At 63.3% G+C, this 110,907-nt stretch carries 112 protein-coding genes, 1 pseudogene and 1 riboswitch; of the genes and pseudogenes, 52 read left to right on the top strand and 61 right to left on the bottom strand.

Going from position 1 to position 110,907, the window contains the following annotated elements; genetic code table 11:
• Positions 1–122: 122 nt before the first annotated feature.
• The 4 genes from NKH97_RS17045 to NKH97_RS17060 all read right to left on the bottom strand — a co-directional run bounded on the left by NKH97_RS17045 (position 123) and on the right by NKH97_RS17060 (position 3,395).
• Positions 123–818, bottom strand: coding sequence for a DUF1013 domain-containing protein (locus NKH97_RS17045; protein ID WP_023810957.1), 696 nt, complete (start codon positions 816–818; stop codon positions 123–125).
• A gap of 307 nt (positions 819–1,125) precedes the next feature.
• Positions 1,126–1,773, bottom strand: a complete 648-nt coding sequence (locus tag NKH97_RS17050) for a hypothetical protein (protein WP_023810956.1) — start codon at positions 1,771–1,773, stop codon at positions 1,126–1,128.
• Between the two features lie 277 nt (positions 1,774–2,050).
• Positions 2,051–2,191, bottom strand: a complete 141-nt coding sequence (locus NKH97_RS17055; protein WP_013529236.1) for a DUF1127 domain-containing protein — start codon at positions 2,189–2,191, stop codon at positions 2,051–2,053.
• 193 nt (positions 2,192–2,384) lie between these two features.
• Positions 2,385–3,395: an NAD(P)H-quinone oxidoreductase gene (locus NKH97_RS17060; RefSeq protein WP_032909131.1), complete on the bottom strand. Its 1,011-nt coding sequence runs from the start codon at positions 3,393–3,395 to the stop codon at positions 2,385–2,387.
• Positions 3,396–3,518: 123 nt separating this feature from the next.
• Here NKH97_RS17060 and NKH97_RS17065 point away from each other — a divergent pair, with 123 nt between their 5' ends.
• The 3 genes and pseudogenes from NKH97_RS17065 (at position 3,519) to NKH97_RS17075 (ending at position 5,346) form a co-directional block, all read left to right on the top strand.
• Entirely contained in the window at positions 3,519–3,713 is a 195-nt protein-coding gene (locus NKH97_RS17065; RefSeq protein WP_023810953.1) for a DUF1192 domain-containing protein, read from the top strand.
• A 77-nt stretch (positions 3,714–3,790) separates the two neighbouring features.
• Positions 3,791–5,050 (top strand): annotated as a pseudogene (locus NKH97_RS17070) (MFS transporter); the annotation flags it as partial.
• A gap of 32 nt (positions 5,051–5,082) precedes the next feature.
• Positions 5,083–5,346, top strand: coding sequence for an ArsR/SmtB family transcription factor (locus NKH97_RS17075; protein WP_013529232.1), 264 nt, complete (start codon positions 5,083–5,085; stop codon positions 5,344–5,346).
• Positions 5,347–5,430: 84 nt separating this feature from the next.
• Here the strand turns inward: NKH97_RS17075 and NKH97_RS17080 are convergent, their stop codons facing one another.
• On the bottom strand, positions 5,431–6,087 hold the full coding sequence (locus NKH97_RS17080) for a glutathione S-transferase family protein (protein ID WP_023810951.1): 657 nt from the start codon (positions 6,085–6,087) through the stop codon (positions 5,431–5,433).
• 103 nt (positions 6,088–6,190) lie between these two features.
• On the bottom strand, positions 6,191–7,027 hold the full coding sequence (locus NKH97_RS17085) for an alpha/beta fold hydrolase (protein WP_023810950.1): 837 nt from the start codon (positions 7,025–7,027) through the stop codon (positions 6,191–6,193).
• Positions 7,028–7,126: 99 nt separating this feature from the next.
• Here NKH97_RS17085 and NKH97_RS17090 point away from each other — a divergent pair, with 99 nt between their 5' ends.
• The 3 genes from NKH97_RS17090 (at position 7,127) to NKH97_RS17100 (ending at position 8,552) form a co-directional block, all read left to right on the top strand.
• Positions 7,127–7,648 (top strand): winged helix-turn-helix transcriptional regulator, encoded by a 522-nt coding sequence (locus tag NKH97_RS17090; protein ID WP_023810949.1) that lies wholly within the window; start codon positions 7,127–7,129, stop codon positions 7,646–7,648.
• Between the two features lie 77 nt (positions 7,649–7,725).
• Positions 7,726–7,959: a hypothetical protein gene (locus NKH97_RS17095; protein WP_023810948.1), complete on the top strand. Its 234-nt coding sequence runs from the start codon at positions 7,726–7,728 to the stop codon at positions 7,957–7,959.
• A gap of 161 nt (positions 7,960–8,120) precedes the next feature.
• Entirely contained in the window at positions 8,121–8,552 is a 432-nt protein-coding gene (locus NKH97_RS17100; RefSeq protein WP_023810947.1) for a GlcG/HbpS family heme-binding protein, read from the top strand.
• Between the two features lie 108 nt (positions 8,553–8,660).
• On the opposite strand, the gene NKH97_RS17105 is transcribed toward NKH97_RS17100, so the two are convergent.
• From NKH97_RS17105 to NKH97_RS17115, 3 genes are all read right to left on the bottom strand, one after another.
• Positions 8,661–9,062, bottom strand: a complete 402-nt coding sequence (locus NKH97_RS17105; protein WP_023810946.1) for a hypothetical protein — start codon at positions 9,060–9,062, stop codon at positions 8,661–8,663.
• A 239-nt stretch (positions 9,063–9,301) separates the two neighbouring features.
• The gene (gene rpmF, locus NKH97_RS17110; protein ID WP_008834724.1) at positions 9,302–9,484 is read right to left on the bottom strand and encodes a 50S ribosomal protein L32; all 183 of its coding nucleotides are present in this window, start codon (positions 9,482–9,484) and stop codon (positions 9,302–9,304) included.
• Between the two features lie 141 nt (positions 9,485–9,625).
• Positions 9,626–10,387, bottom strand: coding sequence for a transglycosylase domain-containing protein (locus NKH97_RS17115; RefSeq protein ID WP_031213164.1), 762 nt, complete (start codon positions 10,385–10,387; stop codon positions 9,626–9,628).
• Between the two features lie 78 nt (positions 10,388–10,465).
• Between NKH97_RS17115 and NKH97_RS17120 the strand changes: the two genes are divergently transcribed.
• From NKH97_RS17120 to NKH97_RS17130, 3 genes are all read left to right on the top strand, one after another.
• Positions 10,466–11,383 (top strand): polyprenyl synthetase family protein, encoded by a 918-nt coding sequence (locus NKH97_RS17120; protein ID WP_352442020.1) that lies wholly within the window; start codon positions 10,466–10,468, stop codon positions 11,381–11,383.
• Positions 11,384–11,541: 158 nt separating this feature from the next.
• The gene (locus tag NKH97_RS17125; protein ID WP_023810943.1) at positions 11,542–12,348 is read left to right on the top strand and encodes a class I SAM-dependent methyltransferase; all 807 of its coding nucleotides are present in this window, start codon (positions 11,542–11,544) and stop codon (positions 12,346–12,348) included.
• A gap of 114 nt (positions 12,349–12,462) precedes the next feature.
• On the top strand, positions 12,463–14,802 hold the full coding sequence (locus NKH97_RS17130; protein WP_352442019.1) for a response regulator: 2,340 nt from the start codon (positions 12,463–12,465) through the stop codon (positions 14,800–14,802).
• A 19-nt stretch (positions 14,803–14,821) separates the two neighbouring features.
• Here the strand turns inward: NKH97_RS17130 and NKH97_RS17135 are convergent, their stop codons facing one another.
• The 4 genes from NKH97_RS17135 to NKH97_RS17150 form a co-directional block, all read right to left on the bottom strand.
• Complete coding sequence (locus NKH97_RS17135; RefSeq protein WP_245273206.1) at positions 14,822–15,724, bottom strand: Stf0 family sulfotransferase; 903 nt, start codon at positions 15,722–15,724, stop codon at positions 14,822–14,824.
• A 1-nt stretch (position 15,725) separates the two neighbouring features.
• Positions 15,726–16,580 (bottom strand): lytic transglycosylase domain-containing protein, encoded by an 855-nt coding sequence (locus NKH97_RS17140; protein WP_023810941.1) that lies wholly within the window; start codon positions 16,578–16,580, stop codon positions 15,726–15,728.
• 5 nt (positions 16,581–16,585) lie between these two features.
• Positions 16,586–17,839 (bottom strand): flavodoxin-dependent (E)-4-hydroxy-3-methylbut-2-enyl-diphosphate synthase, encoded by a 1,254-nt coding sequence (gene ispG, locus NKH97_RS17145; RefSeq protein WP_023810940.1) that lies wholly within the window; start codon positions 17,837–17,839, stop codon positions 16,586–16,588.
• Between the two features lie 334 nt (positions 17,840–18,173).
• Positions 18,174–18,353, bottom strand: a complete 180-nt coding sequence (locus NKH97_RS17150; RefSeq protein ID WP_013529217.1) for a YdcH family protein — start codon at positions 18,351–18,353, stop codon at positions 18,174–18,176.
• Positions 18,354–18,592: 239 nt separating this feature from the next.
• On the opposite strand from NKH97_RS17150, the gene NKH97_RS17155 reads away from it, so the two are divergent.
• The gene (locus tag NKH97_RS17155) at positions 18,593–18,796 is read left to right on the top strand and encodes a YdcH family protein (protein WP_013529216.1); all 204 of its coding nucleotides are present in this window, start codon (positions 18,593–18,595) and stop codon (positions 18,794–18,796) included.
• A 23-nt stretch (positions 18,797–18,819) separates the two neighbouring features.
• Here NKH97_RS17155 and NKH97_RS17160 read toward each other — a convergent pair whose 3' ends face one another.
• Entirely contained in the window at positions 18,820–19,608 is a 789-nt protein-coding gene (locus NKH97_RS17160; RefSeq protein ID WP_352442017.1) for an IclR family transcriptional regulator, read from the bottom strand.
• A gap of 127 nt (positions 19,609–19,735) precedes the next feature.
• On the opposite strand from NKH97_RS17160, the gene NKH97_RS17165 reads away from it, so the two are divergent.
• The 14 genes from NKH97_RS17165 to NKH97_RS17230 all read left to right on the top strand — a co-directional run bounded on the left by NKH97_RS17165 (position 19,736) and on the right by NKH97_RS17230 (position 32,934).
• Positions 19,736–20,638 (top strand): transporter substrate-binding protein, encoded by a 903-nt coding sequence (locus NKH97_RS17165; protein ID WP_352798063.1) that lies wholly within the window; start codon positions 19,736–19,738, stop codon positions 20,636–20,638.
• Between the two features lie 149 nt (positions 20,639–20,787).
• Positions 20,788–21,453, top strand: a complete 666-nt coding sequence (locus tag NKH97_RS17170) for an amino acid ABC transporter permease (protein ID WP_023810937.1) — start codon at positions 20,788–20,790, stop codon at positions 21,451–21,453.
• Between the two features lies 1 nt (position 21,454).
• A complete protein-coding gene (locus tag NKH97_RS17175; RefSeq protein ID WP_023810936.1) occupies positions 21,455–22,105 on the top strand; it encodes an amino acid ABC transporter permease in 651 nt (216 codons plus the stop codon).
• A gap of 2 nt (positions 22,106–22,107) precedes the next feature.
• Positions 22,108–22,902 (top strand): amino acid ABC transporter ATP-binding protein, encoded by a 795-nt coding sequence (locus NKH97_RS17180; protein WP_128305968.1) that lies wholly within the window; start codon positions 22,108–22,110, stop codon positions 22,900–22,902.
• 38 nt (positions 22,903–22,940) lie between these two features.
• Positions 22,941–23,402, top strand: coding sequence for a RidA family protein (locus NKH97_RS17185; protein ID WP_128305969.1), 462 nt, complete (start codon positions 22,941–22,943; stop codon positions 23,400–23,402).
• A 25-nt stretch (positions 23,403–23,427) separates the two neighbouring features.
• Positions 23,428–24,633 (top strand): aminotransferase class V-fold PLP-dependent enzyme, encoded by a 1,206-nt coding sequence (locus NKH97_RS17190; protein ID WP_128305970.1) that lies wholly within the window; start codon positions 23,428–23,430, stop codon positions 24,631–24,633.
• Positions 24,634–24,851: 218 nt separating this feature from the next.
• Complete coding sequence (locus tag NKH97_RS17195; protein ID WP_352442014.1) at positions 24,852–25,841, top strand: TIM barrel protein; 990 nt, start codon at positions 24,852–24,854, stop codon at positions 25,839–25,841.
• A gap of 41 nt (positions 25,842–25,882) precedes the next feature.
• Entirely contained in the window at positions 25,883–26,935 is a 1,053-nt protein-coding gene (locus tag NKH97_RS17200; protein WP_352677376.1) for a sugar ABC transporter substrate-binding protein, read from the top strand.
• Positions 26,936–27,071: 136 nt separating this feature from the next.
• Positions 27,072–28,505 carry a sugar ABC transporter ATP-binding protein gene (locus NKH97_RS17205; RefSeq protein WP_352798071.1) on the top strand — a complete coding sequence of 478 codons (1,434 nt, stop codon included), beginning with the start codon at positions 27,072–27,074 and terminating at the stop codon, positions 28,503–28,505.
• A gap of 23 nt (positions 28,506–28,528) precedes the next feature.
• A complete protein-coding gene (locus NKH97_RS17210) occupies positions 28,529–29,497 on the top strand; it encodes an ABC transporter permease (protein ID WP_352798074.1) in 969 nt (322 codons plus the stop codon).
• Positions 29,494–30,369 carry a MurR/RpiR family transcriptional regulator gene (locus tag NKH97_RS17215; RefSeq protein ID WP_013529211.1) on the top strand — a complete coding sequence of 292 codons (876 nt, stop codon included), beginning with the start codon at positions 29,494–29,496 and terminating at the stop codon, positions 30,367–30,369. The genes NKH97_RS17210 and NKH97_RS17215 overlap by 4 nt, the downstream gene beginning before the upstream one ends.
• Positions 30,366–31,259 carry a ribokinase gene (locus NKH97_RS17220; protein WP_352798078.1) on the top strand — a complete coding sequence of 298 codons (894 nt, stop codon included), beginning with the start codon at positions 30,366–30,368 and terminating at the stop codon, positions 31,257–31,259. The genes NKH97_RS17215 and NKH97_RS17220 overlap by 4 nt, the downstream gene beginning before the upstream one ends.
• Before the next feature lie 101 nt (positions 31,260–31,360).
• Entirely contained in the window at positions 31,361–31,858 is a 498-nt protein-coding gene (gene purE, locus NKH97_RS17225) for a 5-(carboxyamino)imidazole ribonucleotide mutase (RefSeq protein ID WP_024502962.1), read from the top strand.
• Positions 31,855–32,934: a 5-(carboxyamino)imidazole ribonucleotide synthase gene (locus tag NKH97_RS17230; RefSeq protein WP_352798082.1), complete on the top strand. Its 1,080-nt coding sequence runs from the start codon at positions 31,855–31,857 to the stop codon at positions 32,932–32,934. Before purE ends, NKH97_RS17230 begins: the two co-directional genes overlap by 4 nt.
• 6 nt (positions 32,935–32,940) lie before the next feature.
• Here NKH97_RS17230 and NKH97_RS17235 read toward each other — a convergent pair whose 3' ends face one another.
• Positions 32,941–33,363 (bottom strand): lysozyme inhibitor LprI family protein, encoded by a 423-nt coding sequence (locus NKH97_RS17235; protein WP_027037137.1) that lies wholly within the window; start codon positions 33,361–33,363, stop codon positions 32,941–32,943.
• Positions 33,364–33,604: 241 nt separating this feature from the next.
• Here NKH97_RS17235 and ykgO point away from each other — a divergent pair, with 241 nt between their 5' ends.
• From ykgO to NKH97_RS17250, 3 genes are all read left to right on the top strand, one after another.
• Positions 33,605–33,730 (top strand): type B 50S ribosomal protein L36, encoded by a 126-nt coding sequence (gene ykgO / locus NKH97_RS17240; protein WP_006327841.1) that lies wholly within the window; start codon positions 33,605–33,607, stop codon positions 33,728–33,730.
• A 111-nt stretch (positions 33,731–33,841) separates the two neighbouring features.
• Complete coding sequence (locus NKH97_RS17245; protein WP_352629220.1) at positions 33,842–34,447, top strand: tetratricopeptide repeat protein; 606 nt, start codon at positions 33,842–33,844, stop codon at positions 34,445–34,447.
• A 166-nt stretch (positions 34,448–34,613) separates the two neighbouring features.
• Positions 34,614–35,678 carry an alpha/beta fold hydrolase gene (locus NKH97_RS17250; protein ID WP_352555430.1) on the top strand — a complete coding sequence of 355 codons (1,065 nt, stop codon included), beginning with the start codon at positions 34,614–34,616 and terminating at the stop codon, positions 35,676–35,678.
• Between the two features lie 44 nt (positions 35,679–35,722).
• Here the strand turns inward: NKH97_RS17250 and pyk are convergent, their stop codons facing one another.
• Together pyk and NKH97_RS17260 are read right to left on the bottom strand one after the other, a co-directional pair.
• Complete coding sequence (gene pyk, locus NKH97_RS17255; RefSeq protein WP_023810921.1) at positions 35,723–37,159, bottom strand: pyruvate kinase; 1,437 nt, start codon at positions 37,157–37,159, stop codon at positions 35,723–35,725.
• Positions 37,156–37,644: a DUF1036 domain-containing protein gene (locus NKH97_RS17260; RefSeq protein ID WP_127260459.1), complete on the bottom strand. Its 489-nt coding sequence runs from the start codon at positions 37,642–37,644 to the stop codon at positions 37,156–37,158. Before NKH97_RS17260 ends, pyk begins: the two co-directional genes overlap by 4 nt.
• A 245-nt stretch (positions 37,645–37,889) precedes the next feature.
• On the opposite strand from NKH97_RS17260, the gene NKH97_RS17265 reads away from it, so the two are divergent.
• The 3 genes from NKH97_RS17265 to NKH97_RS17275 all read left to right on the top strand — a co-directional run bounded on the left by NKH97_RS17265 (position 37,890) and on the right by NKH97_RS17275 (position 40,305).
• Positions 37,890–38,687 (top strand): N-formylglutamate amidohydrolase, encoded by a 798-nt coding sequence (locus NKH97_RS17265; RefSeq protein WP_352555432.1) that lies wholly within the window; start codon positions 37,890–37,892, stop codon positions 38,685–38,687.
• 11 nt (positions 38,688–38,698) lie between these two features.
• On the top strand, positions 38,699–39,007 hold the full coding sequence (locus NKH97_RS17270) for a DUF1244 domain-containing protein (protein ID WP_128305536.1): 309 nt from the start codon (positions 38,699–38,701) through the stop codon (positions 39,005–39,007).
• A gap of 122 nt (positions 39,008–39,129) precedes the next feature.
• Positions 39,130–40,305: an MFS transporter gene (locus tag NKH97_RS17275; protein ID WP_352798091.1), complete on the top strand. Its 1,176-nt coding sequence runs from the start codon at positions 39,130–39,132 to the stop codon at positions 40,303–40,305.
• Here the strand turns inward: NKH97_RS17275 and NKH97_RS17280 are convergent.
• On the bottom strand, positions 40,269–41,177 hold the full coding sequence (locus tag NKH97_RS17280; protein ID WP_352798094.1) for a LysR family transcriptional regulator: 909 nt from the start codon (positions 41,175–41,177) through the stop codon (positions 40,269–40,271). The genes NKH97_RS17275 and NKH97_RS17280 overlap by 37 nt on opposite strands.
• A gap of 114 nt (positions 41,178–41,291) precedes the next feature.
• Here NKH97_RS17280 and NKH97_RS17285 point away from each other — a divergent pair, with 114 nt between their 5' ends.
• The gene (locus NKH97_RS17285; RefSeq protein ID WP_128305533.1) at positions 41,292–41,501 is read left to right on the top strand and encodes a DUF680 domain-containing protein; all 210 of its coding nucleotides are present in this window, start codon (positions 41,292–41,294) and stop codon (positions 41,499–41,501) included.
• A gap of 76 nt (positions 41,502–41,577) precedes the next feature.
• Positions 41,578–42,537: an SDR family oxidoreductase gene (locus NKH97_RS17290; protein ID WP_352798099.1), complete on the top strand. Its 960-nt coding sequence runs from the start codon at positions 41,578–41,580 to the stop codon at positions 42,535–42,537.
• 63 nt (positions 42,538–42,600) lie between these two features.
• Here the strand turns inward: NKH97_RS17290 and NKH97_RS17295 are convergent, their stop codons facing one another.
• From NKH97_RS17295 to NKH97_RS17320, 6 genes are all read right to left on the bottom strand, one after another.
• The gene (locus NKH97_RS17295) at positions 42,601–42,759 is read right to left on the bottom strand and encodes a DUF3309 family protein (RefSeq protein ID WP_023810914.1); all 159 of its coding nucleotides are present in this window, start codon (positions 42,757–42,759) and stop codon (positions 42,601–42,603) included.
• A gap of 92 nt (positions 42,760–42,851) precedes the next feature.
• On the bottom strand, positions 42,852–46,031 hold the full coding sequence (locus NKH97_RS17300) for an efflux RND transporter permease subunit (RefSeq protein WP_352798104.1): 3,180 nt from the start codon (positions 46,029–46,031) through the stop codon (positions 42,852–42,854).
• Positions 46,032–46,117: 86 nt separating this feature from the next.
• Positions 46,118–47,290: an efflux RND transporter periplasmic adaptor subunit gene (locus NKH97_RS17305; protein WP_352798107.1), complete on the bottom strand. Its 1,173-nt coding sequence runs from the start codon at positions 47,288–47,290 to the stop codon at positions 46,118–46,120.
• 154 nt (positions 47,291–47,444) lie between these two features.
• Positions 47,445–48,053, bottom strand: coding sequence for a hypothetical protein (locus NKH97_RS17310; RefSeq protein ID WP_128305530.1), 609 nt, complete (start codon positions 48,051–48,053; stop codon positions 47,445–47,447).
• Positions 48,050–50,323 carry a xanthine dehydrogenase family protein molybdopterin-binding subunit gene (locus NKH97_RS17315; RefSeq protein ID WP_023810910.1) on the bottom strand — a complete coding sequence of 758 codons (2,274 nt, stop codon included), beginning with the start codon at positions 50,321–50,323 and terminating at the stop codon, positions 48,050–48,052. The genes NKH97_RS17310 and NKH97_RS17315 overlap by 4 nt, the downstream gene beginning before the upstream one ends.
• A gap of 2 nt (positions 50,324–50,325) precedes the next feature.
• On the bottom strand, positions 50,326–50,787 hold the full coding sequence (locus NKH97_RS17320) for a (2Fe-2S)-binding protein (RefSeq protein ID WP_023810909.1): 462 nt from the start codon (positions 50,785–50,787) through the stop codon (positions 50,326–50,328).
• A gap of 121 nt (positions 50,788–50,908) precedes the next feature.
• On the opposite strand from NKH97_RS17320, the gene NKH97_RS17325 reads away from it, so the two are divergent.
• Positions 50,909–51,508 carry a TetR/AcrR family transcriptional regulator gene (locus NKH97_RS17325; protein WP_352750553.1) on the top strand — a complete coding sequence of 200 codons (600 nt, stop codon included), beginning with the start codon at positions 50,909–50,911 and terminating at the stop codon, positions 51,506–51,508.
• Between the two features lie 23 nt (positions 51,509–51,531).
• On the opposite strand, the gene NKH97_RS17330 is transcribed toward NKH97_RS17325, so the two are convergent.
• From NKH97_RS17330 to NKH97_RS17340, 3 genes are all read right to left on the bottom strand, one after another.
• The gene (locus NKH97_RS17330) at positions 51,532–52,665 is read right to left on the bottom strand and encodes a patatin-like phospholipase family protein (RefSeq protein WP_031213140.1); all 1,134 of its coding nucleotides are present in this window, start codon (positions 52,663–52,665) and stop codon (positions 51,532–51,534) included.
• A gap of 46 nt (positions 52,666–52,711) precedes the next feature.
• Complete coding sequence (locus tag NKH97_RS17335; protein WP_031213135.1) at positions 52,712–53,527, bottom strand: 3-hydroxybutyrate dehydrogenase; 816 nt, start codon at positions 53,525–53,527, stop codon at positions 52,712–52,714.
• Positions 53,528–53,680: 153 nt separating this feature from the next.
• Positions 53,681–54,769, bottom strand: coding sequence for a citrate synthase/methylcitrate synthase (locus tag NKH97_RS17340; RefSeq protein ID WP_352611414.1), 1,089 nt, complete (start codon positions 54,767–54,769; stop codon positions 53,681–53,683).
• 92 nt (positions 54,770–54,861) lie between these two features.
• Here NKH97_RS17340 and NKH97_RS17345 point away from each other — a divergent pair, with 92 nt between their 5' ends.
• Positions 54,862–56,001, top strand: a complete 1,140-nt coding sequence (locus tag NKH97_RS17345) for a citrate/2-methylcitrate synthase (RefSeq protein WP_352750555.1) — start codon at positions 54,862–54,864, stop codon at positions 55,999–56,001.
• A 21-nt stretch (positions 56,002–56,022) separates the two neighbouring features.
• Here NKH97_RS17345 and phaR read toward each other — a convergent pair whose 3' ends face one another.
• A complete protein-coding gene (gene phaR / locus NKH97_RS17350) occupies positions 56,023–56,634 on the bottom strand; it encodes a polyhydroxyalkanoate synthesis repressor PhaR (RefSeq protein ID WP_128305522.1) in 612 nt (203 codons plus the stop codon).
• Between the two features lie 301 nt (positions 56,635–56,935).
• Here phaR and NKH97_RS17355 point away from each other — a divergent pair, with 301 nt between their 5' ends.
• From NKH97_RS17355 to NKH97_RS17380, 6 genes are all read left to right on the top strand, one after another.
• Positions 56,936–58,114: an acetyl-CoA C-acetyltransferase gene (locus NKH97_RS17355; RefSeq protein ID WP_352798116.1), complete on the top strand. Its 1,179-nt coding sequence runs from the start codon at positions 56,936–56,938 to the stop codon at positions 58,112–58,114.
• A 93-nt stretch (positions 58,115–58,207) separates the two neighbouring features.
• Positions 58,208–58,933 (top strand): acetoacetyl-CoA reductase, encoded by a 726-nt coding sequence (gene phbB, locus NKH97_RS17360; protein ID WP_023814310.1) that lies wholly within the window; start codon positions 58,208–58,210, stop codon positions 58,931–58,933.
• 719 nt (positions 58,934–59,652) lie between these two features.
• Entirely contained in the window at positions 59,653–63,087 is a 3,435-nt protein-coding gene (locus NKH97_RS17365) for a helicase-related protein (protein WP_352798120.1), read from the top strand.
• Positions 63,088–63,103: 16 nt separating this feature from the next.
• Positions 63,104–63,490 carry an RNA-binding S4 domain-containing protein gene (locus NKH97_RS17370; RefSeq protein ID WP_127297242.1) on the top strand — a complete coding sequence of 129 codons (387 nt, stop codon included), beginning with the start codon at positions 63,104–63,106 and terminating at the stop codon, positions 63,488–63,490.
• A gap of 234 nt (positions 63,491–63,724) precedes the next feature.
• On the top strand, positions 63,725–64,063 hold the full coding sequence (fdxA, locus tag NKH97_RS17375; protein ID WP_023699302.1) for a ferredoxin FdxA: 339 nt from the start codon (positions 63,725–63,727) through the stop codon (positions 64,061–64,063).
• Between the two features lie 366 nt (positions 64,064–64,429).
• Positions 64,430–65,011, top strand: a complete 582-nt coding sequence (locus NKH97_RS17380; RefSeq protein ID WP_013529179.1) for a CarD family transcriptional regulator — start codon at positions 64,430–64,432, stop codon at positions 65,009–65,011.
• A 172-nt stretch (positions 65,012–65,183) separates the two neighbouring features.
• Here NKH97_RS17380 and NKH97_RS17385 read toward each other — a convergent pair whose 3' ends face one another.
• Positions 65,184–66,953: a hybrid sensor histidine kinase/response regulator gene (locus tag NKH97_RS17385; RefSeq protein WP_352798126.1), complete on the bottom strand. Its 1,770-nt coding sequence runs from the start codon at positions 66,951–66,953 to the stop codon at positions 65,184–65,186.
• A gap of 129 nt (positions 66,954–67,082) precedes the next feature.
• Between NKH97_RS17385 and NKH97_RS17390 the strand changes: the two genes are divergently transcribed.
• Positions 67,083–67,742 carry a response regulator gene (locus tag NKH97_RS17390; RefSeq protein WP_128305518.1) on the top strand — a complete coding sequence of 220 codons (660 nt, stop codon included), beginning with the start codon at positions 67,083–67,085 and terminating at the stop codon, positions 67,740–67,742.
• Between the two features lie 157 nt (positions 67,743–67,899).
• Complete coding sequence (locus tag NKH97_RS17395) at positions 67,900–68,517, top strand: LysE family translocator (protein WP_352798130.1); 618 nt, start codon at positions 67,900–67,902, stop codon at positions 68,515–68,517.
• A 64-nt stretch (positions 68,518–68,581) separates the two neighbouring features.
• On the opposite strand, the gene NKH97_RS17400 is transcribed toward NKH97_RS17395, so the two are convergent.
• The 3 genes from NKH97_RS17400 to NKH97_RS17410 form a co-directional block, all read right to left on the bottom strand.
• The gene (locus NKH97_RS17400; protein ID WP_352611410.1) at positions 68,582–69,352 is read right to left on the bottom strand and encodes an amino acid ABC transporter ATP-binding protein; all 771 of its coding nucleotides are present in this window, start codon (positions 69,350–69,352) and stop codon (positions 68,582–68,584) included.
• Positions 69,349–70,029, bottom strand: coding sequence for an amino acid ABC transporter permease (locus NKH97_RS17405; RefSeq protein ID WP_031213968.1), 681 nt, complete (start codon positions 70,027–70,029; stop codon positions 69,349–69,351). Before NKH97_RS17405 ends, NKH97_RS17400 begins: the two co-directional genes overlap by 4 nt.
• A 138-nt stretch (positions 70,030–70,167) precedes the next feature.
• The gene (locus tag NKH97_RS17410) at positions 70,168–70,941 is read right to left on the bottom strand and encodes an amino acid ABC transporter substrate-binding protein (RefSeq protein ID WP_023814302.1); all 774 of its coding nucleotides are present in this window, start codon (positions 70,939–70,941) and stop codon (positions 70,168–70,170) included.
• Between the two features lie 323 nt (positions 70,942–71,264).
• On the opposite strand from NKH97_RS17410, the gene NKH97_RS17415 reads away from it, so the two are divergent.
• Positions 71,265–72,128, top strand: coding sequence for an RNA polymerase factor sigma-32 (locus NKH97_RS17415; protein ID WP_127297424.1), 864 nt, complete (start codon positions 71,265–71,267; stop codon positions 72,126–72,128).
• A gap of 24 nt (positions 72,129–72,152) precedes the next feature.
• Here the strand turns inward: NKH97_RS17415 and NKH97_RS17420 are convergent, their stop codons facing one another.
• From NKH97_RS17420 to thiB, 4 genes are all read right to left on the bottom strand, one after another.
• Entirely contained in the window at positions 72,153–73,622 is a 1,470-nt protein-coding gene (locus NKH97_RS17420) for a M48 family metalloprotease (RefSeq protein ID WP_127297425.1), read from the bottom strand.
• A gap of 256 nt (positions 73,623–73,878) precedes the next feature.
• Complete coding sequence (gene thiQ, locus NKH97_RS17425) at positions 73,879–74,670, bottom strand: thiamine ABC transporter ATP-binding protein (protein WP_023814299.1); 792 nt, start codon at positions 74,668–74,670, stop codon at positions 73,879–73,881.
• Positions 74,663–76,282 carry a thiamine/thiamine pyrophosphate ABC transporter permease gene (thiP, locus tag NKH97_RS17430; RefSeq protein ID WP_352629203.1) on the bottom strand — a complete coding sequence of 540 codons (1,620 nt, stop codon included), beginning with the start codon at positions 76,280–76,282 and terminating at the stop codon, positions 74,663–74,665. The genes thiQ and thiP overlap by 8 nt, the downstream gene beginning before the upstream one ends.
• Positions 76,283–76,525: 243 nt before the next feature.
• Entirely contained in the window at positions 76,526–77,524 is a 999-nt protein-coding gene (gene thiB, locus NKH97_RS17435; protein WP_352798137.1) for a thiamine ABC transporter substrate binding subunit, read from the bottom strand.
• Positions 77,525–77,567: 43 nt separating this feature from the next.
• A riboswitch (TPP riboswitch) is annotated at positions 77,568–77,682 on the bottom strand.
• A gap of 87 nt (positions 77,683–77,769) precedes the next feature.
• On the opposite strand from thiB, the gene NKH97_RS17440 reads away from it, so the two are divergent.
• The 4 genes from NKH97_RS17440 to NKH97_RS17455 are packed head-to-tail and all read left to right on the top strand — an operon-like array spanning position 77,770 to position 80,836.
• The gene (locus tag NKH97_RS17440; protein WP_352798140.1) at positions 77,770–78,414 is read left to right on the top strand and encodes a thiamine diphosphokinase; all 645 of its coding nucleotides are present in this window, start codon (positions 77,770–77,772) and stop codon (positions 78,412–78,414) included.
• Between the two features lies 1 nt (position 78,415).
• Positions 78,416–80,236: an ABC-F family ATP-binding cassette domain-containing protein gene (locus NKH97_RS17445; protein WP_352798143.1), complete on the top strand. Its 1,821-nt coding sequence runs from the start codon at positions 78,416–78,418 to the stop codon at positions 80,234–80,236.
• 58 nt (positions 80,237–80,294) lie between these two features.
• Positions 80,295–80,537 carry a type II toxin-antitoxin system CcdA family antitoxin gene (locus NKH97_RS17450; protein WP_352554243.1) on the top strand — a complete coding sequence of 81 codons (243 nt, stop codon included), beginning with the start codon at positions 80,295–80,297 and terminating at the stop codon, positions 80,535–80,537.
• Positions 80,537–80,836, top strand: a complete 300-nt coding sequence (locus NKH97_RS17455) for a CcdB family protein (RefSeq protein WP_127297430.1) — start codon at positions 80,537–80,539, stop codon at positions 80,834–80,836. The genes NKH97_RS17450 and NKH97_RS17455 overlap by 1 nt, the downstream gene beginning before the upstream one ends.
• 29 nt (positions 80,837–80,865) lie before the next feature.
• On the opposite strand, the gene NKH97_RS17460 is transcribed toward NKH97_RS17455, so the two are convergent.
• Both NKH97_RS17460 and NKH97_RS17465 read right to left on the bottom strand, forming a co-directional pair.
• Positions 80,866–82,515, bottom strand: a complete 1,650-nt coding sequence (locus NKH97_RS17460; RefSeq protein ID WP_352798148.1) for a hypothetical protein — start codon at positions 82,513–82,515, stop codon at positions 80,866–80,868.
• Positions 82,516–82,590: 75 nt separating this feature from the next.
• Positions 82,591–83,889 (bottom strand): adenylosuccinate synthase, encoded by a 1,299-nt coding sequence (locus tag NKH97_RS17465; RefSeq protein WP_127267133.1) that lies wholly within the window; start codon positions 83,887–83,889, stop codon positions 82,591–82,593.
• A gap of 208 nt (positions 83,890–84,097) precedes the next feature.
• On the opposite strand from NKH97_RS17465, the gene NKH97_RS17470 reads away from it, so the two are divergent.
• Together NKH97_RS17470 and NKH97_RS17475 are read left to right on the top strand one after the other, a co-directional pair.
• Positions 84,098–85,003 carry a DMT family transporter gene (locus NKH97_RS17470; RefSeq protein ID WP_023811869.1) on the top strand — a complete coding sequence of 302 codons (906 nt, stop codon included), beginning with the start codon at positions 84,098–84,100 and terminating at the stop codon, positions 85,001–85,003.
• A 152-nt stretch (positions 85,004–85,155) separates the two neighbouring features.
• Positions 85,156–85,620: a DUF2231 domain-containing protein gene (locus NKH97_RS17475; RefSeq protein WP_352441038.1), complete on the top strand. Its 465-nt coding sequence runs from the start codon at positions 85,156–85,158 to the stop codon at positions 85,618–85,620.
• A 48-nt stretch (positions 85,621–85,668) separates the two neighbouring features.
• On the opposite strand, the gene serA is transcribed toward NKH97_RS17475, so the two are convergent.
• The 5 genes from serA to glmM form a co-directional block, all read right to left on the bottom strand.
• Entirely contained in the window at positions 85,669–87,270 is a 1,602-nt protein-coding gene (gene serA, locus NKH97_RS17480) for a phosphoglycerate dehydrogenase (protein ID WP_023811867.1), read from the bottom strand.
• A 67-nt stretch (positions 87,271–87,337) separates the two neighbouring features.
• The gene (locus NKH97_RS17485) at positions 87,338–88,513 is read right to left on the bottom strand and encodes a phosphoserine transaminase (RefSeq protein WP_023811866.1); all 1,176 of its coding nucleotides are present in this window, start codon (positions 88,511–88,513) and stop codon (positions 87,338–87,340) included.
• A 201-nt stretch (positions 88,514–88,714) separates the two neighbouring features.
• On the bottom strand, positions 88,715–89,488 hold the full coding sequence (locus NKH97_RS17490) for an outer membrane protein (RefSeq protein ID WP_023811865.1): 774 nt from the start codon (positions 89,486–89,488) through the stop codon (positions 88,715–88,717).
• 210 nt (positions 89,489–89,698) lie between these two features.
• Positions 89,699–90,535, bottom strand: coding sequence for an outer membrane protein (locus tag NKH97_RS17495; protein ID WP_023811864.1), 837 nt, complete (start codon positions 90,533–90,535; stop codon positions 89,699–89,701).
• A gap of 270 nt (positions 90,536–90,805) precedes the next feature.
• Positions 90,806–92,158 (bottom strand): phosphoglucosamine mutase, encoded by a 1,353-nt coding sequence (gene glmM, locus NKH97_RS17500; RefSeq protein ID WP_023811863.1) that lies wholly within the window; start codon positions 92,156–92,158, stop codon positions 90,806–90,808.
• Positions 92,159–92,525: 367 nt separating this feature from the next.
• Between glmM and NKH97_RS17505 the strand changes: the two genes are divergently transcribed.
• Together NKH97_RS17505 and NKH97_RS17510 are read left to right on the top strand one after the other, a co-directional pair.
• Positions 92,526–93,371 (top strand): hypothetical protein, encoded by an 846-nt coding sequence (locus NKH97_RS17505; protein WP_352798156.1) that lies wholly within the window; start codon positions 92,526–92,528, stop codon positions 93,369–93,371.
• A gap of 241 nt (positions 93,372–93,612) precedes the next feature.
• Complete coding sequence (locus tag NKH97_RS17510) at positions 93,613–94,065, top strand: hypothetical protein (RefSeq protein WP_352798159.1); 453 nt, start codon at positions 93,613–93,615, stop codon at positions 94,063–94,065.
• A 247-nt stretch (positions 94,066–94,312) separates the two neighbouring features.
• Here NKH97_RS17510 and ftsH read toward each other — a convergent pair whose 3' ends face one another.
• The 9 genes from ftsH to ybgC form a co-directional block, all read right to left on the bottom strand.
• The gene (gene ftsH, locus NKH97_RS17515; protein ID WP_023811859.1) at positions 94,313–96,241 is read right to left on the bottom strand and encodes an ATP-dependent zinc metalloprotease FtsH; all 1,929 of its coding nucleotides are present in this window, start codon (positions 96,239–96,241) and stop codon (positions 94,313–94,315) included.
• A 125-nt stretch (positions 96,242–96,366) separates the two neighbouring features.
• Entirely contained in the window at positions 96,367–97,761 is a 1,395-nt protein-coding gene (gene tilS / locus NKH97_RS17520) for a tRNA lysidine(34) synthetase TilS (protein ID WP_352798163.1), read from the bottom strand.
• Positions 97,762–97,818: 57 nt separating this feature from the next.
• The gene (ybgF, locus tag NKH97_RS17525) at positions 97,819–98,928 is read right to left on the bottom strand and encodes a tol-pal system protein YbgF (protein WP_352798166.1); all 1,110 of its coding nucleotides are present in this window, start codon (positions 98,926–98,928) and stop codon (positions 97,819–97,821) included.
• 225 nt (positions 98,929–99,153) lie between these two features.
• A complete protein-coding gene (gene pal / locus NKH97_RS17530; RefSeq protein ID WP_013529149.1) occupies positions 99,154–99,660 on the bottom strand; it encodes a peptidoglycan-associated lipoprotein Pal in 507 nt (168 codons plus the stop codon).
• Positions 99,661–99,910: 250 nt separating this feature from the next.
• The gene (tolB, locus tag NKH97_RS17535) at positions 99,911–101,194 is read right to left on the bottom strand and encodes a Tol-Pal system beta propeller repeat protein TolB (RefSeq protein WP_502895836.1); all 1,284 of its coding nucleotides are present in this window, start codon (positions 101,192–101,194) and stop codon (positions 99,911–99,913) included.
• Between the two features lie 70 nt (positions 101,195–101,264).
• A complete protein-coding gene (tolA, locus tag NKH97_RS17540) occupies positions 101,265–102,422 on the bottom strand; it encodes a cell envelope integrity protein TolA (protein WP_352798171.1) in 1,158 nt (385 codons plus the stop codon).
• Positions 102,423–102,429: 7 nt separating this feature from the next.
• Complete coding sequence (gene tolR / locus NKH97_RS17545) at positions 102,430–102,882, bottom strand: protein TolR (RefSeq protein WP_023811855.1); 453 nt, start codon at positions 102,880–102,882, stop codon at positions 102,430–102,432.
• Positions 102,883–102,892: 10 nt separating this feature from the next.
• The gene (tolQ, locus tag NKH97_RS17550) at positions 102,893–103,603 is read right to left on the bottom strand and encodes a protein TolQ (RefSeq protein ID WP_023811854.1); all 711 of its coding nucleotides are present in this window, start codon (positions 103,601–103,603) and stop codon (positions 102,893–102,895) included.
• Positions 103,604–104,000: 397 nt separating this feature from the next.
• Positions 104,001–104,471, bottom strand: a complete 471-nt coding sequence (gene ybgC, locus NKH97_RS17555) for a tol-pal system-associated acyl-CoA thioesterase (RefSeq protein WP_023811853.1) — start codon at positions 104,469–104,471, stop codon at positions 104,001–104,003.
• Positions 104,472–104,528: 57 nt separating this feature from the next.
• Here ybgC and NKH97_RS17560 point away from each other — a divergent pair, with 57 nt between their 5' ends.
• Positions 104,529–105,779, top strand: coding sequence for a glycoside hydrolase family 5 protein (locus NKH97_RS17560; RefSeq protein ID WP_352798176.1), 1,251 nt, complete (start codon positions 104,529–104,531; stop codon positions 105,777–105,779).
• A 26-nt stretch (positions 105,780–105,805) separates the two neighbouring features.
• Here the strand turns inward: NKH97_RS17560 and ruvB are convergent, their stop codons facing one another.
• The 9 genes from ruvB to NKH97_RS17605 all read right to left on the bottom strand — a co-directional run bounded on the left by ruvB (position 105,806) and on the right by NKH97_RS17605 (position 110,863).
• Positions 105,806–106,843 (bottom strand): Holliday junction branch migration DNA helicase RuvB, encoded by a 1,038-nt coding sequence (ruvB, locus tag NKH97_RS17565; RefSeq protein ID WP_023811851.1) that lies wholly within the window; start codon positions 106,841–106,843, stop codon positions 105,806–105,808.
• Complete coding sequence (locus NKH97_RS17570; protein WP_352798179.1) at positions 106,840–107,244, bottom strand: type II toxin-antitoxin system VapC family toxin; 405 nt, start codon at positions 107,242–107,244, stop codon at positions 106,840–106,842. Before NKH97_RS17570 ends, ruvB begins: the two co-directional genes overlap by 4 nt.
• Positions 107,241–107,525: an AbrB/MazE/SpoVT family DNA-binding domain-containing protein gene (locus NKH97_RS17575; protein WP_023811849.1), complete on the bottom strand. Its 285-nt coding sequence runs from the start codon at positions 107,523–107,525 to the stop codon at positions 107,241–107,243. Before NKH97_RS17575 ends, NKH97_RS17570 begins: the two co-directional genes overlap by 4 nt.
• A 68-nt stretch (positions 107,526–107,593) precedes the next feature.
• On the bottom strand, positions 107,594–108,214 hold the full coding sequence (gene ruvA, locus NKH97_RS17580; protein ID WP_352798182.1) for a Holliday junction branch migration protein RuvA: 621 nt from the start codon (positions 108,212–108,214) through the stop codon (positions 107,594–107,596).
• A 27-nt stretch (positions 108,215–108,241) separates the two neighbouring features.
• The gene (locus NKH97_RS17585; protein WP_023811847.1) at positions 108,242–108,661 is read right to left on the bottom strand and encodes a type II toxin-antitoxin system VapC family toxin; all 420 of its coding nucleotides are present in this window, start codon (positions 108,659–108,661) and stop codon (positions 108,242–108,244) included.
• Positions 108,639–108,908, bottom strand: coding sequence for an AbrB/MazE/SpoVT family DNA-binding domain-containing protein (locus NKH97_RS17590; protein ID WP_128305341.1), 270 nt, complete (start codon positions 108,906–108,908; stop codon positions 108,639–108,641). The genes NKH97_RS17585 and NKH97_RS17590 overlap by 23 nt, the downstream gene beginning before the upstream one ends.
• A 44-nt stretch (positions 108,909–108,952) precedes the next feature.
• Positions 108,953–109,474: a crossover junction endodeoxyribonuclease RuvC gene (gene ruvC, locus NKH97_RS17595; RefSeq protein ID WP_352798186.1), complete on the bottom strand. Its 522-nt coding sequence runs from the start codon at positions 109,472–109,474 to the stop codon at positions 108,953–108,955.
• A 76-nt stretch (positions 109,475–109,550) separates the two neighbouring features.
• Positions 109,551–110,084 (bottom strand): protease adaptor protein RcdA, encoded by a 534-nt coding sequence (rcdA, locus tag NKH97_RS17600; protein ID WP_352678064.1) that lies wholly within the window; start codon positions 110,082–110,084, stop codon positions 109,551–109,553.
• 398 nt (positions 110,085–110,482) lie between these two features.
• Entirely contained in the window at positions 110,483–110,863 is a 381-nt protein-coding gene (locus NKH97_RS17605; RefSeq protein WP_023811843.1) for a hypothetical protein, read from the bottom strand.
• Between the last annotated feature and the right edge of the window lie 44 nt (positions 110,864–110,907).

Here is a 110,907-nt window from a genome sequence, read left to right on the forward strand (position 1 = left end):
CACGAACAGGATGGAAACGAATCTCCATCCTGTTCGATAGGTCTTACCAGATCCTCATCCAGCCCAACTTAAGTGAACTGCATTACGCTCGAAGCGGGCTTTTATTAGAATGTCAGACAACCTCACTCGTCGTCGTCATTGTCCGTGTTCTTCGACTTCAAGGCCGAAAGCTTGGCGAACACGGCGTTGGCGTCGAGTTCGGCATCCTCGTCCTTGGGCTTCTCGGGAGCCGGCACCAGCCGCTCGGTCAAGGCCGCCGGCAGCAGCGTGTCGCCGACCGGCTGCGCCTGTTCGCGGCCGCGCGAGGCGCGATTGACTTCCATGTCGAGGTCGATCTGCGAGGCGAGGCCCAACGTGACAGGATCCATCGGCTGCAGATTGGCCGAATTCCAGTGCTTGCGCTCACGGATCTGTTCGATCGTCGACTTGGTGGTGCCGACGAGGCGCGAGATCTGCGCGTCCTTGAGCTCGGGATGGTTGCGCACCAGCCACAGAATCGCGTTCGGCCGGTCCTGGCGCTTCGACAGCGGCGTGTAGCGCGGCCCCTTGCGCTTGGATTCGGGCACCCGGACCTTGGGGTCCGAAAGCTTCAGGCGCTGGTTCGGGTCCTTCTCGGCACGGGCGATCTCGTCGCGGGTCAGCTGTCCGGTCATGATCGGGTCCATGCCCTTGATGCCTTGCGCCGATTCACCGTCGGCGATTGCCTTGACCTCGAGCGGGTGCAGCCCGCAGAACTGCGCGATCTGCTCGAAGGAAAGTGCGGTATTGTCGACCAGCCAGACAGCGGTCGCCTTGGGCATCAGCAGCGTATTGGCCATTTTACAAATCCTTCTCGTTCGCCCGCGTTCCCGCGCGGGCGGTGGTTTAGAGCCACCAAAATGGGAAATTCGCGGTCTGTATAACCGCTCTCGGGTCGTTTCGCAACGTTTTTGGAGCCAAGACCGCACCGCGTGCGCTGCGCGCTCCCAAGACCGTCAGATCGCCCGGAGCGCGGCCGTCCCTTGTTCGACGGATGGCGCAAAAAATCGCGCGTCGGCTTTCCGGCCTGTCGGTATCGGCCCGACAGCTCCACCTTACCCGAGGTCGAATGCCTCGAAACGGTAGCGGCCCAGTTGTCATCCAGGTTCAGTAGAACGGCGAATATGGCTCCAGCCCCGCTCGCGTGAAGATGGAAATGGGGTGATCAATTCGCGCGACAACGCCGGCCCCCAAGTTGATGCCCGTTCCGTCGCAAACACTAAAGATTTTCGACCGCGTTCCGATCAGCACATGGACCGGTTTTCCTGCCTGGACGGGGTATGTACTGTTGTGAATGAAAAGGACCCCGCTCGCTTGTAGCGTGTCGTGCGCATTGCCGTTGCTGCTCGAAATTTCGACGTAGTCGCGACCTGCGAATGAATTGTTCGTCCAGATGCCGACAACCCCTTCCACCGAGAGCCAACCATTCGCCCAGCCGTCCGCATCGCGCGGATGGTATTGTCTGAACAGGCGATAGGTTACGCGGTCCGATAGCCAGAAAACCGTTACGTAGCCGTCCATGTCCGGCACATAGGTGAACCAGATGCCGGTCTCGCTCGTGGCGCGCAGGCCATCAGAATCGTATGGGTCCAGATTGTTGGCACTGACGAAATCCATTGAGAGCGGTACCGGATCGGTCACGGCATGATCGTAGAGTTGGGTGAGCGTCCACCGTCCATTGTAGTTGAACCACTTGTCGAAGTAGGTTTCTCGATCGACCCCGCAGAGGCGCGGCTGGCGGCCTCCCTTGCGCAAGGGCGGCCGTTGAAGGTCAACCTCAGATTGCTGTCGAGCGCATGCGGTTGATGGCCCCAAAAAGACAAAACCCGCCGGACGGGGTCCAGCGGGCTCGGAACCGGCGACGGCAAAACCGTCAGCTCCGGCTCTTGCTTCTACGGCAAGGTCCGCTCCTTAGAGCAATTCCGGGAAAAGCGTGAAACGGTTTTCCGTCCGGAGTCGCATCGGCAGGAGCTAGAGCGGTTCAGCGTTTCCGTGAAACGGTGAGCCACCCTACAGCGAACCATGCTCGAATTCAGATGGCCCTGCGGGCGATCTTTTCGATGTCGGCGCGGTTGATGCCGAGATCGCTGAGTTGACGTGCGTTGAGACGGTTCAGTTCGCGGACGGTCTCGGTGTACATACGCCAGTTACGGAAAGCGCGGATCGGGTTCATGGTAGTCCTCCAAAATGATGTTCGTTTCGATGGTGCTCAAATAGGCGTCATCGATGAGGACTTGAATGGCTGATTTTGCATAGCAATGATGCAAATGCTGCATTGCAGCATTAAGCTTCTGTTCATCTTGTAGGCAGCCACGGGCGCGGACCTCGCTCGGCCGGCCTGCAGGCCGGCCGAGTATCGATACGGCCTAGCCGACGTCGAGCACGATCTTGCCGATATGTTCGCCGTCTTCCATCCGCTCATGCGCCCGCCATGCTTCGCTGAGCGGGAAGATCATGTCCATGACAGGAGCAACCTTGCGCGTGCCGAGCAACGGCCACACCTGCGCTTCCAGCGCCGCCGCGATCGCCGCCTTGAACTCGACGGTGCGTGGCCTCAGCGTCGACCCGGTGTGGGTAAGCCGCTTGACCATGATCTTCGAAAAATCCGCGCTTGCGACAGCACCGGCCTGCACGGCGATCTGGACGATCCGGCCCTCAACCGCAGCAGCCTCGTAGTTGCGCCCCACATAGTCGCCGCCGACCATGTCGAGGATGACATTGGCGCCCTTGCCCCCCGTCGCCTCCTTGACTGCGGCGACGAAATCCTCCTCGCGATAGTTGATCGCCCGGTCTGCGCCGAGCTTCAGGCAGGCGTCGCATTTCTCCTTGCTGCCCGCGGTGGTGATGACATAGGCGCCAAAGGCCGAGGCAAGCTGGATTGCTGTCGTGCCGATGCCGGACGAGCCGCCATGGACGAGCAGCGTCTCGCCTTTCTTGAGGGCGCCACGCTCGAACACATTGTGCCAGACGGTGAAGTAATTCTCCGGCACTGCCGCGGCTTCGGTATGGGTGAAGCCGGCGGGCAACGGCAGCACGCTGCCGGCATGGACCTTGACATATTCGGCATAGCCGCCGCCGGGCGTCAGTGCACAGACGCGGTCGCCAATGCGCCAGCGTGATATGTCGTCGCCAAGGGCCGCCACTTCACCCGACGCCTCGAGGCCCGGCAGGTCGGATGCGCCGGGTGGTGGCGGATAGGCGCCTTTGCGCTGCTGGACGTCGGGCCGGTTGACGCCGGCGGCATGCACCTTGATCAGGATCTCGCCGGGCCCGGGCTGCGGCACGTCGCGTGTTTCCGGCTTCAGCACCCGAGGGCCACCCGGCTCCGAGATCGCGATGGCCGTCATCCTTGCCGGAATTTTCTGTCCGCTCGCCATGAGATTTCCCGTCTTTCCTCGCCGTTATCCGATCGGCTGTTTGCATCGACGCCCCTGCCCTATGTATGCTGATTGCCAAATCAGGCAAATGGCCAATCTGGTCTTGGCGGAGGAGGAGCGACGATGGCGATCTTCGACGACGAACCCAAGAAGAAGGCGCGCCCGCACGAGATCGGGCAGGACCTGTCACTGCTTTCCGTCAGCGACTTGACCGAGCGGATCGGCATCCTGCGCGACGAAATCGCCCGCCTGGAAGCCGAACTCAAGGCCAAGGACACCACCAAATCCGCGGCCGAAGCACTGTTCCGCCGCGGATAGCCGCGCGGGCGCAAAGCCCGCCGCCGAAAAGCCCGAATGCGACTGTCTTCAGACCCAGCGTCCCCGCCAAACCTGAGCCGGATCAAACAATGTTCGCAACCTACAGACCGATCCTCTCGCTGCTTCGCGGCACCGCTTTCCTGCTGGCGGCATCTGGATTGCATGGGCTGCTCTTGCCCCTGCGCGGTCAACTGGAAGGTTTCTCGACCGCATCGCTCGGCCTGATGGGCACGGCGTGGGCCGGCGGCTTCGTCACTGGCTGCTTCTTCGCACCGCGCATCGTGCGCCGCGCAGGCCACGTGCGCGCATTTGGCGCCTTTGCCGCATCCGGCGCCATCGTGGCGCTGCTCACCGGGTTGATCATCAACGAATATGTCTGGATCCTGCTGCGCGCCTTCACAGGCTTCACCATGGCCGGTGCCTTCATGGTCATCGAAAGCTGGCTGAACGAGAAGGCCACCAACGAGAACCGCGGGACCGTCTTCGGCCTCTACATGATGGTCACTTATGCCTCGATCATGGGCGGGCAGATGATCGTCGCCGGCGGCGACGTGAAATCGGCGTCGCTGTTCATGATCACCGGCATCCTGTTTTGCCTGTCGCTCATTCCGACCGCGGTCTCGAGCGCCTCCCACCCCCAGCCGCTGCAGGATGTCTCGCTCGACGTCAAAGGCCTTTATGCCAATTCGCCGGTTTCGGCGGTCGCCTGCGTGTTGATCGGCATCGCCAACGGGGCCTGGGGCACGCTTGGCGCGGTCTACGGCGCCCGTATCGGCATCTCCACGGCCGAGATCGCCCTGATGATGAGCCTTGTGGTCGTTGCCGGTGCCGCCATGCAGCTTCCCGCCGGGCGCATGTCCGACAAGACCGACCGGCGTTTCGTGCTGGCGGGCGCTGCTTTCGGCGCGGCCTTGTTCGCGCTCCTGATCTTCCTGTTCGAGCCACGCTCCGGCGTCTTCGTCATCGTCTTCACCGCAGCCTATGGCGCCTTCGCCTACACGCTCTATTCGATCGCCGTGGCGCATGCCAACGACCACGCGCGCTCGGAGGATTTCGTCAAGGTGTCGGGCGGCCTGCTGCTGCTCTACGGCTTCGGCACGATGATCGGACCCTTGCTGGCCGCCGCCCTGATGGGCTGGATGCGCCCGGAAGGCCTGTTCCTGGCGACCGCCTTCGCGCATCTTTGCCTGGCGGGCTATACGCTGCTGCGCATCAGCCGCCGCGCTCCGGTGCCGATCGGCGATCGTGACGCCTTCAAGACGCAGCCGGCCGACCGTTCGGTGACACCGGAAGCATTGCGGCTTGATCCCAGAAGAAAAGCAGAAGCAGACGGTTGAGATTCGAAAGGCTTTGCCGCACTAATACAGGCATGATGTTTTCCGACGCCTTCATGGCGATTGCCGATCCCAACCGGCGCCATCTTCTGGAAGAACTTCGCCGCGGCCCGAAAACCGTCACCGAACTGGCCGCCGGCTTGCCGGTGTCGCGCCCAGCCGTTTCGCAGCATCTGAAAGTGCTGCTCGATGCCGGCCTGGTCCACGCCAAGCCGGAAGGAACAAGGCGCGTCTATACGGTGAGCGGCACCGGCTTCCTCAAACTCAACATCTGGCTCGATCAGTTCTGGGAAGCCTGAGCTTCTCAGTGTCATTGCCAGCGGCTCGGTCAGTTGACCGACCGTATCGGCGAGCGTCTGGGGCGAGATCGTGCAGCATCCCGATCAGCCATTATTGTAGGGGAAGAACTTGAAGTAGGGCTGCGCCTCCTCGATCACCCGGGCGAAAGCCGGCCGGTGCACCAGCCGGTCGTGATAGCGCTTCACGGCCGGGTATTTGTCGCCGAACGGCTCGACCTTGTTGGCATAGAACAGCGCCGGGGACGCCGCGCAATCGGCCATGGTGAAGGTGTCGCCCATCGCCCAGATCTTCGACTGCATGTCTTGTTCGATGATGGCGTAGGAATTGCGCAACTGGTCGCGGGCCTGCTCGACGCCGAACGGGTCGGTCTTGTCCTGTGGCCGCAACCGGTCGCCGACGATCTTCTGCATCGGCTCCTGCACATAAAAATCATAGAAGCGATCGGCCTGGCGGACGGCCAGCGCCAAGTCGATGTCGGCGGGAACGAGGTCGATCGGCCCCGGATAATGCGCGGCCAGATATTCGACAACGATGGTCGATTCCAGCACCGTGCGGTCGCGCGCATCGTCGCGCAGCGCCGGCATCTTGCCGGCCGGCGAAATCTTCAGGAAGGCCCCGCGCGATTCAGCATCGCCAAGATCGACGATGACTGGCGTGAACGGCGTCACGTTCTCATACAGCGCGATCAACGGCTTCCAGCAGAAAGAGGCCAACGGATGGAAATGAAGCGTCAGGGACATTTTTTGCTTATCTGTTTCGTGGTTCATCGATGGCCGGTGCCGTGCTGCTCATCAAGGGTCAGACACTGCGGCAAGCATGGCCCGTCAAGGCCCGCTTGCCGCTTCAAGCGACATGGGCCTGGGCGACGATGCCTGCGACAATCACCTCCCAGTCGTCCGGGTGCAGCTCGTGGCCGCCGCCTCCGAACCGGAGAATTTTCGCGCCGGTGACCGCCTCGGCCAGCGCCTCGCCATGTTCGACCGGAAAGATCGGATCAGCCGTGCCATGGATGACCAGCAGCGGCGCCGCGATCTCGTGCAGGCGGCCCTTCCAGGCGTCGCCGCCCTTGAGCATGAAATGGTTGGTCGCGCTCAGGAAGCCGCCGGAGCGGTCGTGATCCTGCTCGACAAAGGCACGCATCCGGGCCTCGTCGAATGGATGTGCGATGCTGGCGATCGCCCGCGCATCCCTGACGGTGAAATCGATCACCTGGCCACGGTCCGACCAATCGACTTTGGCGCCCTCGGCCGAATGCTCGATATAGGCATCGCTCGTCTGCGGAAGGTGCGAAGTGTCGGTTCCCACGGGCGAGCTGCTGATGACGGTCAGCGATGCGACACGGGACGGGTGTTTCAACGCCACAAGCTGCGCGATCATGCCGCCCATCGACATGCCGACGACATTCGCCTTGCCGATGCCGTGGTCGTCGAGAACGCGCATTGCATCGTCGGCCATATCATCGAACGTGTAGGGCGGCTCTCCCGGCTTGTATTTGGTCGAACGGCCGGTGTCGCGATTGTCATAGCGGATCACGAACAGGTCGGCACCGGCCAGTTTCCGGCAGAACGCCTCCGGCCACCACAGCATCGAAGCCATCGCTCCCATGATCAGCAACAGCGGCGGGTTCGCCGGATCGCCAAAGGTTTCGGATATGATTTCGGGGCGTTCGGTCGTCGTCACGGTGCGGCCTCCTCTCCTGCAATACCGATTGCATTCTGCAATCGGTTGCACGATAATAAAACCGATACGATAATGCAACCGGTTTTGGAGAAAAATCTCATGAGCATGGATCGCCGGTCCGGGTGTCCGATCAACCTGTCGCTGGAAGTCTTCGGCGATCGCTGGAGCCTGATCATCCTTCGCGACATGATCTTCGGCGGCAGGCGTCATTTTCGCGAGCTGCTCAACGGATCGATGGAAGGCATCGCCTCCAACATCCTCGCCGACCGGCTGAAGCGGCTGATGGAGCTGGGCATGCTGACCAAAGCCGACGACCCCTCGCACAAGCAGAAGGCGATCTACAGCCTGACCGAAATGGCGATCACGCTGGTGCCGATCCTGGCCCATCTCGGCGCCTGGGGCCGCGTCTGGCTGCCGGTCAGCGAAGAACTGTCGATCCGCGCCGAACTTCTGGAAAAGGGCGGACAGCCGATGTGGGACAAATTCATGGACGAGTTGCGCCATGAACATCTCGGCATGCCGCTCGATACTGCAGCGGGTCCTTCTGTCCGCGCGACCTTGCAGGCCGCCTATGAGGCCGTGGTTGCCAGCAAGGCCCCCGCCGCCAGCACAGCCGCGTAATTAACTTATTTTCCCGTTTTGGGGCCGACTCTGCTAGAAGAGGCGGAAAATCACAATTTACGGGATTGGATAAGGTCTTGGTTGAAAACTCTCGGGATGCTGCCCGCGCGCGCGCCGACCTGCGTTTCAAGAAGCAGGAAGAGGCGGCAACCGTCCGCCAGAAGGCGATGGCCGAATACGTCGCCGAGAGCGACGCCCGCCAGGCCAAGACCAACAAGCTGCGGGCGCTGCGTCTCGCCAAGGAAGCCGAAGACCTAGCCAATGCGCCGGCGGCACCCGCCAAGAAGCCGGCCCGCGCCAAGAAAAAATAGCAGCCACCCCTTGAGCCATAAGCGCTAATGCCTGTCCTGATGGTATCGGTGAAAGCTGCTTCCATCCCGCCCCTTCACGCGAAGCAATTTCAACCGAAACGGGGATGTTATCTCGCCCGTCGACGGTCGATGATCGACGCGTTTTCAAACAGGAGACTGCCATGACCGCACTGCCGCTCGAAAAAGCCAGGCAAATCATCGATGCCGCCTTTGCCAAGGGCGCCGATCTCAAGCTCAAGCCGCTCGGCGTTTCGGTGCTTGATGCCGGCGGGCATCTGGTCGCCTTCCAGCGCCAGGACGGCGCCTCGTTCCTGCGCCCGCAAATGTCGGCCGGCAAGGCCTACGGTGCGCTCGCCATCGGCATGGGCTCACGCAAAGTCGAGGCCTTCGCCAAGGAGCGTCCGCATCTCGTCGCCGGCATCTCGGACGTCTCGGGCGGACGCGTGCTGCCGGTGGTCGGCGGCGTGCTGATCCGCGACAAGGCCGGAGCCATCATCGGCGCCGTCGGCATCTCAGGCGACACGTCGGACAATGACGAAGCCGCGGCCATCGCCGGCATCGAGGCCGCCGGCTTCACCGCCGATCCGGGCTGAATCCTCTCCACTTTGGTCATCGCTTGGCGAAGTAGGAGCGAAGCTCCGTCGCGGAGGCCCTGGGATGACGAAGCGATGCGCGTTTCTGCCAATCGCTTCGCTGAGGAACTAATTCAGATTGATGTCTCGGCTGGCCGATCGCATCGACACCGCGAATCCGGCCAGCACATCGAACAGCGCGATGACCATCAGCGTGAAGAAGACGGAATGGGCGGCGCCCTTCACCAGCAGGAACTCGACCAGGAAGGCCACGAACACCAGCGTCGACAGAAGATGGTCCATGATCGAGGCGTTGGTCGTGCGCACCGACTTCGCCATTTCGAGGAACAGGAAGACCAGCCCGATCAGTATCATCAGGTCGCCCAGCGTCATCGAGAACACGCCGCCCGACATCATGCTGAAGGAGAAGACCTCGCTCGCCCACGGATCGTCACCGCTGCCGAAAATTCCCAGCAGTCCGAGGTTGTAGAGCACGAAAGGCACGATCAGCAGCGGAATGGCACCGAACATCTGGCGTCTCCATGTGGGGGCGATCCTTTGTAGAATGCGCCATAGCCACGTCGTCAAGATGTTTCGCCATCGGCGCTGAACACGGTCGAAGACCGCACGCAACAACCATGTCAGCCGATTGCCGGCCGAAGGATTTGCAACGTCGGCGGTGCACGCCTGCGCTGCCGGCCCGCCCAAACGCAAAAGGACCAGCCACCGGCCGGTCCTTTTGGAAATTCAAACCTTTGAAAAAGCTGGTCTCAACTTTCCTTGGGGGTCAACACCTGGCGACCGCGATACATGCCGGTCTTCAGGTCGATATGGTGCGGACGGCGCATTTCGCCGGAATTCTTGTCCTCGACATAGGTCGGGGCCTTGAGGGCGTCGGCCGAGCGGCGCATGCCGCGCTTGGACGGAGAGGTTTTTCGTTTCGGAACGGCCATGGATATGCTCCACTACATGGTCAAAAAGCCCCGCCCGCCCTCGTGAAAGGGCCATGTCGGGGCCGGAATCTGAGAAAGTCGGGTGCCTATACACGCCCTGTGCCGTTTTGGCCAGCACTGGCGCGAATTTTTTTGGATCGGCTAGCGGAGGCAACCGACATAGGCGCCGGAGCGGCCGGCGCGCCGCTCGATCAGATTGGCGAGCCGCCTCAAGCCAGGCCCGGGTTTGGCCGGATTGCGGGCAATCGGATTTGGCAAGGAGACCGCAAGCAAGGCGGCCTGCCGTCGCGACAGCTGTTTTGCCGAAACGCCGAAATGGTGCTGTGCCGCAGCCTCGATGCCGTAGATGCCCGGCCCCCACTCGGCGATGTTGAGGTAGATTTCCATAATGCGCCGTTTCGACATCACCGCATCGAAATAGACGGCCAGCGGCAATTCGACCACCTTGCGCACCGAGCCCAGCGGCCGCGACCAGAGAAACAGGTTCTTGACCGTCTGCATGGTGATGGTCGAGGCGCCGCGCGTTGCTTCGCCGGCCAGCGCATCGTCGACGACGCCCCGCAATTCGCCGAGATCGACGCCACGATGAAAGCAGAACTGCCCGTCCTCCGACATGATGACGGAATTGGCCAGCACCGGCGACACGTCGTCGATCGACACCCAGCGGCGGTCGTAACCGGAGAACGTCGCCAGGTCCTTCAGCATCAGCGTCGAGACAGGATGCACGAAGAATGGCAGGTACAGAAACGTCAGCACGACCGGAATCAAAGCCAGCACCGCGGCCACGACGATGCCGCGCCGGACCCAGCGCTTGAGACCACGGCGGTTTACGCCCCGCGATCTCGTCGCCATGTCCAGTCTTTCGGTTTCATGATCGACGATCGGTTCCGCCAAGCCGCCCAACCCGTGCTTCTCCCTGCCCCGGCATAATGGCGCTTGGCTTCTTGCGCAACGTCTGAGTGTCGGCTACCGGTCCGGGCCATGACGAATGACGACCAAATGGCGTTCGAAATGGCGCTGATCAGACGGGCAGCCGCCGTCGAGGTGCTGCTGCGGCGGCTGCTCGACGACCGTGCGCTTTCGGGCGAGATCGCGCGGCCTGAGCGTTTGATGGCGGCGATGCGGCACGGCGTGCTGAACGGCGGCAAGCGCCTGCGCCCTTTCCTGGTCATGGAAAGTGCCGCCCTTTTTTCCGCCGATGGCGAGGCGGCATTGCGCGTCGCCGCAGCCCTTGAATGCGTGCATTGCTATTCGCTGATACACGACGATCTGCCCGCCATGGACGACGACGATCTGCGCCGTGGCCAGCCGACCGTGCACAGAGCCTTCGACGAAGCGACCGCTATCCTGGCCGGCGACGCCTTGCTGACGCTGGCCTTCGACATCATTGCTGGCGAGGCGACCGCCCTGCCGGCGGAACGGCGGGTAGCCCTGGTGCTGGCGCTTGCCCGTGCGGCCGGAGCCGGTGGCATGGTCGGCGGCCAGAAGCTCGACCTCGAAGCCGAACAGGCGCCGCCGGACGAGACCGGCATCATCCGGCTGCAGGCGATGAAGACCGGCGCGCTGATCCGTTTCGCTTGCGAGGCAGGCGCACTCATTGCCGGTGCACCAGCCGACGACCGCGAGCGGCTGGCCGAATTCGGCTCGGCGATCGGTCTTGCCTTCCAGCTTGCCGACGACCTGCTCGATTTGACCGCCGATGCCAGCCAGATGGGCAAGGCGACCGGCAAGGACGCCGCCGCCGGCAAGGCGACGCTGGTGGCCTTGCATGGTGCGAATTGGGCACGCGGCCAGCTTCACGGCCTCGTCGAACAGGCCCATGCACTGCTTGAGCCCTATGGCGACGATGCCCAATTGCTGAAGGAAGCGGCGACGTTCGTGGCGGCGCGTAACAGCTGAGGTTGTGCCAGCCGGAACATCGAGCTGATCGACGCACGCACGTCCCCGCCGGCCGGTTCTGAAATAGAGCTTGAGCGGAAGCCTGCCGAGGCAGAGGATCGACATCGCTTTGCCACCGCACGGCAAGCACGCGGTGCGGATAGAGTTGGAGGGATGCCATGTCGACCACCGACAAGCTGTTCACCGGTTCCATTCCCGAAGTCTACGACCGGGCGATGGTGCCGCTGATCTTCGAGCCCTATGCGCAGGATCTGGCGGAGAGAGTGTCGAAGCTCGGGCCGCAATCGGTGCTCGAAGTGGCGGCGGGCACCGGTGTGGTGACGCGTGCGCTGGCAGCAAGATTGCCGGCGCAAACACGCATCGTGGCCACCGACCTTAACCAGCCGATGCTCGACCACGCGCGCACGCGGATGTCGGACGATCCTCGTATCATCTGGCAGCAGGCCGACGCCCAGGCACTGCCCTTCGAGGACGCCCGGTTCGACGCCGTGGTCTGCCAATTTGGCGCGATGTTCTTCCCCGATCGGGTGGGCGCCTACGGGCAAGCGCGGCGGATGATGCGGCCGGGCGGGCATTTCCTGTTCAACGTCTGGGGTGCCATCGAAGACAACGAGTTCGCCGAGGAAGTGACGCGGGCACTCGGCCATTTCTTTCCGGCCGATCCGCCTCGCTTCATGGCAAGGACGCCGCATGGCTATCACGATGCGGACGTCATCCGCGCCGACCTTCATGCCGCCGGCTTCCGTGACATCACCATAGAGCCGCTGGATGCCGTCAGCGCCGCTTCCTCGCCATATGAGGCGGCCGCGGCCTATTGCCAGGGCACGCCCCTGCGGGCCGAGATCGAGGCGCGCGGTGGCTCGCTGGAGGAGGCGACGCGATACGTGGCGAATGCCCTTGGGAAACGGTTCGGGGAAGGTCCGGTGAGTGGCCGCATCCGCGCCCTCGTCGTGGAAGCGGCCTAGGCGTGCTGTCCATCCGGCGGCTCGCACGGCCTGCCTACCCGCACGAACGAAATTTTAATGTAAATGAAGCGTAATCCCGGCCATTAAAATGGTGCGTATGTGTTGGGGTTGCGCATGCCTGAATATTCGTCCTTCATCCGGTCGGTCCGGATCCGCTATATTTCAGGGTTGCTGATCTTCGCGCTGGCTTCCGCCGGCATCGTGATTGCGCTTGACCGCGTCAATTCCTTTCGCCGCGACATCGATGCGCTGAGCAGCAATCTCGTCATCTTCACCCGCGACCTGCGCAACGCGACCAGCTTTGCCGAGACGACCGGCACAGCCTGGCGGGCGGAGACACGCGATGCCCTGACCACATCGGCGCGCGGCCATTCGGAGCGTCTGACCGGCGAGATCGAGACGCTGACCGCCCAGCTTGCGGCGATCAAGCCGCGGCTGTCGATCAAGACCGTCAACGAACTCCAGTCCGCTTCCGTCAACGGCGATCTGTTCTGGTCGCCGCGCGACATGGTGCGCAATTTTAACCTGATGTCGGTGGCGCAGAAGGTCGACGAGTGGAGCTATCGCGAAATCCGCAACCAGAACGACCTGTTTGCCCAGCCTATGCTGGTTCGCGTCCGCACCGCCATGGATGATGAGCGCCACCTGGCCGATGCCTCAAGCGACAGACTGCTGCTGTGGGCGAGCGGCATCCTGTTCGCGGCACTTGCCATCGTCGCCTTCTGGATCTTCCGCCCGATGGAAGTGGCAATCCGCCGCGCCTTTGCCGAATCCGCCGAATCCCTGTTCAAGGCCGAGGCCGCCGACCGCGCCAAATCGGAATTCCTGGCCAATATGAGCCACGAAATCCGCACGCCGATGAACGGCGTGCTCGGCATGGCCGAACTGCTGGCGAAGACCGATCTGACCCCGCGCCAAAAGACCTTCACGGACGTCATCGTCAAATCCGGCAACGCGTTGCTCACCATCATCAACGACATCCTCGATTTCTCCAAGATCAATGCCGGCCAGCTCACCCTCGACCCTGCTCCCTTTCGCCTTTCCGAGGCGGTCGAGGATGTGGCGACGCTGGTCTCGGCGCGCGTCGCCGAAAAGAACCTCGAACTGATCGTGCGTGTCGACCCGCGCCTGCCGGCCCATGTCGTCGGCGACGCCGGCCGGTTCCGGCAGATCATCACCAACCTGCTTGGCAATGCCGTGAAGTTCACCGAAAAGGGTCATGTGCTGATCGATGTCGGCGGCGAAATCGTCAACGACGTGGTCCAGCTCAAGGTCCGCGTCGAAGACACCGGCATCGGCATACCGGCCGAGAAACTGCAGAATGTATTCGAGAAATTCGCGCAGGTGGACGGCTCGTCCACCCGCCGTCATGAGGGCACGGGGCTGGGCCTCGCCATCGCCGCCCGCCTCGTCGACCTGATGGCAGGCAAGATCGGTGTCGAGAGCGAGATCGGCCGCGGCTCGGTGTTCTGGTTCGCGGTGCCGCTGGCCGCGCATCAGGCGGCGGCGCGCGACGAGATCGTGCCGGTCGACGTCACCGGCGCGCGCGTGCTGGTCATCGACGACAATCCGGTCAACCGCGAAATCCTGCTCGAGCAGCTCAGAAGCTGGAGCTTCGATTGCGCCGCCGCCGAAAGCGGCGCGGTTGGGCTTGCTTTCCTCGACCGCGCCTTTCAATTGGGCGCCGCCGTCGACTGCATCATCCTCGACTACCAAATGCCGGGCATGAACGGCGCCGACGTCGCCAGAGCCATTGCTTCCGACAGCCGGCTGTCCTCCATCCCGGTGGTGTTGCTGACCTCGGTCGACCAGGTCGATTTCGGCAAGATGATCATCGACTACGGCATTGCAGCACACCTGACCAAGCCGGCGCGCTCCGCGGTGCTGCTCGGCACGGTCATCTCGGTGATCCAGAAGGCCCGCTCGCAGGTCGGCAAGGCGCGGTTCGTCCGCGAACCGATCGTGCAGGCTCCCCCGGCGGCGCCGCCCGCCTTCACCGTCATCCGCGGCCCGGCAATGCCGGTCGCGGCAGCGCCGGAATCGACAACCGCGCCGAACGGACCGATCGACATCCTCATTGCCGAGGACAATGACGTGAACCAGCTGGTGTTCGGCCAAATCCTCAACGGGTTGGGCTTGAGCTACCGCATCGCCGGCAATGGCCGCACGGCGGTCGAGATGTACCGGGCGCTGCGCCCCAAGCTGATCCTGATGGATGTCTCGATGCCCGAAATGAACGGCTATGAGGCGACCCGCGCCATCCGGGCGATGGAGGTCTCGACGGGCGCCCACATCCCGATCATCGGCGTCACCGCGCACGCGCTGAAGGGTGATCGCGACAAGTGCATCGAATCAGGCATGGACGACTATCTGCCGAAGCCAGTTTCGCCCGACCGCCTGGGCACCAAGATCGGCACCTGGCTCAGCGAAACGGTGGTGGCGAAGACCGCCTAGGCTGCATCCATGGGATGCGTCAGACGGCTGCTGCCTCCAGACGATAGCGGCGCATCCAGTCGAGGCTTGTCGCGTCAGCAAGCTTTGCAACGCCGGGGCTTACATCCTCCTCGTCAGGCGCTCGGACCCTCAGGGCTTCGCAGATGCCTAGCAATGTCGCGGCCGGATTGCCTGAAAGGCGCTCATAGCCGACACGCAGCGGGGATATGCCTTGCTCTGCGAACCAAATGTTCCAGGCCGCGTCATAGGTCTCGAGTTCCGTGACCTCTCGTTTGATCCGCTCGAAATCATATTGAGGCTCTTTCGGCGGCGCGACCCTTTCGATCTCGGTGCCGTCGGGAGCGATATGCCAAAGACCGGTCTGCTCTGCCTTGATCAGGGAGACAGCCTGCGCGAGCTTGTCCTCCCGCGAGAGGTGTATGTAGAGAACATTGCCGAATGCTCTTTCGAACCGCGCTCTGTCCGACGGCAGTTTCGGGAAAATCCGGTCGAGGATCGTCGAAAGCTCATCCAGATTTTCGCGCATCAAGCGAAGGCCGAAGAGGCCGGTTCCACCCTTGCCCGCAGCGATCGCCGCGTTGAGATAGGCGACATTGAAGTCGAGCTCACTCATCGTGTCGCGATCGGGCAGCTTCCACTCTTCAGCCCACTCCAGCACATCCTGCCGCCGATAGAATGAGTGCGGATCGCCAGTCGTCTTCGTGGATGCCAGAAGCTTGCACAGCAGCGTGCTTCCGGTCCTCGGCGTGCCGCAGATAATGTATCCATCGAACATGTTGAGACCCATGCTGCTCGTCAAAGACAGGGCCGCCGCCCAGTAAAGATGGCGGCCGCTATAGCTGAAATCTTTGCTGGATGCGACGTTCCGGCTGTCGCTTATAAATGCCTTTCTCAGACAGAACATCGCGCCGGCAGCGGCCAAATTACCGGTTGCGCACCACCACGCACGCCCCACCGACACTTTGCAATTTCTGGCAAATAACGTTGGCATCGGCGCGGCGGTCGACACCGATCCTGACCGCGTAGATGCCGCGCCGGCCGATCGGCGTGCGCACCCGGCTGACCACCGGATCATGCCCGTTGAGCAGGGCCGGGAACCGGCTCCTTACCCTGAGCCACTGGTTGATCGCGGCACTGCGGCGAAAATTGCCGGCCACCTGGATGCCCCATGGCTTTATGTTGATCGAAGCCATGGCCACCGTCCGCGACATGATCACCGGCAGTTTTCGGCAAGCGACGGCAAAATCCGTCTTTGCGTCGAGCGGCTCGACTTTTCCAGCATAGGCCCGGTCCGTGAACTTGTCGGCTGGTTCGCCCATGATGTCTAAGACATAGCTTTCGGTCTCCATTGGCAGGAACCCCCCGGAGCTGAGCCAGCGCGACACCCGGCTCTCGCCGGCATTGTAGGCGGCGGCGGCCAGGCCGAGATTGCCGTAGCCGGTTTTCATTTCGGCGAGATATCTAGCCGAAGCCGGAATCGCCTGGTTGATGTCGAAGGAATTGGCAAGCCCGCGCATCTTGGCGGTGCCCGGCATGAACTGGGCAATGCCTTCGGCGCCGACCGGACTGACGGCGTTGGGATCGAAACGGCTTTCCTTCCAGATCAGCCGGGCGAAGAAATCCCTGGACAGGCCGTTCTGGTCGGCATGCGCCTGGATCAGATTGCAGACTTTGTCGATCAGCCGCTGCTTAGCGGATTGCGGCGGATCGGCCTGCACAAGGGCCGACCAGGTCAGCCCGTACAGCAGGATCAGCGTCGCCCATAGGAAACGCTGCATTTGACTTACTCTGCCGCGGCCTTGCCGCCGCGACCGAACCGCTGTTCGATATAGTCGGCGACCATTTTCTCGAAATCCGCGGCGATCGACGGCCCGCGCAGCGTCGCCGCCTTCTTGCCGTCGACGAAGACAGGCGCGGTCGGCGTCTCGCCGGTGCCGGGCAGCGAAATGCCGATGTCGGCATGCTTGGACTCGCCCGGGCCGTTGACGATGCAACCCATCACCGCGACCTTGAGGTTCTCGACGCCGGGATATTTGTCGCGCCACACCGGCATATTCTTCCTGAGATCCGCCTGGATGTTCTGGGCAAGTTCCTGGAACACGGTCGAGGTCGTGCGGCCGCAGCCGGGGCAAGCGGCGACGATCGGCACGAACTGCCTGAACCCCATGGTCTGCAGCAATTCCTGCGACACCTGCACCTCGCGCGTGCGGTCGCCATTCGGCTCCGGTGTCAGCGAGATGCGGATGGTGTCGCCGATGCCTTGCTGGAGCAGGATGCCCATGGCGGCCGACGAAGCGACGATGCCCTTCGAGCCCATGCCGGCTTCGGTCAGGCCGAGATGCAGCGCGTGGTTGGAGCGGGTGGCGAGCTCGGTATAGACGGCGATCAGGTCCTGCACGCCGCTGACCTTGGCCGACAGGATGATTTTCTCGCGGCCAAGGCCGATCTCTTCCGCCATCTCGGCCGACAGGATCGCCGACTGCACGATCGCCTCGCGCATCACCTCCTGGGCCGTCAGCGGGAAACCCTTGTCCTGGTTGTCGTCCATCAGCCGGGTCAAAAGCTCCTGGTCGAGCGAGCCCCAGTTGACACCGATGCGTACCGGCTTGTCATGCTTGATCGCCATCTCGACGATATCGGCGAACTGGCGGTCCTTCTTGTCCTTGAAGCCGACATTGCCCGGATTGATGCGGTATTTGGCCAGCGCCTCGGCGCAGGCCGGATGATCGGCCAAAAGCTTGTGGCCGATATAGTGGAAATCGCCGACCAGCGGCACGTGGATACCCAGCCGCTGAAGCCGCTCATGAATGCGCGGCACGGCGGCGGCGCTCTCGTCGCGATCGACGGTGATGCGCACGATCTCCGACCCGGCCCGGTGCAGGGCTGCGACCTGCGCAACGGTCTGGTCGATATCGGCCGTGTCGGTGTTGGTCATCGATTGGACGACGACAGGCGCGCCGCCGCCGACGATCACGCCGCCGACATCGACGCCGACCGACGTACGGCGGGGAAAAGGAGAGGAAAAATATCCGGTCATGCCGGCAGCCTTTTGTCTCTGGAGCATCTTGTGTCCTGCATGGACGCACAACGACGCCCCGGGCCGATGCGCTGAGGTCCGGGCATGAGGTGGAGGAGCAAAGATGGCTTGTCAATGGCGACAGGTCGCCACTGGCCGGAATCGGTCCGCCACCAGAGGCCAGGAAACAATCGATGATCTGGCGAAACGGGCGACGGCCGAAGCGGAAATTGAGCCTGTGCAAGTCCAGCTTCGGCTGACAGACCGGTGCTGGAAATCAAAACCCTCCACACCGGCGGCGTGGTGCCGCCGGGAAAAGAGGCCGCGGATATTGGGCGGCTATGTCAGGAGGGTATCAATGCGTGGTCGGTTTGCCTCTTAGTTTTTCAATCTCGTCCTTGAGTGCCAGCTTGCGTCGCTTGAGATTCACGATTTCGAGGTCGTCGACCGATGGATGATTCATCGCGTCATCGATTTCACGTTCGATGTCGCCGTGTTTCCGCTGCAACTCATCAAGATGGGATGCAAGAGACATGATTGGTTCTCCCTTTCATGGTTTTCCTCGATTGCAACCGTCACGGCGCGTCCACCGCAGGTTCGCTTCTGTGACGGCACGGTGACAGTGTGTCACCTTCCGCGGGCGATGTCGAATGATCCGTGGTAGCATTCCACGACACTGTGAAATGTGATATGGGCTGCACGCCGGTGACAAAACACCCGGCCCCGCCCAATCAGGCCCAGCTTTGGGCGCCGCAGACGTGCAGACGGTAGAGAATGTCCGATCAGGAACAGGCCGATATTCGCCTCGAATTTTCCCGCCTGAAGCAGGAACACGCCGATTTCGATGCCGCCATCAACGCGATGATCGCCATGGCCTGCGATCCGCTGCAGATCCAGCGCATGAAGAAGAAGAAGCTGTTCCTCAAGGATCGGCTGATGGCACTGGAAGACAAGATCATTCCCGACATCATTGCGTGAGTTGGCATTCGCTCGCCCGCGCGCTACCCGGCGATCGAAAGCTTTGCGGCACGATCACGCAGCAGGCCGATGAGTTCGCCGGTCCGCTCCTCGGACGTATCGATGGGGACCACCAGGCACATCGTCGCCTCGACCTTGCCCGGCGCTGAAAACACCGGTGCGGCAAGGCACTTCGTATAGGCATCGACAAGGCCCGAAGTGACGCAATGGCCGGTGACCTGCGCTTTTGCTATGTCGGCGACGAAATCGTCAAGCCGCAGTTTGCGCCCGTCGGGCAGCACGAGATCGTCGTTTGACACCATGTCTTCGATCTCAGCCTTCTCCAGCCCCGCCAGAAGCAGCCGCCCCGAGGCTGTCCAGGGCAGCGGTATCTGCAAGCCGGTGGCGGAACTGATGCGGAACGGTCTGGTGCCGGGACTCGCATGGACGATCGTATAGCGGCCGCTCTGCAGCATGCACAGTTCGGAAGTCTCGCCGGTCTCGCGCGACAGATTGTCGACCTCCTGGCGCCCCCGCCTCAACAGGTCGTTGCCCCGCACATAGTCCATTCCGTAGAGATAGAGCTTCTTGCCGAAATAGACGCGATTGCCGTCGCCTTCCATTTCCAGCAGTCCCGCATCGACCAGCGACCGCACCAGCGTATAGGTCGTCGAGCGGGGCGCGTTCACGCCCTTGGCAAGGTCGCCAATGCCGATCGCGCGCTGGGTCGTGTGAAGAAACTCCAGAATCTCGAGCACCCGGTTGAGCCCCTTTTCACGGGAGCCCGAAATCTTCTCGCCGGCTGAAAGTGCCGAGGTATTGCCATCTTGCATTGTTGATTCCCGGTGTTAGTATCTGTCCTGTACAGGATACATGCGTCTCTTGTAAGAGACAATCGCTTCGACGTCACTGACGCGTGTATTGCCTGTGCAAGGGGAACACAAACGAAAGGAGGTCGCCGTGAACGACACATCCGGAAGACGTGATTTTCTGAAATTGGGAATGGCGGGACTGGCCGCGGCCGGCGTCGTGGGTGCGGCGGTAACCGTCGATGCCCAAAAGGCCGCTGCCCAGGCAGCACCCGACAGCCTGCTGCGCACCGTGCTCGATCGCGGCAAGCTGATCGTCGGCACCGGCAGCACCAATGCGCCGTGGCACTTCGAGAACGATGCCGGCGAACTCGTCGGCATGGACATCACCATGGGGCGCATTCTTGCCAAGGGCCTTTTCGACGATCCGACCAAGGTCGAGTTCGTGATGCAGGATCCGGCACAGCGCATCCCCAACGTCACCACCAACAAGGTCGACATCACCATTCAGTTCATGACGATGAGCGCCCAGCGCTCGCAGCTGGTCAATTTTTCCCGGCCTTACTACGTCGAGGGCGTCGCCCTGCTGAGCCTTCCGACCGCCGAGAACAAGACCTTCGACAAGCTGCTTGCCGGCGGCTCGGCGACACGCGTCTCCATCCTGCAGAATGTCGATGCCGAGGCGCAGGTGCATTCGGTGCTGCCCGAGTGCCAGGTTATGCAGATCGATACCCAGGCCAACGTGCTGCAGGCACTGGAATCGAAACGCGTCGACGCCGCTGCCGTCGATCTGTCCACGGTGCGCTGGCTCGCCTCGCGCAATCCGGACAGATATTTCGACGCCGGCAAGAGCTGGCTGAGCATGCTTTATGGCGCGGCACTCCGGCAAGGCGACCTTGACTGGCTGACCTTCGTCAACTCGACCTTCACCATCGCCATGTTCGGCCACGAAAACGCACTCTACGATGCCGCCTTCAAGGACTTTTTCGGACAGGAGCCGCCGGCGCGCCATCCCGGCTTCCCAGCCATCTGCCCTGCCGGGGGCACGGGCTAACCCCGCCCCCTCCCGCCTCCCTAGAGCAATTCCAGGAAAAGTGTGAAACGGTTTTCCGCCCGGAATTGCGTCTAAACAAAGAGTTAGAGCGGGTCGCCGTTTCCGTGAAACGGTGAACTGCTCTAAGCCTGCGGCACTGAGGCGGACGCATGGGCTATGCCCTTAATTTCAACCTGATCTGGCGGCACTTCGACAAGCTGTGGGGAGGACTGCTGCTCAGTCTCGAGCTCGCCGTCATATCGATCGCCATCGGCACCGTCATCGGCCTGGTTCTGGCGGTCTGGTACGTGTCTGCCGGACGCATCGTGCGCACCATCATCGCCGCCTACGTCGAATTCATCCGCAACGTGCCGCTGATCCTGCTCGTCTACCTCGTCTTCTACGGCCTGCCGACAGTGGTCGACATCGCCTACAGCGCGCCGACCTCGTTCGTCGTCACGCTGTCGCTCTATAGCGGCGCCTATCTGGTCGAGGTGTTTCGCTCCGGGCTCGAAGCCGTTCCGCGCGGACAGCTGGACGCCGGCAAGGCAATCGGCCTGACGCCCTGGCAAAGGCTGCTCAACGTGCGCCTGCCGACCATGCTGCGCATCACCTTGCCGGCATTGTCCAACACCTTCATATCGCTGTTCAAGGACACCTCCGTCGCCTCGGTCATTTCGGTGCCGGAGCTGACCTATGGCGCCCAGTGGATCAACTTCAACACCTTCCGCATCGTCGAGGTCTATCTCGTGGTCACGGCGATGTATCTGGTGACCGGCTACATCTTGCTTTTTGCGCTTCGGCTTGTCGAGCGCCGGTTCAGGGCGGCGCGCTGACATGCTGACCCAGATCGCCTATGCCTTGCCTTTCCTCGCCCAGGGCTTTGCGCTGACACTGTGGGTATCCCTGCTGGTCGTGGTGTTTTCGCTGATTGCCGGCGTGATCATGGGCGTCGGTCTGGTCTATGGCCCGGTGCCGTTGCAATGGGCCGTGCGCATCTTCAGCGACACCATCCGCGGCATCCCGATCCTGGTGCTCATCTTCTTTGTCTATTACGGACTGCCGGCCGTCGGGCTTCATCTGCCGTCGTTCTGGGCCGCCGTGCTGGCGCTGACCCTGTTCAAGACAGCCCAGGTCGTCGAATATTTCAGAGGTGCTGTCGGCTCCATTCCGAAAGGGCAGTCCGAGGCGGCGATGGCGATCGGACTCACCTTTCGCCAGCGGCTCGCCTACGTCATTTTCCCACAGGCGTTCAGGCGCTTCCTGCCGCCCTGGATCAACGGCGTCACCGATGCGGTCAAGGGCAGCGCGCTGGTATCGCTGCTCGGCATCACCGACCTGATGCAGGCCATCAACCAGGTCATCGGCCGCACCTACGAGGCCATGCCGCTCTATATTCTCGGCGCGCTCATCTACTTCGCGGTCAACTATGCCCTTTCGCTCGCCAGCCGGCGGCTCGAGCGGCGTTTCTCCTTCATCCGGGAATAGCAATGTCCACAAGTCCGAAAAACACCCCGGCCCTTCTCGACGTCCTGGACGTTTCCAAAGCCTTTGGGACCGTCCAGGTCCTGCGTTCGGTCAGCCTGCAGGTGGCGAAGGGGGAGGTGGTGACGGTCATCGGCCCCTCCGGCAGCGGCAAAACCACGCTGCTGCGTTGCGTCAACTTTCTCGAAAGCTATGACAGCGGTTCGATTCGCATCGACGACAAGGAGGTCGGCTTTCGCGAAGCCGGAACCCGCCAGCGTCGCAGCGAACGCGATCTCGCCGCGATGCGCGCCGAGACCGGCATGGTGTTCCAGAGCTTCAACCTCTTTCCGCACCTGACAGCCGCCGGCAACATCATGCTTGGCCTCACCAAGGTGCGCGGCAAGAGCAACGCCGAAGCGCGCACCATCGCCGAACACTGGCTCGGCCGGGTCGGTCTAGCCCACAAGGCCGACAGCCTGCCCGCCGAACTGTCCGGCGGCCAGCAGCAGCGCGTCGGCATTGCCCGCGCCGTGGCCATGGGGCCGAAGATCCTGCTTCTCGACGAGATAACATCCGCGCTCGACCCGGAACTGGTCGGCGAGGTGCTTGAGGTCGTGCGCAGCCTGGCCGAGGACGGCATGACGATGGTGATGGTCACGCACGAAATGGCCTTTGCCCGAGATGCCTCGAGCCGCATCATCTTCATGGCCGATGGCGGCGTCAGCGCGGCGGGTCCACCCGCCGAAATCCTGGCAGCCGACACCGACAATGAGCGCCTGCGCACCTTCCTGGCACGCTTCCGCGCCTCGCATTTCTAGAACGGGACAGCGAACGCTGTCGTAAGGAGCCTTCTTTCATGACGCCTTATATCCGGCTCGCCGCGTTGGGCCTGACGCTGCCCGAGCCGCCGACCCCGATCGCCAACTTCGTCACCCATGCCGAAAGCGGCCGGCTGATCTTCCTGTCCGGCCAGGGACCGCTGCGCACCGATGGCAAACTGTTCACCGGCAAGGTAGGAGACGATGTCACCGTCGAGCAGGCTTATGGCCATGCCCGCCTCACCGGCCTCAATCTGCTTGCCGTCATGCACGCAGCCACCGGCGACCTTGGCCGGATCGTGCGCGTCGTCAAGCTGCTCGGCTTCGTCAACGCCATACCGACCTTCAGCGACCACCCGAAAGTGGTCAATGGCTGTTCCGACCTGTTTGCCGATGTGTTCGACAATATCGGCGGCCATGCCCGCTCGGCGATCGGCGTCGGCTCCTTGCCTGGAAACATCACCGTTGAAATCGAGGCGGTTGTCGAGATCGCCGCCTGACCTTTAGAAGAATGGAATCCGAGAGATGAAAACCACTTCCACCGACGGCTCCAACACCACCATCCGCGAACGGCTCGGCCTTCGCCCGATCATCAATGTCTCCGGCACGATGACCGCGCTCGGCGCGTCGATCATTGTCCCCGAAGCGATCAGCGCCATGGCGGAAATGGCCTCGCAATGGGTGGAAATGGATGACCTGCAACGCGCCGCAAGCACGATCGTCGCGCGCCTGACCGGCGGCGAAACCGGTTTCATCACTGCCTGCTGCGCCAGCGGCATCACCATGGCGATCGCCGGTGCGATGACGGGGACCAATCTGCTCGCCATCGAGCGGCTGCCTGATAACACGGAAGGTCTCAAGTCGGAGGTCATCGTCCAGCTCGGCCACATCGTCAACTATGGTGCGCCGATCGACCAGTCGGTCCGGCTGGCGGGCGCCAGGGTCGTGCCGGCCGGCACGGTCAGCGTGACGCAGGACTATCATGTGCGCGACGCGATCAACGACCGCACGGCGGCGGGCCTCTATGTCGTTGCGCACCACACCGTGCAGTATGGCATGCTGTCGCTGGAGGAATTCTGCGAGATCTGCCACGCCAGGGGTGTCCCGGTGATCGTGGATGCGGCTTCAGAGTATGATCTGCGCGACTTCCTCGCGCGCGGCGCCGACATTGTCATCTACAGCGGCCACAAATTCCTGAGCGGGCCGACCAGCGGCATCGTCACCGGCCGCAAGGATCTGGTTCGCGCCGCTTATCTGCAGAACCGCGGCGTCGCCCGCGCCATGAAGGTCGGCAAGGAAAGCATCGCCGGCACCATGGCCGCACTGGAAGCCTGGGAAAAGCGCGACCATGCCGGCATCCGCCGCCGCGAAGACGCCGCGCTCAACCTGTGGAAGGACACGTTGCACGGGCTGCCGGGCGTCATCGCGCAGATCATCCCGGATCCGACCGCCAACCCTCTGGATCGGCTTCAGATTTTTGTACTGCCCGAAAGCCGGTTCACGGCGGCCGGTCTCACCTCGGCATTGGCGACGGGCTCGCCGCCGATTATCGTGCGCAACCACGAGGTGGAGCGCGGCCATTTCTTCCTCGACCCCTGCAATCTTCATCCCGGCGAGGCCGAGATCGTCGCCGAACGGCTGCGCGCCATATTGACCGCCAAGGACCGCCCGGCCGATGCGATGAAAGTCGCCCGCAAGGATTCGTCCGGCGTCTTACGCTGGCCAGATTGAACACCCGGCGAATCGCTACCTGAAATGCGTCGGCCGTAACCGGCACGCGCCATCATGCGCCTCCTGCCCTGACGGGCTCTCCAGGGCACCGGCCAGGAAACTGCCGGCTCCCTCTGCGCGCCTTGGCGGTTCCAGCTTGGCGGCTGCTTCACAACTTTTCAACAATAACTTTACAAATATCTATATTTATGTGAAGTTATGACGATGAAGGATCGCTCATGACAGCCAACCGTTTCGCCACGCGCCTGAATTCCTTTGCCTCGCGACCGCAGGCCGAGTGGCCCGATCTTACCGGCAAGCCGTCGCTGCTGCAGATGGCGGCGCGCGCCGCCAAGGTCGAGGGGCTTACCGATCTCGACCTCAACTTTCCTGACCACGTCGGTGAAAAGCCCACGGAAATCACCCTGAAACTGGGCGATCTCGGGCTTTCCATCAATGGCTTTGCCATGCGCTACTACTCCAACCCCGCCTTCAAGCTCGGCGCCTTCACCAATCCGGATCCGGCGGTGCGCCGCGAGGCCATCGACCTGACCAAGGCCGGCATCGATGCCGTGCGTGAGGCCGGCGCCAGCCTGATGACGCTGTGGCTCGGCCAAGATGGCTTCGACTACGCCTTCCAGGCCGACTATTCAACGCTTTGGCAACACGAAATTGATGGGATTCGTGAAGTTGCGACACATGATCCCGACTGTCAGATCAGCCTTGAATACAAACCGAACGAACCACGCTCTTACAGCCTGATGCCGGATGCGGCGACGACCTTGCTGGCGATCCGCGATGTGGGCCTGCCCAATCTCGGCGTCACGCTCGATTTCGCTCATGTGCTCTACGCCGACGAACAGCCGGCCTTTGCCGCGGCCCTGGTGGCGCGTCACAGCAAGCTGCTCGGCGTGCACCTGAACGACGGCTACGCCAAGCGCGACGACGGCCTGATGGTCGGCGCGGTGCACACGCTGCAGACCATCGAGCTGCTCAGGCAGATTCGCCGCGACGGTTACGCCGGCGCCATCTATTTCGACACGTTCCCCGATATGACCGGGCTCGATCCGGTGCGCGAGTGCGAAGTCAACATCGCCACCGTCAAGCGCATGCTGCGCGTCGTCGACCGGCTGGAGCAGGACAATCGCCTGTCCGCCGCCATGGACAGCCAGGACGCGGTGACGTCGCAGGCCATCATCCAGGAAATCATGCTCGGGCCGGATAGCTGAGGCATCCGCGCCATCACCGTTTTCAACCAGGGAGGAATACAATGAAACTTCTGCTTGCCACCGCTACCGCCGCACTGATGGCGCTCTCGATCGGCTCTGCCTTTGCCGCCGACCTCGCGCCGCTCAATTCCGACACGGAAAAGGACCGCATCGACTGGTCGCAGGTCGAGGCTAAATTCGGCGCGTTCCCCAAGCTGCCCGAAGGCACCAAGGCAGGCGCGGTCTCCAAGACGCTGACCAATGAATACTGGCGCTCGCTGGGCGAGGGCTACACGGCATTCGGCGCCAAGGTCGGCGTTCCCGTCGTCTATCAGGCAGCGCAGAGCGAGGGCGACCAGCTCGGCCAGCTCACCATCGCCGAAGGCCTGGTGACGCAGGGCTACAACGTGCTGCTCGTCTCGCCGCAGACGGATGCCAATCTGCAGCCGATCATGGAGCAGGCCAAGGCCGCCAACGTGCCGGTGGTCAACGTCAATGACGCCGTCATCCCGCAGGCCGAGCATTATGTCGGCAATGTCCAACGCGACAATGGCGTGCGCGTCGCCAAATGGTTCATCAAGAATCGTCCGAATGGCGGCAAGGTCGCCATCGTCGAAGGTCAGGCTGGCGTCTATGCCGCCGTGCAGCGCACCGACGGCTTCAAGTCGACCATCACCGAGGGGGGCAATTTCGAGGTTGTCGCCAGCGTTCCCGGCAACTGGGACCGCCAAGCCTCCTATGACGCGGCCACCAACATCCTACAGCAGCACCCCGACCTGATCGGCTTCTATGCCAACAATGACGGCATGGCGCTGGGCATCGTCGAGGCTGTCAAGGCCGCCGGCCTGCAGGACAAGGTTGCGGTCTTCGGCACCGACGGCATTTCCGACGCCTATGCCTCGATCCGCGCCGGCGAACTGACCGGCACGGTCGACAGTTTCCCGGTGCTGACTGGCGAAGTGGCGTTGGAAACAGCTCTGCGTCTCGTCGCGGGACAGAAGCTGCCGCGCGTTGTCGCCACGCCGCAGGCGCTGATCACCAAGGACAATGCCGACCGCTATTCCGGCACCGGCGCGCGCAAGGCCCTGCTCGAGGACGCGGCAGCGGGCCAATAAGGCTAATCGGCGGGTGCCGGCCAGAGCAATTCGCTGCCGGCCGGCACTCTTGCCCGGAGATAGAACCCGATGTCACCCCGGCTGCAAATTCAAGGGCATTTCCAAGCTGTTTCCGGCCGTACGGGCGCTCCACGAGGTGTCACTCTCGGTCGGGGCCGGTGAAATCCACGGCCTGCTCGGCGAAAACGGCGCCGGCAAGTCGACGCTGCTGCGCGTCCTGTCTGGCGTCTACAGGCCGACAGCGGGAAGCATCCTCATCGACGGCAAGCCGGTTACACTCGCCAACCCGGTCGCCGCACGCGCTGCGGGCGTCGCCATGATCCATCAGGAATTGCAGCAGGTACCGCGCCTCAGCGTCGCCCAGAACATGTTCCTCGGCCATCCGCTGACGCGCGGCGGTATCTTCGTCGCCCGGCGCGAGCAAGAGCGCCGTGCTGCGGATGCTCTTGCGGCCATTGATCCCTCCATCGATCCGGCGGCACCCCTTGGTACCCTGAAGGTGGCGCAGCGGCAGATCGTCGAGATCGCTCGCGCGCTGCTCGATCGCGCCCGCATCGTCGCCATGGACGAGCCGACATCGAGCCTGACGCCGAGCGAATTCGAACGGCTCGCCGAAGTCATTACAGGTTTGGCGCGCGATGGCGTCGCCGTCGTCTATGTCTCGCACAAGCTGGATGAGGTGTTCGGCATCTGCCGGCGCGCCACCATCATGCGCGATGGCGTCGTCGTCGATTCCGTCGATCTGAAAGACCTGTCGGAGAAAGCGGTCGTGGCGATGATGGTCGGCCGCGAACTGGCGCGGGAACACCATAATTCCCATGCCACGAACAAGGTCATGCTGAGCGCGCGTGGCCTCTCTTCGGCGACGAAGGTGCGCAACGTGTCGTTCAATCTGCATTGCGGCGAGGTGCTGGGCATTGCCGGCCTGGTCGGTTCCGGCCGCACTGAACTTTTGCGGCTCTTGGCCGGCGCCGATCGCGCCACGGCCGGGACGATTGCAATCGACGGCAAGGCGGCGCGCTTCGCCAGCCCGCGCGATGCGATTGCCGCCGGCGTCGGACTGGTGCCGGAGGAGCGCAAACGCGAAGGCATCGTGCCGCTGCGCTCGATCACCTGCAATATGGCGCTCGCCTCGATGGCCGTGTTCGCGCCGCGCGGTCTCATCGATCACGCCAGGTTGAAACACGTGGCCGTCGAGAAGATGAGCCGTGTCAACCTGCGGCCGTTTCTGCTCGACCGGCCGATTCGCCTGTTCAGCGGCGGCAACCAGCAGAAGGCGATCATCAGCCGCTGGCTGGCGGCGGGAACCCGCATCCTCTTGTTCGACGAACCGACGCGCGGCATCGATGTCGGCGCCAAGGCGGAGATCTATCATCTGATCGAGGAACTCGCCGCCGAGGGCCATGCCGTGATCGTCGTCTCCTCCGAGCTCCCCGAAGTGATCCGGCTTGCCGACCGCGTGCTGGTCATGCGCGACGGCACGATCGCGGCCGAACTCCACAGAGACGATATCAGCGAACAGGCGATCGCGGCGCACGCCATCCCGCAAACGCAAACGCCGGCCGCGTAACAGGCAAGGCAGAGGTGACGGATATGTCGGATACCACTCTGGTGCGGCCACGCGCCGAATTCCTGCGCGGCGTTTCCATGCGCGACGCCGGCACGCTGATCGGCCTTGTCGTGATCCTGGCAGTATTCGGCGCGCTGGTGCCTGGCTTCTTCGCCGAGCGCAACCTGATCAACATCCTGCAGCAGTCGAGCATCAATGCCTGTCTGGCGCTGGGCATGACGCTGGTCATCATCTCCGGTGGCATCGACCTGTCGGTCGGGCCGACGGCGGCACTCTCGGCCGTCATCTCGGCCTCTATGATGGTCGCCGGCGTGCCGTTTCCGCTGGCCATCGCCGCCGGCTTCGCCATTGGCCTTGCCTGCGGCCTCGTCAACGGCGTGCTCGTCGCGTATGTCGGGCTGCAGCCCTTCATCGTCACATTGGGGACGCTCAGCACCTACCGGGCGCTGGCACTGATCTACACCGGCGGCAATCCGGTTCTGGGCCTGCCCGCGGGGTTCCGCGCCATCTTCAACGGATCGCTGTTTGGACTGCCTCTGGCGGTCGTCATCGTCGCCTGCGTGGCTGTCGTCGCCTGGGTCGTTTTGAAGAAGACGCCCTTCGGCGAATATCTGCTTGCCGTCGGCGGCAACGAGGAGGCGGCCTACATCGCCGGCGTGCCGATTGCCCGCACCAAGATCGCCGCCTACATGATCTCGGGCCTGCTGGCGGCGCTTGCCGCGCAGATCCTGATCGGCCGGCTCGGCGCCGCCGAGCCCATCCTCGGCAATCTCTGGGAACTCGACGCCATCGCGGCTGCCGCCATCGGCGGCGCCTCGCTGATGGGCGGCAAGGGCAGCATCGTCGGAACCATCCTGGGCGCTATCATCCTCGGCGCCATGCGCTACGGTTTGACGCTGATGAACGTCCAGTCCTTCTATCAGCTTCTGGCAACTGGTCTTATAATCCTCGCCGCGATGCTTATCGATCGCGTGACGAGGGGGCGTGGATGACCTTGAGCGGGCTGGACCTGAAAGCGGTAGGACCGCGCATCCGCATGATGATGCCGCATCTCACCCCGTTGGAGGCGAAGGTGGTGGAAACCGTCTTCGGCCGGCGCGGCTTCGATGAGAGCATTCCGCTGAAGCAGATCGCCGAAGAGTCCGGCGTGTCCGAGGCGATGGTGGTCAAGATCGCCAAGAAGCTCGGCTTTTCCGGCTATCGCGACTTCCGCACCGCCGTCTATGAATACAGTCGCCTGCCGACCGCCGAGATGCACCAGGAACTGTCGTCCGACGACAGTTCGGCCGAGATCGTGCAGAAGGTGTTCCGCACCTCCATCCAGGCGCTGGAGGAAACGCTGGCAATCCTCGACATCGAGGATTTCGACCGCGCCGCCGAGCTGCTCTTCCGTGCCAAGAACCGGGATTTCTATGGCGTCGGCGGCTCGGCGCAGATCGCCCGCGATGTCTCGCACAAGTTTCTGCGCATCGGCATCCGCGCATCGGTCTATGACGATTCGCATATGATGCTGATGTCGGCCTCGCTGCTCGGCGGCGACGACATCGCCGTCGGCTTCTCGCATTCGGGCAACACGTCGGCCGTCATCGACGCCATCCAGCTGGCCCGCAAGAACGGTGCCCGCACGCTGGCCATCACCAATTACGACAACTCGCCGCTGGCTGCGGTCGCCGACATCGTGCTTTGCTCGACCGCGCAGGGTTCGCCGCTGATGGGCGAAAATGCGGCGGCCCGCATTGCCCAGCTCAACATCCTCGACGCGCTGTTCGTGGCGGTGGCGCAGCGCGATTATCAGGCGGCGGAGCGCAACCTCGGCCGCACCATGTCGGCGGTGACATCGAAACGAAAAGACCGGGGCTCATGACGACAACGCCGCTGGTCACCGTGTTCGGCAGCTTGCACTACGACATCATGGTCGACGCGCCCGACCGCCCACGCAAGGGCGAGACGGTGACCGGCCATGCCTGGCACCCGAAATGCGGCGGCAAGGGCGGCAACCAGGCTGTTTCGGCGGCGCGGGCCGGCGTGCGCGCGGCGATGATCGGCGCCGTCGGCGACGATGATTTCGGGTGGGCGTTGCTGGCCAATCTCGATCGCGCGGTGGTCGACCACCGCTTCGTGCGGGTGGCCGCTGGCGCCAGCTCCGGCATGAGCGTGGCGATCTTCGACGCGGGCGGCGACTATGGCGCGGTGATCGTCTCAGGCAGCAATCTGACACTGGGCCATGCCGACATTGCCTCTGCTTCCGATGTGATGGCCCAAACGGCAGTGCTTTTGTTACAGAACGAAGTGCCGGAAGCCGGCAACATTGCCGCCGCACGCGCCGTCAAAGCACGGGGCGGCCGCGTCGTGCTCAACGCGGCCCCCGCGCGCAAACTCTCCGACGAGTTGATCGCCCTGGTCGACATATTGGTGGTCAACGCAATCGAGGCGGAATTCCTGGCTGGCACAGCAGTGGTCGAGACGCAGGACGGGGCCGCGCAAGCCGCACGATTGCTGGCCGATCTTTATCCGGTGGCGATTGTCACGGCGGGCGGCGAGGGCGTCGCCTGCTGCGACCAGACCGGCGAGGCCTTTGCGCTGCTGGCCGTCCCCGTCAAGGTCGCCAGCACGCATGGCGCCGGCGATGAATTCGTTGGCGCGCTGGCCGCGGGACTTGCCCGTGGGCAGGCCATGCGGGCGGCCATCACCGCCGCCAACGCGGCTTCGGCCTTGCTTGTCTCTACGCCGGAGGCCGAGCGCAACGGCATCTGATGGCCTGATTCAACTTTGCCAAAGAGCCGCGGCCGCCGCCTATCCTTGCGGCCTCGCGCGAATTCCGCTAAGGCGCGCCTTTGTCGCTGGGGAACAGAGACTTGGACGATCAACGCGCCGACGTCGCCATCATCATGGGCAGCCAGTCCGACTGGGCGACGATGCGTCATGCCGCCGAAACGCTGGAAGCACTCGGCATCCCGCACAAGCGGCTGATCATCTCCGCGCATCGCACCCCAGACCGGCTCTATGATTTCGCCAAGGGCGCCAAGGCGGCGGGTTATCAGGTGATCATCGCCGGCGCCGGCGGTGCGGCGCACCTGCCCGGCATGACGGCGGCGATGACGCCGCTGCCGGTGTTCGGTGTGCCGGTGGAATCGAAAGCGCTTTCCGGGCAGGATTCGCTGCTGTCCATTGTCCAGATGCCGGCCGGCATTCCCGTGGGCACGCTGGCCATCGGCAAGGCCGGTGCCACCAACGCAGCCCTTCTGGCCGCTGCCGTGCTGGCCCTGAACGATGACAGCCTTGCCGTCCGTCTGGATGCCTGGCGCGCCGCGCAGACCGCCAAGGTCGCGGCAGAACCGACGGATACGCCGTGAGCCTGCCCGCCGGATCGACCATCGGCATCATTGGCGGCGGCCAGCTTGGCCGCATGCTGGCTGTTGCCGCCGCCCGCCTCGGCTACCGCACCGTAGTGCTGGAGCCGCAAGCGGATTGCCCCGCGGCACAGGTCGCCAACCGGCAAATAACAGCTGCCTATGACGACCCGGCCGCCCTTGCCGAACTGACAGCGTCGAGTTCCGTCATCACCTACGAGTTCGAGAACGTGCCGGTCGCGGCGGCCAGCGCGCTGGCGGCCAAGGTTCCGGTCTATCCGCCGGCGCGCGCGCTGGAAGTGGCGCAGGACCGGGTGGACGAAAAAACATTCCTCAACGGCATCGGCATTGCCACCGCCGATTTCCACGCCGTCGACAATGATGACGAGCTGACGGCGGCGCTGAAAGCGTTCGACGGCAGCGGTATCCTGAAGACCCGGCGCATGGGCTATGACGGCAAGGGCCAGCGCGTCTTCAGCAACATGGAAGCAGGCGGTTTTGCCGGCACCTGCGAGGCGATGGGCAATGTGCCGCTGATCCTGGAGTCCTTCGTGCCGTTCGAGCGCGAGATCTCGGTGATCGCGGCGCGTGGGCTGGACGGTGCGGTCGTCGCCTACGATCCGGCCGAGAATGTCCACCGCAATGGCATTCTCCATACGTCGACCTTGCCGGCCGGCGTAAGGCCCGAAACCGCGACAGCAGCCCGAATGGCGGCATCGACGATATTGTCGGCGCTGAACTATGTCGGTGTCATCGGCGTCGAGTTCTTCGTGCTGGCGGACGGCTCGCTGCTGGCCAACGAGATCGCGCCGCGCGTGCACAATTCCGGCCATTGGACGGAAGCCGCCTGTATCGTGTCGCAGTTCGAGCAGCATATCCGCGCCATCGCCGGCCTGCCGCTCGGCAGCCCGGACCGCCACTCCGACTGCGTGATGGAGAACCTGATCGGCGACGATGTGCTGCGCGTCCCTGAGCTTCTCGCCGAGCCCGATCTGATGCTGCATCTCTACGGCAAGGCCGAAGCGCGGCCCGGCCGCAAGATGGGCCATTTCACTCGGATCAGCCGTCGCGCCTCATAAGGTTGCCTACTGCACGTCGTCGCTCTCGTCCTGCCCTGGATTGGCGCAACTCACATCACCTTCCTCGCAATTGGCCGCGGCAGCGAGCTGCTTGACGCGATCATTGGTCAATCTGGTCAGGCATTGCGAAACTTCCATCGAATGGATCGATCCGCCTTCGCTGGCGGCGGTGGAATGCGCGCACTCGGCATCGCGAAAAGCGATCCAGGCGCGTTGCGCTACCTGCAGCAATCTCTTGCCGCCGGCATCATCCGAGCTGGTGAGATCCTGATAGGCCTTGTTAAGCTTGGCGTCGGCCGCCTGATAGTCTTCGCCGGCACAGATGTTCATCATCTGCTGGCTGTCGTCGCTGCGGTCGCATTCCTGCGCGCGCGCAACCGAAGCTGCCGCCAGCAGGACAAGGCAGGCGGACAGGAACATTCGGCGCATGATTCTCTCCAAATCACTTCAAGGCGACCGCATCATCCCAGCCGGCCCAGGGCCGCGCAATGCCGCCAGACCGATATGGCAGATAATTGATGACAGGGACGATTCACAGCCGCTATGGAGCACGCTTGCGGTTGACAGGGACAAGGCTCCTCGTTTATGAGCCTCCCACAGTTCAAAGGCGCGTCTTCTGGCGCGCCTTAAAATTTCGACCCGGACCGGGTCCACACCGACAGGCAAGACCATGAAGATCAAGAATTCGCTCAAGGCGCTGAAGGCGCGTCACCGCGACAACCAGCTGGTTCGCCGCAAGGGCCGCGTCTACATCATCAACAAGACCGCCCCGCGCTACAAGGCACGCCAGGGCTGAGCTTTCGGGCAGGAGGCTGTTGCCTCCGCCCATTTGATGCTTGTTGCCGCCTGCCGGCCTTTCACGCCAAATTCAGTTTGACGTTCCGCCGCCCGGGACTAGAGTCCGGTGATGCGGATTCTTTTTGCATTTTTGACATCTCTGCTTGTTTCCGGCGCCATTTATGGCCCGGCATGGGCGGATGATGCTGTCGCGCCGCCGGCCACTCAGGACGCCCCGCCCGCCGCAACGACGAAACAAGCCCGCCTCGACCAGCTGTTCAGCGATCTGAAACGCGAGCGCAACGAAAAGGCGGCGGAGCGCATCGCCGGCAACATCTGGAGCGAGTGGTCGCAATCCGGCAGCGCCTCGATCGATCTGATGATGCAATGGTCGCAAAAAGCCGTCGAGGGCCAGAAGTTCGACGTCGCGCTCGATTTCCTCGACCAGGTGGTGACTTTGCAGCCGACCTATGCCGAAGGCTGGAACCGGCGTGCCACCGTCCATTTCATGATGAAGAACTACGGCAAGTCGATGTCCGACATCGACCATACGCTGCAGCTCGAGCCGCGCCATTTCGGTGCGCTGTCCGGCCTGGCGCAGATCATGGCGTTGACCGGCCACAAGCAATCGGCGCTCGAGGCCTGGCAAAAGGTGCTGGCCATCTATCCGATGATGCGCAGCGCCCAGGACCAGGTCGGCACGATTTCGGAGGAACTTGCCGGTGAAGGCATTTGATCTAGGGGAGTAGGGGAATAAGGCAGTAGGGGCAGATTGTACCTGCGGAACACACACCCTACTCCCCTACTCCCCTACTCCCCTACTCCCCTACTCCCCTACTCCCCTACTCCCCTACTCCCCTACTCCCCTACTCCTTATCCCCCTCCACCTCCGTATCTCCCCCATGAACCTGATCTACGCCGCCCTTGCCTTCCTGATGGCGCTTGTCTTCGGCTTTGTCGGCGTCACCCGGGTCGGCTCATGGCTGATCGAGCGCCGCAATCCGCCGATCGGCGAGTTCGCCGACATCGACGGCGCCCGCATCCACTATGTCCATGTTCCCGCACCCGCCAATGCCGAGCTGCCGCCGATCGTCTTCATCCACGGCGCCAGCGCCAATCTCAGGGACCAGATGCTGCCGCTGCGTCCCTTGCTCGAAGGCCGCGCCGAAATGCTGTTCTTCGACCGGCCAGGCCACGGCTGGTCGGGTCGCGGCACCAACAACGAGAACCCGTCGGCGCAGGCCGACACCATTGCCGCACTGATGGACCATCTCGGCATCAAGAAGGCTGTCATCGTCGGCCATTCCTTCGGCGGCGTGGTGACATCGGCCTTTGGCCGGGAGCATCCCGACAAGACGCTCGGGCTGGTCTTCCTCGCACCGGCGACCCACCCATGGCCGGGCGGCGCAACCGCCTGGTACTACAATCTGACCACCATGCCGGTGCTCGGTTGGTCGTTTTCCGAGATGCTGACCTATCCGGCCGGTACACTGCAGATGGCGGACGCCACCACCTGCGTTTTCTCGCCCAACAAGGTGCCCGACAATTATCTCAGAATGGCCTCTATCCCGCTGGTGCTGCGACCAACAGCCTTTCGTGCCAACGCCACCGATGTCGCCGGGCTCTATCGCTATGCCCTCGGCGCCGCACCGCGCTACAACGAGATCAAGGCGCCAACCGTGGTCATTTCAGGCGATCGCGACAAGGTGGTCTATGCACATATCCATTCGGTCGGCCTGGCGCGCGACATTGCCGGTGCCGAACTCGTCTGGGTGCACAATCTCGGTCACAAGCCAGACTGGATCGCGCCCGACCTGACCGTCGGCGCCATCGAGAAGGTCGCCGGGAAGAGTATAGACCTGCAGGCGATGGCAACGGCAGTGGAGGCGCGCATCGCTGGCGACGCCTACGGCGCCGGCAGATGCGCCGATATCAAGGTACCGCAGGCCGAACTCGCGCCGACCTAAAGCGGATCGCCTGAATCCGTTCAGAGGCGACACGCTTTAGGAATCTAGCGGCTGACTTGTGTGTCCGATCCGATATAGGCGATGCGCAGCATGTTGGTCGAACCCGGTGTCCGCAACGGTACGCCCGCGGTGATGATGACGCGGTCGCCCGGCTTGCCGAAGCCTTCGTCGAAGGCGATGCGGCAGGCGCGATTGACCATGTCGTCGAGGTCGACGGCGTCGGGTGAGACGACGCAATGCGTGCCCCACAAAAGCGACAGCCGCCGCGCCGTATTGAGGATCGGCGACAGCGCGATAACAGGCACTTGCGGCCGCTCGCGGGCGGCGCGCAGGCCTGTGGTGCCTGATGCGGTGTAGGTGATGATCGCCGCCAGCTTCAGCGTTTCGGCGATCTCGCGCGCGGCCAGCGAAATGGCATCGGCGCCAGTCGCCTCCGGCTCGGAGCGCTGGGCGTTGATGATGCCGGCATAGGTCGGATCGGTTTCGACCTTGGTGGCGATACGGTTCATCATTGCCACGGCCTCGACGGGGTAGGCACCCGCCGCCGATTCCGCCGACAGCATGATGGCATCGGCACCTTCGAAGACGGCGATCGAAACATCGGACACCTCGGCGCGGGTCGGCACCGGTGCCGTGATCATCGATTCCAGCATCTGCGTTGCAACCACCACCGGCTTGCCGGCTCGGCGTGCGGCGCGCGTGATCTGCTTCTGGATGCCGGGCACCGCCTCGAGCGGCATCTCGACGCCGAGATCGCCGCGGGCGACCATCAGCGCGTCGGACAATTCGATGATCTCGGCCAGCCGGGCGACGGCCTGCGGCTTTTCGATCTTGGCCATGATCAGCGCCCGGCCGCGTGCGATCTTGCGCGCTTCGGCCAAATCCTCCGGCCGCTGCACGAAGGACAGCGCCACCCAGTCGACGCCCGTGGCCAGCACGGCATCGAGGTCCTTGCGATCCTTCTCGGTCAGCGCGCCGACCGGGAGGTCGGTGTCGGGCAGGCTGACGCCCTTCTTGTCGGAAATGGTGGTGCCGGCGACGACGGTGCAGACGATCGACTTGCCGTCGCTCTTCACCGCCTTCAGCTCGAGCTTGCCATCGTCGATCAGCAGGCGATGGCCGGCTTCGACCGAGCTCAGAATTTCCGGATGCGGCAGATAGACCCTGGTCGAGGTGCCAGGCTCTGGATTGTCGTCGAGGGTGAAGGTCTGGCCTTGCGTCAGCACTTCCTTGCCGTTGGCGAATTTGCCGACGCGCAACTTTGGCCCTTGCAGATCGGCCAGGATGCCGATCGGCCGGCCAACCGCTTCCTCGACAGCGCGGATGCGTCCGACCAGCGTGCGCATCAGTTCATGGTCGGTATGGCTCATATTGATGCGGAACACATCGGCGCCCGCTTCGAACAGTTTCTTCAGCATCTCCTCCGACGAGGAGGCCGGACCGATGGTGGCTAGGATCTTGACCTTGCGGCTACGTCTCATTGACTGTTTGTTCCCGGGGCGGCTGGAGCGCCTCCCGTTGTGGACTCATCGGTCAGCTGGACCATCCAGCTTGCCTGTTCGCCCGTGTCATATTCCTGGAATCCGGCGCGCTGGAAGCCCCGGGCGACGCAGTCGGTCACGCCGGCGATCTTGAACTCTTTTTCAGCCACGCACATGTTGATCGGGCCGTCCCAGCGTCCACCGCGTTCGGCGTCTTCTGCATAAAGATAGTAAAACCTTGATGACAGCGGCCCTTCGATCAGCGTCTTGCAACTCGATCCCTCGATGTGCCACCAGCCTTCGGTGATCCAGCCGGCCTTGGCGCGATAGCCGATGCCGACACCGACCAGGTTCTGCGTGGCGTTGCAGACGCGGAAATCGGCACGCGCCGGCGAAGCCACGACCATCGCCGACAGGCCTATGGCAAGAGTGAGGAGCGGCATGGCAAAGGCAGAGCGCATGCGCTGCCCGCCGGCGGAACTCATCCGAAAACCCCTCAAAAACCACATCAGCATCTCTCTGCGCCCCTTTTCGGAAAAGTCCGGGCGCATGTCAACGCACCGTTTTGTCCAATTCCAATCGATTTAGAAAGGCTCCGGCGCACAATTCGCCGACTTGTGCCAGATTTCCGGGGAAACCTTGGCCAAACAACGGCATTGCGCAAGCGTCGTCTTCGTGGAATGACGATAGCACCCTCCCCGGAAGCCAGCGAACAGACCATTTCCCGCCAATGACCCGATCCACAGTTTTCGCGCCTTTCGACATCATCGAGGGCGATCGCAGGCGAGGCATCGTGCTGTTGGGCGATCATGCCCGTCGCGACCTGCCCGACGACTACGGCAGCCTCGGCCTGCCCTCAGCCGAGTTCGACCGCCACATCGCCTATGACATCGGCGTCGAGGCGGTGACGCGCGAACTGGCTGCCCTGCTCGGCGTGCCGGCGGTGCTTGCCAATTTTTCGCGGCTGCTGATCGATCCCAACCGCGGCGAAGACGACCCAACGCTCATTCGCCAGCTTTATGACGGCACTGTCGTACCTGGGAACTACCCCATCGCTGCCGAGGAGCGCGAGAGGCGGCTCGACGGGTTCTACCGACCCTATCACGACGCCGTCGGCGCCATGATCGCCTCGGTCGCACAGGCTTCCGCCCAGGCGCCCTTCATCTTTTCGGTGCATTCCTTCACCCCTGCCATGCAAGGAATCCAGCGTCCTTGGCACGTCGGCATCCTGTGGGACCTCGACGACCGCGTGGCGCGGCCGTTGATAGACATGCTGGCGGAGGACAAGAACCTCGTCGTCGGCGACAACGAACCCTATGACGGCGCGCTGCGCGGCGACACCATGTACAAGCACGCCATCGTCAACGGCTTCGCCCATGCGCTGATCGAGATCCGACAGGATCTGATATCGGACCAGAAGGGCGCGCTCGCCTGGGCCGAACGGTTGGCGCCGATCGTTGACGCGATCGATCGCCGTCCCGATATACATGTGGTGAAGATGTTTGGCTCGCGCACCGGGCCGCTATGACGGAGGTTTCGATGACCGAACTCAGCGACGAGCAGCAACGCGATTTCGAAGCGGCCGCCTTCCGCCGGCTGGTCGAGCATCTGCGCGAGCGCAACGATGTGCAGAACATCGACCTGATGAATCTCGCCGGCTTCTGCCGCAACTGCCTGTCGAACTGGTATCGGGAGGCAGCCAATGCCGAGGGCGTCGATCTCACCAAGGATCAGTCGCGCGAGATCGTCTACGGCATGCCTTATGGGGAATGGCAGACGCTGAACCAGACCGAGGCCTCCGACGCCAAGAAGGCCGAATTCGAGGCAAGGCGCCCCCAGGACCATTGACGCCGTCGTCCCCGCGATCGCTTAAGGCTATGTTGGCCCAAAATGCTTCCCGAAAGAGCCTTGACTGAAAATTGAATCGATCTAATTTGCCGCGCGAAGCCATTTTCAGCGGGATTCGCCTCATGAACGCGTCAACTGCCAAGCTGACTGCCATTCGCGGACGATGGGCGCTCGCGGCCATTTTCCTGGCCAACGGCTTCCTGACGGGCAGCTGGGCGCCGCAGATTCCGGTGTTCCTGACCCGGCTGGAGATCTCGAAGTTCACGCTCGGTCTGCTGATACTCTTATTCGGCGTCGGTGCCGTCGTCGCGATGACCTGGTGCGGCCATTTGATTTCCAGACATGGCTCGCGCACCGTACTGCGCTGGTTCGCCCTGTGCGGCAGCCTCGGTCTGATGGTCGTGGCGCTGGCGCCCAACGTACCGCTGGCGGCCGCGGCCATGATCATCTTCGGCGGCTCGATCGGTGGCATGGACGTTGCCATGAATGCCAATGCCGTGGTGGTCGAACGGCGGCTCTCCCGCGCCGTCATGTCGTCCTCGCACGGCTTCTGGAGTCTCGGCGGCTTCGCCGGCGGCGGCCTCGGCGGCTTTGCCATCCAGCACTACGGCCACCTCGCCCACGCGGCGGCGGTAACGGTGTTTGCCTTCGCGGTGATCGCGGTGGCCGTTCGCCATCTCCTCACCGAAGACGGCCCGCAGGCAGCCGAGCACCACAAATTCGCACTGCCGGCAAACCCGCTGGTTTATCTGATCGGACTGATGGCGCTGCTGGCGATGATCTCCGAAGGCGCGGTGCTCGACTGGGCAGCCCTGTATCTGCGCCAGGAGCTCGGCGCCGATCTCGCCGTTGCCGGCCTCGCCTACGCCGGATTTTCGGGCGTCATGGCGGTTACGCGGTTCTTCGGCGACGGCATACGCAATCGCTTCGGCGCGGTGACGACGCTGCGCGTGTCGGCCCTCGTAGCCGCGGTCGGCATGCTGGTGGCTGGCCTGGCGCCCTCGCCCTGGCTCGCTATTGCAGCCTTTGCCTTTTGCGGCTTCGGCATCGCCAATATGGTGCCAATCATCTTTTCGGCCGGCGGCAACCAGGAAGGCATGTCTTCCGGCACCGGCATGAGCGTGGTCACCACTATCGGATACTGCGGCATACTGGTGGCGCCGTCGGCGATCGGCTTCGTTGCCGAGCATTCCAGCTTCGGCCCGATCTTCATCACCATGTCGGGACTGCTGATCATCGTGTTGCTGATGGCCGGGCTCGCTCACCGCGCCGAATTCGCGCCAGCACCCGCCGAATAGCGTTTCAGCTCCTCGTGGAGAAAATCCACCACCCGGCGGATGCGCACGCTGGTACGCACGTCGCGATGCATCGCCAGCCACACCGGCAGAACTGGCAGCGGCAGATCTGGCAGAACCTTCTCTATCAAAGGATCCCTGTCGGCCAGCGGCTCCTGACCGAGGCCGATGCCGTTTCCCGCCCGCACCGCTTCCCACAAAACGATCTGGTTGTCGGCCCTGAAGCGGAAGCTGCTCCGGGTGACGGGGATGCCATACTGGGTAAAGCCCCTGATGATCTCGTCGCCGCGGTCGAAGCCGACCAGGTCGTGGCCGACAAGATCGGCAGGCTTCAGCGGACGGCCGCGCCTGTCGAGATAGGATTTGGCCGCGCAGGCGCAGAGCTCGATATCGCAGACCCTGCGTGCCATCAGCTCGTTCTGCGCCGGCTTGACCATGCGGATGGCGATGTCGGCATCTCGACGCAGCAGGTTCTCGACCTGGTTGGAAGCAACGATCTCGACCTCGATGCCGGGCTCCTCGATCCCCAGCCGCATCGTCATCTCAGGCAGGACATAGGCCGCCACCACCTCGCTGGCGGCGATGCGCACCGTGCCTTCGATGGCCTCGACCGAACCCAGCGCCAGGAGTGAGAAGGCGCTTGCCTGCTCGCAGACCGCCTTGCCGCGTTCGAACAGCGTGCTGCCGGCCTCCGTCAGTTCGTAACCGTGCCGTCCTCGACGGAACAGTGTGACGCCGAGTGCCCGTTCCAACTCGCCGATGTGACGGCCAAGCGTCGGCTGGCTGGCCGAAAGCTTTCGCGCGGCGGCCGACAGGCTGCCGGATTCCGCCACGGCGACAAAGCTCTTGATCAGGTTCCAGTCGATTTCTGTCATTCATTTATGAATATCAGAACGCCATATGTAGTCAATTTCCATTCGCGTTCGGAGCGACCATATTCCGGCTGCAGACACCAACACGGACTGCAAACACCAACCAGGAGAACTCAGATGACCAAGATCGCTCTCACCACCGCCGCCATCCTCATTTCCGTCAGCGCCGCCTTTGCCGGCAGCGACAAGTTTGGCTCGAACGACGCCAGCCAGCCGGCTGTCACCAGCACCGACAACACGACCACCGCTTCGATCCACAACCCGGATGCGGCCGTCCGGCAGCCGGTCACGCAAGGCAGCAACCGCGACCTCTTCGGCAACCGCTGATCTCGATCGCGCTTGTCGCTGATCCCGATCGCGCGTCCAGACCGGCCACGCAAATCCCAACCCAGGAGTGCTTCCAATGACCAGTATCGCAATTCTCGGTGCCAATGGCCGGCTCGGCCGCGTGGTCGCCAAGGCCTTCATCGACGTGGGCTACGAGGTCCGCGCCGTCACCCGCAACGGCAAACTGCCAACTGAACTTGAAGGCGCTACGGCCGTTGCCGGTGACGCGCTCGACCGGGAAGCGCTGATCCGCGCCACGGAAGGTGTCGACATCATCTTCAACGGCCTCAACCCGATCTACACCGAATGGGTCAAGTGCCTGCCGATCGCCGAGAATGTCATGGCCGCTTGCCATGCCAACACCGCACTGCATCTCTTTCCCGGGACCGTATACAATTACGGATCGCCGATGCCGGAGGTGATCACGGAAGACACGCCGTTCCGCCCGACGACCGACAAGGGGCGCATCCGCGTCACCATGGAGGACCTGTTTCACCGCGAGGCCGAAGCACGCCGCGTCCGCACCATCATTTTGCGGGCCGGCGACTTCTTCGGCGGCACCGGCAGCGGCTCGTGGTTCGACCTGGTCGTCGCTGCCAAGATCAACAAGGGTATCTATACGGCGCCCGGCCCGGTCGACCTCGTGCATGAATGGGCCTACCTACCGGATCTGGCCAGGGCTTTCGTCGGACTGGCGCAGAACCTGGACAAGCTCGGCGCCTATGAAGCCTTCAACTTCCCCGGCCATCCCGTCACCGACCTGGAGATCAAGGCAGCCGCAGAGAAGGCGCTTGGGCGTCCGCTCAAGATGACCTCGATGGCCTGGTGGGTGCTGCGCGCCGGTAGCCCGTTCGTGGCGATGTGGCGTGAGATCGTGTCGATGTCCTATCTGCGCTTCGAACCGCACCAACTGGCGTCGGCAAGGCTGGAAGGCATCATCGGCGCGATCCCGCACACGCCGCTGGATCAGGCCGTCACTGAAGCTCTCGGGGATATCGGCATTGCCACCGTGACCGGCGTTGCGAAAGCTGCCTGACGTCCGCGATGGCGGGCGATGCTCCTCCGCATATTGACAATCTCCGTGGACTGAGAGGGCGCCTCAGAGCCGTCCCATCAACAGCAACACCATGAGCACCACCAGCACCACGCCGACAATACCCGACGGCCCATAGCCCCAGGAGCGTGAATGCGGCCAGGCCGGCACCGCGCCGATGAGGATAAGGACCAGGACGATGATGACGATGGTGGTGATCGGCATGAGAACCCCGCAGTTCGACGTTTCGCCCAAGAACAATGCAAAAGGCCGCCCGGTTGTTCCGGGCGGCCTTTTGCGGTCAAATCGGCATTGGTCTATTCGGCGGCTTTCGGAAAGGCGATATCCGGCTCGGCTCCGACATCCTGCCCCTGCGCATCGGTCGAGGAAATCTCGCCCTTGCCACGCCGGAACAGCCGGCTGAACCAACCGCGCCGTGCGCCCGGCTTGACCTTGGCGCGGGTGAACACGATCAGCATCGACGGCGTCACCACCAGCGTCAGCACGGTGGCGAAGGACAGGCCGAAGACGATCGCCGAGGACAGCGAAATCCACCATTGCGTCGACGGCGCGTTGATCGTCGTCTCGTGATGGAAGATTTCCAACCCGAGGCCGAAGGCGATCGGCAGCACGCCGAGAATGGCCGAAACAGCCGTCAGCACCACCGGACGGGCGCGCTCGCGGCAAGTCTGCAGCACCGCCTCGACCTTGTCCCAGCCTTCTTCACGCAGCCGGTCATAGGTGTCGATCAGCACGATGTTGTTGTTCACCACCACGCCGGCCAGAGCGATGACGCCGATGCCCGACATGACGATGCCGAACGTCTCGCCTGTTATCAGCAGGCCGAGGAACACGCCGATCGTCGCCATGACCACGCAGGACAGCACCAGCCAGACGCTGGTGAACTTGTTGAACTGCGCCAAGAGCACCAGGAAGATCAGGAAGATCGCCGCCCCGAAGGCCTTGCTAAGAAAGGCGCTGGCTTCGGCGCTGTCCTCGTTCGAGCCGGCCAGCTTCCAGCGGATGCCGCTGCCGAGATCCATGTCGGAGACGGCTTTGGTGACCTGCTCCTGCACAGCCGCGACCTGAGCGCCGGCGGCGACGTTGGCCTGGACGACCACCGTACGCGCGCCGTCGATGCGGTTGAGGATGCCGACCGTCGGCTCGGGCTTGCGCACGACGAAGTTCGAGATCGGCACCGAGCCTTGTGAGGTCTGCACCCTGAGTTCGTCGAGCGTCGACAGCGTGCGCCGGTCTTCGGGCAGCCGCAGCCTTATGTCGACCGCGTCGTCGGCTCCGGCAGGCCGGTATTCCGAGAGCTTCAGCCCGTTGGTCACCAGTTGCACCACCGTCCCGACCGAGGTTGGGCTGATGCCGTACTGCGCCGCCTTGGCACGGTCGACCTCGAGCGCCCAGTCGACACCGGGCGGCGGCAGGCCGTCGGAAATATCAATGACGCCGGGCACCTTGCCGATGCGCGCCGCAACCTCACGGGCCTTGTCGTCGAGCCCCTTGGGGTCGACGGCCGAAAGCCTGATCTGGATCGGCTTGCCGGTCGGCGGACCGGCTTCCGGCACGCGCACCTCGACATCGACGCCGGGAATGCCGGCCATGACGCCGCGCAGATCGTCCAGGATGTGGTTCGCCGCCTTGCGCTCGCGCCAGTCGATGAATTCGTACTGGATGACGCCGACGACGTCTTCGGGGATATCCTGGCCGCCGCCTTGCGTCTTGCCGACGCGGGTGTAGACCGACTTCACGCCCGGCCAGCCGAGCAGCCTGTCTTCCGCGATCTTGGTCGCGGTATCCATTTCGGCCAGCGAAAGATTGCCGCGCGCATGCACGTAGAGCAGGCCGTAATCCGGTTCGACATTCGGGAAGAACTCGACGCCGGCGCCGTATTTCGAATAGGCAAAGCCGACGCCGAACAAGAGCGCGACGGTCAGCACCAGCACGGTGATGGGGAAGCGCACCGCCTGCTTGACGATCGCCATGTACCAGCCGTCGCGATTGTCATCCTCATGATGCGGCGGCGCCTTGGCGAAGATCGCACCCAGCGTCGGCGCGAAGACAAGCGCATAGAGCATCGAGGCCGATAGCGTGACGATCAGCGTGATCGGCATGTACTTCATGAAGTCGCCGATGATGCCCGGCCAGAACAGCAGCGGTGAGAAGGCGGCGATGCGCGTCATCGTCGCGGCGATGACCGGACCGGCCATGCGCTTGGCTGCGAGCGCGAAGGCTTCCTCCTTCGGCATGCCTTCGCTCATCCGCCGTTCGGCGAACTCGGTGACGATGATGGCGTCGTCGACCAGCATGCCGACGGCCAGGATCAGGCTGAACAGCACGATCATGTTGATCGTGTAGCCCATCATCGCCAGCAGCAGGATGCCGATCAGGAAGGACGACGGAATCGCAAGCCCGATGAGCAGCGAGGCGCGGCCGGACAGCGCGTAGAGGATGACGATGAACACCAGGATGACGGCGATCATCACATGGTTCTGCAGATCGCCGAGCAGCTGGTTGACGAAGACCGACTTGTCCTGCGTGTAGGTGACGTTCATGCCCTCGGGCATGGACTTGACGAACTCGTCGGACACCGTCCGCACCTTGGCGATGGTGTCGATCAGGTTGGAGCCGATGCGCTTCTTGACTTCGATGGCGATGGCCGGCTTGCCGTTGAGGCGGGTCACCGTTTCGGCATCCTTGAAGGTCGAGCGGATCGTCGCGATGTCCTTGGCCTGCACCACGGCATTGGGGCCGGCTACCACCGGCAGTGCGGCGACGTCCTCCGGCGTTTCGATCAGCGACGGCACCTTGACGGCGTATTTGCCCTCCGAGCCTTCGATGTTGCCGGCGGCGACCAGGCTGTTGGAGTTGCCGACCGCACCGATCAACTGATCGAGCTGCAATCCATAGGAAGACAGCTTCATCGGATCGATGACGACCTCGACGAGATCGTCGCGCGCACCCTGCAGCGAGCCTTCGAGAACACCGGGAACCTCCTCGATACGGTCGCGTAGTTCGCGCGCGGCGGCGGTCAGCACGCGTTCGGGCAGATTTCCCGAGAGCGTGACGACGAGCACGGGAAATTCGGAAATGTTGACTTCGGTAACGACGGGTTCTTCCGCCGCCTGCGGCAGGTCGGCCTTGGCGTCCTGCACCTTGCTGCGCGTGTCCTGCAGCGCGGTGGCCAGATTGGTCTGCGGCTGGAATTCGACCAGCACGTAGCCGCCGCCCTGGAAGGCGGCCGAACGCATCTCCTTGAGGCCCTTCAGGCTTTTCAGCTTGCTTTCCATCGGCCGCAGCAGAAGCCGCTCCGAATCTTCGGGCGAAATGCCCTGATAGATCAGGCTGACATACATCATCGGAATCGGAACGTCGGGCTCCGCTTCCTTTGGCGTCGCCTGATAGGCAACCCAGCCCGCCAGCAGAAGGAAGACGAGGACCGAAATGGTCAGGCGGGCATTGTTGATTGCGAGTCTGACGATATCCATGGCTAACGCCTGTTCTTGAATTTCCACGAGCTGCGTCGCAGCCGATTGTCCCCGCCCAGGGCTAGTCCGTCGCGACTTGTGCTACGCTACTGGGTGCCGGTCGTCGCCTCGCCGAGCAGCTTCTTGATGATCGCCTGGTCGGCCTCGACCGGATTGACCAGATCGCCTTCCTTCACCAGTTCCTGGCCGGCGACGATGATGCGGGCGTCGGCCGGTATGCCGCCGAGGACGAGGCCGGTCGGCGTGTCGTCAACGAGGTCGATCGGGAAGAACGCCACCTTGTTGTCCTTGCCGACGGCACGGATGCCGAGGTCGCCCTTGTCGCCGAGCGTCACAACCGAGCGCGGCAGCAGCACCGCGTCGGTCGGCTGTGCGTTGAGCGCGATTTCCGCCGTCATGCCGGCCGGCACGGAGCCGTCGGCATTGGGGACGGCAACCTCGACGCGGAAGGTGCGGGTCGCCGACGAGGCGTCGCGGCTGATGTAGCGCACGGTGCCTTCGACCGTCTGGCCGCTGACCAGCCGTATGGTGGCCTTGTCGCCGAGCTTGAGATAGCCGAGATCGCGCTCGCTGACTTCGCCACGGGCAATCACCGGATCGAGCTTGAGGATGGTTGCCACCTCGCCGCCTTGCATGACGGAACTGCCAAGTTCCACCGGCACCCGGTCGATAACGCCGTCGAAAGGCGCCTTCACCTCGTTGCGGTCGAGTTCGGCCTGTGCCGTTTCCAGCAGCGACTGCGCCGAGGTCAGGTTCGAGCGCGCGGTGTCGAGCTGCAGCTTCGGCAGATTGCCGGTCTTCATCAGCCGCAAGGCTGCGTCCAGCTCGGCCTGGCGCTGCACCACCAACTGCTTGGCGTTGTCGACCATCGAGATCTTTTCTTCCGCCGCAAACATCAGCACCAGATCCCCCGTCTTGACGTGATCGCCTTGCTTGACAGGTAGCTTGTCGATGACACCGGCGACGCGCGTCGCCAGCACCGCCCGCTTGTCGGCTTCGGTCAGCCCGGAAATGCGGATGGCGCGTGCATAGGTCTTGCGAGGCGGTGTCACCACCGCGACCGTGCGCAGCGGTGCCTTCGGCTCGGCTTCCGCCGTCTTCGGCTTGCTCGCGTCCGGCGCCTTGGCCTGTTCGGCTTCGGCTGCTTTGGCTTTGTTGGCGGCTACGCTGCCGACCGACGAAAACTCGCCTGTCGCCATCCACGCCGCGAAACCAATGAGCACAACAACGGCTGCAAGCTTGTGAAACCTGATTCTCATCGTCGTTTTTTCCACTGCGGGTTCGGCCAGCGTCCTCATAACGCGGGCGCGTCGCCGATATGGGTGCGCGCCGAGCCGTGTTCAATTTGCCGTGATCGGCGAAGCGCGCTTCTACATCAAAGTTGCACCGCAATATAGTCTGAAAGTTGCAAGATCATTGCGCCGGCGGACAAGATGCGCCGGCCGCTGCCCAGTTTTCGATCGCTTGATAGGTTGCTTCGGCGGAGCCCGGGGCTGGTTCACGACCCGATCCTGGCGCCCAGCCCCAGGCGACCAATCTGTCGTCGCGAACATGCAGCGCGATATCTTTCAAGCTACGGTTGCCGTTGCGCAGGGGATCCTTGATCTGGGCGCAGATTTCGGCCGAGGATTTGCCGAACCAGGCCATCTCGGCTGGCGCCAGATGCCAGTTCTCGGCCCCGGGCGGACCGTGCAATGCCTTGGAATTGCTGGCGAAATGGCAAGTCGTGCAGCGCAGGCCCGGATTGCCGAAGCCCGACCCGTCAGCACCCCGCTGGACATTGAAGGCGTGAACGCGCGTACCGCCGTAATGCGCACCCGACCAGCGCGGCCGCTCGTCCGCGACATGACAGTCGGCGCAGCGCGGATGCGAGAACACCGCATAGACCTTGTCCCATTCGGACAGGCCTTTCGCCGCGTCGACGGTCGCCGGCGCCGGCATCTGGCTCTCTTGCGCGATCGCAAACGGCGCTGCGAGCACGAGCATGGCAGCAGGCGTCAGCATGATGAGGAGCTTCTTCATGCGAAGGCCACCGTTTTCGACAGCGGCAGCGTGCGGACGCGCTTTCCGGTGAGCGCGAAGATGGCGTTGGCGAGCGCCGGAGCCGCCGGCGGTGTGCCGACCTCGCCGACGCCGCCCATCTTGTGGAAGTTTTCCAGGATGGCGACTTCGAAGACCGGGCACTGGAAGATCCGCATGGCGTCGAAATCGTGGAAGTTCGACTGTTCGACCATGCCGTCGGCGAAGGTGATTTCCTGACCCATAGCTGCGGAGAGTCCGTAGATGGCGGCCGAAATCAGCTGCGCCTCGATGATGCCGGGATCGAGCGCGGTGCCGACATCGGCGGCGATCCACACCTTCTCGATGCGGATGCCGGCCGGCGTGTCCGCCACCTGGACGATCTCGCCGACCCAACTGCCGAAGGACAGCGTGAAGGCGATACCCCTGGCCTTGCCGGCGGGCAGCGCCTCGCCCCATTTCGCCATCGCGGCGACTTTCTCCACCACCTTCACCGCCGAGGGATAAGCGGCCATCAGTCTCTTGCGCATCTCGACCGGATCGATTTTTCCGGCAATGGCGATCTCGTCCATGAAACCCTCATGGAAGAAGCCGTTGACCGAACTGCCGACCGAGCGCCAGGAGCCGACAGGGATGGAGACCGGCGCCGCGATACCGCTGACCCGGTAGTTCGGAATGGTGTAGGGCTGGTCATAGGCACCGTCGACGATGCTCTTGTCGGGACCGAGCGGCGATATCGAAGGAAACAGCCGGCGCAGCATGCCGGCAATCACCGATGGCGAGGCCATCCTCATGTCGACGGCGACCGGCATGCCATCGTCGCCGAGCCGCGCCTGGAACTTGCCGATAGCGGCCGGCCGGTAGGCGTCGTGGCGCATGTCTTCTTCACGCGTCCAGGTCACCTTGATCGGGCGCCCGCCCGTCTCCTTCGCCATCAGCGCGGCGCACAGCGCGTAGTCAACCTCGACGCGCCGGCCGAAACCGCCGCCCATGAAGGTGGTGTGCACAGTGATCTTGTCCTGCTCGATGCCGACCGCGTTGGCGCAAAGCTGCCGCACCAGGGTCGGCGCCTGGTTGCCGCACCAGATGTCGAGCGCGCCGTCCCTGAGCTGCGCCGTGGCGTTCATCGGCTCCATCGTCGCATGCGCCAGATAGGGCACCGCATAGTCGGCCTCGACGATCCTTTCACGCGGCGCGTCGGCAAAGGCGGTGTCGACGTCGCCATTGTCGCGCATCACCGACCCCTTGGTGCCGAGCGCCTGCTTCAGGACATCTGAAATAGCGGCGCTGCTGAGCGGGTATTCGGGATCGGACCACTGGGCATCGATCGCCTCGGCCGCCTTGAATGCCGCCCATGTGTTGTCGGCGATGATGCCGAAGCCATGGCCGTAATTCGTCTCCAGCGGCACGATCTTGATCACACCGGGCATTTTCTCGGCTTTCGAGAGGTCCGCCTTGATCGGCGCCGACCAGAAGCGCGGGCTCATCTTGACCGTGCCGTAGACCATGTCCGGCAGCCTGACATCGATGCCGAAGATCGGCGCCCCGGTCACCTTGGCCAGCATGTCGATGCGCTTTTGCGGCTTTCCCAGCAGTTTCCAGTCGGCCCGGTCCTTGAGCCTGACTTCGGCCGGCGGCGCCATCGCGGCGGCGGCCGCGGCGACCGCGCCATAGGTCAGCGACTTGCCGGACGCTTTGTGCAGGATCGAACCGTCGGCCGTTTCCAGATCGGCGGCGGCGACACCGAGTTTTTGCGCCGCAGCCGCGATCAGCATCTGCCGGGCGACTGCACCCGCTTGCCGCATCTTGTCAAAACCGTCGCGTGTCGAAGCCGAACCACCGGTGCCCTGCAGGGCAAGGAACTTGCCGACCACACCGAGACCCGAGCGCACCGCCTGCGCGGTCATGCTCTCGTCGAAGAAGGCGAACGGACCGCCCTCTTCGAGGATCGCGGCGTTGTAATAGGCATGGGAGGCGGGGCCGTGCTCGACCTTGACCCGGTCGAGGCTCACATTGAGTTCTTCGGCGACCATGACGGCGAGCGTCGTCGAAATGCCTTGCCCCATCTCGGCCCGCGGCGCGACGATGGTGATGGTGTTGTCGGCGCCGATCTTCACATAGGGGTTGAAGGTCGCCTCGCCCTTGCCGAGCTCGGCCTCGAGCGGGTTCGGAAAAGGCTTGCGATAATAGTAGTAGCCGACGGCAACGCCGCCCGCGACGGCGGCAGCGCCGATCAGAAACGTGCGGCGGGCGATCTTTCCGACACTGGCCATGGTCAGAGCCCCGCCGTCTTGAGCGCCGCGGCCTTCTTGATGGCCGAGCGGATTTTGGGATAGGTGCCGCAGCGGCAGAGATTGCCGCCCATGGCGTTGTCGATGTCGGCGTCGCTTGGGCTGGCGACTTCGTCGAGCAGCGCCACCGCGCTCATGATCTGGCCGGCCTGGCAGTAGCCGCATTGCGCGACCTGTTCCTCCAGCCATGCCTGCTGCACCGGATGCAGTCCGCCTGCTGTGCCGATGCCTTCGATGGTCGTGACAGCGCCGCTGACCTGGCCAACCGGGAGTGAGCAGGAACGCACCGGCTGACCGTCGACATGAACCGTGCAGGCGCCGCAGGCGGCGATGCCGCAGCCGAATTTCGGCCCGGTCTTGCCAATGAGATCGCGCAGCGCCCACAGCAGCGGCATGTCAGGATCGGCATCGATATCGAAAGACTGACCGTCGACGGTAAGGCGCATGGGGATACCCTTTGTTGTCGTCCACTGCCAAGGCGAAGCGTCCTCTCGACCGTTTCGCCCAATACAGATTGACAAATTTCGTCATTTTGTCAAATAGGATTTTGCAGGATAGAATTGCTCCATGAACCAGATCGAAGACATCGCCGCCACAGATCCCAAACGCGTCCGTATCCTGGATGGCGCGATGAAGGTGTTTTTGGCCTATGGCTTCACCCGCACCACCATGGACGACATCGCCCGCGCCGCAGACATGTCGCGCCCGGCGCTCTATCTCTTGTTCAAGAACAAGACCGACATTTTCCGCGCCATCGCCATGATGATCCTGTCGCGCTCGGTCGAGGCGGCAAAGATTGCCCTATCCGGCGATGGCCCTTTCACCGAGCGCATGATGCGGGCCATCGATGAGGCATTCATCTCGATGATGGGCGCGGTCGTTGCCTCGCCGCACGGCGCCGAATTGCTGGATATGAAATCGAGCCTTGGCGATCTGGTAGGCTGCTGGCGCGGCGGGCTTGGCCAACACATCGGCGCCGCGATCCAGGGGGAGGCAGCCAGGAACGGCGTCGACCTGGCGGCCAGGGGCCTGTCGGCGCAACTGCTCACCGACATGCTGCTCGACGGGCTGGAAGGCATGAAGGCGCGGATCAGAGATCCGGAGGGACAGCGGCAGGCGGCCGCTGCCCTGATCAGGGTGATCGACCTCGCCTTGAAAGCTCGATGAAACCAGCTGTATCGGGTTTCAGTTCAGGCCCGACGGCGAACCACCTCCGGATTTTTGCGCACAGCGAGGAATTCCTTGACCCGCCGGCCGGGTGCCGGACCGCGCACCGGCTTGAAGCCGTCATCGAGTTCGCCGGAGAGATCGAGCGTCGGTCGCTTGCCGACGGCGTCGTAATTCTCTTCCAGCCAGTCGCTGGCGGCTGTGCGGCCGAGGTCTCTGAGATACGTCAGGAACGCCCATTCGGCATTGACCTTTGATGACGCCGACAGGTCCTTGAACGCCTCGTCGGCATCGATGCGGTGCATGCGGATGTCGCGATATTCGCCATGCGGCAGACGGCCGGCGGCGATCAGTTCCTTGACGAAGGCGATCGAGCGGAATTCTCGCAGCAGCCCGGCGTTGAAGGTGATCTCGTCGATGCGGTTCTGGATCTCGTTGGCGCTCCTTGGCGTTCCCTCCCGCACCACCGGATTGATCTGCACCAGGAGCACATCCTCGGTCGCCGCGGTCTTGAAGAACGGATAGAGCGCCGGGTTGCCGCCATAGCCGCCGTCCCAGTAGGGCACGCCCTTGATCTCGACGGCGCGGAACAATTGCGGCAGACAGGCCGAAGCCATCACCACGTCGAGGTCGATCTCGCCGTCGGAAAAAACGCGCAACTGTCCGGTCTCGACATTGGTCGCCGAGATGAACAGTTCCATCGACTTGCAGGCGCGGACATTGTCGAAATCGATCTCCTGCTCCACCACGTCGCGCAGCGGGTTAAGGCCGAGCGGATTGGCGACGTAGGGCGAGAACACCCGCGACATGGTGTCGAAGAAGACATAGCCAGGCGTATTCTCGATCGACCAGTTGCCCCAGGCGACATCCCACGGCATGCGCTGCACTGGGCTGAACCGGCCCTTGGCCGCCACCGCGCGCCAGAAATCCTCAAGTTTTTGCCGCGCTCCCTCGACACCGCCGCGCACATATCCGTCGGCCAGCGCCACCGCGTTCATGGCGCCGGCGCTGGTGCCGGACACTGCTGATATCTCCAGCCGTCCGTCCTCCAGCAGGCGGTCGAGCACACCCCAGGAAAAGGCCCCGTGCGAGCCGCCGCCCTGAAGCGCGATGTTGATCGTCTTCTTCGTCTCCTCCGCCTTGCCGTTTTTGGTCATGGCGTCGTCCTTGGTGCGTTTTGGGTAGATGAGAAGATTTCGCGCCTCACGCGGCGGTCCAGCCGCCATCTACCGAGAGATGCGTGCCGTTGATCTGCGCTGCCGCGTCCGAGCACAGGAACACCGCCGCTGCCGCGATCTGCTCTACCGTGACGAATTCCTTGGTCGGCTGCTTGTCCAGCATGACCTCACGGATGACGGTCTCGCGGTCCATCTGATGGGCTTTCATCTGATCGGGGATCTGCGCCTCGACCAGCGGCGTCAGCACATAGCCCGGGCAGATGGCATTGCAGGTGATTTTTTCGCGCGCCAGTTCGAGCGCGACGGTCTTCGTCAATCCCATGATGCCGTGCTTGGCCGAGACATAGGCCGACTTGAACGGCGACGCGACCAGGCCGTGTGCCGAGGCGATGTTGACGATCCGCCCGCCGCCGGCATTTTTCATCAGCGGAATGGCGGCTGCAATGGTGTGGAATGCCGACGACAGGTTGATGGCGATGATGGCGTCCCATTTCTCGATCGGGAACTCTTCCACCGGCGCGACATGCTGGATGCCGGCATTGTTGACCAGGATATCGACCGAACCGAATGTTTCGGCCGCCTTGGCGACAAGCGCCCGGCATTCCGCCGGTTTCGACATATCGGCCTTGATGTAGGCGGTCTTCACTCCATACTGTTTGGCAATCGCGTCGGCCATGGCGTGGTCGGCGGTCGTGTCGGAGAAAGAGTTGACGACGACGTTGCGGCCTTCGGCCGCCAGCGCCTGGGCGATGGCCAGGCCAATGCCCGATGTGGAGCCGGTGATGACTGCGGTTTTTCTGGCGGCCAAGGGCGGAATCCTCTGGTTACGGCAAGAATGCATCTATGTTGCAGTGCAGCATATATGCTCAATACGACGCAATAACAGCGGCCAGATTTGTGGGCGAGATGAAATTTTCGTCATAAGCGGCCACACGGCCGCTCACCAGGAGGATATCGTTTGGATCGCCGGTCGCTCGCCAGGCGCCGATAAGCCTCAGGCAGCCAGCTCCGGCACAGGCCCGACATAGCGCGACTGCGGGCGGATCAGCCGCCCGATCGTCTGCTGCTCGCGCGCATGCGCGATCCAGCCGGCGACGCGCCCGGTGGCAAAGACATTGCTGAAAGCTTGTGGCGGAAAGCCCGCCGCCTCCAGCAGCAGCGCGGTGTAGAACTCGACATTGGTCTGCAGCGAGCGCGACGGCTTGGCGATCCGCAGCACGTCGAGCGCTACCTGTTCCACTGTCTCCGCGAATGCCAGCCGGCGGCCGGTTTCGCCCTCGCCGCCGAGTTGCCGCACGACGGACTTCAACACATCGGCGCGCGGATCGCGCACGCGGTAGATGCGGTGGCCGAAGCCCATGATGCGCCTGCCGTGCGCGATCTCGTCGCGAAGCCAGCCGGCGGCATCGCCATGCGCCTGGATCGCATCCAGCATCTCGATCACCGGACCGGGCGCCCCGCCATGCAGCGGCCCCTTGAGTGCGCCGAGCCCGGCCAGCACGGAGGATGTCAGGCCGGCCTGCGTCGAGGCCACCACGCGCGTCGCAAAGGTCGATGCGTTGAGGCCGTGGTCGCAGACGGTCACCAGATAGGTGTCGAGCGCCTTCGCCAGCGCCGGCGAGGCGACGCTGCCGTTCAGCATCCTCAACATGTCGGCGGCATGATCGGCCCGGCTGTCCGGCGCGATCGGCTCCTCGCCGCGCTGCAGGCGCAGCAGGGCCGGCGTCAGCACGGCGGGCGCTGCGATGAGCAGCAAGGCGTTCGTCGATGTGTCGCCGTCCGGCAGCAGCGCCATGCCGGCGCGCATGGCGCTGTAGACATCGAGCGACGCCAGCCGGGGCAACGAGGGTAAAAGCCGTTCGAACACCTCAGCACGTGCCTGGCCCAGCTCACCCGTCAGCTTCGCGTCGGCGGGAAGGTCGTCGAAGAAGCCGTCGAGCAGCAGGCGCATCACCTGAGCATAGTCCCAGCGGCCGGCCAGCTCGGGCAGCGAATGACCTCGGATCGTCAGCCGGCCGCCAAGACCATCCACATCGGAAAGCACGGTTTCCGCCGCCACCACGTCATCGAGCCCATTCGCCATAGCCTGTCTCCTTGAAGCATTTCCAGATCGGAGATAGAGATGGGCAACGTTTCCATCAATCTTGATCAATAGAATCAATATTGGGGTTCGATATGTCGGAGTGGTTGTCCAGAGAAGAAGCGCTGGAGAGGCTCAAGGTGCGGGCGCAGACGCTGTACGCCTATGTCAGCCGTGGGCGCATCGGCATGCGGCCCGACCGCGCCGATCCGCGCCGCAGCCAGTATCGTGCCGACGATATAGAAGCGCTGGCAACGCGGAGGGCGCGCGGACGGAGCCCATCAGCCATCGCTGAAAGCGCCATTGCCTGGGGCGAGCCCTCGATCGCAACGGCGATCTCGACCGTCTCGCACGGTCGGCTCATCTATCGCGGGCAGGACGCCGCGGTGCTCTCCGGGCACGCCACACTGGAAGAAGCCGCCGCCGTTCTCTGGGCTCTGCCGGAACCGGTGGCTTTCGAAGCACCATTGCCGGACGCACCCCATCAAGCTGGCCGGGCTGCGGCCTTTGCGCGACTTGCCGTGCTTGCCGGCCAGGGGCGCCCATCGCTTGGGCGCAGCGCCGCCTCGCTGCATGCCGACGCCGCGCACGCGGTCGGCGTGCTGGCCGCCGCGCTGGGCGCACCGGCGGGGCCGGATCCGGTCCATCAGCGGCTTGCGCAGGACTGGTCGGTGGATGCCGGCGGCGCAGATGCGATCCGCCGCGCGCTTGTCCTGCTTGCCGATCATGAGCTGAATGCATCGACCTTCGCCGCGCGCGTCGCAGCCTCCACCGGCGCGCCGCTGGCCGCTTGCCTGCTGGCGGGGCTCGCGACGCTGTCAGGCCCTCGCCATGGCGGCGCCGGCGAGGCGGTGATGCAACTGGCCGAGGATGCTGCGCGGCATGGCGCCGATGCGGCGATTCGGCGCTGGCTCAGCCATGACCGGCCGCTGCCGGGGTTCGGTCATCAGCTCTATCCCGACGGCGACCCCCGAGGGGCAGCGCTTCTGTCGGTGATCGAGGTTGACGGCACACTATCGTCGCTGCGCGACGCTGCCTTTGCGGCGACCGGCGCGCTTCCCAACATCGACTTTGGGCTGGCCGCGCTGACGCGCAGTCTTGGCTTGCCGCGCGATACGCCGTTCCGCCTGTTTGCGCTCGCACGCAGCGTCGGCTGGGCAGCGCACACGGTCGAACAGATAACAGGCGGAGGCCTTATCCGGCCGCGCGGCCGCTACGAGGGAATACTGCCGTAAGATCGCGAGAGCGCCAGGCGCTCACGACATCGTGTCGAGTTTGCGCTGCATGGCCGCGATCTGGTCCTTCAGCTCCTGAAGGTCGTCGGGCTTGTCAGCCGTTTCCTTCCTGGCCGGCTCGGGCGTTGGCGCAGCCGCCGGCGTAGAGCCAGCGGGCGGGAACGGCGTGAACAGCCGCATCGCATTCTGGAACATTTCCATGTTGCGGCGTGTCTGTTCCTCCAGCGCCTTGATCGGCGTAGTGATCTTCATCATGTCGAGCGGCGACTTGCCGATCGCCCCCTTCATCTGCTCGCGAAAGCGCTCCTGCTCCTTGGAAAAGGCGAGCATCGACTGTTCGAGGAAGCTCGGCACGATCATCTGCATCTGGTCGCCGTAATAAGCGATGAGCTGGCGCAGGAACGGGATCGGCAGCATGTTTTGCCCGTCCTTGTTCTCCAGTTCGAAGATGATCTGGGTCAGCACCGGATGCGTGATGTCGTCGCCGGTCTTGGCGTCCTGGACGGTGAACTCCTCGCCCTTCTTGACCATCTCGGCGAGGTCCTCGAGCGTCACATAGGTGCTGGTGCCGGTGTTGTAGAGGCGGCGATTGGCGTATTTCTTGATGATGATCGGATCGTCTTTAGCGGCCATCTACATCCTCCCGGGGACACCGGCGCGCCTCTGAGCAAGCCGCCGATAACGATTGTGCCTTTTTTTTGAGGATATGCGCAAAAGCTTCACAATTCCAAGCAGTTTGTGCAGTGCGGGATCACTAAATGCTGCATAGCAGGCAAAATATGCTGCGCAGCAATGGACGAATGGCCGCCATGGCAAGGCACGACCTGCTTGCGGCGCATGGGCGCCCTGCCTATTTCCGGTTTGACTTGGGGTTGGGAAAGGGCAAGAAAAGTCCCTAACGACAGACCGACACCCTTGAAGTCTGGAGAAGAAAATGTCCGCTTCCATCGTCATTGCCAGCGCGGCGCGCACGCCGGTCGGCTCCTTCAACGGCGCCTTTGCCGCCACCCCGGCGCATGAGCTCGGTGCCGTTGTCATCAGGGAATTGCTGTCACGTGCCGGTGTCGAACCAGGCGAGGTCGACGAGGTCATCCTCGGCCAGGTGCTGACCGCCGCGCAAGGCCAGAACCCGGCCCGCCAGGCATCGATCAATGCTGGCTTGCCCAAGGAAACCACAGCCTGGGGCCTCAATCAGGTTTGCGGCTCGGGCCTGCGTGCCATTGCGCTCGGCATGCAGCAGATCGCCACCGGCGATGCCAAGGTCATCGTCGCCGGCGGCCAGGAATCGATGTCGCTTTCGACCCATGCCCAGCACCTGCGCGCCGGCGTCAAGATGGGCGACTTCAAGTTGATCGACACCATGATCAAGGACGGGCTGTGGGATGCCTTCAACGGTTATCACATGGGCAACACCGCCGAAAACGTGGCACGTCAGTTCCAGATCACCCGCGAAGACCAGGATCAGTTTGCGCTGGCTTCGCAGAACAAGGCCGAGGCCGCGCAAAAGGCCGGCAAGTTCAAGGACGAGATCGTCACCGTCACACTCAAGGGCAAGAAGGGCGACACCATTGTCGACCAGGACGAATACATCCGCCATGGCGCCACGCTCGACGCCATGACCAAGCTGAAGCCGGCCTTTGACAAGGACGGCACGGTGACCGCCGCCAACGCCTCCGGCATCAATGACGGTGCCGCCGGCGCGCTGCTGATGAGCGAGGCGGAAGCGGTGAGGCGCGGCATCACCCCGCTGGCACGCATCGTGTCCTGGGCAACCGCCGGCGTCGATCCGCAGATCATGGGCACCGGCCCGATCCCAGCATCGCGCAAGGCCTTGGAAAAGGCCGGCTGGTCGGTCGGCGATCTCGACCTGGTCGAGGCCAACGAGGCCTTTGCCGCGCAGGCCTGCGCCGTCAACAAGGACATGGGCTGGGACCCCTCGATCGTCAACGTCAATGGCGGCGCCATCGCCATCGGCCACCCGATCGGTGCTTCCGGCGCCCGTGTCTTCAACACGCTGGTCTTCGAGATGCGCCGGCGCGGCGCCAAGAAGGGTCTCGCTACCCTGTGCATCGGCGGCGGCATGGGCGTCGCCATGTGTATCGAAGCACTCTGAAGAACTCACTAACCGGGCGGCGCGAGCCGCCCGTTCTGTATCCAGTGCCTGCCAAGCCCGACAACAGGGCGGTATCAAAAAAAGGGGAAATGCATGACCAAGGTAGCAATCGTCACAGGCGGATCGCGCGGCATCGGGGCGGCGATCTCGATCGCATTGAAGACCGTCGGCTATTCGGTTGCCGCGAACTACGCCGGCAATGACGCCGCAGCGGCGAAATTCAAGGCCGAGACCGGCATTCCGGTCTACAAATGGTCGGTCGCCGACTATGATTCCTGCGCGGCCGGCATCAAGCAGGTCGAGGCCGATCTCGGCCCGGTCTCGGTGCTGGTCAACAATGCCGGCATCACCCGCGACGCCATGTTCCACAAGATCACGCGCGAGCAGTGGAAAGAGGTCATCGACACCAACCTGTCCGGCGTCTTCAACATGACGCATCCGCTGTGGAGCGGCATGCGCGACCGCAAGTTCGGCCGCGTCATCACCATCTCGTCGATCAACGGCCAGAAAGGCCAGGCCGGCCAGGTCAACTATTCCGCCGCGAAGGCTGGCGACATCGGTTTCAGCAAAGCCCTCGCTCAAGAGGGAGCCCGCGCGGGCATCACCGTCAACGTCATCTGCCCTGGCTACATCGCCACCGAGATGGTCAAGGCGATCGACGAGAGGGTGCTCAACGACCGCATCATCCCGCAAATCCCCGTCGGTCGCCTCGGCGAACCGGAAGAGATCGCGCGCTGCGTAGTCTTCCTCGCATCCGAAGATGCCGGCTTCATCACCGGCTCGACCATCACGGCCAACGGTGGCCAATACTTCGCCTGACGACGTGGCGATGTAGGAGATCGACGGGCCGGCACACCGGCCCGTTTCCGGCACGGTCCCTTTGACGTGCTCGCGACCGTAGCTGACCCAATTCGGCACGCGAAGGTTAACAGCCGGCAGCAGCCCTGTGCAAAAGCTCCCTGGCAACCTGTGGATTCTCGGTGGATAAACTGTTCACAACACAAGATATTGAGGTGAACAAATCGGGAAAATTACGCCATCGCCGATTCGTCGCCGATTCGTTCCGGCTATGAGCTGAACGTTAACGACGACAGCCGGAATCGCCTGCCCAACTGCTTAACGCAGGTTAAGAAAGATCAACAATTTCATAATGTTGGTCGAGGCGCGCCAAGCCACCGTGATTGTTTCCAGGCAAAGGTTAACGGCAACGCCCTCTTAGCATCAAACGGGCCAGTTCAGCGATTCAGCATGTGGTGCGACTCGCGGTCGCGAAATCCACATGTAGCCGTGAACAAAAGCTGAATCTGCAGGAGTCACTGATTCGTCGCCGATTCGTTCCAGACTCGTTCTATCCGTTAATCCGCAGCCGATTGAAAGCTTGACAAAACCACCTTCTCGCCGCCGACAGAACATTCCGCTTTCGCTTCGCGCCCGAAATCCCTATGTGTCGCCTGTCATACGCGCCATTTGAGGCACGCTCCCGACAACCAGAGGCCAGAAGCCTTATCTCCAGGTCCCGGAAGCCTTATTCTAGGTTGATGAACATCCAGCCCAAACACACAGAGCCGCTGATCCTGTCGGGCCGCGACGTGACCGCCGTGCTCGGGCCGACCAACACCGGCAAGACCCATCTCGCCATCGAGCGCATGGTGGCGCATGAGAGTGGTATCATCGGCCTGCCGCTCAGGCTGCTGGCGCGCGAGGTCTACGCCCGTGTCTGCGAAAAGGTCGGCGCCCACAAAGTGGCGCTGATCACCGGCGAGGAAAAGATCCAGCCGCCGGGCGCCAGATATTCGGTCTGCACTGTCGAGGCCATGCCGCGCGAGACCGACGCCGCCTTCGTCGCCATCGACGAAGTGCAGCTCGCCGGCGACCTCGAGCGTGGCCACATCTTCACCGACCGCATCCTGCATCTGCGCGGCCGCCAGGAAACGCTGCTGCTCGGTGCAGCCACCATGCATGGCATTCTGCAGCGCCTGCTGAGGGGTGTCTCGGTGGTGACGCGGCCGAGGCTGTCGCATCTTGCCTATGCCGGCTCCAAGAAGCTGACCCGCCTGCCGCGGCGCACGGCGATCGTCGCCTTTTCCGCCGACGAGGTCTACGCCATCGCCGAGCTGATCCGCCGCCAGCAGGGCGGTGCCGCCGTCGTGCTCGGCGCGCTCTCGCCGCGCACCCGCAACGCCCAGGTGGCGCTGTTCCAGTCCGGCGATGTCGACTACCTCATCGCCACCGATGCCATCGGCATGGGTCTCAACCTCGATCTCGACCACGTCGCCTTCGCCCAGAACCGCAAGTTCGACGGCTTCCAGTATCGCAACCTGACCGCGGCCGAGCTCGGCCAGATCGCCGGCCGCGCCGGCCGGCATCTGCGTGACGGTACGTTCGGCGTCACCGGCCAGGTCGACCCGCTGGACGAAGAGCTGATCAAGAAGATCGAAGGCCACGATTTCGATCCGGTGAAGGTGCTGCAGTGGCGCACCGCGCATTTCGACTTTGCCAGCCTCGACGCGCTGAAGCGCTCGATCGAGACCAACGCCCCCGTCGAGGGACTGACGCGGGCATTGCCTGCCGTCGACGCACAGGCGCTCGAGCATCTGTCGCGCGACGAGGACATTCGCGCACTCACCACCAATGCCAAGCGCGTGGCGCTGCTGTGGGAAGCCTGCGCGCTGCCCGACTACCGCAGGATCGCGCCGGCGCAGCATGCCGACCTCATCGCTTCCATTTACACGGACCTGGCACGCCACGGCCATGTCGACGAGAATTACATGGCCGAGCAGGTGCGCCGCGCCGATACCACCGAGGGCGATATCGACACGCTGTCGCATCGCATTGCCCAGATCCGCACCTGGACATTCGTGTCGAACCGGCCCGGCTGGCTGGCCGATCAGGCACACTGGCAGGAAAAGACGCGCGAAATCGAAGACAGATTGTCGGATGCGCTGCATGAGCGGTTGACGAAACGCTTCGTAGACCGCAGGACTTCCGTCCTCATGCGGCGCCTTAGAGAAAATACCATGCCTGAAGCCGAAATTAGTCCTACCGGAACCGTCCTTGTCGAAGGCCATCATGTCGGCGAGCTGCAAGGGTTCCGCTTCACCGCGGACCAGACCGCCGGCGGTGAAGACGCCAAGGCGGTGCGCACCGCCGCCCAGAAGGCGCTGGCCGCCGAGTTCGAGGCCCGCGCCGAACGCTTCGGCGCCTCGGCCAATGGCGACATTGCGCTTGGCTCGGACGGCACGCTGCGCTGGATCGGCGCGCCGATCGGCACGCTGGTATCAGGCGAAGACGCGCTGAAGCCGCGGCTGGTGCTGCTGGCCGACGAACACCTGACCGGCCCGGCGCGCGACAAGGTCGCCGCGCGTGCAGAGCGATTCGTCAATTTCCAGATCGAGTCGCTGCTGAAGCCGCTGGTCGATCTCAGGAACGCCGACCAGATTTCCGGCATCGGCCGCGGCATCGCCTTCCAGCTGGTCGAGAATTTCGGCCTTATCAACCGCCGCGACATCGCCGAGGAGATGAAGTCGCTCGACCAGGAAGGCCGCGCCGCCCTTCGCCGGCTTGGCGTGCGCTTCGGCGCCTACCATGTCTTCGTGCCGGCGCTGATCAAGCCGGCGCCTGCCGGGCTGGTGACATTGCTGTGGGCGTTGAAGAACGACGGCAAGGACAAGCCGGGCTTTGGCGACGTGGTCCATGCGCTCGCTTCGGGTCGCACCTCGGTGGTGATCGACCCTGCTTTCGACAAGACGTTCTACAAGCTTGCCGGCTACCGCAATCTCGGCCGTCGCGCCGTGCGCATCGACATACTGGAACGGCTGGCGGATCTGATCCGTCCGGCGACCAACTGGAAGCCCGGCCTCGGTCAGCGCCCGGACGGCGCCTATGACGGCCAGTCCTTCATGGTGACGCCGCCGATGATGTCGATCCTCGGCGCCACCGCCGACGACATGGAAGAAATCCTCAAGGGTCTCGGCTATCGTGCCGAGCCGAAGCCGGCCGTCGAGGTCAAGGCGCGGCTCGAAGCACAAGACAATGCCGCGCGCGAAGCGGCGGTGGCGAAGCTTGCGACGGAAGAGGCTGCACGAGCCGAGCAGGCCAAAGCGGCCGAAGCCGCGGCAACGGATGCCGCAGCAGAGGCAGCAATCGAAGGGTCGGAGCCGGCATCGGACGCAGTGGCCGTTTCGGAAACGGCGGCCGAAATTCCCGCCGAAATCACCCCCGACGCCGCGGCTGAACCTGCTGCGCCTGCCGTGGAAGAACAGGCGGACGCTCCTGTCGAAACCGTGCAAGACGAAGCGCCTGTAGCCGAGGCTGCGCCCGACGTCGCCGAACCGGCGCCGGTTGAACCGCAGGCAGAGACTGAGACTGCCGAGATCGAAGTTGCAGCGGCAGAAGAAGCCGCAACGGCCGAGCTGGTGTCAAATGCCGCGCCCGCAACGGACGCCGCGCCGGACGAACCTGCAGCGGTGATTGAAGCTGCCGCCGGCGAACCCGCTCCAGAAGCCGAAGCGCCAAAACCCATCCTGTTGTGGCGTCAGGGCCGCTTCGAACAGCGCCCGCGCAACCGCGACGACAGCCGCAGGAACAATCGCCCACGCAACGGACAAGCGCGCGGCCGAAGCGATGCACCCGTGGATACCGCCGGCGCACCGGCCGTAGCTGCACCCGGAGAACGGCCTGCCCATGAAGGCCGGCGCGATGGAGCCGGCAAGCCGCGCTTCGACCGCTCGAAATTCAAACCCAAGCCGCAGGCCGAAGGCGAACAGCGGCGTGACGGCAGGCCGCAAGGCGAGCGTCCCGACCGCCGTGAGGGCCGTCCCGACTGGAAGGGTGGCAGGCCGGATGCCAAAGGTGGTCCGCAAGGCGGCAAGCCGGCCTTCCAGCCCAAGCCGCGCGAGGAGCGCCCGGTGCGCTTCGACCCGGATTCGCCCTTCGCCAAGCTCGCCGCATTGCGCGACCAGTTGAAGAAGTAGAACCCGGCTCGCTTCGATGGTTGCCGAAGGCCGCCAGCGCATCGACAAATGGCTGTTCTTCTCACGCGCCGTGAAATCGCGCTCGCTGGCGGCAAAACTGGTCGTCGCCGGCCGCGTTCGCATCAATCGCGACAAAGCAGCGCAGGCCTCCGATCAGGTCAAGCCAGGCGACGTCCTGACCATCACGCTCGAGCGCCGCATCTTCATCTGGAAGGTGCTCGGCGCCGGTACGCGGCGCGGCCCGGCCGAGGAGGCCCGTACGCTTTACGAGGACATGTCGCCACCGCCCGCACCGAAGGGCGAAGCCCCTCCCGATGCAATTCCGGGGCTGCGCGAGGCCGGCAGCGGCCGCCCGACCAAGAAGGAACGTCGCCAGACCGACCGATTGCTCGGCGAAGACTGATGCCTGGCGTCCAAAAACACGCAGCGGTTTTGGGACAACGGCACGCCTGAGGCGAGAACTGAGCCCGGCAAACAGACGCTCTGCGGGACATGACTGACTTCCGCCGGGCCTTCAGTCTGGAATTCCATTCCGGAAACACCGGCACCGTCCGCAATGGCTACCCTTGCAAGCGGTCGACAAAGGCGTTACCTGACGGAAAAAGCCCAACAAAATGGGACGTCCCGGAGCCGACCGATGACCTATGTCGTGACCGACAATTGCATCAAATGCAAATACATGGACTGCATCGAAGTCTGTCCGGTCGACTGTTTCTACGAAGGCGAGAACATGCTCGTCATCCATCCCGACGAGTGCATCGACTGCGGCGTTTGCGAGCCGGAATGCCCGGCCGACGCGATCAAGCCTGACACCGAACCCGGCCTCGACAAATGGCTGCAGGTCAACACCGAATACGCCGACAAATGGCCCAACATCACCGCCAAGAAGGAACCGCCGGCCGACGCCAAATCCTTCGACGGCGAGGCCGGCAAGTTCGAGAAATACTTCTCGGCAGAGCCCGGCGAAGGCGATTGACAACACGGCCGCAAAGGCCGGTATTACGCTGGGTAAGAGGCACGTCGCATTAACCGGCTTGACAGGCGGCGCTGGCCTGTGGCCTTCGCTTGTGCAGCAAAACCTTGATTCTTACGACTTTTTGTGTTACATCAGCGAAACATGCCGGTGACACAACGTCGATTTATGGCGCAGACGCCCCAAATCACTGAAAGGTGAAAATCCCATTCGGACCAGAGCGATCTGGGTCAGGCGGTCGCAATGTCGCGTTTGCCGGTCCGGCTTTTCCGATGGGTTCATCTGTTGTGCGGCTAACGATCGGCTTCCCCGATCGCGCGAGTTCGGACCGGCAGGACGCCGGTGCCACAACAAGGAGTTCAGGGCGTAATGGCAACGATCACCCCGCAGAAGAAGTCCACCGCTGCGCGTCACGGTTTCAAGACCGGCGAATACATCGTCTACCCGGCGCACGGCGTCGGCCAGATCGTCTCGATCGACGAGCAGGAAGTTGCTGGACACAAGCTGGAACTGTTCGTCATCGACTTCTCGAAGGACAAGATGCGCCTGAAGGTTCCGGTTGCCAAGGCGACCTCCATCGGCATGCGCAAGCTGTCGGAAGAGGATTATGTCGAGCGCGCGCTGAAGGTCGTGCAGGGCCGCGCCCGCGTCAAGCGCACCATGTGGTCGCGCCGCGCCCAGGAATATGATGCGAAGATCAATTCGGGCGACCTGATCTCGATCTCGGAAGTCGTGCGCGACCTCTACCGCGCCGACAACCAGCCGGAGCAGTCCTATTCCGAGCGCCAGCTCTATGAGGCGGCGCTCGACCGCATGGCCCGCGAGATCGCGGCCGTCAATCGCATGTCGGAAACCGAAGCCGTGCGCTTGATCGAGGTCAACCTCAACAAGGGCCCTAAGCGTGGCGCCAAGGCCGACAATGAAGAGGCCGAGCAGGAAGAAGCTGCCTGATCCTTCTCGCCTTTGATTCGAGAGATCCTGCCTGAAACGATTGGAGGCTCCGGTTTGACCGGGGCCTCTTTTGCTTTCGGGCGGCGGCTTCGATGTTGATGATGTACTGCGCACCAGCGTGCTGCATCGCGGCTTGCTGGCGCGCTCCGGGCCGTCCAGCGCGCGTTTTCGGTTAACGTTTGTCCCCACTTGTCGCCTTGCCAGCAAAGCAGACCGCAGCAATGGTTTCGCGCAATTCCTCGTCGGCGATCGGCTTGTGCAGGATGCGGCTGCCGCTGGCGCTGATCTCCTTGAGGCGCGAAGGCGAGGTATCGCCGGTGATGATGATGGTCGGGACAACGCGGCCGATATGGGCGTGAAGCGCACGGATCGCGTCGGTGCCGGTGGTGTCATTCTCGAGACGGTAGTCTGCGATGATCAGGTCGACCGGCGCATCGCCGGCAGCCAGCGCCGCCGCATGGGCCTTCCGCGCCTCTCCGGCGGAGCGGCCGGGATAGACACGATGTCCCTCCAGGCCGAGCAAGCGCACCATGGCATCGAGAACATCGCCCTCGTCCTCGACCACGATGATGCCCGCGGTACTGCTGGCCGGCGATGTCGTGTCGACCGCTAAGCGAGCTTGCACCGCGCCGGCCTTCGCGACGGTGATGGAAAACAGGGAACCGCGTCCGGATGTCGAAGCCAATTTCAGGGGGTGCCGCAACAGTTCGGCGGTGCGGCGAACGATGGCGAGCCCGAGTCCCAGGCCTTGCGTGCGGTCCCGCGCCGGGTTCTGCAACTGCACGAACTCCTCGAAGACCATCCCCTGCTGATCGGCGGGGATGCCGGGGCCGCTGTCCAGGACCTGTATCTCCACACATGCGCCGCGCCGGCGACAGCCCAGCAGGACACCACCTTGCTTGGTGTAGCGAAAGGCATTCGACACCAGGTTGTTGAGAATGCGCTTCAGCATCATCGGGTCGCTGTCGACGTAGAGGCCGCTGTCGACCACGCGCCACCTAAGTCCGCGCTGTTTCGCCTCGGCGGCGAATTCATTGCGAAGATCACCAAAGAGGTCGCGCAGCGGCACCGCCTCGCTCGCGACCGTGACGATGCCCGCATCGAGCCGGGAGATATCGAGCAAAGCGTTGAGCAGCCCACTGAAGTTGCTGACAACCGATTTCGCTCGGCTGGCCAGCTCGCGCGCCTCGCCGGAGGGTACGTCGCCGCGCTGCCCCAAAACGGCAAGCGTCGAGACCAGCAGGCTCAGGGCATGGATCGGTTGGCGCAGATCGTGACTCGCCGCCGCCAGAAAACGCGTCTTGGCACGGTCGGCGGTCTGCGCCCTGTCGCGTTCCTCTTGCAGATGCTCGACCAGCGTTTCGTTCTCCAATCGCAGGCTGACGGTTTCGCGCAGCATGCGGTAGGTGATACGGCAGTAGTAGAAATTGATCGCCACCAGCGATGCGAGCAGGAACAGGAAGGCGGCGGAAATATCGCTTTGGGTGGTCAGGCAGCGCAGGGCGACCGGCACCACCGTTGCCAGGATGGAACCAACCAGCGCCGGCGGAAAGGCCGACAGAGACGGCACCGTGCCGCAGACGAGACCAGTCAGGACAATGACCGTGAAGGACAGCACGATCGGCGCCTCGGGCATGAAGCCGACCCAGCCAAGCACACCCCACAGAAGGCCCGACATGCAGGAAAACGCCGTAGCCAGCCATGCCCAGCGCAAGATCGAGTGGCGATCCCGGGCGCGGCTGAAAAAACGGCGCGACGCCAGCACCCGGATAGCCGTCAGCAGATACAGCGCCGCTAGCCAGCCGATCAGCCAATTGATGGAAACGGCCGTTCTCAGCACATAGACCGCCGCCATCGAGATCACGATGTTGGAGATGACCACGCCGTAGGAATTGCGATACAGGAGTTCGATCAGGGCCTGGCGTATCTTGTCTTCCTGCATCGAAGCCCTCCAATTGCCCCAAGTATTCTCCGGGCGGTCTTCCCCGGTACCGTTGATCTACCGGCAACCTGTTTCGCATAGATTGGCGATCGATCCATATACGCCGCTGCAGTCCTGGATGGTGCCCTGATGAATCGCCCGCTCACCGCCATACTCGCCGACGACCATGCCATCGTGCGCGAGGGGCTGAAGCTGCTCATCTCGGCAATGGACAATGTCTCGGTCGTCGCCGAGGCTGCGGATGGCGAGGCGCTGCTTGGCCAGCTGCGAAGCACGCGCGCCGACCTTTTGATCCTCGACCTCGGCATGCCAGGTGTCGCCGGGATGCAGTTCATCGCCACCATCAGGACCTTGGCGCCACGCCTGCGGATCGTGGTGCTGACGGCCAATATCGAGCCGAGGACGGTGCGCGCCGCGCTCAGTGCCGGCGCCAACGCCTACCTGACCAAGGACGGCGATCCCGAGGAACTTGGCGCCGCCATCGAAGCGGTCAAGAACGGAGGCACCTATCTGGCGAAAACCGTTCGCTTCGCCGTCAGCGATATGGGCAGGGGCAGCGAGCCGATAGCCGCACAGGAAATCCTCTCCCCGGTGCCGCTGACGCGGCGCGAACGGCAGATCCTTCAACTGGTGGCGCAAGGCATGATCACGCGCGACATCGCCGAACGGTTGGGGATCAGCCTGCCGACCGCTCGCAAGCATCGCGAAAACCTGATGGGCAAGCTCAATCTCCACAACACCGCCGAACTGACCGCCTACGCGGTTCGTCTGGGATTGCCCGCCGGCTGACATCGCAGCCGCGACGATGGGCAACCCCGCAACGTCCCCTTAACCATCGGCAGATTAGCCAAGCCCGATCACGATCCAAATACGGCATCTGCCGTATGTTTTCGGCCTGACCCCCAGCCTACTCCTCCCACGGCTTGATCACATGGGAGGAGCCGTCATGCCGTCGCTGGATCTTTGGATTCCGTTCGCCCTCGCAACGCTCGCCTTCGCCTGCATGCCAGGGCCGGCGATTCTCTACATGACCGCGCAAACGCTGGCCCATGGCCGTCAGGCGGGATTGATGGCGGCACTGGGTGTTCATCTCGGCTGTTACGTGCACATCCTGGCCGCGGCGGTCGGGCTCGCCGCACTGATGGAACACGCGCCGGTCGCTTTCTCGATGATCCGATTGGCGGGCGCCATATATCTTATTTCGTTGGGCCTTGCCATGTTCCTGGGCTGGAACCGGATGGGCGAGGACGGTGCCAGGCCGGCGCCGAACACATTTCGCGACAGCATGGTCGTCGAGATCCTCAATCCCAAGACGGCACTGTTCTTCCTGACCTTCCTGCCGCAGTTCGTGGACCCGTCAGCCGCCATTGCCGTAGGGTTGCAATTCCTCATCCTCGGCATCGTCGTCAATCTCATCTTCTCGATGGCCGACCTGGCGGCGGTCGGCATCGCCTCGCTCGCCGTTGGCCCGTTCACTGGCGGCGGCGCCGGATGGGTGATCCCCAAGACATGCGGTTCGATCCTCATCGGACTTGGCGTGGCGCTCGTCAGCCATCATATCTGAACCTGCAAATGAAAAGCCGCGGCTGGGGCCATCACCCGAATTCAACACACTCTGGGCCGCGCGCTTACGCGCCGCCGCCTTCCTTCTCAGCCTCCTGCTTCAGCGTCGCAATGAAGCGCTTGGTCCGTTGCTGCTCCGGATTGTTGAACAGCACCGCGGCCGGTCCCTTCTCGACGACGAGACCGGCATCGAGGAACACCACTTCCTGGGCGATCTTGGAGGCGAGGCGCAGATCATGCGTCGCCATCACCATGGTCGTGCCTTCGCTGGCGAGCTTGCCGAGCACGTCGACCACCTCTTGCGCCAGCTCCGGGTCGAGCGCCGAAGTCGGCTCGTCGCAGAGCAGCACTTTCGGTGACGGCGCCAACGCGCGGGCGATCGCCACGCGCTGCTGCTGGCCGCCCGACAAGGTCGCTGGCCAAGCGTCGGCCTTGTGCGCCATCCCCACCTTCTCCAGCAAAGCCAGCGCCCGCTCGCGTGCCCTCTCAGGCGGCCATCTCAGCACCGTCACCAGCCCTTCCATGACATTCTCGATCGCGGTGCGATGCGGAAACAGTTGAAAATTCTGAAACACCATGCCGGTCTGCAGCCGCAGGCGCTGGATATCCCTGGCCGGAACCCTGCCGCCGAGATGGAATTCGAGCGTCTCGTCGCCGATCCGCACCGTGCCCGAGGTCGGGATTTCCAGGAGGTTGATGCAGCGCAGCAGGGTGCTCTTCCCCCCGCCCGAAGGTCCGACCAGCGCCGTGACGCTGCCTTCGGCAATGGTGACCGTCACGCCCTTCAACACGAGATTGTCGCCGAAGCGCTTTTCGATGTTGCTGAGGCCGATCATGAGCGTGCCTCCAGGAAGCCGCCATAGCGGTTGAGCCGGATCTCCAGCCGCGTCTGCAAGGCCGACAGCACCGAACTCAGCGCCAGATAAAGGATCGCCGCCTCGACATAGAGGATCAGCGGCTCATAGGTGGTGGCGACGATGCGCTGCGCCGCCTGGAACATCTCCGGCACGGTGATGGCGGCGGCCAGCGACGTGTCCTTGACCAGCGAGATGAAGGTGTTGGAGAGCGGCGGCACCGCGACCCGGCCGGCTTGCGGCAGAATGGTGCGCCGCATCGCCTGGCCCCAGGTCATGCCGATCGAATAGGCGGCTTCCCACTGGCCTTTCGGCACCGAGCCTATGGCCGCGCGGATGATTTCCGACGTGTAGGCGCCGATGTTCAAGGTAAAGCCGATCAGCGCCGCCGTGAAGGCGTCGAGCAGGATCCCGACCGACGGCAGGCCGTAGAAGATGAGGAACAGCTGCACCAGGAGCGGCGTACCGCGGAAGATCCAGACATAGAAGCGCACCAGCGCGACCAGCGGCTTGGGGCCGAACAGCCGGGCGAGTGCAGCACCCAGGCCGACCGTCAAGCCGAGAGCAAAGGACAATAGCGTCAGCGGCACGGTGAAGATCAGCGCCGCCCACAGGAGCGAAGGCAGCGACTCCAGCATCAGTTGCAGCCAGTGCGGCACGTAAGACCCTCCAGATTGGTCGAAGCAGCTTGGTCAAAGCAAGAATGCGTCGGCCATATCACGACAAAAGCGGCGGGCCGTCAAAGACGGCTCGCCGCTCGATAGTCTCATGGGCGGCGGACCGGCCCGCCTCCCGGATTACTTCGAAACGTCCTGGCCGAAATAGGTGTCGGAGATCTTCTTGTAGGTGCCGTCGGCCTTGATATCGGCCAGCGCCTTGTTGATAGCGGCGACCAGCTCCGGGTCGCCCTTGCGCACGATGACGCCGGAATAGTCGGCGTTTTCCTCTTGCGCGGCGATCCTCACATTGGCGTCGGGCTTGTGCTTCTTGAAGTCGAGGAACGACAGACTGTCATTGATCGTGGCGTCGGCGCGGCCGGTCAGAAGCAGCTGGATCGACTGGTCGAAGCCATCGGTGCCGACCAGTTCGGCGCCGTTCGTTTCGGCCAGCTTGCCGAAATTCGAGGTCAGCGACTGCGCCGACTTCTTGCCCTTGAGATCGGCGAAGCTCTTGATGTCGGTGTTGTCGCCGCGCACGATCAGCACCGCCTTAGAGGCGATGTAGGGATCGGAGAAGTCGTACTTTGCCTTGCGGGCGTCGGTGATGCCGACCTGATTGATAACGGCATCGTAGCGATTGGCGTCGAGGCCGGCGATCAGTCCATCCCACTTGCCTTCGAGGAACTCGGCCTTGACGCCAAGCTTGTCGGCGATCGCCTTGGCGATTTCGACGTCGAAGCCGACCAGTGCACCGGACGTGTCATGGTAGGTGAACGGCGCATAGGTGCCTTCCGTGCCGACCTTGATGACACCGGCGTGCTTGATCTGGTCGAGATTGGGGCCGGCATGGCCTGCAGTGACAGCCAGGGCCTGCAGCGTTCCGGCGATAATGAGCGACTTGAGCCATTTCATTTTTCTGTGATCCCGTCCTTGGCCGGCTGGCCGGCATATTTGTGAGCGCTGGAAACTGACAGATGCAAGCCGAAAAAATAAGGAACAGAATTTCAAAAACACCGATTTATGAAACCCAGTTCTCCAACTGGAACTTTCTGCTCGTCATCGCAGCCATCACGAACCGTCCTGGGAATCCCTTCAGGCAACACAATCCCGCCGCCACGGTCGCGGAACCTTTCCCGCGCATGGCAGTTCTGGCTGTTGTAGGGCACGACGCCGCCATTTCAACCCGGGCGCCAGCCAAGTTTGCAAAGTCATCCGCACCACCCAGGGAGCGCCTCATGATGGAAGACACGGCAGGACGGATCATGGTCCGCGCGGCAATGAAGGCTCCCTACCTCGAGCGTGACGAAGAGCATCGGCTTGCATTGCTCTGGAAAGAGGACAACGACCAGAACGCGCTGCACAGCATCACCGTCGCCCATATGCGGCTGGTCATTTCCATGGCCTCCAAATTCCGCCATTACGGCCTGCCGCTCGGCGACCTGGTTCAGGAGGGTCATGTCGGACTGCTCGAGGCCGCCGCCCGCTTCGAGCCGGAGCGCGAGGTGCGGTTCTCGACCTATGCGACATGGTGGATTCGCGCCTCGATGCAGGACTATATCCTGCGCAACTGGTCTATCGTGCGTGGTGGCACCAGCTCGGCCCAGAAGGCGCTGTTCTTCAATTTGCGACGCCTGCGCGCGCGGTTGGCGAATGGCACGGAGCCGCTCTCCAACGCCACGCTCTATCGCGAGGTGTCGGAGGCGCTTGGCGTCTCCGAAGCCGATGTGGCGATGATGGATTCGCGGCTCTCGGCGCCCGATTCCTCGCTCAACATGCCTATTGCCGACGATGCGGGTTCGACCGAGCGCATGGATTTCCTGATTTCGGACGATCCGCTGCCCGACGAGATCGTCGGCGACAAGATCGATGTCGCGCGCCGCTCGCTCTGGCTGAGGGAGGCGCTTCGCGCGCTCAACGCACGGGAACTGAGGATCATCGAGGAACGGCGGCTGAACGACGAGGGCGCGACACTCGAAGCGCTCGGCGAAACGCTCGGCATCTCCAAGGAACGCGTCCGCCAGATCGAGGCCCGCGCCATGGAAAAGCTCAAGGTCGCATTGGTGAAGCAGAATCCGGAGTTCATCGCGACTGCCGCCTGAACGGCGGCAGGCGTCCAGCGGCGCCTACTTGTCGGTGACGATCTTGACCTTGTCGCCGGCCGAAACCGCGGCACCGGGCGACAGCGCATTGAGGACGCGGAACAGGTCGAGCTTGCGGTCGACGCCGACCATCTGCGCCGAAAGCGAACCCATCGTCTGCCCAGGCTGGACGGTGACGACGCGGATGTGCAGCGGCTTCAGCGCCGTCTTTTCGGCAGCGCTCAAAATCCGGAACGAGCCGCTGACCGAGCGGGCGATCGTGTCCAGCGACGTGCTGGCGGAAGGGGCCGCGGTCAGCAGCCGGTAGACCTGGCCGCCGGCGCGGATCACCGCAATGTCGAACTGCCAGCCTTCGGCGCCGGCATGCGCGGTCGCCGCCTCATTGCCGTTGATGGTTTCCTGCTTGACGCTGCTGTCGACGAGACCAGCCACCCAGCCGCTGCGGATATAGTCCGTCAGCGCCCGGTTCTTGTCGATGGAAACGCCATCGAAACGGATCGCTATGTCGCCGGGGCCGGTGGCCGTCACCGCTGCCGCCGAATTGTCGATGATGAAGCCGTCCGGCACCGTGAACGACACGCCAAGGCCCGGGTGCAGGAAGGTTTCGCCGCGCACATAGCCTTCCTCGGGTGTGTCGCCATAGAGCAGGCCGTCTATGCCGGCGAGGAAGGAATCGCGGTCTCGCGTGCCGACGCCCGGCGCGCCGAACTGGCGGGCATGGCGCTGCGCCAGATCGATGCGCTGCGGCGTGTTGGGGTGCGTGGCCAGGAAGTCCAGGCTGGCGTCGGTGGCGCCACTGATCGAGCGGAAATCGGTATAGGCCGACATCGACTGCAGGAAGCGGCCGGCGGCGAAAGGATCGTAGCCGGCCTCGCCGATCGACTTGATGCCGATGGCGTCGGCTTCCAGCTCCTGGTTGCGCGAAAATTGCGCCAGCCTCAGCTTGCCGCGGATCAGCGCCGCCTTGGCGGTCGGGCTGTCGCCGAGCACGTCGGAAACCACCTTGGTCGCCAGGCCTTCCTCGGCCTCCAGTTGCTGGCGCTGCAGGCCGTGATTGGCGGTAACGTGGCCCATCTCATGCGCGATGACGGCGGCAAGCTCGGCCGAATCATTGGCCAGCGCCAGGAGGCCGCGGGTGATGTAGAGATAGCCGCCCGGCAGCGCGAATGCGTTGACGTTGGGCGAATTTAAAATGGTGATGCGATAGGTCTGTGTCGGGTTGGCGGACACCACCGTCAAACTACCGACCACCTTGGCGACCATGCGTTCGAGCTTGGGGTCGGAATATTCACCGCCATAAGTCGCCAGGATGCGCGGGTGCTGCGCCTTGGCCAATTCGGCGAGCTTGTTGTTGGCGCCGACATTGTCCACCGTGATCGGCTTGTCGGAAGGCTGGAAGCCGGATTCCTGAACTTCCGGCGGCGTGAACATCTGGCAGCTTGCCAACGCCACGGCAAAACCGGCCAGCGCGAGAAAACGCGCCAGCGGTTTCATTCCCAATGTGTTAGCGCCGATCGCCAGAACGGCTTCCTTTCGGGTCCCGGCGCATGACCACGAAAATCGGGGGCGATCTTCGGAACGTGTCATGCGCCATCTCAAACTGCTGCAGCATCCGTGCCCGTCCCTTAGGGCGGGCGGCGGATACTGCAGGCAAATCACGGCCTGTGCCGGACCGGTAGGGCGACCTAGCCACACTCCCCCGGTCATGGCAAGCAAACGCCACATCGCCTGGAGCCGGTTTGACCGTAAATTATGTCCGCTTCCGGGCAACATCGCGTGATGTGGAATATCCAGCACCCGCGCCGATATAGCGCCGGAACGCCTCCGGACCAGCCCCGGTAAAGAAATCATCAGCCTTGCCGGTTGCGGCCACCAACCCATTGTCGACAAACACCATGTGCTCGCCGATGCGGCGTGCATCCTCGGGCTGGTGGGTGACAAATAGCACCGTCATGGCGCGTTCGGCATGAACGGCAGCAACCAGATCCAGCATCTCGTCGCGCAAAGCGGGTCCGAGCGAAGCGAAGGGCTCGTCGAGCAGCAACACCGGTCGGTCGCGCACCAGCACGCGGGCCAGTGCGACGCGCTGGCGTTCGCCCCCAGAGAGCTCGCGCGGCAGGCGTTTCTCCTTGCCCGCGAGACCGGTGCGCGCAAGCGCCTCGGCGACCGCGACGCGGTCCGCCTCGGTCAGTCCCAGGGAGGGCGAGCGGCCGAGCCCGACATTCTGCTCGACGGAAAGATGCGCGAAGAGATTGTTCTCCTGGAACACCATCGACACCGGCCGCGCCGAGGCCGGCTCGGCGCTGACATCGGCCCCGCCGATCAGCACGCGGCCCGATTGTGGGGTCTCGAAGCCGGCGACCAGATTGAGCAGCGTCGACTTGCCCGAACCGCTCGGACCCATGATGGCGGTGATCTTCGCCGTGGCGAACTCGACGTCGAAGACAAGTGGCGCATCGCCATAGCTGCCATAACTGAACGACACATTGTCTAGCCGCACCGGCGCGCCCTTTTCGAGCCTGTTGGCCGCCCTCTCACGCATCGCGGACCTTCTCCCTTCCCAGCCAGTGCGCCGCCACGATCAACGCGAGACAGACGAAGCCGAGCAGCAGTGCCAGGCCGGCGGCATCCTCGGTGCGGTAGCTGCCCATCCGTGCCAGAAGAAGGTAGGGCAATGTCTGCACGGAATCACTGCCGAACAGGGCAATGACACCGAGATCGCCGAGCGACAGCGCCATGGCGAAAGCGAAGGCCGTGGCGAGCGGTCGCCGCAGCGACGGCCAGTCGACCAGCATCAGCCGGTTCCAGCCCGCAATGCCGAGCTGTGCGCAGAGCCGTTCGTGACGCTCGCTCGCCGCATCATAGGCGGGACGCACGGCGCGTAGGGCGAACGGCATCGCCATCACCGCATTGACGGTGACGACCATGACCGGGGCGATGGCGAAGGCATCGCCGACATGGCGCAGCAACAGGAACCAGCCAGCGCCGACGACGATCGGCGGCACGACAAGGACAAAACCGGCGCCTGTATCGGTGGCGCGTTCGAGCAGTGTCTTTGCGCCGGCACGGCGGTTCAGCGCCAGTGCCCGCCGCGCCATGGTCAGCACCAGCGACAGCATCACCGAAAGCAGCGCCGACAGGAAGGCGAGCGCTGCGCTGGTCAGCGTTGCCTGCCGGACGGTGGCCTCGCTGGCCAAACGGCCGAGGTCCGCACCCAACCCGGCCACCACGGTTGCCGCCATCGGCCCAACGACGAACAGCAGCGCCAGGATGATGACTAGCGCGTTCAACCAGGTCTCGCTCCGATTGACCGAGAGATAGCGGCGTTGCGCGACCGGCAAATTGGTGTCGCCGACCACATTGGCGCCTAGGCGCGTCAGGGCCAGCACAACGATAAAGGTCAAGGCGATCTGCAACAGCGTCAGTGTAACGGCCCGCGCGGGATCGAAATCGAAGCGCAGCGCCTGGTAGATGCCGACCTCAAGCGTCGTCGCGGCCGGCCCGCCGCCGAGCGTCAGCACGATGGTGAAGGATGTGATGCAGAGCATGAACACCAGCCCGGCGACGCCGGGCAGTGCGGCGCGCAGCGTTGGCCATTCGATCAGCCGGAACGCCGGCCGCGCCGCCATGCCGAGCTGGCTCGCCAACCGCCATTGGTCGGCCGGTATGGTCTGCAGCGCCTCGAGGAACAGCCGCGTCGCCAGCGGCAGGTTGAAGAAGACATGGGCGACGAGGATGCCGGACAGGCCATAGATGCCCGGCCAGCTTCCCCCGCCGATCACGGCAAGCACGCCGGCGAAATAGCCGGCACGGCCATAAAGCGCCAGGATGCCGAGTGCTGCGACAATAGCCGGCAGCGCCAACGGCACGGCGAAGATCTGCAGGATGAAGGCGCGAGCGAAGAAACGTGGGTGCCGCGACAGAGCGCGCGCCACGAACAGCGCCGGGATGACCGAAAGCAGCGTCGAGAGCGCCGCTTGCCAGAGCGTGAAGCGAATGACGCGAAGCAGATAGGGATCGAAGGTTGCCCAGGCGCCCGAGAAATCATGGGCGCCCTCGAAAAGCAGGCCAGCAAACGCGCCGCCGATCAGCAGCGCGATTGCAGCGAGCGCGAGGGTGCCAGCGGTGATGCGGGGGTCAGACGCGCGTTGCACGCTGGACCACCATTCTTTCCATCGCGGCAATTACAAAGGATTGCGTTCCTTGGCGCCCCCCTCTGTCCTGCCGGACATCTCCCCCTCCAGGGAGGAGATCGGCCGTCACCCATGCTTCCGCTAGTCTCCAACGTTGCCGGACTATAACCAGCAACGACGCTGCCAATCTCCCCCCTTGAGGGGGAGATTGCCGGCAGGCCAGAGGGGGGTGGAGTGGCGCGAACATCAAAAGAACTCGCAAGCCTACTTGCTCATCACCGCCAGCCATTCATCGACCCAAGCCTTGCGGTTGGCAGCGACCTCTTGCGGGCTGAACAGCAAGGTCTTGGTCGGCTTGACCAGTTTGTCGAAGGCCGGATTGAGCGGCTTGTCGGTCTTGCCGGCCGGGAACATCCAGTTGGTCTCGGGGATGGCATCCTGGAATTTCGGCCCGGTCATGAAGGCGATGAACTTGGCCGCCAGCGGGTTCTTGGCCCCCGCCGTGGTGATACCCGCGACTTCTATCTGCAAATACTCGCCCTCCTCGAACGACGCTGCCTGATAGCGCTCTGTCTTCTCGGCGACCATGTGGTAGGCCGGCGACGTCGTGTAGGACAGCACCATCGGCGCCTCGCCCTTGGTGAACAGCCCATAGGCCTCGCTCCAGCCCGGCGTCACGGTCAGCACTTTCGCCTTGAGCTTGGCCCAGGCCTCGGGCGCCTTGTCGCCATAGACTGACTTGACCCACAGAAGCAGACCGAGGCCCGGCGTGGAGGTGCGCGGATCCTGGATGACGATCTTGTCATCGGCACTGCCCTCGACCAGCTCTTTCAGGCTTTTCGGCGGGTTCTTCAGCTTCTCGGTGTCGTAGACGACGGCGAAATATCCGTAGTCAAAGGGGACAAAAGTATCGTCGCTCCAGCCACCCGGCACGTTGACATCAGTTACGCCGCCATGCGGCGCGAACAAGCCTGACGCCTTGGCATCGGTGGTGAGATTGGTGTCGAGGCCAAGCACGATATCGGCCTTGGTCGATGCGCCTTCCAATCTGACGCGGTTGAGCAGCGCGACGCCGTCGGCGACCGAGACGAACTCGACATCGCAGCCGCATTCGGCCTCGAACTCCTTCTTCACCACGGGACCCGGACCCCAGTCGGCGGTAAAGCTCTCATAGGTGTAGACGGTGAGTTTGTCCTTGGCCAAGGCCGGTCCGGACAGGACCACGGCCATTGCTGAGACTAGAGCGTATAAATGCGTGCGCATCGGCGCCTCCTTCGTTCGAATTGAAAGGAATTGAGGCGTCGGACTGTCCGAAACGTCTAATCCCTCCGCCGGTACAAACCGGATCAGGTTCAGCGGGTTGGCGAGACTGCCTCTCAGCCGGTCCGCGAAGATCGCGTCCGGCACCCCGTTAGAGCGTTTCGACACATAGGCCGGGCCGATCCCCCATGCAAGTGGGAGTTTGCCGCCTTCCGTTTCCCGTGCCGGGCTGGTAAGGGCCACACGATATGAGCACATTCACCATCCTGCTTGGCGGCGATCTCATCCGCACGCCACGGCTCGACCGCCAGGCCGAAGGCTCCCGCGTCATCGCCGCCGACGCCGGCATCGGGCATGCGCGGCTGCTGGGTCTCGTGCCCGAACTGTGGGTGGGCGATTTCGATTCCGTGCCAGCCAAGCTGCCTGACGATCTCGCTTCCGTGCCGCGCCGGACCTTCCCGGCGGAAAAGGACCAGACCGATGGCGAACTGGCCATTGCCGCCGCACTCGAGCGCAGCGCGACCCGCCTGGTGCTCGCCGGTGCTTTCGGCGGCAAGCGCGCCGACCACGCTTTCCTGCATCTGGCGCTTGCCCTCCGGCTGGCCGAGGCCGGGACTGATGTGCTCCTGACCAGCGGCGCCCAGGAGGGCATTCCCCTGCTGCGCGGAACGGCCGGCTTCGACTATGCCGATGGCACGCTGTTTTCGGTGCTCGGCTTTTCCGAGCTCGCCGGCCTGACCGTCACCGGCGCCAAATGGCCGCTGAACCACGTCAAGGTGGCGTTCGGTTCGTCGCTGACCATCTCCAACGAGGTCAAGGGCCGCCTCGAAATCGCACTGGACCATGGCCGCGCGATGCTGCTCGCTCATCCCTATCCCTTACCTGAAAGCTGACATGGCCCCGCCTCTTCTCAACCTCGACGGGATAAAACTGACCTTCGGCGGCACGCCGCTGCTCGACGGCGCCGCCTTGACGGCTTCGGCCGGCGACAAGATTGCACTGGTCGGCCGCAACGGGTCGGGCAAGTCGACCCTGCTGAAGATCGCCGCTGGCCTGATCGAGCCGCAGGACGGCGAGGTGTTCCGCCAGCCTTCGGCAACTATCCGCTATTTGCCGCAGATGCCGGACATGGAGGGCTTTGCCACCGTCCGCGCCTATGTCGAGGCCGGGCTTGGCCCCGCCGACGATCCCTACCGAGCCAGCTATCTGATGGAGCATCTCGGACTGTCGGGTGAGGAACGTCCGAATGATCTGTCGGGCGGCGAGGCGAGGCGTGCTGCCCTTGCCCGCGTGATGGCGCCGGAGCCAGACATCCTGCTGCTCGATGAGCCGACCAACCATCTCGACCTCTCGGTCATCGAATGGCTGGAAGAAGAACTCATCCGCACCTCCTCGGCACTGATCGTCATCTCGCACGACCGCCGCTTTCTCGAACGTGTGTCGCGCGCCACCATCTGGCTCGATCGCGGCCAGACCCGCAGGCTGGACAAGGGCTTTGGCCATTTCGAGGAATGGCGCGACCTGGTCCTGGAGGAAGAAGAGCGCGAGCAGCATAAACTCGGCCGCCAGATCGTTCGCGAAGAGCATTGGCTGCGCTACGGCGTGACGGCGCGGCGCAAGCGAAACATGCGCCGGCTCGGCGAGTTGCAGACCATGCGCCAGCGTTTTCGCGGCCATCGCGGTGCCGAAGGGTCGGCGACCATGGTGGCGAGCGACGCCGCCGAGTCCGGCAAGCTGGTGATCGAGGCGAAGAACATCGAGAAGAGCTTTGGCGATCTCACCGTGGTCAAGGGGTTTTCGACCCGCATCCAGCGCGGCGATCGCGTCGGCCTGGTCGGGCCGAACGGCGCCGGCAAGACGACGCTCTTGAAGATGCTGAACGGCGAGATGAAGCCGGACGCCGGTTCGGTGCGGCTCGGCACCAATCTGGAGATCGCCACGCTCGACCAGAAGCGCGAGGCGGTCGACCCGCAGGAGACGCTGGCGCAATATCTCACCGACGGGCGCGGCGAGAACCTCGTCATCAATGGCGAGCAGCGCCACGTCGTCTCCTACATGAAGGATTTCCTGTTCAAGCCGGAGCAGGCACGCACGCCGGTGCGCGAGTTGTCCGGCGGAGAACGGGCACGGCTCTTGCTGGCGCGGGTGCTGGCGCGGCCGGCAAACCTTCTGGTGCTCGACGAGCCGACCAACGATCTCGATATGGAGACGCTGGAACTGCTGCAGGAACTGGTCGCCGGCTTTGCCGGCACCGTCATCCTGGTCAGCCACGATCGCGATTTCCTCGACCGCACCGTGACCAGCCTGATCGCGCCGGATGGTGAAGGCCGCTGGATCGAATATGCCGGCGGCTACTCCGACATGCTGGCGCAGCGCGGCGGCACCAGGCTGGACGACCGCAAGGCGCGTGCGAAGGCCGAAAACGGCGAAGCGCCAGTGACGACCAGAAGTGAAGCGGCCGCGCCAAAGGGGCCGGCGAAGAAACTGTCGTTCAAACAGAAATTCGCGCTGGAATCGCTGCCCAAGAAAATCGAGGGTGTGACGGCTTCGATCTCAAGGCTGGAGAACAACATCGCCGATCCGGCCTATTACGAGCGCGACCCGGCCTCCTTCCAGAAAACCATCGCCGCCCTCGACAAGGAGCGCGCCACGCTGGCGGCGCTGGAGGAAGAGTGGCTGGAACTGGAGATGCTGCGCGAGGAGATGGAAGGGTAAGGGATTGTGTGTGAACTTTTATGCGCCTACATTATGCGCATAAAAGAGAGCGATTTCCATGCTTCAATCGACGTCAAAACCTCAACGGCAATCCGTCAACACGTCCATCGATTCCCAGTTGATCAGCGACGCGAAAGCGTTGGGCATCAACATTTCCCGTGCCGCCGAGGCGGGGATCGCGAAAGCGATTGCGGCGGAAAAGACGCGTCGATGGCAAGAGGAAAACAAACAAGCCATTGAAAGCTCCAATGAATATGTCAGGCGCAACGGACTGCCATTAGCCAAATACCGGCTGTTTTGATGGCACGTTACGATCTTTATCGGAATGCTGAAGGCGGCGGCTATTTTCTCGATGTTCAGTCCGACCTTCTTGAAGGACTGAGCACAAGAGTCGTCATTCCGTTGATGCCGCCCAACATAGCACCGGTTCCGGGCCGCCGACTAAATCCGACCTTCGCTATCGATGGCAAAGATCATGTAATGGTCACGCAGTTCATGTCAGCCTTGATGGCCTCTGAATTGCCGGATGCCGAGGGAAATCTCTCCCGGCACCACGACGACATCGTCGCCGCGCTCGATATGTTGTTCCAGGGCTTCTGAGTCAACGAGGCTTCGGGCCGGCTTCCTTCTCAGCCCGCCGTCTTCGCCTGCCAGGCCTTGATTGCCTCGTCGAACACCTTCTCGCCGGGAATGCCCTTTTCCATGGTCAGCAGTGCCCGCCGTCCGGTCTTGTAGACGACCGGTACGTCGATCCAGTCCTGGCCGCGAAGCAGGGTCATGTTGGCGTCTTCGTCGGCCTTGGTATCGTTGAGCGCGACGAGGAAGAAGCCGTCGGCGATCTTGGCCGGAATGCCGATCAACGGGCTGCCGGCATCCTGCTCCGAACCCTTCATGGCGACGCGCAGGATGTTGTCGACACCGCCGCCCTCGAAACCGTCGGGCGTCAGGAAGATCATCTCGATGATATGGCTGGCCGGCAGTGTCTGGTCGGTGTTGCGGCGGATGGTCATGCGCAACTGGATGTCCTTGCCGGGAATGGTGGCCTCGGCGCGGATCGCCGGCTCCGGCGGCAGGTCGCCACCGGGCGATTCCTGCACCAGCGACCAGACGATGTTGCCGGGCTCGGCGGAACCCTGGGCAGTGCTGGTACGCTCCTCATAGAAGATCGCCTTCTGGCCGACAGGCAGAGCGGCTTCCGCAGGCGCAGCTGCCGTGGCGGGCGGCGCGGCGCCGGCCGGTGCGGTCGGCGTGCCGGCAGCATCGGCTGGCGCTGCCGGGGCAGCTCCGTTGGCAGGCGGTGTTGCGGGGGCGGCACCTGTAGCGGGGGGCGCTGCCGCGGCAGGTGTGCCTGCGGCCGGAGCGGAAATCGCCGGTGGGTTCGTCGCCGAGGGCGGCGTGGTCAGCGCGGCGACCGATTCGCCTTCGCCGATGCCGCTTTGGCCACCGGCCGGACCCGGGTCGACTTCACTGCCCTGCGGCGTCAGCCGCTGCGTGAATTTCGTGCTTTCGGCTTCCGTGCCGCCAGCCGCGGGCGCCGGAGGCGTTGCCGCGGCATCGGTTGCCGGCTTGGCAGGCGCTGGTTTCACCGGCTCGGTCTTGGCGATCTGATTGCCGCCAAACCCAAGCATTTTGCCGAAGGCATCCTTGTTCAGCCAGATTCCGTAGCCGCCGCCGGCTACGACCAGAAGAGCGACGACGGCCGCGATCAGCCCACCATAGCTGCGCTTGCGCTCGGCGGGACGCAGGCGCTGGAAGGTATCCGACACCGGCTCTTCGTCGCTGGAAAAGACATCGGCCTCGTCCTCCTCCTCGTCGGCATCCATACCTGGAAGAGGCGTGTCGGCGCGAGCCAGCTGGGAAGGCGCCGGCGTCGCCCTTTGCCAGCTCGGCTCGACCTTGGCGGCAGGTGGTGGCGCGGGCTGATAAGATTCAGGCTTTGCAGCGGGCGGTGCCGGCCAGGCTGATTCGGCCTTGGCCGGCTGCCGTGTATGGGTTGGCTGATTCTTGTTGCGATCGATCGACGAAAAGATGTGTTCCAGCTCCGCCAGCGGATCGGTCTCCGGCAGGCTCTTGGCATAGTCCCGCTCGACACTCGCGATCGCGTCTTCCAGCGAACGCATCTGCGTGGCTATGGCTTCGGCGGCCGGCGGCGGCGAATATTCCTCAAGCTTCTTCGCCAGCATGGTGCGAACGCTGGCATAGATGCGCGTACGCTTTTCCGGCGTCTCGTCACCATGCTTGCCGAGCGCCTTTTTCAGAATAGCAACGTAATCTGCCATGCTTCAGTCGACCTGTATTTTGTTTCCGCGCCGGCCCCCGCAAATCGGCCGCGATGCCCGGAAAGGCTTCAGAAACTAGTCTTGAAACGGATCGGTCACAAGTATCGTGTCGTCCCGTTCGGGGCTGGTGGAAAGGAGTGCGACCGGGGCGCCGATCAGCTCTTCGATGTAGCGGACGTATTTGACGGCCTGGGCCGGCAGATCGTTCCAGCTGCGCGCGCCGGCAGTGGTGCCTTTCCAGCCCTCGAGCGTCTCGTAGACCGGCTCGACACGTGCCTGCGCGCCCTGGCTGGCCGGCAGATAATCGATCATCTCGCCGTCGAGACGATAACCTGTGCAGACCTTGATCTCGTCCAGCCCGTCGAGCACGTCGAGCTTGGTCAGCGCGATGCCCTTGATGCCGTTGACAGCGACGGCCTGGCGTACCAGCACCGCGTCGAACCAGCCGCAGCGGCGCTTGCGGCCGGTGACGACGCCGAATTCATGGCCGCGCGTGCCGAGGAATTCGCCGACCTCGTTCTTCTGCTCGGTCGGGAACGGACCCTCGCCGACGCGTGTCGTATAGGCTTTGGTGATGCCGAGCACATAGCCGATAGCGCCTGGGCCGACGCCGGAGCCGGCGGCAGCCTGTCCGGCAACCGTGTTCGACGAGGTCACGAATGGATAGGTGCCGTGGTCTATGTCAAGCAGCGTGCCCTGCGCGCCCTCGAACAGGATACGCTCGCCAGCCCGGCGCTTGTCGTCGAGGATTTTCCAGACCCGGTCCATATAGGGCAGGATGTCGTCGGCGACCGAGGTCAGTTCCTGCATGATCGCGTCATGCGTGACTTCCGCATGGCCAAGCCCCCGACGCAGCGCATTGTGGTGCGTCAGCAGCCTGTCAACCTTCACGGGCAGTGTTTCCAAATCCGCCAAGTCCATCACCCTGACCGCGCGCCGGCCCACCTTGTCCTCGTAGGCGGGGCCGATGCCACGACGGGTCGTGCCAATCTTCGTCCCGGAATTGGATGCGGCGTCCTCACGGAATCCGTCCAGCTCCCGATGCAGGGACAGGATAAGCGCTGTGTTTTCGGCTATTTTCAGGCGATCCGGTGCGACTTCGACACCTTGCGCCTTGAGCTTGGCCACCTCGGCGACGAAAGCATGCGGGTCGAACACGACGCCATTGCCGATGATAGACAGCTTGCCCTGGCGCACGACGCCCGACGGAAGCAACGACAGCTTGTAGACCTTGCCGTCGACGACCAGCGTATGGCCGGCATTGTGGCCGCCCTGGAAACGCACCACGACATCGGCCCGCTCCGACAGCCAGTCGACGATCTTGCCCTTGCCTTCGTCACCCCACTGCGAGCCGACGACCACCACATTGGCCATGTTTCTTTTCCCTTGAGACGCCGCCAAGCGGCTTGAATATGGTTCGAAACGACAGGCCTCTATAACGTCAAGACCTCGCGAGCGCGACCTTTCTTTGCCGTCGAAAATGCCCTGAGGCACAACAATTTTCGGCTTTGACATCATTTACTTGGGCGAGCGAGGGCAATAGGCCGGCAAACACCGCAGCTCCGGCGACTGGAATCCCGCGATGCATCGAAGCGCCTACATATTCCTGCTGCTCACCACCTTGCTCTGGGGCGGAAATTCGGTGGCCGGCAAGCTGGCGGTCGATCACGTCTCGCCGATGACGCTGGTCTTCCTGCGCTGGGTTCTGGCCGTGGCGATCATGCTGCCCATCGGCTGGAAGACCATCCAGAAGGACTGGCCGGTCGTCCGCAAGCACTGGTTCGTGCTGGTCGCCCTCGGCGCCAGCGGCTTCACCCTGTTCAACACCATCTTCTACACGGCGCTCAACTACACGACAGCGATCAATGTCTCGATCGAACAGGCGGCGATGCCGATCCTGATCATGACTGCCAATTTCGTCTTCTTCCGCCTGCGCGTGAACTGGGCTCAGATTGTCGGCGTCGTGCTGACCATCGCCGGCGTGATCCTCACCGCCTGCCATGGCGACCCGCGCCGGTTGTTGACGCTGGAACTCAATTTCGGCGACGCCATCATGCTGGTCGCCGTGTTTCTCTACAGCGGCTATTCGGTCGGACTGCGGTTGAAACCAGTGATGCATTGGCAAAGCCTGATGCTGGCCCTGTCGGTTGCGGCACTCGTCACTTCGCTGCCGTTCTTCCTGTGGGAGGTCGTCGCCGGCAAGGTCATCATGCCCGACGCGCGCGGCTGGACCGTCATCGTCTATACGGCGATCGGCGCCTCCGTCGTTTCGCAGATCTTCTACATCAGAGGCAACGAACTGATCGGCGCCAACCGCGCCGGCCTGTTCATCAATCTGGTGCCGATCTTCGGCACGCTGCTATCGGTGCTGATCGTCGGCGAGACGTTCCACCTCTATCAGGCATTGGCTTTGGTGCTCGTGCTGGGCGGCATCGGACTTGCCGAATACAGCGGGCGCAAGATGGCGTTGGCGGACCACCGCGGATGACATGTGGCGGCTGACGCCCTCCGCCGTCGCGGCAATTCACGCGAACGGCCTGGACTTCGCCAATGGCCGCGGAACGGCGGCATAAACCCTGCCGCGTCCCCACTTGGAACATTTCACCTCCAGCGGAGTTTGAACGGCAGGGAGGCGACATGATGAGCCACAACCCTCGCAGCACGGCAAGCATCGCTGGTCACCCTATCCATCCCATGCTGATTCCGTTTCCGATTGCTTTTTTCGTCGGCACCTTCGTTTGCGATCTTATCTTCTGGCGAACAGCCGATCCCGGATGGGTCACCGGGTCGCTTTGGCTTCTCGGCGCAGGCCTGATCATGGCTGCCCTGGCTGCGCTTGCTGGCCTGACGGATGTTCTCGGCGATGTTCAGATCCGCAATCTCACGACGGCATGGCTCCATGCCGGCGGCAATGTACTCGTCGTGTTGATCGAGCTTTACAACTGGTACTCGCGGTATGCGGGCGGAGCGGCGGCCGTGATGCCAACCGGCTTCGTCCTATCGCTGATCGTGGTTCTCATCCTGCTGTTTACGGGCTGGAAGGGCTGGGAACTGGTCTACCGACATCGCGTGGGTGTCTCCGATGGCTCGGACGAGTTGACCTGAACCGGCCGCCGCGGCGGCCGGTTCAACGAGGGCGACCCCTGTCCTCGATCACATCGCGTTGACGTCGAACTGCAGCCGCTTGGCCGAGTCGATCGACTTATGCGCCTTGACCTTTTCCAGCACGGCTTCCGGGAACGGCGCGTCGAGATAGAGCAGCGCTATGGCATCGCCGCCCGGCCGGTTGCGGCCGAGCTGGAAGTTGGCGATGTTGACGCCATTCTCGCCGCAGACAGTGCCGAGCAGCCCGATAATGCCCGGCGCGTCGGCATTGGTGGTGTAGAGCATGTGCTGGCCGACCTCGGCATCAAGGTTGATGCCCTTGATCTGGATGAAGCGTGGCTTGCCATCCGAGAAGCATGTGCCGGCGATCGAACGCGTCATATGCTCGGTCTTCACGGTCAGCTTGATATAGCCGTCGAACACGCCCGATTTGTCGCGCTTGACCTCGGCGACGATGATGCCGCGCTCCTTCACCATGATCGGCGCCGACACCATGTTGACGTCCGAGACCTGAGGCCGGATCAGCCCGGCGAGTGCGGCGCTGATCAGCGCGCGCGTGTTCATCGTCGCGGTGGAGCCGTCGAACAGGATCTCGACCTCCTTGATCGGATCCTCGGTGACCTGGCCGACGAAGGCGCCGAGCACCTCGGCAAGCTTGACGAACGGCTTCAACCGCGGCGCCTCCTCGGCGGTGATCGACGGCATGTTGATGGCGTTGGAGACGGCGCCCTTGATCAGATAGTCGGCCATCTGTTCGGCAACCTGCAGCGCGACATTCTCCTGGGCCTCCGTCGTCGAGGCGCCGAGATGCGGCGTCGCCACCACATTCTCCATGCCGAACAGTTCGTTGTTCTCGGCGGGTTCGACCTCGAAGACGTCGACGCCGGCGCCGGCGACCTTGCCGCTCTTCAGCGCCGCGATCAGGTCGGCCTCGACGATCAGACCGCCGCGTGCGCAATTGATGATGCGCACGCCCTTCTTCATCTTGGCGATCGCCGCGGCATCGATGATGTTGCGCGTCTTGTCGGTCAGCGGCGTGTGCAGGGTGATGAAATCGGCGCGGGCGAACAGTTCGTCGAGTTCGACCTTGTCGACGCCAAGCTCCTCGGCACGGCTGTCCGACAGGAACGGATCGAAGGCGATGACGTGCATCTTGAGGCCAACGCCGCGTGTCGCGACGATCGAACCGATGTTGCCGCAGCCGATGACGCCCAGCGTCTTGCCGGTGATCTCAACGCCCATGAAGCGGTTCTTTTCCCATTTGCCGGCATGGGTCGAGGCGTTGGCTTCAGGGATCTGGCGCGCCAGCGCAAAGATCATCGCCACCGCATGTTCGGCTGTGGTGATCGAGTTGCCGAAGGGCGTGTTCATCACGATGATGCCCTTGCGGCTTGCCGCCGGGATATCGACATTGTCGACGCCGATGCCGGCGCGGCCGATGACTTTGAGATTGGTAGCGGCGTTGATCAGCTTTTCGGTGACCTTGGTCGCCGAACGGATGGCGAGGCCATCATACTGGCCGATCACTTCGGCGAGCTTTTCCTTGTCCTTGCCGAGATCGGGCAGATAGTCGACCTCGACGCCACGATCCTTGAATATCTGCACGGCGGTGGGGGAGAGTTTGTCTGAGACGAGAACGCGGGGCGCCATGGCGACCTCCTTGAAATGGATTTGATCCTGATGGGAATGGGCGGCCCGGAGGCCGCCGCGAATGATCTCAGGCCGCCGCTTTGAGCGACGCCTTCTGTGCGGCGAAGGCCCAGTCGAGCCAGGGCAGCAGCGCTTCCAGATCCGACGTCTCGACCGTCGCGCCGCACCAGATGCGCAGGCCGGGCGGTGCGTCGCGATAGGCACCGATATCGTAGGCGACGCCTTCCTTGTCGAGCACCGACACCAGCCCCTTGGCGAAAGCCGCCTGCCCGTCGGCGTCGAGCTCGGACACGTCCGGATCGGTGAAGGACAGGCAGACGGACGTGTTCGACCGTGTCGCCGGCTGGACGGCGAGATGACCGAGCCAGGAGGATTTGCCGACAAAGCGATCGAGGACGGCCGCATTGGCATCCGCCCTGGCGATCAGCGCGTCGAGGCCGCCGGTCGACTTCGCCCAGTTGAGCGCATCGAGGTAATCCTCGACGCACAGCATCGAGGGGGTGTTGATGGTCTCGCCCTTGAAGATGCCTTCGATCAGCTTGCCGCCCGAAGTCAGGCGGAAGATTTTCGGCAGCGGCCATGAAGGCTTGTAGGTCTCCAGCCGCTCGACGGCACGAGGCGACAGGATCAGCATGCCGTGAGCGCCCTCGCCGCCCAGCACCTTCTGCCAGGAGAACGTGACGACATCGAGCTTTTCGAAGTCGAGCCTCTGCGCGAATGCGGCGGAAGTCGCATCGCAGACGGTCAGGCCCTTGCGGTCCGCGGGAATGAAATCGCCGTTCGGCACGCGCACGCCCGACGTGGTGCCGTTCCAGGTGAAGACCACATCGCGGTCGAAATCGATCCTGGTAAGATCAGGCAGTTCGCCGTAGCCGGCTTCGATCTTGCGCACATCGGCGAGCTTCAATTGCTTGATCACGTCGGTGACCCAGCCGGAGCCAAAGCTCTCCCAGGCGACCATGTCGACGCCGCGCTCGCCGAGCAGCGACCACAGCGCCATCTCGACCGCACCGGTGTCCGACGCCGGCACAATGCCGATGCGATAACCCGCCGGGACCTGGAGAATCTCCCGCGTCAGCTCGATCGCCTGTTCGAGCTTGGTCTTGCCGATCTTGGCGCGGTGGGAACGGCCGAGCGCGGCATTGTTCAGCGCCTCGACCGACCAGCCGGGACGTTTTGCACAGGGACCTGAGGAAAAATTGGGGTTTGCCGGACGGAGTCCGGGCTTCGTATGCGTCGTCATCGTGGTCTATCCTTCCAGATAGTGGCCCCTCGTTGGGGAGGGGTGGCCCACGGACGGCGATATGCGTTCAGACTTCGGGCGTCAAGAGGAAAGTTTTTGTCGCTGCCGGGATACCGGCGATCCCTGATCGGGATGTCGTGACTTCAAACGCAAACGGCGGACCCCGAAGATCCGCCGTCCTGAACCTCGTGCTCGCCGCGCCTACCAGAGATCGTAGCGCAGCCCGAGCTTGACCTGATGGTTGCTGATACCTTTTTTGACCGGATAGGAGGTCAGGCTCTCAGCCGTCACATATTCAGCGTCCGGGGCGGAGAAATACTGATAGCCCAGGTCGACGGAAACGTTCTTCGATACCTGATAGGCGAGGCCCGCATTCAGCGTGTAGGCCAGCGAGTACTGGGTCTTGCTGTCACTTACGGCGAAATCGTCCGTGTCGTCGCCATTGTCGGTGAAATAGCTTGCCGACAGGCTGCGCTTGCTGCGAACGACCCCGATACCGGCGCCGAGATAGGGTGTGATGCCGACATAGGTGCCAAGATCGACATAGCCGTTGAGTATGCCCGACAAGGCGTAGTTCTTCAGGGATGCCGACGCCACGGTCGGCTCTGCCGCAGTCGCTGAATCGTCATAGCCGACGCCGATCTCGTTGCCAGGCAGATAGCCGAGATTGAGGTCGGCGCGCAGATAGTCGTTGAAATGGTAGCCGAAGCCGATGCTGGCAAAGATCGGATCTTCTTTGTCGCTGAAGCTTGCAGGTGGCGAAGGTGTGAAGGCGAAATCCTCATTTTTGAAGCTCTTCTGCGCCAGATAGGAGACGTCGCCGCGCAGGTACCAGCCGGAACCGACCTCGACCGGGACGTAGTCGGGCGCCTGGTCGACGTAGATCGGCGGGTCATAATCGGCCGCGTGCACCGGCGTCAGCGGCAGGAGGGCTAGTGCACCGAGCGCCAGCGCCATACGCGATGTAAGTTTCATGGTCCCCGACTCCCGAATTTGGCTCAGCCCGCAATCGCAGCGGCAGCCATCGTTTCAAGGAGCATTGTTAACCATAGTGGTTAAGTGCCGGTTAAGGCTAACAGAGCGTTAGCGAATTCATTTCCCCTGTCGATTCCAGGCGGCCCAAACGAAAAACCGCCCGGCTTGAGGCCGGACGGTTTTCGAAGAATTCAAGTGATGTAGATGGCGTTACTTGGTGTAGATCGGCTCGGGTTCGGGCTGGTAGGCCACGACCGGCGCGGCGCAACCATTGCTGCCACCGAACTGGTAGCGCAGGCCACCGCGCACTTCGTGCGTGTTGATGCCACGGTCGAAGCCGGGACCGGAGCTGGTGATGTTCCAGTCGAACATGCGGCCGCCCTGAATATGGGAGAAGCGGTAGCCGGCATCGAGAATGATCTTGTCGGTCAGGCAGTACGAAGCGCCGGCCATCAGACCGTAGGCGAAACGCCAGCTTGATCTGCCGGGATTGAACTCGGTGGTGTTCGGGTCGTAGACATCATCCCACTTGACGCGGGCGCCGCCGATGCCGGCGCCAACGTAAGGCGTGATGCCATGGTAGGTGCCGAGATCGACATAGGCATTCGCCAGCAGCAACAGGGCGCTCATCTTCGATACTTCGGTCGAAGTACCGTTGATGTCCGAGGTGCCCCCGTTGAAGTTCGACTTGAACCAGTAGTCGGCGGTCAAATCGGTCCGGAAGTGATCGTTGATCTTGTAGCCGACGCCGGCGCCGAGCGAGAAACCGCCCTTGAGTTTGCCGAAATCGAAGCTTCTGGTGCCGGGCGTAACCGTACAGTTACAGGGATCGACGGTGTAGGTCATATAGTCGATGCCGCGCACGGTCGACTTGTGATAGTCGATGTCGCCGCGGATGTACCAGCCGCCGACCTCGACCGGCTGCTCGTAGACAGCCTGAGGCGGAGCCTCTTCGACCATCGGTTCCGGCAGGTCGGCTGCGAACAGCGGTCCTGCCAGGCCTGCGAACAGGAAGGCGAGCAGGACCTTTCTTGCTGTCTTGAACATGCTTGTCACCCCTGAGAAGCTCGGAACGGCGAATCCGTCCGAAATGCGATTGGCTTTCAGTCGTGGATAATGAATTGCAAAGGTTAAAAGGCGTTTAACCCTGTTGCTTAACCACGAATCTCGAAACTCTAGGGATTGGCGCGAGATTTACGGGCACCGAAAAAAGTGGCGGCTGACAAGAAAAAGCCCGCCGAGGGGCGGGCCTTGGACCGGTTAAGGGAGCGCGGCGCGCCTGGTTGTCCGATCCACGTCCTGCTGGACGCGCTGGGGTCAGGCGGCGCTGCGCGTTTCCGAGATGACTTCAACGATGCCGTTGACGACGGACTCGACCAGTTGCGGGTCGTCGCCTTCGGCCATCACGCGGATCAGCGGTTCTGTCCCTGATGGCCGGATAACCAGCCGTCCGGTCTTGCCGAGGCGGTTACGGGCGTCTTCGATGGCGGCCTTGACCGGCGCCTCCTCGAGCGGCTTGCCGCCGGAAATATGGACGTTCTTCAGAAGCTGCGGCACGGGTTCGAATTTCTTCGACAGTTCGCTGACCGGCCGGCCCTGCCGCTTGATGCAGGCCAGCACCTGCAGCGCCGAAACCAGGCCGTCGCCGGTGGTCGAGAAATCCGACAGCACGATATGGCCCGACTGTTCGCCGCCGACATTCAAGCCATGCGCGCGCATATGCTCGACGACATAACGGTCGCCAACCTTGGTGCGGTGCAATTGCAGCTTCATGCCGCCGAGGAAGCGCTCGAGGCCGAGATTGGACATCACCGTCGAAACGACGCCGCCGCCCGCAAGCCGCCCGCTCTGGTGCCAGGATTCGGCGATCAGCGCCATGATCTGGTCGCCATCGACGATCGCGCCGTTTTCATCGACGATGACGACGCGATCGGCGTCGCCGTCGAGCGCGATGCCGATGTCGGCGCGCACTTCGTGCACCTTCTTTTGCAGGCCGGCCGGATGGGTCGAGCCGCATTCCTTGTTGATGTTGAAGCCGTTGGGCTCGACATTGATGGCGACGACTTCGGCGCCCAGTTCCCACAGCGCCTCGGGCGCCACCTTGTAGGCCGCGCCATTGGCGCAATCGACGACGATCCTCAAGCCCGCGAGCGACATCGAGCGCGGCAAGGTGCGCTTGGCGAATTCGATGTAGCGGTCATGCACGCCATCGACGCGCTTGGCGCGGCCAAGCCCGTCGGAATCGGCGAGCGCCAGTTCGATATCCTTGTCGAGCATGCTCTCGATGCGCTCCTCGATTTCGTCGGAGAGCTTGTAGCCGTCGGGTCCGAACAGCTTGATGCCGTTGTCGTAATAGGGGTTGTGCGAGGCCGAGATCATGACGCCGATATCGGCGCGCAGCGAACGCACCAGCATGGCGACAGCCGGAGTCGGGATCGGGCCGAGCAGGAACACGTCCATGCCGGCGGCACAAAGACCGGCGACCATGGCATTCTCGATCATATAGCCGGAAAGCCTGGTGTCCTTGCCGAGCACGACACGATGTCGATGGCTGCCGCGCTGGAAGGAAAGGCCGGCGGCCATGCCGACCCGCATCGCGATTTCAGCCGTCATCGGAAACTTGTTGGCGCGTCCGCGAATGCCGTCCGTGCCGAAATAATTCCCTGCCATGCTAGTCAGCTTCCTCGACGTTTCTTCCCCGGCACGTCATGCCACAATTGGCCAGGGCGCTATGATCACATTGTGTGATTATACGTTACCAATCCTTAGAAAACCATTGTTGTGCACTGCACACATGTGGCCGCAACCTGACATGCCCAGACTGCCATGTTGCAATATACAAGTCATGCGAGCCTTTCAGCGCGGATGCACCAGCAAAATCTTGCTTTGGACCAGGCAACAAACAACGATTTCATCACCTTATCGGGAGAAACCGGTCTTCGGCGATATATACGCCACTTAGCATCTGGCGCAACCGCCCGTTGAGCGGTATTGATTTGCAGGGACGTATCATGGGCTGCTGCAACGGAGAAACGCTATGCTCATCCACCGACTTGCCACTTTGACCGGCCTCGCCGTCGCGACCTTGTTCCTGACCGCGCCAGCCAACGCACTGACGATGGCCGAGTGCAGCACGAAGTACAACGCCGCCAAGGATGCGGGGACACTCGCCGGCGCGACCTGGAACCAGTTCCGCAAGGCTCAGTGCGGCACCGACGCCGCCGCGACGACCGACGCCAAGCCGGCCGATACCAAGAAAGCAACTGACACCACGAAGGCTGCCGAGACGAAGCCGGCCAAGGCTGCCGCCGCGACGGACGACAGCACGGCCAAGGGCCTGACGGCGAAGGAATGCAGCACCAAATACCAGGCGGCGAAGGCCGCCGGCACGCTGAACGGCATGAAGTGGAACGACTTCCGCAAGTCCGAATGCGCCGCCGGTGCATCCGCCGCTGCCGCCGCCAAGCCGGCAGCCACCAAGGCAGCCGCGGCTCCCGCCGACGGCAAGGGCCTGAGCATGGCCGAATGCAGCACCAAGTATCAGGCTGCCAAGACGGCCAACACGCTGAAAGGCATGAAGTGGAACGACTTCCGCAAGGCCGAATGCGGTACCGGTGCCTCGGATGACGACACCGTGCCGGCCGCCGACGAGGCGAGCTACACCAAGGAGCCGGCAAAGCCGACCACGGCCGCACCCAAGGGCGTCACTTTCCCGTCCGCGATCTCGGCTAAATATTCCAGCGAGACCCCCGGTAAAGGCCGCATGCACACTTGCCTCGACCAGTATTATGCCTTGAAGGACGCCAATGCGCTTGGCGGCCTGAAGTGGATCCAGAAGGGCGGCGGCTTCTACAGCCTGTGCAACGCCAAGCTGAAGAGATGATCGCTTAGCCATAGTCTCCAAACAAAGGCCCGCGCATCGCAAGATGCGCGGGCCTTTTTTGTTGCGCGAAGACGCACACTGCCTTGCTCGCATCTGCATGTCGCCGGGCTGCTGGCATCATCAATTCGCCTACACTGCCCACCGCCAAGCTCATCGGTAGTCCGAAAAGATTCTGTTGAACATATAAAGAACAAACCGTATACAAAAAGAGGTCAAACTTATTATCAACCAGGAGGGTCTTATGCACAGTTTGAAATTGGCGGTATTGGCTGCGACCGCATTTGTCGCTTGGAGCGTCGCCCCCGCAAGCGCACTGACGATGAAGGAATGCGGCGAGACCTATCGAACAGCCAAGGAAGGCGGCACTCTGAACGGCATGGACTGGACAGCTTTTCGCAAGGAGAAGTGCGCGACATCAGCAGCGGACAGTGTCAGCGAGGATACGGTCAAAACCGAGCCGCAGACGAAAAAGGAAACCAGCGCGGCGGTCGCCTTCACTGTAGCGCCCGCGGGCGTGACATTCCCGACCACGCTGGCCGCCGAGTTCAAGACCGAAAAGCCCGCGAAGGCGCGCATGAAGACCTGTCTCCAGGGCTACCATGGCAACAAGGACGCGGGCACGTTGAACGGCCTTCGCTGGATCCAGAAGGGCGGCGGTTATTACAGCCTGTGCAATGCCAAGCTGAAGAGCTGAGCGACAAGACATCTGAAGAAGAGAAGGCCTGCGAACCGCAGGGTTCGCGGGCCTTCTTGTTGCCTTCGAGGGCACGCCAGCGGCGACGTTGCCAATCTCCCCCGCAAGGGGGGAGATTGGCTATCACCTAGGCTTTCGCCAATCGTCATCGTCGCAGATGCGAGGTCGCGGACAACTCCTCCCCAACGCCAAAAACAAAAAACGCCGCGGAGCAAGCCGCGGCGTTCGATGAAATCAGTGGTCAAGCTCAGCTCGATGGCTGCGGTTCCATGCCGCCTTCGGGCTCCGGCCCCTTCTTGCGCCGGCCGCCGGACTTCGGCACGGCAGAGCCACGGCTCGGCGGCGTGTCGTCGCCAAGGTCGCGCGCCGGCTTGTGGCCGGCGATCAACTGCTTGATCTCCTCGCCGGACAGCGTCTCGTATTCCAGCAGGCCCTGCGCCAGCGCGATCCATTCCTTCTTCTTCTTGGTCAGGATGGACTTCGCCGATGAGTAGGCCTCGTCGATCAGGCGGCGTACTTCGGCATCGATGATCTGCGCTGTCTCTTCCGAGACGTTCTGCGTGCGTGCCACCGAATGGCCGAGGAACACTTCTTCCTGGTTGTCGCCATAGGCGACATGGCCGAGCTTGTCGGAAAAGCCCCAGCGCGTGACCATGGCGCGCGCCAGTTTGGTCGCCTGCTCGATATCCGAAGAGGCACCCGAGGTGATGTTTTCCTTGCCGAACTTGAACTCCTCGGCGACACGGCCGCCCATCATGATGGCGAGCCGCGAGATCATGTATTTGTAGCTCATCGAATAACGGTCGCCTTCGGGCAACTGCATGACCATGCCGAGCGCGCGACCGCGTGGGATGATCGTGGCCTTGTGCAGCGGATCGGCCGATGGCACGTTCAGCGCGAGAATGGCGTGGCCTGCCTCGTGGTAGGCGGTCAGCTCCTTCTCGGCCTGCGTCATGGCCGACGAGCGGCGCTCGGCGCCCATCATGATCTTGTCCTTGGCGTCCTCGAATTCGGCCATGGTGACGAGGCGCTTGTTGCGCCGTGCCGCCATCAGCGCGGATTCGTTGACAAGGTTCATCAGGTCGGCGCCGGAAAAGCCCGGCGTACCGCGCGCGATCACCTTGAGATCGACATTGGGCGCCAGCGGCACGTTGCGCACATGCACCTTGAGGATCTTCTCGCGGCCGACGATGTCAGGGTTCGGCACCACGACCTGGCGGTCGAAGCGGCCTGGCCTCAGCAGTGCCGGATCGAGCACGTCGGGCCGGTTGGTGGCAGCGATCAGGATGATGCTTTCGTTGGATTCGAAACCGTCCATCTCGACCAGCAGCTGGTTCAGCGTCTGCTCGCGTTCGTCATTGCCGCCGCCGAGGCCGGCGCCGCGATGACGGCCGACAGCGTCGATTTCGTCGATGAAGATGATGCAGGGCGCGTTCTTCTTGGCCTGGTCGAACATGTCGCGGACGCGGCTTGCACCGACGCCGACGAACATCTCGACGAAGTCGGAACCGGAAATGGTGAAGAACGGCACATTGGCTTCGCCGGCAACCGAGCGCGCAAGCAGCGTCTTGCCGGTTCCCGGAGGGCCGACGAGCAGCACGCCGCGCGGAATCTTGCCGCCGAGCCGCTGGAATTTCTGCGGATCGCGCAGGAACTCGACGATCTCTTCCAGATCTTCCTTGGCTTCGTCGACGCCGGCAACGTCCTGGAAGGTGACGCGGCCATGCGCTTCGGTGAGCAGCTTGGCCTTCGACTTGCCGAAGCCCATGGCGCGACCGGAGCCGGACTGCATCTGGCGCATGAAGAATATCCAGACGCCGAGGATGAGGATCATCGGCAGCCACGAGATCAGATAGCCGAACAGCGAATTGGAACCGTCTGTTTCAGGCCGCGCATTGATGGTGACGTTCTTGTCCTGCAGCCGCGAGACCAGCGAAGGATCGCCGGGCGAATAGGTCTGGAAGCCGCTGGCATTGTCGGTGTAGGTGCCGCTGATACGGGCGCCCGCGATGGTCACCGTCTTGACCCGGCCCGCCGCGACATCCTGCAGGAACTGCGAATAAGGCACATCGCTGGAGGCCCCTCGCGTCTGCGGCGTCTGGAACAGATTGAACAGGGCTATGAGCAGGACCGCTATGATCGCCCAGAGCGCGAGGTTGCGATAGTTCGGATTCATCAATTGTCCCGTTGGCGTCCGCAGGGCGGACACGCATCATGAGAGGAAACTTGCGCCTAACATAGGGAGAGCGTCCCCCCTTGCCAAGCAGAACAGCACGTCTGGGTTAAGCTTTCGCGCAACCATCAGCCGGCACTGTGGCCGCTGAAAGGCAAGGGCGGCACCGGGGCCGCGCCAATCAGCCCGGCCACGGCCCGCGCCGGCGCCAGGTCGAAGGACGGCAGGAAGTGGGCAAAGGGCGCAACGACCGGCCGCACTTCAACCGCCATTGGCGCCCGGCTATCCCCCGACAAATCGAGGCATTCACCGGCCTGCCACAACGCCGGCTCGGCGGCGAGCGCGGCGCGCATCAGGCTCGGCGGGGTTTTTCCATCGCCCTTCGCCAGCCGCTTCGCCGCTGCTGCGCCGAACGGGGCAATCAACAATGCGCTGCTGCTGTCGCTCAATGTGATGCGCCGGCGGCCATCCCACAGGGTGCTGCCGGTGGCGGTTGCGGCGGCGGGCAGGCCGCGCGCCTCGCGGCGCAGGAAGATGCCGGAGCGCCGGGAATCGACAACCGTCCGCGACAATGTGGCGCAAAGAAATCCAGCCCTCAGCCGACCGAACAGAGCCTCGCTGCGGGCCTGATCCGGCAGGAAGGCAATTCCGCCGGTCATGGCCAGCAGGATACGCAACGCATAGACGGCCGCTCGCTCGTCACCTGTGTTCAGCAAAAGCGGATCAAGACGAATGAGCCCGCAGGACAGCCGGGTCGCGAAATCGCCGATCAAACTTGCGGCGGCGAGGCCGAGTTGACTGCGCGCGCGGCCCTCATGCGCGGCCAACGCCAGTGCATCGCCGATGCGCTGCGCACCGTTGCCGTCGGCAAGGGCTGCCCGCATGCGCGGCCGCTCGAAAGCCTCGTCGGCATTGGTCGGGTCGTCGGCCCAGCCGACATTCTCACGCCGCAGGACATCTCGCAGCGCCGCGCGCCGCAACCCGAGAAGTGGCCGAACGATCCACTCGCGCCAGTCATACAAGGTGGCCGGCGCCATGCCGGCAAGTCCCCGGCCTGCCATTTCGGCATGGCCTTGGCCCTCGTCCCGCGCCAATCCTTCTGCGCGCGCTTGCCGCATCAGCACCGTCTCCGCCTGGTCATCGGCGGTATGGCCGGTGAGGATCATGCCGACGCCTTCGGCTTGTGCCGCTTCGGACAGCAGCCGGTAGCGCGCCTCGCGAGCGGCGGCGGGCAGGCCGGTCGATGGCTTGGGGCCCGACCATGTCAGGATGCGGTGTGAAATTCCGAGTCTGGCGCACAGCTTCGCCACTGCTTGCGCTTCCGCAGCCGAACCGGACCGCAAACCGTGGTCGATCGTCACCGCCAGCAGCTTGGTTGCCGGCGCCGTACGGTCGAGATGGTGTCTGAGAAGAAGGAGCAGGGCGGTCGAGTCGCTGCCGCCGGACACGGCCGCAACAGCGCCGCTGGTAAAATCGATATGCGAAAAAGGGTTAGACGAAAGGTCCGGCTCGGTGTCGAGCATAATGCATGTCGCCCAAAAGTGATCCCGGTTTCAGGACAACGACATGTAGGACAAGGATCAGCAGGCAGCCAGAGCCTTCTCCTGCTTGACGCGTTCCTTGAGCGCGCTGGAAATATCGGGGTAGCGCTTGCCGACCTCGCTGAAAGTGGCGCAGGCAACGTCGTGCTGCTTGAGGCCGACCAGCGACACGCCGAGCTTCAGCAACATGTCGGGAGCTTTCTTGGCCTTGGGGTAGTCCTTGCTGGCGGCAAGGAACGTCTCGGCCGCGTCGCGGTATTTCTGCTGGCCGAGCAATGACTCGCCCAACCAGTAATGCGCGTCCGCCGCCTTCGCATCCCTGGGGAAGCGGGCGATGTGGTCGCGAAAACCCTGCTCGGCGGTGCCGTAGTCGCCCGAGAGGATGAACTGGTATGAGTTGCGGTAAAGCTCCTCCGGGTTGTTGGTGGCGGGCAACGCCGCGACTACCGTGTCGGACTTGCCGGCCTTGGGCGCCGCCCCGGCGACTGGCGCGGTGTCCTGCGCCAGCGCGGTCGATTGTGTGTTGCCGCCAGCATCGATGACATTGCCATTCTTGTCGACGGTGATGGTGCCGAAATTCTTTTCCGGCGCTCCCGTACCGGGAATAACCTTGCCGGGGTCGCCGTCGGGAGATTCGACGATGACGTCCTCGACCGTCTTGCCGCCTGCCGATTGATCGTTGGCGGGCGCGGCGCCGGCTCCAGCCGGCGCCCGGATTGCCGGGGCCGCCGCCACGTCGTTGTCGGTGCCGGTGGTGGCGTCCGATTTCTTCTGCGCCGGCGGCTGCCCGCCTTGCGTGCCGCCACCTTCCAGCTGCTGGAAGCGGAATTCATTATCTTCCTGCTGCTTGCGAATCTGCTCCTGCATCTGCAGGACCTGGAAATTGAGTTCCTCGATCTTGCCGTTCATCTGCCGCAGCTGCTCTTCCAGGCTGGTGACAGCGGCAGGATCGGACTGCACCAGCTGAACCTGGTCCGGTTTCTTCTTTTGACCAAAAAAGCCCGGCAATTCGATACTGGGAAGATGGAAGGTAAAGCCGCTGTCGGTTGATTGCCCTGTGCCGCTCGCCCCGGTGCCGCTAGCCAAGGCGGTGACGCCTGATAGGAGCAGCAGCGCAAGCGTGCCGCTCAGAACCGATCTCAAATGCATGTGCCTCTCGCAGTGATTTCGTTAGCTTGTTCGCGCCTTCCAATCAGAATGGGACCAGCCAAGCGCCCTCGGCTCATAGCAGGAGCCGAGACTTCGGCCAAATTTTGTTTCGAGCATCCGGATATGAAAAAGGCGGCCCCAGGGCCGCCTTTCGCACAGGTATGTTGCATTTTTACCGCTAGACGGCCGCGCGTTCTTTGACGCGCCGGTCGGCTGCGTGATGCCTCAGGAGCCAGCACCGCTGAGCGTGGTGACCGCGCGGCGATTCTGCGACCAGCAGGAGATGTCGTCGCACACCGCGACCGGACGTTCCTTGCCGTAGGAAATGGTCTTGAGACGGCTGGCCGAAACGCCCTTGGCAACGAGGAAGTCGCGGGTGGCGGCGGCGCGGCGGGCGCCGAGCGCCAGATTGTATTCGCGCGTTCCGCGTTCGTCGGCATGACCTTCGACGACGATGGCATACTGCTTGTACTGGTTCAGCCACTGCGCCTGGCGCGAGAGCGTCGTCTGCGCGTCGGCACGGATCGAGGTCGAGTCGGTGTCGAAGAAGATACGGTCGCCGATGTTGACGGTGAAGTCCTGCGCCGAGCCGGGCGTCGCCGCGCCGGCGCCGTTGAGGCCAAGATCGGCCGCGTTGTTCGGCGTCTTCTTCGAGGCGCAACCTGCGATGGCGAGCATCGCCACCAGCGCGATCATGACCGGGTTTCTGGTAAGTGCTGCGATACGGCCCATGCCGCCTCTCCTTCGTATTTCGAGTGATCTACTTTGAGTGATTTCGTTGATCACCCAGTAACCACGTTTGGGTTAACCGGCATTCAAGAAACACGGTTAAATTTTGGTTTAAGCTGCCCGTCCGCAGCCGTTTCGGCCTGAAGCCACAGTTCACGCGGACCCTAGGCGTAAATACGGCCAAAAGGCGGCCAAGGCATGGAAAAGGGGCCGAAACGGCCCCTTTTCAGCATGTGTGGCAATTCAGCCGAACCTATTCGAGCAGCGGCGACCAGGCCGGGTCCGAAGCGAAATTCGCCGTTGGGATCGATTGCTCGTTGCGTCCGGTCAGATCGACCGAAACCAGTTTGGGGCCACCGGCGAAATCGCGGAAGAACATCAGCACGCGGCCGTTCGGCGCCCAGGTCGGTCCCTCCTGCTGGAAGCCGGAGGACAGGATGCGCTCTCCCGAGCCGTCGGTCTTCATGACGCCGATCTGGAATTCGCCGCCGGTCTGCTTGGTGAAGGCAATCAGGTCGCCGCGCGGCGACCAGACCGGTGTCGAATAGACGCCGTCGCCAAAGGAGATGCGGGTCTGGCCCGAGCCGTCGGCGCCCATCGCGTAGATCTGCGCACGGCCGCCACGGTCGGAGGTGAACACCACCTTGCTACCATCGGGCGAATAGGACGGCGAGGTGTCGATGGCGGTCGAGTTGGTCAGCCTCGTTGTCGAGCGGCTGCGCAGATCCATAGCGAAGATGTTGGAATTGCCGTCGTCGCGCAGCAGGCTCATGATCACCTTCTGGCCGTCGGGCGAAAAGCGCGGCGCAAAGGTCATGCCGGGGAAATTGCCGACCAGTTCGCGCTGCCCCGTTTCGATCTGCAGCAGGTAGACCCGCGGCTGACCGCTTTCATAGGACATGTAGGTGATTTCCTGCCGGTTCGGCGAGAAACGCGGCGTCAGCACGATCGACCTGCCGTCCGAGAGATAGCGCACATTGGCGCCGTCCTGGTCCATGATGGCAAGGCGCTTCTTGCGCGCGTTCTTGGCGCCGGATTCGTCGATGAAGACGACGCGGGTGTCGAAATAGCCTTTTTCGCCGGTCAGCCGCTCATAGATGGCGTCGGCGATGATGTGGGCGACACGGCGCTGATTGGCGTCGTTGGCGAAGAACTGCTCGCCGGCCATCTGCTGGCCCGCAAAAGTATCCCACAACCGGTACTGGGCGCGGATGCGGCCGTCGGCTTCCTTGCTGACGCTGCCGGTGACCAGCGCCTGCGCGTTGATCACCTTCCAGTCGTCGAAGCGCGGTGCTGCATCGGGGTTGGTGATCTTCTCGATAAAGGCGCTTTTGTCGATCGGAGCGAACAGACCCGAACGCTTCAAATCGGCGGTGACGATCTGCGAAATCTGCGCCCCAAGCGCGTCGCCGCCCTGGAAATCCGTGATGGCGATCGGCAGCGGCTCGACATTGCCCTTGTTGACGTTGAGCTCGACGAGCGCCAGCGCCGGCAACGTGCCTGCCGCGGTCATGCCCATCGCCATTGCTGCGACCATCAGGAGCGGCTTGAGGATTGATTTCATGTCTTCTCGCTTCTCGTACTGATTTTCGGATACGCGGGCCGCCTTAGAGGCCCAGCATCTCCCTTGGATCGAAGGTGACGCGGACGTCGGCCCAGATGTCCTGCTTGCCGGCGGGAACTTGCAGGCCGGTGACATCGCATTTTTGCACCGCACGAACGGCACTTTCGTCGAACTGGCGGTTTCCGCTCGACGTTTCGACCGCCGGGCGTCCGTCCAGCTTGCCGGAGGCATCCAGGTTGAACCGCACCACGACGACGAAGTTCTCGGAACCTTCAAGGCCCGCGGGAAGAGTCCAGCAGCCACCAAGCTGGCTTTCCAGGGCGCCCATTTCGGACCTGGAAAGCTTCTGGCCCTGATCCTTGTCGCCGCCAAGCGACGCCTGCTGGGTCGAGCGCTTGGCGCCGCCGCCGGATGGTTTCTGCTTGTCGAGGAGCGCGGAGATCTCGTCGGCGTTGAACTGCTTGTCATCGGACTTCGGCTTCGACGAGGCTTCCTTAACCGGCTTGTCGGCGTTCTTCCGCTCCGGCGCCTTGGCGCTTTCGGCCTGCGCAGGCTGCGGCTTCGGCCGCGCTTCCGGCGCGGGCGCCGAGTCGGGCAGCTGCGTCGCCTCGGCGGGCGGCTCCTGCGCTATGGCTTCAGCGACGGCGTCGGGTTTGACCTCGGGCGTTGGATCGATGGCAGCGGTCTTGTCCTGCGGCGGCGGGGTTGGCGCCGGCTTGGCCGGTGTCGGCTTGGGGTCGGGCTGCTTGACCGGCTCGGGCTTGACCTCTTCCTTGGGCGTCGGCGCCGGCGCCACTTCCGTTGCCGGGGTGGGCTTGGGCTTCTCCTGCGGCTTCGGCACGTCCTCGGGCTTCGGCTTTTCGATCGGGGTCGGCGCGGGCGGCGGAGCCGAGGTCATGTCGACGGGCTTGGGCTTGGCTTCCGGCGTTATCGGCTTGTCCGTGTCGACGCTGTTCTCGCCCACCTTCTGCGCATCCGGAACGATGTCCGGGCGCTGCGTCGGCACGGGTGCCGGCTTTTCATGCATCACGGCCTTCTTGTCGCCCTGCAACGTCTGCGCGATGGCTTCCATCGGCACGATATCGACCGCGACCGACTCGACGTCGGACGACGGAAGCGCGGCCGGCGCCGTCAGCGTGAACAGGCCGAAGGTCAGCGCCGCCGTATGCAAGATCACCGATGTGGTGAGGCCGGTCTTCATCGCGCGTCTATTGGTCCTGTTCCTGCAGTGAAACCAGCCCGATGTTCTTGTAGCCAGCGGCCGAAATGCGGGCCATCACCTTCATCGCCGTGCCATAGTCGGTGGACTTGTCGCCGCGGATGAAGATGCGCTCCTCATAGCCGGTCTTCGAGATCGCCTGCAGCTTGGCTACCAGCTCCTCGATCGGGATCTCGGTTTCCTGGAGATAGATCTGGCCGGCGGCGTTGATCGAGACGGTGATCGGCTGCGTGTCGGCATTCATCGCCTTGGCCTGCGTATCCGGCAGGTCGATCGGCACGCCGACCGTCAGCATTGGTGCGGCGACCATGAAGATGATCAGCAGCACCAGCATCACGTCGACCATCGGCGTGACGTTGATCTCGGACATCAGTGCATGGTGACGGCCGCGCCGCCTGTGGCCGCGTCCGCCGCGTCCTCCCATGCCCATGGACATACCCATCTGCTACTCCTCAGGCCTTGGGGGCCACTTTTTCATCGATTTGGCGCGAGAGTATGGCGGAGAACTCGTCGGAGAACCCTTCCATGCGCACGGCTATCTTGCTCGCGTCGGACGACAGCTTGTTGTAGGCGATGACGGCCGGAATGGCGGCGAGCAGGCCGATGGCCGTCGCCAGCAACGCTTCGGCAATGCCGGGCGCAACCACCGCGAGACTGGTGTTCTTGGAGCCGGCGATCGCCTGGAACGAGGTCATGATGCCGATGACGGTGCCGAACAGGCCGATGAAGGGTGCCGCCGAGCCGGTGGTGGCGAGGAAACCGAGGCGCCCTTCCAGCTTTTCCATCTCGCGGGTCAGCGCCAGGTCCATCGCCTTGTCGATGCGGGTCTGCAGGCCGAGCGGCGTTTTGGCGCCCTTCTCGAAACTCTTCTTCCACTCGCGCATGGCGGCGACGAAAATGGCGCCCATGCCGGTGGTCTTGCGGTCGGCGAGCGTGCGGTAGAGCTCCTCCAGCGACTGCCCCGACCAGAACACCTGTTCGAACCGGTTGAGCGCCAGCCGCATGCGGGCATAGGAAACCAGCTTGTCGACGATGATCGCCCAGGTCCAGACCGAGGCGCAGAGCAGGCCGATCATGACCAGCTTGACCACCCAACTGGCCGAAACGAACAGCGACCAAACCGACAATTGCGCGCCCGGGTCGGCGAGTGCGATATTTTCCATCGTTACGTCCTTAAGATTTTCCGGGCGAAGCTGGCGGCTGGCCCCTGGCATCCTTGTGGTCGGTTCGCATGAAGCTACCGGAACAACCCCCAAACTGTGCCGTTATCGGCCTTTTCGGGGCAAATATTGGTGAAAGGAAGGCGTTCGATAACGCCAATCTTCACCAATCTCTTCATGAACCGTTATGGTTAAGGATGGGTTAGTATATAAGGCGCGGCGCATTGCCACGCCCCGCGGCAAGGCCATCAATTCAATGGCTGCGCCTAGGGTGTGCTGAGATTCAGGTCAGGCCGAGCCGAAAACGGTAGATTCCGAGAACCGGAGCGGAGCGTACTTTTCGTACGCGAGCACCGGAAGCGCAGGAAGCTGCTGTTTGCAGGCCGGCATCACCTGAATATCAGCGCACCCTCGGCATGAACGCCGCCACCCATTCCTTGGGAAAACGCCTTGGGCGGCCATTCTCGCCGATGATCGCCGCCTCGACCTTGGCCTCGACCAGCACCTCGTCGCCGCGCTTGAGCTGCTGCGCCATGAAGATGCGCGCGCCGGAAATCTCCTCGGTGCGGGTGTCGACCGTCAGGATGTCGTCGATACGGGCGGGGCCGCGAAAGTCGATCTCCATGCGGCGCACCACCCAGACTATTCTTTCGCCATGCTTGCCGTCGGCAAGCTCGGTGTGGTGCACGCCGGTCAGCCGGAGATAGTCGGAGCGGCCGCGTTCGAAGAATTCGAGATAGCGCGCATGGTAGACGACGCCGGAGAAATCCGTGTCGGCATAATAGACCCGCGCCATCAGCCGGTGGCCGAACGCCGTCAGCGCACCGGAAAGCCCAGCCAGCAGCGTCGCCGATTCACCATGATCGCCCATTGCGCTTCCTTTTTCAGCCCCGACGAGGCACCTGTTTCCCGCGTGGCACAGCATCGGATGGCACTGTTGACGGCGATGATCAAGACCTTGATGGCGGCGCTGCTTGTGCTCGCGGCCTTGGCGTGGCCCAGCCAGGCGGCGAGCTTTTCGATGAAGCGCGGCCTCAATCTCGACCAATGGGTCACATGGCCCGGCGAAGACCAATGGGGCGACGCCAAGGCCATCCTGCCCTATCCGGAGTGGCGCAAATTCCTTGGGGAGAACGATCTCAAGGCACTGAAGGATGCCGGCCTCGATTTCCTGCGCATGCCGGTCGACCCTTCGCCTTTCCTGTCCGACCAGACCGTGGCCTTGCGTGACGACCTCTATGCCAGCGTGCTGGACTCCGTGCGCATGATCAACCGCGCCGGACTGAAAGTCGTCGTCGACATGCACCTGATCCCGGCCGGCGGCAGCCGCAAGATCGGCATGGCGCAAGTGATGGAAGACCCGCGGACCTTCGACGCCTATCTCGAGATGGTGCGCAAGATGGCCCGCACGCTGGCCGGCGAAGATCCCAGACAAGTGGCTCTCGAGCCGATGAACGAACCGATCGTCGACTGCGACAGCGACGGCACCAGCCTGTGGCCGGACCGCCAGCGCAAACTGTTCGCGGCAGCGCGATCCTCGGCCACCAAGCTAACCTTGATCCTGACTGGTGCCTGCTATTCCGCTGCGAACTCGCTGGAAAAGATCGACCCGAAAACAATACCGGACGACAACGTCATCTGGACCTTCCATTCCTACGATCCGTTCCTGCTCACCCATCAGGGCGCAACCTGGGCCGGCGACTTCATCCCCTATGTGACTGGCCTGCCCTATCCGCTGAGCGCGGTGCCCAAGGCACAGCTCGACGTGACGCTCGACACCATCCGCGCCAGGATCAAGGCCGAGGCGCCATGGACGCGGCAGAGCGGCCTGCTTGCCTATCTCGACGAACAGGTCGCCAGCATGGACAGCCCCGACAAACTGCTCGGCTTGATGGATGCGCCGTTCAAAAAGGTCGAGGCATGGGCGAAGGCCAACCGCGTCAAGCCGGAAGACATCACGCTGGGCGAGTTCGGCATGATCCGCCAGGAATATGGCAATTCCTATGTGATGCCCGCCGAGTACCGGGCCGTCTATGTCAGGGACATGATCGGGCGTGCCGAAGCACATGGCTTCTCATGGTCGGTGTGGAGCTATGGCGGCGCCTTCGGCATCGTCGACGCCTTCAACGGCGACAAGGCCGAGCCGGATGTAATGGACGTGGTCCGCGGGCTGCGTTGATCGCTCACGGGCGGCGCGCTGGAAAATTACTCTTCCTGGAACAGGTTGATCTGCTGCTGCGCCAGATCCTTCGGCGCGTCGAGGCCGAGATGGCGCCAGGCATTGGCCGTCAGCATGCGGCCGCGCGGCGTGCGCTGGATGAAGCCCTGCTGGATCAGGTAGGGCTCGATGATGTCTTCGATGGCGTCGCGCGGCTCGGATAGGCCGGCGGCGATCGTCTCGATGCCGACCGGCCCGCCGCCGAAATTGCGCGCGATCATGCTGAGGTACCGCCGGTCGAGCGCGTCGAGGCCGAGCGCATCGACCTCCAGCCGAGTGAGCGCCTCGTCGGCGATCTTGCGGTCGACATGGCCGTCGCCGGCCACCGAGGCGAAATCGCGCACACGGCGTAAGAGCCGGCCGGCGATGCGCGGTGTGCCGCGCGCACGCCGCGCGATCTCCAGCGCGCCGTCGTCGCCGAGCGGCATTTGCAGGATGCGGGCGCCACGCCGCACGATCTGCTCCAGCTCCTCGACCGTGTAGAAATTGAGTCGCACCGGAATGCCGAAACGATCGCGCAGCGGGTTGGTGAGCAGTCCAAGCCGGGTGGTGGCGGCGACCAGGGTGAAGCGGGCGAGGTCGATCTTGACCGAGCGCGCCGCCGGACCTTCGCCGATGATCAGGTCGAGCTGGAAATCCTCCATCGCCGGATAGAGGATCTCCTCCACCGCAGGGCTCAGCCGGTGGATCTCGTCGATGAACAGCACGTCGCCTTCTTCGAGATTGGTCAGCAGGGCTGCAAGATCGCCGGCCTTGGCGATGACCGGGCCGGAGGTCGAGCGGAAATTGACGCCGAGTTCGCGCGCCATGATCTGCGCCAGCGTCGTCTTGCCGAGGCCCGGCGGTCCGACGAACAGGACATGGTCGAGCGCCTCGTTGCGGCCCTTGGCGGCCTCGATGAACACTTTGAGATTGGCCCGCACCGCCGCCTGGCCGACAAAATCGTCGAGCGTCTGCGGTCGCAAGGTCTGCTCGGCATCCTCGCCGCGTTTTTCCGGCGCAATCAGGCGGGGCGACAGGCTCATGCGAGCAGTTCCATACTGGCAATAGATTCGGCGGCCCGCTGATCGAACGTAACTGTATGCGAGCAACCCAGATTTCGATTGTGCTCGGCGATCAGCGCATCGGCAAAATCCACCTGCGGCAAATTCGATCTTTCGAGCGCAACCACGATGGCATCGAAATCTTCGAACAACAGTGTCTTGACCTTCAACAGTCTCTGGATTGCCGCCTGCATCTGCTCTTTCGGTAGTCTGTAGCGCGAAATCAACGACCAGCTGAATTCCACCAGCACGATCAAGCTGACGAAGCCGGGAGCATCGTCGCTGAGGCCTTCGCCGAATGCGAGGGCTTTCGCCCGTTGCTCTGCATCGTCGTTCAGCACCATTCGAAGCAGAACGTTCGTATCAATGCCGATCGACGTCACTCGTCGCCCTCTCGTCCGCCTTGCGATCCGTCTCCGACAACATGCCTACCAACTGCATCCCGCACCGCGAGGTCGATTTCCTCCAGTGAGGCCGGACCGCCGGGCGGATCGCCCAGAAATCCGGCGAGGTCCGCAAAGTCGAGATTGCGCGGCGTTCCAATCAGGTAGCCATCCATGACCGTCCAGGCGATCATGTCACCCGTTTTGAGTGACAGCGCATCCCGGACATCTTTTGGAATTGTAAGCTGACCCTTCGAGGTCAGACTGGCGTAAGCACCCATTTTCTTACTTTCTAAGAAATTTCCTACCAATCATATGATAGTTGGAATTTTCTTTTCCAACAACCATATCACCGCGCCAGTTCCTTCAGCCCGAAACGGATCAGCTTCGGCGCATCGGCATCCTCGCCCGCTGTCTTCAGCGCCGCCGCCACCGCATTGGCGGCGGTGTCGCGTGAATAGCCGAGATTGACCAGCGCCGAGACCGCGTCGGTTATCGGCACGGATGCCACGCCGTCGCCGAGCTCCTGTTTCAGGCCCATGGTGCCCGAGGCGGTTCCGGCATAGGCCGGCGCCTTGTTCTTCAACTCGGTGACGATGCGCTCGGCCACTTTCTTGCCGACGCCGGGCGCGCGCGAAACCATGGCGATGTCGCGCAGCGCAATGGCGTTGGCGAGATCCGCCGGCGCCAGCGTCGACAGGATGGCCAGCGCCACCTTGGCGCCGACGCCCGGCACATTGTTCATCAGCAACCGGAACCACTCGCGCTCGAGCTGCGACTGGAAGCCGTAGAGGCGCAGCATGTCCTCGCGCACATAGGTCTCGATGAACAGCACCACCGCTTCGCCGGGCGAAGGCAGCGCGGCCAGCGTGCGCGCCGAGCAATAGGCGACATAGCCGACGCCATGGATATCGACGAGACAATGGTCCTCGTCGACCTCGTCGAGCGTGCCCTTGAGCTTGCCGATCATGCCAGACCTTTCATGGAAGATGGGCTCTCATGGGTGCGTCTCAGGAGAGATGATGTCGAGCTCCGGGAAGTAACTGCGGTAACGCGCGGCGTCGCGGGTCAAAAGACGATGTCCAGCGACGGTCGCGTGAGCGCCGATAAAGAAATCGGGCAAGGTTCTTTCCCTGATGCCACCGGCCCGGCGATAGCGGGAATGCGTGACGCCGGCAAGGAATGCCGCGTCCCAAGGTACAAGTTCGCGATCCATCTCAAGCATGTCGACTGCTTTTCGAAGCGCCGTTTCCGTCGCTATCAGTGGCGCGAGTTCGGACCAAATGATGGTGTTGACCACCAAGGCTCCATCACGGCGGCAGGAAGCAATCGCCGACGCCGACCATGTTGTCAGCGGTCCGGCCGGTCCCCAGACGTCGATCAGGACATTTGTGTCAATCAACGTCGAGATCTTCACGCGGCCCCCTCAACCACTCCATGTACTGATCGGTGGTCATGCCTCCCAGATCCAACGTCCCCTCCATCCGGTCGAGGACATCGCTGAACCTGCGCAATTTCTCTTCCTGGGAGAGGTTCTCCTTGACGGCAACCAGCCGAACGCCCTCGTCGGTGGCCACAAACTCCACCTCGGAGCCCGGGGCGATGCCCAGACGGTCCCTTATCGGCTTGGGGATTGTAACTTGCCCCTTGGTGGTCACGCGCATGGTAATACCTCTGCGGTATTACTTATCCCTGCAACGTGAACAAGTCAAGAACATAGCTGGCCGGCCAGCGCCATCCTGTAGGCCACGCTTTGCCGATGATGCGCGTGGCAGATGGCGATGGCCAGCGCGTCGGCGGCATGTTCGGTGTCGAAGACGGCTTTTGGCAACAGCACCTTCACCATCATGTGGATCTGCTTCTTGTCGCCATGACCAACGCCGATCACCGCCTTCTTGACGGCGTTGGGCGCATATTCGGCAACGACGAGACCGGCACGCGCCGGCACCAGCATGGCGATGCCACGTGCCTGGCCGAGCTTCAGCGTCGCCACGGCGTCCTTGTTGACGAAGGTCTGTTCGACCGCCGCCTCGTGCGGCATCGCGCTGTGCAGGATATCCGCCAGCCCGTCATGCAGCTGGCACAGCCGCGTTGCCAGCGCCGCCTTGTCGTCGGACTTCACAGTGCCTGAAGCAATAAAGCGCAGCGAATTGCCGAGGCTTTCGACGATGCCCCAGCCGGTGCGCCGAAGCCCCGGATCGATACCGATGATGCGAATCGCTTCCGCCATTTGCCGACTTTACCTCCGGCCCACAGCGATGCCAGCGAAATGTGAACAAACCGGAAACAGAAAGACAGACCGAGGTCTAACCCCGAGCGAAAGCCGTGTTGAGCAGGCTGATCTGGTCGGAAACCGGATTGAGGCGGCGCGCCATCGGTTGCATGTCGACCAAGGCGCCCGAGCCATAGATCTCGTCGTCCATGCGGCGCACCAGTGCTTGCAGGCGCAGCGAGCGGGTGACGAGGTCGAGGAAATCCTCGGGCAGCTCGGCCCAGCCGGTGGCTTCGTCATGGGCGGAAGCGGTGTCGAGGCGCACCTTGGACTTTTCCGACGCGACCTGGTCGCGGGTCATCTCGCCGGAATTGGCGGCGCGCTGCAAAAGCAGCCAGGACGCAACCTGCATCAGCCTGGTGGTCAGCCGCATCGATTCGGCCGCATAGAGCGTGGCGCCCAGCCGCGACAGTTTCTTTGCCTCGGCCCGGCCCTTGCCGTCGAGATATTCGGCGGCCTGTTCGACCAGGCCCATGCCTTCCTGGTAAAGCGGCTTGAAGGATTGCGAGAAAACCCGGCGCTCCGCCAGCTTGACGGTTTTCGCACTGCCCTTCGAAGGCTCGTTCATTGATACGCCCCTGCACTTGCAACCGGCCGATTCGGCTCCCTGCCGATACACCCGGAACCCTATCTGACTGAAGCTTGAAAATGCGCTTCGTCACTGGCGAAGGCAAGCACATGTTTAACAGAAGGTTAACGGCGAGCCGCCATTGGGCGGCCCCCGCCGAGATGCGGACAAAAAGGGAAATGAAGACAAAAAAAGAGCCGCGGATAAGGCGGCTCTCAGGAGTTTAACAGGGAGGCGTCAAACAAAGTGGCTCCAACCACTCGGTAAGAATCCAGATCACTGGATGAACATAGTAAACACCTGTAAAGCTTAATGAAGCCTTAACGGCGCGGATGTTTTTTGACCGAACGCCGCCATACTGTGCCGTAACAGCACAGCATCTCCTACGTCAGGCTAGCTCAGGCTGTCCTCCAGACGGCGGGCAAGGCGATGAAGGCAAACAACAGCATGGCCGCGTAGAAGCCCATCGAGGAGGCCGCCACCAGCGGTTCGATCGCGGCATTGCCGGCAAGCAGGAAATAGAGGCCGATCAGCAGGCCGATACCGCTGATTGCGGTCAGCCAGAAATGAACGGTAGCGAGCGTCTTCTGCCCGATTGCCGGAAACAAATGGTAGAAGAAGGCGAAGACCGCCGACATCAGCCATCCGGCCACCATCGTGTGGGCGTGGGTCGGCATCTGTCCGTGATCCTGACTGATCGCCATGTACAGGCCGAGCGCCATGCCGCACAGCGAATAGATGATGGCCAGCGTGAAGAAATTCCGTGCTATCCCTTGCATAATGGTCCCCCGAATTGCCTTTTCCCGTTTGCGGGAATGGGTTG

It is taken from the genome of Mesorhizobium sp. M0870, assembly GCF_040319775.1.
Taxonomy (GTDB): Bacteria; Pseudomonadota; Alphaproteobacteria; order Rhizobiales; family Rhizobiaceae; genus Mesorhizobium.

What these genes read in the sequence shown, in the direction of transcription:
- rpmF (WP_008834724.1), bottom strand. Translation starts at nt 9,484, where the DNA reads ATGGCCGTTCCGAAACGAAAAACCTCTCCGTCCAAGCGCGGCATGCGC.
- NKH97_RS17190 (WP_128305970.1), top strand. Translation starts at nt 23,428, where the DNA reads ATGAAAACCACTTCCACCGACGGCTCCAACACCACCATCCGCGAACGG.
- NKH97_RS17045 (WP_023810957.1), bottom strand. Translation starts at nt 818, where the DNA reads ATGGCCAATACGCTGCTGATGCCCAAGGCGACCGCTGTCTGGCTGGTC.
- NKH97_RS17490 (WP_023811865.1), bottom strand. Translation starts at nt 89,488, where the DNA reads ATGAAACTTACATCGCGTATGGCGCTGGCGCTCGGTGCACTAGCCCTC.
- NKH97_RS17365 (WP_352798120.1), top strand. Translation starts at nt 59,653, where the DNA reads ATGAACATCCAGCCCAAACACACAGAGCCGCTGATCCTGTCGGGCCGC.
- fdxA (WP_023699302.1), top strand. Translation starts at nt 63,725, where the DNA reads ATGACCTATGTCGTGACCGACAATTGCATCAAATGCAAATACATGGAC.
- ruvC (WP_352798186.1), bottom strand. Translation starts at nt 109,474, where the DNA reads ATGGCGGAAGCGATTCGCATCATCGGTATCGATCCGGGGCTTCGGCGC.
- ybgF (WP_352798166.1), bottom strand. Translation starts at nt 98,928, where the DNA reads ATGCATTTGAGATCGGTTCTGAGCGGCACGCTTGCGCTGCTGCTCCTA.
- thiQ (WP_023814299.1), bottom strand. Translation starts at nt 74,670, where the DNA reads ATGCGTGAGAGGGCGGCCAACAGGCTCGAAAAGGGCGCGCCGGTGCGG.
- phbB (WP_023814310.1), top strand. Translation starts at nt 58,208, where the DNA reads ATGACCAAGGTAGCAATCGTCACAGGCGGATCGCGCGGCATCGGGGCG.
- NKH97_RS17180 (WP_128305968.1), top strand. Translation starts at nt 22,108, where the DNA reads ATGTCCACAAGTCCGAAAAACACCCCGGCCCTTCTCGACGTCCTGGAC.
- NKH97_RS17470 (WP_023811869.1), top strand. Translation starts at nt 84,098, where the DNA reads ATGCATCGAAGCGCCTACATATTCCTGCTGCTCACCACCTTGCTCTGG.
- NKH97_RS17265 (WP_352555432.1), top strand. Translation starts at nt 37,890, where the DNA reads ATGACCCGATCCACAGTTTTCGCGCCTTTCGACATCATCGAGGGCGAT.
- NKH97_RS17100 (WP_023810947.1), top strand. Translation starts at nt 8,121, where the DNA reads ATGACCGCACTGCCGCTCGAAAAAGCCAGGCAAATCATCGATGCCGCC.
- NKH97_RS17250 (WP_352555430.1), top strand. Translation starts at nt 34,614, where the DNA reads ATGAACCTGATCTACGCCGCCCTTGCCTTCCTGATGGCGCTTGTCTTC.
- tolQ (WP_023811854.1), bottom strand. Translation starts at nt 103,603, where the DNA reads ATGGAAAATATCGCACTCGCCGACCCGGGCGCGCAATTGTCGGTTTGG.
- NKH97_RS17080 (WP_023810951.1), bottom strand. Translation starts at nt 6,087, where the DNA reads ATGTCCCTGACGCTTCATTTCCATCCGTTGGCCTCTTTCTGCTGGAAG.
- NKH97_RS17090 (WP_023810949.1), top strand. Translation starts at nt 7,127, where the DNA reads ATGAGCATGGATCGCCGGTCCGGGTGTCCGATCAACCTGTCGCTGGAA.
- tilS (WP_352798163.1), bottom strand. Translation starts at nt 97,761, where the DNA reads ATGCTCGACACCGAGCCGGACCTTTCGTCTAACCCTTTTTCGCATATC.
- NKH97_RS17385 (WP_352798126.1), bottom strand. Translation starts at nt 66,953, where the DNA reads ATGCAGGAAGACAAGATACGCCAGGCCCTGATCGAACTCCTGTATCGC.
- NKH97_RS17420 (WP_127297425.1), bottom strand. Translation starts at nt 73,622, where the DNA reads ATGAAACCGCTGGCGCGTTTTCTCGCGCTGGCCGGTTTTGCCGTGGCG.
- NKH97_RS17305 (WP_352798107.1), bottom strand. Translation starts at nt 47,290, where the DNA reads ATGAGAATCAGGTTTCACAAGCTTGCAGCCGTTGTTGTGCTCATTGGT.
- NKH97_RS17330 (WP_031213140.1), bottom strand. Translation starts at nt 52,665, where the DNA reads ATGACCAAAAACGGCAAGGCGGAGGAGACGAAGAAGACGATCAACATC.
- NKH97_RS17170 (WP_023810937.1), top strand. Translation starts at nt 20,788, where the DNA reads ATGGGCTATGCCCTTAATTTCAACCTGATCTGGCGGCACTTCGACAAG.
- thiB (WP_352798137.1), bottom strand. Translation starts at nt 77,524, where the DNA reads ATGCGCACGCATTTATACGCTCTAGTCTCAGCAATGGCCGTGGTCCTG.
- NKH97_RS17315 (WP_023810910.1), bottom strand. Translation starts at nt 50,323, where the DNA reads ATGGCCAGTGTCGGAAAGATCGCCCGCCGCACGTTTCTGATCGGCGCT.
- NKH97_RS17465 (WP_127267133.1), bottom strand. Translation starts at nt 83,889, where the DNA reads ATGGCCAATGTGGTGGTCGTCGGCTCGCAGTGGGGTGACGAAGGCAAG.
- NKH97_RS17150 (WP_013529217.1), bottom strand. Translation starts at nt 18,353, where the DNA reads ATGTCTCTTGCATCCCATCTTGATGAGTTGCAGCGGAAACACGGCGAC.
- NKH97_RS17290 (WP_352798099.1), top strand. Translation starts at nt 41,578, where the DNA reads ATGACCAGTATCGCAATTCTCGGTGCCAATGGCCGGCTCGGCCGCGTG.
- tolB (WP_502895836.1), bottom strand. Translation starts at nt 101,194, where the DNA reads ATGGTCGCAGCAATGGCGATGGGCATGACCGCGGCAGGCACGTTGCCG.
- NKH97_RS17460 (WP_352798148.1), bottom strand. Translation starts at nt 82,515, where the DNA reads ATGGCAGATTACGTTGCTATTCTGAAAAAGGCGCTCGGCAAGCATGGT.
- NKH97_RS17575 (WP_023811849.1), bottom strand. Translation starts at nt 107,525, where the DNA reads ATGGGTGCTTACGCCAGTCTGACCTCGAAGGGTCAGCTTACAATTCCA.
- NKH97_RS17485 (WP_023811866.1), bottom strand. Translation starts at nt 88,513, where the DNA reads ATGACGACGCATACGAAGCCCGGACTCCGTCCGGCAAACCCCAATTTT.
- NKH97_RS17235 (WP_027037137.1), bottom strand. Translation starts at nt 33,363, where the DNA reads ATGCGCCGAATGTTCCTGTCCGCCTGCCTTGTCCTGCTGGCGGCAGCT.
- pal (WP_013529149.1), bottom strand. Translation starts at nt 99,660, where the DNA reads ATGGGCCGTATCGCAGCACTTACCAGAAACCCGGTCATGATCGCGCTG.
- NKH97_RS17590 (WP_128305341.1), bottom strand. Translation starts at nt 108,908, where the DNA reads ATGCGCGTGACCACCAAGGGGCAAGTTACAATCCCCAAGCCGATAAGG.
- ybgC (WP_023811853.1), bottom strand. Translation starts at nt 104,471, where the DNA reads ATGGGCGATCATGGTGAATCGGCGACGCTGCTGGCTGGGCTTTCCGGT.
- NKH97_RS17410 (WP_023814302.1), bottom strand. Translation starts at nt 70,941, where the DNA reads ATGAAATGGCTCAAGTCGCTCATTATCGCCGGAACGCTGCAGGCCCTG.
- phaR (WP_128305522.1), bottom strand. Translation starts at nt 56,634, where the DNA reads ATGGCCGCTAAAGACGATCCGATCATCATCAAGAAATACGCCAATCGC.
- tolA (WP_352798171.1), bottom strand. Translation starts at nt 102,422, where the DNA reads ATGAAGACCGGCCTCACCACATCGGTGATCTTGCATACGGCGGCGCTG.
- NKH97_RS17450 (WP_352554243.1), top strand. Translation starts at nt 80,295, where the DNA reads ATGCTTCAATCGACGTCAAAACCTCAACGGCAATCCGTCAACACGTCC.
- NKH97_RS17260 (WP_127260459.1), bottom strand. Translation starts at nt 37,644, where the DNA reads ATGAGTTCCGCCGGCGGGCAGCGCATGCGCTCTGCCTTTGCCATGCCG.
- NKH97_RS17215 (WP_013529211.1), top strand. Translation starts at nt 29,494, where the DNA reads ATGACCTTGAGCGGGCTGGACCTGAAAGCGGTAGGACCGCGCATCCGC.
- NKH97_RS17495 (WP_023811864.1), bottom strand. Translation starts at nt 90,535, where the DNA reads ATGTTCAAGACAGCAAGAAAGGTCCTGCTCGCCTTCCTGTTCGCAGGC.
- NKH97_RS17065 (WP_023810953.1), top strand. Translation starts at nt 3,519, where the DNA reads ATGGCGATCTTCGACGACGAACCCAAGAAGAAGGCGCGCCCGCACGAG.
- NKH97_RS17415 (WP_127297424.1), top strand. Translation starts at nt 71,265, where the DNA reads ATGATGGAAGACACGGCAGGACGGATCATGGTCCGCGCGGCAATGAAG.
- NKH97_RS17440 (WP_352798140.1), top strand. Translation starts at nt 77,770, where the DNA reads ATGAGCACATTCACCATCCTGCTTGGCGGCGATCTCATCCGCACGCCA.
- NKH97_RS17055 (WP_013529236.1), bottom strand. Translation starts at nt 2,191, where the DNA reads ATGAACCCGATCCGCGCTTTCCGTAACTGGCGTATGTACACCGAGACC.
- NKH97_RS17320 (WP_023810909.1), bottom strand. Translation starts at nt 50,787, where the DNA reads ATGCGCCTTACCGTCGACGGTCAGTCTTTCGATATCGATGCCGATCCT.
- NKH97_RS17390 (WP_128305518.1), top strand. Translation starts at nt 67,083, where the DNA reads ATGAATCGCCCGCTCACCGCCATACTCGCCGACGACCATGCCATCGTG.
- tolR (WP_023811855.1), bottom strand. Translation starts at nt 102,882, where the DNA reads ATGGGTATGTCCATGGGCATGGGAGGACGCGGCGGACGCGGCCACAGG.
- NKH97_RS17355 (WP_352798116.1), top strand. Translation starts at nt 56,936, where the DNA reads ATGTCCGCTTCCATCGTCATTGCCAGCGCGGCGCGCACGCCGGTCGGC.
- NKH97_RS17075 (WP_013529232.1), top strand. Translation starts at nt 5,083, where the DNA reads ATGATGTTTTCCGACGCCTTCATGGCGATTGCCGATCCCAACCGGCGC.
- NKH97_RS17505 (WP_352798156.1), top strand. Translation starts at nt 92,526, where the DNA reads ATGCTCATCCACCGACTTGCCACTTTGACCGGCCTCGCCGTCGCGACC.
- ruvB (WP_023811851.1), bottom strand. Translation starts at nt 106,843, where the DNA reads ATGAGCCTGTCGCCCCGCCTGATTGCGCCGGAAAAACGCGGCGAGGAT.
- NKH97_RS17140 (WP_023810941.1), bottom strand. Translation starts at nt 16,580, where the DNA reads ATGCAGCGTTTCCTATGGGCGACGCTGATCCTGCTGTACGGGCTGACC.
- NKH97_RS17370 (WP_127297242.1), top strand. Translation starts at nt 63,104, where the DNA reads ATGGTTGCCGAAGGCCGCCAGCGCATCGACAAATGGCTGTTCTTCTCA.
- NKH97_RS17275 (WP_352798091.1), top strand. Translation starts at nt 39,130, where the DNA reads ATGAACGCGTCAACTGCCAAGCTGACTGCCATTCGCGGACGATGGGCG.
- ispG (WP_023810940.1), bottom strand. Translation starts at nt 17,839, where the DNA reads ATGACCGGATATTTTTCCTCTCCTTTTCCCCGCCGTACGTCGGTCGGC.
- NKH97_RS17270 (WP_128305536.1), top strand. Translation starts at nt 38,699, where the DNA reads ATGACCGAACTCAGCGACGAGCAGCAACGCGATTTCGAAGCGGCCGCC.
- rcdA (WP_352678064.1), bottom strand. Translation starts at nt 110,084, where the DNA reads ATGAACGAGCCTTCGAAGGGCAGTGCGAAAACCGTCAAGCTGGCGGAG.
- NKH97_RS17120 (WP_352442020.1), top strand. Translation starts at nt 10,466, where the DNA reads ATGACGAATGACGACCAAATGGCGTTCGAAATGGCGCTGATCAGACGG.
- NKH97_RS17160 (WP_352442017.1), bottom strand. Translation starts at nt 19,608, where the DNA reads ATGCAAGATGGCAATACCTCGGCACTTTCAGCCGGCGAGAAGATTTCG.
- serA (WP_023811867.1), bottom strand. Translation starts at nt 87,270, where the DNA reads ATGGCGCCCCGCGTTCTCGTCTCAGACAAACTCTCCCCCACCGCCGTG.
- pyk (WP_023810921.1), bottom strand. Translation starts at nt 37,159, where the DNA reads ATGAGACGTAGCCGCAAGGTCAAGATCCTAGCCACCATCGGTCCGGCC.
- NKH97_RS17210 (WP_352798074.1), top strand. Translation starts at nt 28,529, where the DNA reads ATGTCGGATACCACTCTGGTGCGGCCACGCGCCGAATTCCTGCGCGGC.
- NKH97_RS17445 (WP_352798143.1), top strand. Translation starts at nt 78,416, where the DNA reads ATGGCCCCGCCTCTTCTCAACCTCGACGGGATAAAACTGACCTTCGGC.
- ftsH (WP_023811859.1), bottom strand. Translation starts at nt 96,241, where the DNA reads ATGAATCCGAACTATCGCAACCTCGCGCTCTGGGCGATCATAGCGGTC.
- NKH97_RS17300 (WP_352798104.1), bottom strand. Translation starts at nt 46,031, where the DNA reads ATGGATATCGTCAGACTCGCAATCAACAATGCCCGCCTGACCATTTCG.
- NKH97_RS17125 (WP_023810943.1), top strand. Translation starts at nt 11,542, where the DNA reads ATGTCGACCACCGACAAGCTGTTCACCGGTTCCATTCCCGAAGTCTAC.
- NKH97_RS17185 (WP_128305969.1), top strand. Translation starts at nt 22,941, where the DNA reads ATGACGCCTTATATCCGGCTCGCCGCGTTGGGCCTGACGCTGCCCGAG.
- NKH97_RS17245 (WP_352629220.1), top strand. Translation starts at nt 33,842, where the DNA reads ATGCGGATTCTTTTTGCATTTTTGACATCTCTGCTTGTTTCCGGCGCC.
- NKH97_RS17325 (WP_352750553.1), top strand. Translation starts at nt 50,909, where the DNA reads ATGAACCAGATCGAAGACATCGCCGCCACAGATCCCAAACGCGTCCGT.
- NKH97_RS17560 (WP_352798176.1), top strand. Translation starts at nt 104,529, where the DNA reads ATGGCACTGTTGACGGCGATGATCAAGACCTTGATGGCGGCGCTGCTT.
- NKH97_RS17130 (WP_352442019.1), top strand. Translation starts at nt 12,463, where the DNA reads ATGCCTGAATATTCGTCCTTCATCCGGTCGGTCCGGATCCGCTATATT.
- glmM (WP_023811863.1), bottom strand. Translation starts at nt 92,158, where the DNA reads ATGGCAGGGAATTATTTCGGCACGGACGGCATTCGCGGACGCGCCAAC.
- NKH97_RS17105 (WP_023810946.1), bottom strand. Translation starts at nt 9,062, where the DNA reads ATGTTCGGTGCCATTCCGCTGCTGATCGTGCCTTTCGTGCTCTACAAC.
- NKH97_RS17310 (WP_128305530.1), bottom strand. Translation starts at nt 48,053, where the DNA reads ATGAAGAAGCTCCTCATCATGCTGACGCCTGCTGCCATGCTCGTGCTC.
- NKH97_RS17195 (WP_352442014.1), top strand. Translation starts at nt 24,852, where the DNA reads ATGACAGCCAACCGTTTCGCCACGCGCCTGAATTCCTTTGCCTCGCGA.
- NKH97_RS17280 (WP_352798094.1), bottom strand. Translation starts at nt 41,177, where the DNA reads ATGACAGAAATCGACTGGAACCTGATCAAGAGCTTTGTCGCCGTGGCG.
- ruvA (WP_352798182.1), bottom strand. Translation starts at nt 108,214, where the DNA reads ATGATCGGCAAGCTCAAGGGCACGCTCGACGAGGTCGACGAGGACCAT.
- NKH97_RS17605 (WP_023811843.1), bottom strand. Translation starts at nt 110,863, where the DNA reads ATGCAAGGGATAGCACGGAATTTCTTCACGCTGGCCATCATCTATTCG.
- NKH97_RS17175 (WP_023810936.1), top strand. Translation starts at nt 21,455, where the DNA reads ATGCTGACCCAGATCGCCTATGCCTTGCCTTTCCTCGCCCAGGGCTTT.
- NKH97_RS17060 (WP_032909131.1), bottom strand. Translation starts at nt 3,395, where the DNA reads ATGGCGAGCGGACAGAAAATTCCGGCAAGGATGACGGCCATCGCGATC.
- NKH97_RS17395 (WP_352798130.1), top strand. Translation starts at nt 67,900, where the DNA reads ATGCCGTCGCTGGATCTTTGGATTCCGTTCGCCCTCGCAACGCTCGCC.
- NKH97_RS17510 (WP_352798159.1), top strand. Translation starts at nt 93,613, where the DNA reads ATGCACAGTTTGAAATTGGCGGTATTGGCTGCGACCGCATTTGTCGCT.
- NKH97_RS17345 (WP_352750555.1), top strand. Translation starts at nt 54,862, where the DNA reads ATGTCGGAGTGGTTGTCCAGAGAAGAAGCGCTGGAGAGGCTCAAGGTG.
- NKH97_RS17155 (WP_013529216.1), top strand. Translation starts at nt 18,593, where the DNA reads ATGTCCGATCAGGAACAGGCCGATATTCGCCTCGAATTTTCCCGCCTG.
- NKH97_RS17220 (WP_352798078.1), top strand. Translation starts at nt 30,366, where the DNA reads ATGACGACAACGCCGCTGGTCACCGTGTTCGGCAGCTTGCACTACGAC.
- NKH97_RS17335 (WP_031213135.1), bottom strand. Translation starts at nt 53,527, where the DNA reads ATGCATTCTTGCCGTAACCAGAGGATTCCGCCCTTGGCCGCCAGAAAA.
- NKH97_RS17200 (WP_352677376.1), top strand. Translation starts at nt 25,883, where the DNA reads ATGAAACTTCTGCTTGCCACCGCTACCGCCGCACTGATGGCGCTCTCG.
- NKH97_RS17455 (WP_127297430.1), top strand. Translation starts at nt 80,537, where the DNA reads ATGGCACGTTACGATCTTTATCGGAATGCTGAAGGCGGCGGCTATTTT.
- NKH97_RS17285 (WP_128305533.1), top strand. Translation starts at nt 41,292, where the DNA reads ATGACCAAGATCGCTCTCACCACCGCCGCCATCCTCATTTCCGTCAGC.
- NKH97_RS17340 (WP_352611414.1), bottom strand. Translation starts at nt 54,769, where the DNA reads ATGGCGAATGGGCTCGATGACGTGGTGGCGGCGGAAACCGTGCTTTCC.
- NKH97_RS17475 (WP_352441038.1), top strand. Translation starts at nt 85,156, where the DNA reads ATGAGCCACAACCCTCGCAGCACGGCAAGCATCGCTGGTCACCCTATC.
- ykgO (WP_006327841.1), top strand. Translation starts at nt 33,605, where the DNA reads ATGAAGATCAAGAATTCGCTCAAGGCGCTGAAGGCGCGTCACCGCGAC.
- NKH97_RS17295 (WP_023810914.1), bottom strand. Translation starts at nt 42,759, where the DNA reads ATGCCGATCACCACCATCGTCATCATCGTCCTGGTCCTTATCCTCATC.
- NKH97_RS17380 (WP_013529179.1), top strand. Translation starts at nt 64,430, where the DNA reads ATGGCAACGATCACCCCGCAGAAGAAGTCCACCGCTGCGCGTCACGGT.
- NKH97_RS17400 (WP_352611410.1), bottom strand. Translation starts at nt 69,352, where the DNA reads ATGATCGGCCTCAGCAACATCGAAAAGCGCTTCGGCGACAATCTCGTG.